Raw genomic sequence first — 115343 nt, forward strand, 5'->3', positions numbered from 1 at the left:
CCCGCTGCCGCCCCCGCCCCGGCGGGGGGGTTTGCGGGCCCGCCGGGCGGGGGGCCCCCCCGGCCCCCCCCGCGGGGGGGGGGGGCGGGGGCCCCCCCCCCCCCCGGGCGGGGGGGGGGGGGCCCCGCGGCCCCCCCGCCTCCCGTCATGCAGGTCGGACGACCCGTCTCAGACGCCCTCGAGCTCCTCGGGGACGCTCGCTTCCGTCCCGGGGACGCCGAGGTCGGACGCGCGCTTGTCGGCCATGGCGAGGAGTCGGCGGATGCGACCGGCGATGGCGTCCTTCGTCATGGGCGGATCGGCGTGCTGGCCGAGCTCGTCGAGCGACGCGTCGCGGTGCTGCAGGCGCAGCGCGCCGGCGTACTGCAGGTGGTCGGGGACCTCGTCGCCGAGGATCTCGAGCGCGCGCTCGACGCGGGCGCAGGCGGCGACGGCGGCCTGCGCCGAGCGGCGGAGGTTAGCGTCGTCGAAGTTGACGAGGCGGTTCGCGGTCGCACGGACCTCGCGACGCTGCCGCATCTCCTCCCAGTCGGCGGTGGTGCGGGCGGCGCCCATCACCGTGAGCATCTGGCCGATGGCCTCGCCGTCGCGGATGACGACGCGGTGGACGCCACGGACCTCGCGGCCCTTCGCGGCGACGCCGAGACGCGACGCGGCGCCGACGAGGGCCATGGCGGCCTCGTTGCCGGGGCACGTGACCTCGAGCGCTGCGGCCCGGCCCGGGTCGGTCAGGGTGCCGGAGGCGAGGAACGCACCGCGCCAGATCGCGGCGAGGTCCTCGCGGTTGCCCGTGGTGAGCCGGTTCGGCAGCCCGCGGACGGGGCGACGACGGGCGTCCATCAGACCGGTCTGGCGTGCGAGGGTCTCCCCCGCCTCGAGCACGCGGACCAGGTAGCGGGTGCCACGACGGGACGACGCGGACGAGCCCACCGACGCCTCGCTGCGGACGCCGTACAGCTCGGCGAGGTCCTTGCGGACCCGGTGCACGATGATCCGGGTGTCGAGCTCCACCTCGACCGCGATGCGGCCCGAGATGACGTGCAGGCCACCCGCGAACCGGAGGATCGTGGCCAGTTCGGCGGCGCGGACCGTGTTGCGGTTCACGGCGACCCTGGCCAGTTCGTCCTTGACCTCGGCAGTCAACGGCACAGCATCATTCCTAACGTTCATCTGGTGGTCCCGCGATTCCGGCGGCACGTACGTGGGGAGCGGCCGGAGGGACGGTCACTCCCGGCCGAGATCTCGGTTCTTCACACGCACGGCGACGCCAGGCATCCCGCGGAGGAGGTTCGCCAACTCGGCGACGATGGCGACCGAGCGGTGCTTCCCGCCGGTACAGCCGATGGCGATCGTAGCGTGTCTTTTGTTCTCGCGCTGGTACCCCTCGAGCACCGGCTCGAGCACGGACACGTACCGATCGACGAACGGACGGGCTCCGGCCTGGGCCAGGACGTAGTCCGAGACGGGCTGGTCGAGGCCCGTGTGGGCCCGGAGTTCCGGGACCCAGTAGGGGTTCGGCAGGAACCGGACGTCGGCCACCATGTCGGCGTCGGCGGGCAGTCCGTACTTGAACCCGAAGCTCATGAGCGTCACCTGAACACCCACGAAGTGATCGTCAGCGAACTGCTCGGTGACGGTGTTCGCGAGCTGGTGGATGTTGAGGTCCGAGGTGTCGATCACCATGTCGGATGCCTCGCGCAGACCGGCCAACCGGGTCCGCTCGCGCGCGATGCCGTCGAGCAGGGTGTCCTCGCCCTGGAGCGGGTGGGGTCGTCGGACCTGCTCGAAGCGCCGCACCAGGACGGCGTCGGTGGCTTCGAGGAACAGCACCCGGACCCGTGCGGACGTGGTCGACCGCACCTGTTCGACCGCGTGCTCCGGGTCCGTGAAGAACCGTCCGCCGCGGACGTCGACGACCGTGGCGATCTTCGGGATCTTCTCGCCGGCGCGGTCGGCCAGCTCGGTGAGCGGTGCCAGCATCTGCGTCGGCAGGTTGTCGACGACGTACCAGCCGAGGTCTTCGAGGGCCTTGCCGACCGTCGAACGCCCGGCCCCGGACATGCCGGTGACGATGAGGATGTCGTGCTGCGACGCGTGCGCGGTCGCTGTGGCGCTGTCGGTCATCTGGGAGTGGACTCCGTCGTGGCGGCCCGGGCGCGTCGCCCGGGGAGGTCTCGGCTGCGGGACCAGGGTATCGCCCGACAGGTGTCGGGAGGCACGGGATGCGTCACGTGGGCAGCTGCGGACCGTCGTGGGTCACGTCGGGGACCCGCACCGGGCCCCCGGGGAGCGGCGCAGCGTCCGCAGGGTCCGCGGGGTCCGCGGTGTCCGTGAGGTCCGTCTCGGCGTCCGGCGCGCTCGTCGGGCTCGCCGCACTGGTGGCCGGCGCGCTCGTCGGGGTCTGCTGCAGCTTCGTGACGACCGCCGCGGCGGTCGCCGGACCGACACCGTTGACCTCGCTGATCTCGTCGGCCGTGGCCTCGCGCAGCCGTGCCACGGATCCGAAGTGCTTGAGCAGCGCATTCACCCGCGACGGCCCGAGCCCGGGGATCTCCGACAGCCGGGACCGCACGTCGCGCTTGCGGCGGGTGCGCTGGTGCGTGATCGCGAACCGGTGCGCCTCGTCGCGGATGCGCTGGATGAGGAAGAGCGCCTCGGAGTTGCGCGGCATGATCACCGGGAAGTCGTCGTCGGGCAGCCAGAGCTCCTCGAGACGCTTCGCGATGCCGACCAGCGCGATGTCACGCACCCCGGCTTCGTCCAGCGCACGCTTGGCGGCCTGCACCTGGGGCTGTCCACCGTCGACGATGAGCAGTTGCGGGCGGTAGGCGAACCGCTTCGAGGGCTTGGAGCCCTCGACCACCTCGGCGCTCGTCACGTCGGGGACGTCCGGCAGGTCGGCGTCCTCGTCGAGGCGCGCCAGGCGCCGGGTGAGCACCTGGTACATGCTGTCGGTGTCGTCGGTGGTCTCGGCGATCGTGTAGCGGCGGTACTGGTCCTTGCGGGGCAGGCCGTCCTCGAACACCACCATCGACGCCACGACGTTCGTGCCCTGCAGGTGCGAGATGTCGTAGCACTCCATGCGGAGCGGGGCCTCGGTCATGCCGAGGGCGTCCTGGATGTCGGCGAGGGCCGCGGAGCGCGTCGTGTAGTCGGCGGACCGCTTCGTCTTGTAGAGCATCAGCGCCTGGGCGGCGTTCTGCGCGGCCGTGCGGGCCAGGCCGGCACGGTCACCGCGTTGCGCCGTGCTGAGCTTCGTGCCGCGGCCGCCCCGTCGTTCGCTGAGCCACTGCTGCAGCGCGTCGGCGTCCTCGGGCAGGGTCGGCACCACGACCTCGCGCGGGGGTTCCTCGGCGACGGCGGCCGGTGTGAGCTCGTTGTCGGCGTAGACGCCCTGCACGATCTGCTCGACCAGCTCACCGGTCGAGATGTCGAGCTCCTTGTCGACGACCCATCCGCGGACACCGCGGATGCGCCCGCCACGGACCGAGAACAGCTGGACGGCGGCGGCGAGTTCGTCCTCGGCGATGCCGAACAGGTCGAGGTCGACCGAATCGCGGAGCACCACGGCGGACTTCTCGAGCACGGCCTCGAGCGCCTCGACCTGGTCGCGGAACTTCGCGGCCTGTTCGTACTGCATGGCGTCGGCCGAGGCGCCCATGCGCTGACGCAGCTCGGTGATCACCCGGCGGTCGTAGCTGTTCATGAACCGCACGAACTCCTCGACGAGCGCACGGTGCTCCTCGATGGTGACGCGCTGCGAGCAGGGGCCTCCGCACTTGCCGATCTGCCCGGGGAAGCAGGGCTTTCCCGTCTGCATCGCGCGCTTGTACGACGAGTCCGAGCAGGTGCGGATCGGGAACACCTTGATCATCAGGTCGATGGTGTCGTGCACCGCCCAGATCTTCGGGTACGGCCCGAAGTACTTCGCACCCTTGATCTTCCGGTTCCGCGTGACCATCACCCGTGGGGCCTCGTCCGCCATGGTGATCGCCATGTACGGGTACGACTTGTCGTCACGGAACTTGACGTTGAACGGCGGGTCGAACTCCTTGATCCAGGTGTACTCGAGCTGCAGTGCCTCGATCTCGGAGCCGACCGTCGTCCACTCCACGCTGCGGGCCGTCAGCACCATGCGCCGGGTGCGTTCGTGCAGCGTCGGCAGTGGTGCGAAGTAGTTGCTCAGCCGGGCGCGGAGGTTCTTCGCCTTGCCGACGTAGAGCACCCGGCCGGCCTCGTCACGCCAGCGGTAGACGCCCGGGTCGGTCGGGATCTCCCCCGCCTTCGGGCGCCACGGAACGGTGTCCGCCACCTACCGTGCACCCGCCTTCTGCTTGGTCGACTTGCCCGGTCGGCTCGCCGTGCGGGCCTCCACCGCCTGCTGCTTGCCGACCCGAGCGTCCTGTGCGTCGAAGATCTCCCGCAGGAAGACGCCCGTGAAGCTCTCCGGCACGTCGGCCACGTGCTCCGGGGTGCCGGTGGCGAGCACCGTACCGCCGCCGGCGCCACCCTCTGGGCCCATGTCGATGACCCAGTCGGCTGACTTGATCACGTCGAGGTTGTGCTCGATCGTGATGACGGTGTTGCCCTTGTCGACCAGGCTCTGCAGCACGATGAGCAGCTTGCGGACGTCCTCGAAGTGCAGACCCGTCGTCGGCTCGTCGAGCACGTACACGGTGCGGCCGTTCGAGCGGCGCTGCAGCTCGGTGGCGAGCTTGACGCGCTGTGCCTCGCCGCCGGAGAGCGTGGTCGCGCTCTGGCCGAGACGGACGTACCCGAGGCCCACGTCGACGAGCGTCGCCATGTACCGGTGGATCGCGGAGATCGGCTCGAAGAACTCGGCCGCCTCGCTGATCGGCATGTCCAGGACCTCGGAGATGCTCTTGCCCTTGTAGTGGACCTGGAGCGTCTCGCGGTTGTAGCGCGCGCCGCCGCAGACCTCGCACGCGACGTAGACGTCGGGCAGGAAGTTCATCTCGATCTTGATCGTGCCGTCGCCGGAGCAGTTCTCGCACCGGCCGCCCTTGACGTTGAAGCTGAACCGACCGGGCTGGTAGCCACGGGTCTTCGCCTCGGGTGTCTCGGCGAACAGCTGACGGATCCGGTCGAACACGCCCGTGTAGGTCGCCGGGTTCGACCGCGGCGTGCGGCCGATCGGTGCCTGGTCGACGTGCACGACCTTGTCCAGCTGGTCGAGGCCCTTGACACGGGTGTGCTTGCCGGCGATGTGCCGGGCGCCGTTGAGCTGGTTCGCGAGCACCTTGTACAGGATGTCGTTGACCAGGGTGGACTTGCCCGACCCGCTCACGCCGGTGACCGCGGTGAACACCCCGAGCGGGAAGTCGGCGTCGATCGTCTTGAGGTTGTTCGCCCGCGCGCCCTGCACGCTGATGGTGCGCTTCAGGTTGACCTTGCGACGCTCGGCCGGGACCTCGATCGCACGACGGCCGGCGAGGTAGTCCCCCGTCACCGACTCGCGGTTCGCGATGATGCCCTCGTACGAGCCCGAGTGCACGACGTTGCCGCCGTTGACGCCGGCCCCGGGGCCGATGTCGACGACCCAGTCGGCCGTGCGGATGGTGTCCTCGTCGTGCTCGACGACGATCAGCGTGTTGCCGAGGTCCTTGAGCTTGACCAGGGTGTCGATGAGACGGCGGTTGTCGCGCTGGTGCAGCCCGATGCTCGGCTCGTCGAGCACGTACAGCACGCCGGTCAGGCCGGAGCCGATCTGCGTCGCGAGGCGGATGCGCTGTGCTTCGCCACCGGACAGCCCACCGGCGCCGCGCGCCAGGGTCAGGTAGTTCAGGCCGACCTCGAGCAGGAACTCGAGGCGCGCCCGGATCTCGCGCAGGACCGCCGCGGCGATGTGCGCTTCGCGGTCGGTGAGCGTCAGGGTGTCCATGAACGCGTACGCGTTGTCGAGGGACATGTCGGTGACGTCGGCGATGCTGCGGCCGTCGACCGTGACCGCCAGGACCTCGGGCTTGAGGCGTGTGCCCTCGCACACCGGGCACGGGACCTCGCGCAGGTAGCCCTGGAAGCGCTGGCGCTGCGAGTCCGACTCGGCCTCGGCGAACTTGCGCTCGATGTAGGGCATGACGCCCTCGAACCCGCTGGTGTAGCGCATCTCGCGGCCGAAGCGGTTGCGCCAGGACACCGACACCTGGAAGTCCTTGCCCGTCAGGATCGCGGCCTGCACCGAGGCGTCGAGCTGGCTCCACGGGGTGTCGAGCGTGAACCCGAGGTCCTTGCCGAGGCCGGCCAGGAGCTTCTCGAAGTACGAGTACAGCCCGCTCGCGCCGGTCCAGGGCAGCAGGACGCCGTCGCGCAGCGAGGCATCGGGGTCGCCGAGCACCAGGTCCGGGTCCACCGACATGCGCGTGCCGAGCCCGGAGCACTCCGGGCAGGCACCGAACGGCGCGTTGAACGAGAACGTGCGGGGCTCGATCTCGGTCAGCGCGAGCGGGTGGTTGTTCGGACACGACAGGTTCTCAGAGTAGGTGCGCACGGCGCCGGGTCCGTCGTGGTCGACCAGGTCGATGCCGACGGTGCCACCGGTCAGGCGCAGTGCCGTCTCGAGCGAGTCGGTGAGCCGACCGAGGATGTCCTCGTTCGACACGAGACGGTCGACGATCACCGAGATGTCGTGCTTGACCTGCTTCTTGAGCTTCGGCGGGTCGCTGAGCTGGATGCGCTCACCGTCGACGATCGCGCGGGCGTAGCCGGACGCCGCGAGTTCCTGGAAGAGGTCGACGAACTCGCCCTTCTTCTTGGAGATGACCGGGGCGAGCACCTGGAAACGTGTGCCGGACTCGAACTCCATGAGCTGGTCGGCGATCTGCTGCACGGTCTGCTTGCTGATGACCTCGCCGCACGTCGGGCAGTGCGGCACCCCGATGCGCGCCCAGAGCAGACGCATGTAGTCGTAGACCTCGGTGATCGTGCCCACCGTCGACCGCGGGTTCCGGTTCGTCGACTTCTGGTCGATCGACACCGCGGGCGACAGCCCTTCGATGAAGTCGACGTCGGGCCGGTCGACCTGGCCGAGGAACTGCCTGGCGTACGCGGACAGGGACTCGACGTAGCGTCGCTGGCCCTCGGCGAAGATCGTGTCGAAGGCCAGTGACGACTTGCCGGATCCGGACAGGCCGGTGAACACCACGAGGGAGTCACGGGGGATCTCGAGGTCGACGTTCCGGAGGTTGTGCACCCGGGCCCCGCGGACGCTGAGCGTCGAGGAGCCGGTCGGGACGGTCACGCCGGGGAGGTGGGGGTCGGTCGGCTCGCCGAAGGCGTTCCGGCCCGAGGTCGCGGTGCCGCGGTCAGAGGTGATTGTCATCGCCGTCGATTCTACGAAAGGGGTCCGACATCCGCCCGCGAGTCGGTGGTCAGCCGAGTGCGTCGAGAGCGAACGCGACCCCGGAACGACGCTCGCTGGCCGTCCAGAGCCGAGCGGCGGCGGTCCGGTCGTGGGCGCGCGGCTCGGCACGGACCACGGCTGCGGGTCCGCGCAGCTGCATCCACCCGACCGGGCCCCAGTACTCCCCCGAGCGCACGTCCGCGGCGACCGCAGCGTGCACGAGGGGTTCGGCACCGGCGTCCTTGCCCTGGGCGTACAGCCGCTGCGCAGGCCGGGTCCACGCGGGTTCCGGGCGCGACGGTGCGACGTCCGGGCGCTCCGGCGAGAGCGCGTCGAGCGACAGCCCGGGGTGCGCGACCACGCTGGCGACGGACGAACCCGCATCCGCCAACCGCTGGGCGAGTTCGAAGCCGAACAGCATCACCGCGAGCTTGCTGCGGCCGTACTGCCGGTAGCTGGAGTAGTGGCCGACGCGGAACGGGTCGCCCGTGTCGAGGCTGGCCCACCGGTGTGCGATCGACCCGAGGTGCACGACGCGACCGCCACGCTGTTCGAGCAGCGGCATCGTCAGCGCCGTCCAGGCGAAGTGCCCCAGGTGGTTCGTGCCGATCTGCAGCTCGGTGCCCTGTGCGGTGGTGCTCGGGGTCGAGGCCCCGACGACGCCGGCGTTGTTCACGACCGCGTCGACGCCGTCCGGTTCGAGGGCCGCGAGCTCGTCGGCGGCGGCACGGACGGAGTCGAGATCGGCGAGGTCGAGCTGCACGTGCGCCAACGAGGCCCCGTCCACGTGCCGCCGGATGCTCTGTTCCGCCGCTGCGGCCCGACCCCGGTCGCGGGTGGCGAGCACGACCCGGTGCCCCGACGCGGCGAGCTGCTCGGCCGCGTGGTACCCGAGGCCCGCGCTCGCCCCGGTGACGACGACCGTGCGGCGATCTTCAGCTGACATGCCCGGCCGACTCCATCTGCCGCAGCGCCTTCTTCAGGTCCTGCACCTCGTCGCGGAGTCGCGCGGCGAGTTCAAACTTCAGCTCCGCTGCCGCCTGCAGCATCTGGTCGTTGAGGTCGCCGATCGTCGCCTCGAGCTGGGTCGCACCCTCGCCCGCGATGCCGCCGCGCTTCAGGTTGGGCGTGGGCGAGCGGCGACCGTCGGCGCCGGGACGACCCTGCAGCAGCGCCTTGGTGTCGTCGTTCTCGCGCTGCAGCACCTCGGTGATGTCGGCGATCTTCTTGCGGAGCGGCTGCGGGTCGATGCCGCGCTCCAGGTTGTACGCGACCTGCTTCTCGCGACGACGATCGGTCTCCTCGATCGCGGTCTTCATCGAGTCGGTCATCTTGTCGGCGTACATGAGCACCTGGCCCGACACGTTGCGGGCCGCGCGACCGATCGTCTGGATGAGCGACGTGGACGACCGCAGGAAGCCTTCCTTGTCGGCGTCGAGGATGGCCACCAGGGACACCTCGGGCAGGTCGAGGCCTTCTCGCAGCAGGTTGATGCCGACGAGCACGTCGTAGACGCCCTGTCGCAGTTCGGTCAGGAGCTCGACGCGCTTGAGCGTGTCGACGTCGGAGTGCAGGTACCGCACCCGCACACCGGCGTTGCCGAGGAAGTCGGTCAGCTCTTCCGCCATGCGCTTCGTCAGGGTCGTGACGAGCACGCGCTCGTCCTTGTCGACGCGCTGCTTGATCTCCTCGAGCAGGTCGTCGATCTGGCCGTCGCTCGGCTTCACCACGATCTCGGGGTCGACGAGGCCGGTCGGGCGGATGATCTGCTCGACGACGCTGTCCGTGATGCCGAGCTCGTACCGACCGGGCGTCGCCGACAGGAAGACCTTCTGCCCGACGCGGTCGAGGAACTCCTCGAACCGCAGCGGACGGTTGTCGAGGGCGCTCGGCAGCCGGAACCCGTGGTCGACGAGGGTGCGCTTGCGCGAGGCGTCGCCTTCGTACATCGCGCCGATCTGCGGCACGGTGACGTGCGACTCGTCGATGACGATGAGGAAGTCGTCGGGGAAGTAGTCGATGAGGCAGTGCGGTGCCTCGCCCGCGACGCGGCCGTCCATGTGCCGCGAGTAGTTCTCGATGCCGGAGCAGAAGCCGATCTGCTCCATCATCTCGATGTCGAACGTGGTGCGCATGCGGAGCCGCTGGGCCTCGAGCAGCTTGCCCTGTCCCTCGAGCTCGGCCAGGCGCTCGGCGAGCTCCGCCTTGATGTCGACGATGGCGCGGTGCATGACGTCGGTGTCGGCGACGTAGTGCGACGCCGGGAAGATCGACACGGCGGGCAGGTCGTTGATCACGTTGCCGGTCAGCGGGTGCAGGGAGGAGAGCGCTTCGACCTCGTCGCCGAACATCTCGATCCGGATGGCGTGCTCTTCGTACATCGGGATGATCTCGATGGTGTCGCCGCGCACGCGGAAGGTACCGCGAGCGAAGTCGACGTCGTTGCGCTGGTACTGCATCGAGACGAACTTGCGCACGAGCTGGTCGCGCGAGATCGTCTGCCCGACGTGCAGTGCCACCGAGGCGTTCATGTACTGCTCGGGTGTGCCGAGGCCGTAGATGCAGGACACCGTCGACACGACGACGACGTCGCGCCGGCTGAGCAGCGAGTTGGTCGTCGAGTGCCGGAGCCGCTCGACCTCGGCGTTGACCGAGGAGTCCTTCTCGATGAAGGTGTCCGTCTGCGGGACGTACGCCTCGGGCTGGTAGTAGTCGTAGTACGACACGAAGTACTCGACCGCGTTGTTCGGCATCAGACTGCGGAACTCGTTCGCCAACTGCGCGGCGAGGGTCTTGTTGTGCGCGAGCACGAGTGTCGGCCGCTGCACCTGTTCGATGAGCCACGCGGTCGTCGCCGATTTGCCCGTACCGGTCGCACCGAGCAGCACGACGTCGGTCTCACCGGCGTTGATGCGCCCGGCGAGCTCGGCGATGGCCGCAGGCTGGTCGCCACTCGGCGTGTACTCGCTGATGACCTCGAACGGACGTACCGCTCGGGTCGGTTCGATCGCAACACCCATGGGATCAACGGTAGTCGGCACCCCTGACACCGGCGCCCCTGCTCGCCCTGGGCGTATCGTCCTCGCCAAGCAGCCTCCAAGTCCGCTGATAACCAGCGGGCATAGCGTCCGGTCCGTTCAGCAACCCGATCGCTCCGCACGTCCCCGACGAGCCAGCACGAGCCACACCCGAAGAGGCCCCATGACGACGGCGACCCCCGCCGCACCGACGAAGGGCACCCCGTTCCGCGGACGCATCCGCGGACGAGTGCTCCTCCTGCTCTGCTGCATGTACGCGATCTCGTACATCGACCGGACGAACATCTCGACGGCGCTGCCGCACATCACCGAGGAGTTCGGCTTCAACGAGGCCACCGCGGGCCTGATCGTGTCCGCGTTCTCGCTGCCGTACGCGCTGCTGCAGGTGTTCGGCGGCACGATCAGCGAGAAGTTCGGGCCGCGCAAGGCCCTCTTCGTCATCACCGTGGTGTGGGGCGTCGCGACACTGTGGACCGGCTTCGCGGTCGGCTTCTGGACCCTGTTCGCGGCCCGGGCGCTCCTCGGGCTCAGCGAGGCCGCGGCGTTCCCGACCGCGACCCAGGCCATGACCCGCTGGATCCCCCGCGACCGCAACGGCTTCGCGCAGGGCGTCGTGCACTCCGCGGCCCGGCTCGGCAACGCGCTGGCCCCGCTGCTCGTCGCCTGGGTGATCGGTTCGACGGGCAGCTGGCGGTGGGCGTTCTTCGCCACAGCGGTCCTGTCCTTCGCCTGGGGCATCGTCTGGTTCGTCTGGTTCCGCGACAAGCCCGAGTCCACGAAGGGCATCACGCAGGTCGAGATCGACGAGCTCCCGCCCGTCGAGACGCGTGCGACCCGTCCGCCGGTGCCGTGGCGGCAGATGGCGCGGCAGATCCTGCCGGTGACCTTCGTCGACTTCGGCTACGGCTGGACCCTCTGGGTGTTCCTCACGTGGCTGCCGACGTTCCTCAGCTCGACCTACGGGCTCGAGATCGGCGACTTCGCGCTGTTCACCACGCTCATCCTGCTCGCCGGCGTCGTCGGGGACACGGTCGGCGGCATGCTCAGCGACCGGATCATCCACCGCGGCGGCAACACCCGGAACGCCCGACGGACCGTCCTGGTGATCGGACTCGGCGGGTCGCTCGTCTGCCTCATCCCGCTCGTCATCGGGCAGGGCCTGCTCGTCGCGACGATCTCGCTCGCGCTGTCGTTCTTCTTCCTGGAGCTCTGCAACGCGAACCTCTGGGCGATCCCGATGGACGTCGCCCCGCAGTGGTCCGGCACCGCGTCCGGCTTCATGAACACCGGCTTCGGCATCGCCGGCGTGGTCTCCCCCATTGTCTTCGGGCTGCTCATCGACGCGTCCGACTGGCAGCTGCCGTTCGCCCTGTCGTGCGTGCTGCTCGGCGCCGCGGCGGTCGTCGCGTGGTTCATGAAGCCGCAGCGGCTCACGTCGACGAACGGCGTCCTCGAGGTCGGCACCCCCGCCGCCGAGCAGCGCGCCGCCTGACCCGCGACTCGCGCTGTCAGCGGCACGCCGCGCCGGATCGGGCGTACGTGGTCGAGAGGAACGACCAGGTACGCCCGATTCCGCTGTCCGCAACGGGACCCGCGGGCGTGCGCGCGGCCCTGGTGGTCCCCAGGAGGCGGACGGGAGGCACGGGTCTGGGCCGACCCGCGCCTCCCGTCCGCCGCGCAGCGCCTCCACCGCCGCGACGCGCACCCGCCGCCGCGCACAGCAAGCAGGAACGGGCGTCCCTGGTCGGGAGGACCGACCAGGGACGCCCGGAACGCACGGGTCAGCGCTGCGGGCTGCGCGCCCGACGCTGGGCGCGGGACGCGAGCGACGGCCGGCCGGTGAGCGGCACGCTCAGCGGAGTCCACCGGAACGCCTCGGTGACCGCCACGGACAGCACCACCACGAGCAGGTACGTGACGAGCGTCAGCCACGGCCGCGGCACCACGGCCTCGAGCCAGCTGTCGCCGTACAGCAGGATCCAGATGAGGAACGGGTGGCTCAGGAAGATCCCGAACGACCGGTCCGAGGCGTAGTCGATGAAGCGCGCGACCGGGCTGCCGGGACGCCGACGATCCGCCCAGCGCGCACCGATCGCCAGGAACCCGACGAAGACCGCGGTGCTCCACACGGCCTCGATCGGTTGCAGCGGTGTCCCGGCGGCGTAGAGCGACTGGCCGAGGGCGACCTGGAGCGCCCAGACGCCGAGCGTCAGCGCGCCGACGCCGGCGAACGCCCAGAGCACGGCCCGGCGGTGCACCCGGATGAACCGGAGGAACGCGTCGGCGTGGTCGGCGGCGATCGCCCCGGAGACGATGAAGAACACGTACGAGAAGAAGAACTGCTTCTGGTACCCGTGCAGCCAGGCGTCGCTCGCCGGGAAGTACTTGTAGCCGGCGAACTCGACGAGCTGCACCACCAGCGCCACGACGAGCGTCGTGACGTGGTGCCCGCGGGTCTTCCGGACCAGCCACACGACGACCGGCAGCAGCAGGTACACCTGCATGGTCACGAGCAGGAAGTACAGGTGGTACCAGGACGAGCCGGTGACGATGCCCTCGGCGAGGGTGCGCACCAGGTCGGGCACGTCGCCCCGACGGGTGCTGCTGAGGAGCCAGCTCGACCCGACGTACACGAACGACCACGCCAGGTACGGCACCCCGACGAGCAGGAACCGCTTCGGCCAGAACTGCGCCATCGGCCGCGGTCGCAGCGTGTAGCTGTAGACGAGCACGAACGCCGTCAGCGAGAAGAAGACGAGCCGGGTGAAGTGCAGCAGGGCGAGCAGCGCGTTCAGGCCGACGTCGTCGGAGGCGGCGGTGTGGCTGGTGGTGTGCACGCCGATGACGCAGGCGAAGGTCAGGATCCGGAGGACGTCGACCTCGTACAGGTGGCGTGGCTTGCCCGCCGCGGTGCGGGTCGGGGTCTGGACCTGCGGCTGCGGCTGGGCCTGTGGCTGCGGCTGCGGCTGCGGCTGCGGCTGGGCCTGCGGCTGGGCGCCGGTCACGACGGCTGCGCCATCGTCCGCACCTTCGCCCGCTGCACCTTGCCGGTGGGCGCGCGCGGCAGGTCGGGGACCACGATGATCTCGACGGGGCGGCGGAAGCGGGTCAGGTGGGCCTCGGCGCGCGCGGTCAGGTCGGCGACGAGCGCAGCGGCGTCGACCGGCGCCGCAGCGGCGTCGACCGCGTCGGCTGCGTCCGCTGCGTCGGCTTCGCCCTGCTGCAGGATCACGTACGCCACCGGGACGGCCCCGAGCACCTCGTCCGGCCGCCCGACCACGACGGCCTCGAGCACCCGGGGGTCGCCGAGCAGGACGTCCTCGACCTCGGAGGGGTAGACCTTCTCGCCGCCACGGTTGATGACGTCGTCGGAGCGTCCGGCGAGCGAGACCCAGCCGTCCGCAGCGACGGATCCCACATCTCCCGTGCTCAGCCAGCCGTCGGCGTCGAAGCGGTCGGATGCGCGCCCGAACAGGTAGCGCCCGACGATCCCCGGGCCGCGCACCCACAGTGCACCGACCTCGTCGGCGGGCAGGGCTGCGCCGTCCTCGCCGCGTGCCTGCACCTCGGACCCGACGGGCACGCCGACGGTCCCGGGGCGAGCAGGCGCGTCGAGCGGCGTCGCGGTGATCTGCGACGCACCTTCGGTCATCCCCCAGCTCACGACCAGCGGGACGTCCCCGAGTGCCGTGCGCACCGGGTCCGGCAGCGGTGCCGAAGCACTCCGGACGAACCGGAGGCCCTCCGGGAAGTCCAGTGGCCCGGTCTTCGCGAGCACGGCGAGGATCGCCGGCACCGCGTTCAGCCAGGTGATGCGCCGCTCGGCGAGCAGTTCCCAGAACCCGGTCCGCCGGAAGCGCACGTCGAGCACGAGCGTCGCCCCGGCGACGAGCGTCGCCAACAGGCCGACGACCTCGGCGTTGACGTGGAACAACGGCAGCGAGTTGAACCCGCGGTCGCGGCCGGTCAACCCGTTGTGCAGCGCGACCGCCCGCGCGACGAACAGCAGCTGCGACTCCGGCAGCTCGACGCCCTTCGGAGCGCCGGTCGACCCGGAGGTGAAGAGCACCACGGACCCCTCGCCCGGTGCGTCCGGACTCTGCGTGGGCACGTCACCGTCACGGACGGCTGCCGGGAGGAACGTGGCCGCGTCGACCCCGCTGGCGGGCACCCCGGGGACGGTCCCGTCCACGGCACGGTCCGACACCACGATCGAGGCCCCGCCCATCAGGTCGGCGAGTCGGGCCGGCTCGGTCGCCGGCTGTCCGGTGTCCACCGGGACGGCACGGCGCCCGGTCGCCACGGCGGTCAGGTGCACCACGGCGAACGCGAGGGGGTCGCCGACGTCGACGAGGACGGCTCCGGAGGCGGGCACGCCGATCGCGTCGAACGTCGCGGACCAGGCGGTCACGGCATCCTCGAGCGCTCGGTAGGTCAGGACGCGCGCAGAACGGGCGTCCTCCAGGTAGGGGCGCTCGGGGCTCTCCGCCGCGCGGTCGCGGATGAGCGAGCGCAGATCGGGTTCTCCGTCGACGGGCTGCACCAGCAGAGGCTATTGCGCGAGCCTATGAGCCGTCAGAGGGGAACCGGTGCAGCATCCACTGCCAGAGCGCGGTAATCCTGGGTTCCCCGTCCGGTCCGAGCGGCGTGGAGTCCTTGATGATGAACGAGTGCGCCTTCCCCCGGCCCCGGACGTCGGTCAGGATCGCGTGCGGGTCCGCGCCGGCGAGCGGTGGATCGGTGTCCGTCCGGAAGGGGCCGTCGACGCCGTCGAGCCCGAGGACCCGCCACGACCCGGTGATCCGCGGGCCGAAGGTGTCGCGGACGTCGTCGACGGCGTACATCCGGTCGACGGGGGTCTTGCCGGGGCGGTTCATCCACGCCGCGTGCGACGGCCCCCGTGACTCGACGGGCGACGAGAACATCAGCGCGCCGCGGACGGACCGGATGTGCGCGATGTACGCCGCCTCGCCGCCGCCCTGGGAGTGTCCGGCCACGACGATGTCCTGCCAGGCGATGTCGTCGTCACCCTGCACGAAGCGGCCCCACCCGCCGTCGGGGTCGTGGTCGTCGAGGTAGGCCACCGCGTCACGGAAACGCGACACGATCGACCCGGCGGGCGTCACCGAGCTGAACTCGGACTGACGGGTGCCGTCGAACCGGTTGCGTTGCACCATGCCGTAGCAGCGGGCGTCGGACTCACACGTGCCGGACAGGGTGCGACCGAGGTTCCAGTAGTCCAGCCCGAGCACGTGGTACCCGTCCGCCAGGGCCTGCCCGAGGAACCGCTGGTACTCCGCCGGGCGCGACCTCGTGGCGGGCAGGAACAGCAGCAGGGGGCCGTCCGCCGAGGTGCGGGCGGCGAAGTCGTCGCGGTTCGGGGTGAGCCGCTCGCCGCCCACGGTGCCGAGCCGGAAGCGGTGGAACTCCCCCTCGGGTCCGCGCTCGTCGCCCGACGGTGGCTCGTCGGCGTGCGAGCGGTCGATCGTGGGGACGCGTCCCTCGTCCTCGATGCGCTGCGCACCGAGCAGGTTCGCCGCGACCAGCGCACCGCCGCCGATCGCGACGAGCACGATCGCGGCGAGGACGAGCAGCAGACGGTGCTTCACGAGGTGATCCGCGACCACACCTCGTCGGCCGATCGGATCGTCTGGTCGAGGGTGCCCGTCGCGTCGACGACGTGGTCGGCGAGTGCGAGTCGGTCGGCGTCGCTCGCCTGTGCGGCCACCCGGCGCTCGGCCTCGTCGCGTTCCATGGCACGGTGCTCCACCAGCCGCTCGATGCGCTGCGCAGCGGGGGCGTCGACGACCACGACCGCATCGAACCGGAGCGGGCGGGATCCGCGGGCCTCGGCGAGCAGGGGTACGTCGTACACGACGACCGCGTCCGGGTCGGCGGCCTCGGCCGCGTCGAAGGCACGCTGCGCGAGCCGCCAGACCTCGGGGTGGGTGATCGCCTCGAGGTCCTTGCGTGCCGCCGGGTCGGAGAACACGATCGCTCCGAGCGCGGGACGGTCGAGCGAGCCGTCGGCCGTGATCACCGAGGAGCCGAACCGCTTGGCGACCTGCGCGAGCCCAGGGCTGCCGGGTGCGACGGCATCCCGTGCCAGCCGGTCGGCGTCGACGACGATGCCGCCGTGCTCCGCCCACCGCTTGGAGACCGTCGACTTGCCCGCGGCGATGCCGCCCGTGAGACCGATGATGCGCACTGCGACAGGCTAACGACCCGCAGCGTGGAAACGCCGGAAGCCCGGCACCCCCTGGGGGATGCCGGGCTTCCGGTCAGTGCGACTCGCTCGATCAGTTGGTCGAGCTGAGCTTCTCGCGGAGCGCCGCCAGCGAAGCGTCGTCGGCGAGGGGGCTTGCACCACCGGTCTCGCTCGAGAACGACGACGAGGAGGAAGCGGACGACGTCGATGCGCCGGCCGGGAGGTCGAAGCCACCCTTTTCCTCGTCGGCGATGGTCTTCGCGACCTGCGCCTTGTGGGCTTCCCAACGACCCTGGGCGGCCGCGTACTGGCCCTCCCACTCGGTGCGCTGGGTGTCGTAGCCCTCGAGCCACTCGTTCGTCTCCGGGTCGAAGCCGTCCGGGTACTTGTAGTCACCCTTGTCGTCGTACTCGGTCGGCATGCCGTAGAGCGCCGGGTCGAACTCGGTGCCCTCGGGGTCCACGCCCTCGTTCGCCTGCTTGAGGCTGAGCGAGATGCGGCGACGGTCGAGGTCGATGTCGATGATCTTGACGAAGACCTCGTCGTTGACCGAGACGACCTGCTCGGCGAGCTCGACGTGCTTGTTCGAGAGCTCGGAGATGTGCACCAGCCCCTCGATGCCATCGGCAACACGGACGAAGGCACCGAACGGGACGAGCTTCGTGACCTTGCCCGGTGCGATCTGACCGATCGCGTGGGTGCGGGCGAAGACCTGCCACGGGTCCTCCTGCGTCGCCTTGAGCGAGAGCGACACGCGCTCACGGTCCAGGTCGACCTCGAGGATCTCGACGGTGACTTCCTGACCGACCTCGACGACCTCGCTGGCGTGCTCGATGTGCTTCCAGCTGAGCTCGGAGACGTGGACGAGACCGTCGACGCCGCCGAGGTCCACGAACGCACCGAAGTTGACGATCGAGGACACGATGCCCTTGCGGACCTGGCCCTTGTGCAGGTTGTTGAGGAACGTGGTCCGGGACTCGGACTGCGTCTGCTCGAGGAGCGCACGGCGCGACAGGACCACGTTGTTGCGGTTCTTGTCGAGCTCGAGGATCTTCGCCTCGATCTCCTGGCCGAGGTACGGCGTGAGGTCGCGGACGCGACGGAGCTCGATGAGCGAGGCGGGGAGGAAGCCGCGGAGACCGATGTCGACGATCAGGCCACCCTTGACGACCTCGATGACCGTGCCGGTCACGACGCCGTCGGACTCCTTGATCTTCTCGACGTCGCCCCATGCGCGCTCGTACTGCGCACGCTTCTTGGACAGGATGAGGCGGCCTTCCTTGTCCTCCTTCTGGAGGACCAGGGCCTCGACCTCGTCGCCGACCTTGACGACCTCGTTGGGGTCGACGTCGTGCTTGATCGAGAGCTCGCGCGAGGGGATGACGCCCTCGGTCTTGTAACCGACGTCGAGGAGGACCTCGTCGCGGTCGATCTTCACGACGGTGCCGGAGATGAGATCACCGTCGTTGAAGAACTTCAGGGTCTTCTCGACCTCGGCCAGGAAGTCATCAGCCGAACCGATGTCGTTGATGGCGACCTGCTTAGGAGCCTTGGTCGTAGTGGTTGTCATGTAGAGATTGCTCCGAACGGACATGAGTCGGGCCGTGGCGTGCGGGGAGTCGAGACCCCCGTGGTGCTCCGCCGTGGCGATTGATTGAGTGGCGCGGATTGCGCCGCACAAGTCTAACCGCACCGGCGGAGCCCCCACAACCGGGCGTGTCACCCGCGCGTCAGCCGAGCAGCGCGCTCCGCAGCGTGTCGAGACCGATGCTGCCGAGGGCGAGCGCACGACGGTGGAACGACTTCAGGTCGAAGTCGGCGCCTTCGCGGGCGGCGACCTCGTCGCGGATCGACTCCCACACGCGCTGGCCCACCTTGTACGACGGCGCCTGTCCTGGCCACCCGAAGTACCGCGCGACCTCGAACTGCACGAACGCGTCGTCCATGTTCACGTTCTCGCGCATGAAGTCGAGGGCGTACTCCCACGTCCAGCCGCCGCCGTCCGGGTTGGTCTTCTGCAGGTGCACGCCGATGTCGAGCACCACGCGGGCGGCACGCATGCGCTGGCCGTCGAGCATGCCCAGCCGGTCGCCGTCGTCGTCGAGGAACCCGAGCTGCTCCATCAGGCGCTCGGCGTAGAGCGCCCAGCCCTCGACGTGTCCGGACGAGCCGGACAGCTGGCGACGCCACGTGTTCAGCTCACCGCGGTTGTAGACGCCCTGGCTGATCTGCAGGTGGTGGCCGGGGACGCCCTCGTGGTAGACGGTCGTCTTCTCGCGCCAGGTGCCGAACTCGGTGACGCCCTCGGGCACCGACCACCACATCCGGCCAGCGCGCGAGAAGTCGTCGGACGGCCCGCTGTAGTAGATGCCGCCCTCCTGCGTCGGGGCGATGCGGCACTCCAGCCGGCGGATCGGGTCCGGGATGTCGAAGTACGTGCCGGCCATCGCCGCGACGGAGGCGTCGCTCGTCTCCTGCATCCAGCGCTGCAGCGCGTCCGTGCCGTGCAGGATCCGCGACGGGTCGGTGTCCAGCACCTCGATCGCCCGGGCCACGCTCGCACCCGGTTCGATCCGGTCCGCGATCCGCTCCTGCTCGTCACGCATGCGGGCGAGTTCCTCGAGGCCCCACTCGTACGTCTCGTCGAGGTCGACGACGGCACCGAGGAACCGGCGGGAGTGCAGCTCGTAGGCCTCGCGCCCGACGGCGTCGACCGGGGTGGCGAGCGGCAGCAGCTCGTGCTCGAGGAACTGCCCGAGGCTCCGGTACGCAGCCGACGCGACCTCGGCCCCTCGGGTCAGCTCGGCACGGAGCGAGTCCGGCACGGGAGAGCCGTCGTCGAACGCCGCACCCTCGGCGAGCCGGCGGAAGAAGCCGTCCTCGGCACCGTTGCGGGCAGCCTGTTCCGCGACCAGGGCGACCTGCCGCTTCGCCGGGGTCACGTCCTCGCGCGTGCCCTCGAGCAGGGTCTCGCGGATGCCCTCGAGCGCGTCCGGCAGCGCGTGCAGTCGGCTGGCGACGTCGTGCCAGTCCGACTCGGTCGCCGTCGGCATCAGGTCGATGATCTCGCGGACTGACTGGGCCGGGCTCGCGATCACGTTGAGGTCGCGGAGGTGCAGCTTCCGCGCGTACGACTCCTGCACCAGGTCGAGTTCGGCACCGAGGTCCGCCTTCGTGACCTCGTCGACTGGGTCCACCACGGCCGCGGCGTCGAGCTCGCGCTTCGCCGCCCGTGCCGCGTCGGCCAGGGCGGCCGCGCCGGCGGGCGAGGTGTCGCCGTACTCCCCCGTGCGACCCGGCACACCGATGTACGTGGCCGTCGTCGGGTCGAGGTCGACGAGGGTGGCGACCCATCCCTCGGCCACGCGGTCGACGGCGGTCTGCTGGCGGACGGGACGCTCTTCGCTCATGCTCCGACCCTACCGACCGGCTCGGACGACGGACAGCGGTCCTAGGATCGTGGCCACCGGGACCGTCCGGTCAGAGGAAAGGATGTTGCATGTCCGAACACGATGGTCGCTGGACCGAGGGCACGCCCTGCTGGTCCGACCTGGGTGTGCCCGACGTGGACGCGGCCCGCACCTTCTACACCGACGTGTTCGGGTGGCACGTCGAAGACGGCCCCGCCGAGGCCGGTGGGTACGTCACGGCGCTCCTCGGTGGCCGCCCGGTCGCCGGGATCGGTCCGCTCACGGGCGAGGGACAGCCACCGAGCTGGACGGCGTACCTCGCCACCGACGACGTCGATGCCATCACCGCTCGCGTCATCACCGCAGGCGGCAGCGTCCTGACACCCGCGTTCGACGTGCTCGATGCCGGTCGGATGGCGATCGCCGCCGACCCGACGGGTGCGGTCGTGGGACTCTGGCAGGCAGGGGCGCACGACGGCTCCGGTCGGGTCAACGAGCCCGGTGCTCCGTGCTGGGCCGAGGTGCACACGCGCGACGCCGAGGCGGCGAAGGCCTTCTACACGGCCCTGTTCGGCTGGTCGTACGACGTGTTCGGCGATCCGTCGGAGCCCTACGCCTCGGCGAAGCTGCCCGGAGCGCCCGCCGAGGCCGACCCGGTCGCCGGCGTCTTCGCGCCACCAGGCGGCCTGCCGGAGGGCGTCCCGGCGTACTGGTTGACGTGGTTCGGCTCGGACGACACCGACGGGACCGTCGACTTGGCGGTCCAGCGGGGCGGGACCGCCCTGATGGAACCGTTCGACAGCCCGTTCGGGCGCTCGGCGATCGTGCTCGGCCCCCAGGGCGAGGTGTTCGGCGTCGTCGCGATGCCGGCCTGAGGGCCCGGCCACGAACGGACGGGAGGCCCGGTGCCAGCTGGCACCGGGCCTCCCGTCCGTCCTGTGGTCGCGTCGCGACCCGCGGTCAGTGCGCCGCGCTCTCCCAGTTCGCGCCGAGACCGACCGAGACGTCGAGCGGCACGGTGAGTTCGGCGGCGTTGCCCATCCGGGTGCGCAGGATCTCCTCGACGCGGTCCTGTTCACCGGGCGCGACCTCGAGGATGAGCTCGTCGTGCACCTGGAGCAGCAGGTGCGACTCGAGTCCGCCGTCGCGCAGGTCCTGGTCGACGCCGAGCATCGCGATCTTCATGATGTCGGCCGCCGAGCCCTGGATCGGCGCGTTCAGCGCAGCGCGCTCGGCGTTCTCGCGCAGGACGCGGTTCGGGCTCTTCAGGTCCGGGAACGGCCGGCGACGACCGAAGATCGTCTCGGTGTAGCCGTCCTCGCGCGCCTGCTCGACGACGTTGCGCAGGTAGTCGCGCACGGCGCCGAAGCGGGCGAAGTACTCGGTCATGAGCGTCCGGGCCTCGGACTGCTCGATGCGGAGCTGCTTCGACAGCCCGAACGCGCTCAGCCCGTAGGCCAGGCCGTACGACATCGCCTTGACCTTGGTGCGCATCTCGGCGGAGACCTCGGCCGGCTCGACACCGAACACGCGGGCGCCGACGAAGCGGTGCAGGTCCTCGCCCTCGTTGAAGGCCTGGATGAGACCGGGGTCGCCGGACAGGTGCGCCATGATGCGCATCTCGATCTGCGAGTAGTCGGCCGTGATGAGCGTCGTGTACGGCTCCGCGACGGCGAACGCCGACCGGACCCGGCGTCCGACCGCGGTCTTCACCGGGATGTTCTGCAGGTTCGGATCGGTCGACGAGATGCGGCCGGTGCTGCTGCCGGTCTGCTCGTACCGGGTGTGGATGCGCCCGTCGACGATCGCCGCGTCGAGCGTGTCGACGATCTGGCGGAGCTTCGTGGCGTCGCGGTGCTGCAGGAGCAAGCCGAGGAACGGGTGCGGGTGCTGCTCCTGCAGGTCGGCCAGGCTCGCGGCGTCGGTCGAGAACCCGGTCTTCGTCTTGCGGGTCTTGGGCATCGCGAGCTCGGTGAACAGGACTTCCTGCAGCTGCTTCGGGGACCCGAGGTTCACCTCGTGCCCGATCTCGGCGAACGCCTGCTGCGCCAGGTCGGCGGCACGCTCCCCCAGTTCCTTCGACAACCCCGTGAGCACCGGTCGGTCGATGCCGACACCGATCGTCTCCATGCTCGCGAGCACCGACACCAGCGGGAGCTCGATGTCGTCGAGGACCTTGAGCGACGACTCGTCGATCCGGGCACGGAGCGCCGTGGTGACCCGCAGGACGAACCACGCGTGGACGCCGACGTTGACCGGGTCGGTCTCCGGCACGAGCTGGTTCGGGTCGGCGGTGGGGAGCTCTTCGCCGAGCTCCTGGTAGACGAGGTCGGCCAGCGGCTGCCCCTGCTTGCCGGGCTGGGCGAGCCAGCCCGTGATGCGTGCGTCGCCGGCGATGCCGTTCACGACGAAGCCCGCGGTCGCGAGCACCTTGATCGCGGTCTTGGCGTCGTGGAAGTGCTTCGGGGCGTCGGAGGCGAACCACGCCGACAGCTGCTCGTAGTCCTTCGCGCCGCTGCCACCGGGCACCTGGACGGCGTCGTCGTGGGTGGCGATGCCGATGGTGCTGAGTCGGCCGTCGATGACCTCGACCGCGACGCCGTAGCCGTTCGCCGCCTCGGACGCGTTGCGGCGCTCGAGCCAGTACCCGAGTTCCTCGTCGATCAGGGTCTTCACCGACGGCGGGGTCGCGGCGCCGTCGGTCACCCCGCCCTCTGCCGGCTGCTCGGATGGTTCACCGGAGCCGGCGACCTTGAAGACGCGGTCGAGCAGCGTGCGGAACTGCAGCTTGGCGAACAGCTCGCGCACGGCGGTCTCGTCGAGGGGCCGGAGCGCGACGTCGGCCGGACCGACGGGCAGTTCGACGTCGGTGACCAGGCGGTTGAGCCGGCGGTTGCGGACGGCACGGTCCTGCTGCTCGCGCAGGTTGTTGCCGACGACGCCCTTGATCTCGTCCGCGTGTTCGAGGACCCCCTCGAGCGAGCCGTACTGCGTGACCCACTTCACCGCGGTCTTCTCGCCGACCTTGTCGATGCCGATCAGGTTGTCGCTGGTCTCGCCGACGAGCGCGGCGATGTCCGGGTACTGGTGCGGCTCGATGCCGTAGCGCTCGTACACCTTGTCGCGGTCGTACCGGGTGAGCTCGGAGACGCCACGGACCGACGGGTACAGCAGCGTCACGTCGTCGTTGACGAGCTGGATGGCGTCGCGGTCGCCGGAGACGACGTACACCTGGTACCCCTGCGCAGCACCCTGGGACGACAGGGTCGCGAGGATGTCGTCGGCCTCGTAGTCCTCCTTCGTCACCGTCGTGATGCCCATCGCCTCGAGCGCCTGCTGCAGCAGCGGGATCTGCCCCTTGAACTCGGCCGGGGTCTCGGAGCGGGTGCCCTTGTACGCCTCGTACTCACGGGTGCGGAACGAGAACCGGGAGATGTCGAACGCCACCGCCAGGTGCGTCGGCTTCTCGCGCTGCAGGAGCATGAGCAGCATCGAGATGAAGCCGTGGATGGCGTTCGTGTGCTGCCCGTCGCGGTTCACGAAACTGTCGACCGGCAGCGCGTAGAAGGCCCGGAAGGCGAGCGAGTGGCCGTCGATGACCATGAGGGTAGGCTTTGCGGAGTCCGACACCCGGACAGCCTACCGACGCCATCCGACACGGGAGTTCGAGCGCGTGACCGACGAAGCCACCATCACCGGGAACGTCGACGAGCGGCTCGCTGCCCGCGGGATGGGCGAGCTCGCCGACAAGATGGGCATGGTCATCACCGAGATGTCGGCCGACCGCGCCGTCGGCAGCATCCCGGTCGAGGGCAACCGTCAACCGGTCGGACTGCTGCACGGGGGCGCCTACGTCGTCCTCGCCGAGAGCCTCGGTTCGATGGCCGCCAACGTGCACGCCGGCGAGGGCCGCTACGCCGTCGGCATCGAGCTGAACGCCTCGCACACCCGGAGCGCCACGTCCGGCACCGTCACCGGTGTCTGCACCGCGATCCACCTCGGCAACACGCTCACCACGCACGAGATCGTGCTCACCGACGACCAGGGGCGCCGCTGCTCCACCGTCCGCATCACCAACCTCATCCGCGAGGCACGCTGAACTGCGAACAGCACTGAACCCCTCGCACGCACGCAGGGAGTCCGTCATGGACTGGAAGATCGAACTCGTCATGTTCCCCGTCAGCGACGTCGACCGGGCCCGCGAGTTCTACGAACGCATCGGCTTCACGATCGACCACGACCAGCGCGTGTCCGACGACGTGCGGTTCGTGCAGGCCACCCCGCCCGGGTCGGCGTGCTCGATCGCGTTCGGCGAGGGCATCATGTCCCCGGACGTCCAGCCCGGGTCGCTGAAGTCCGTCCAGGTGGTGGTCCCCGACGCCGACGAGGCTCTCGCCCACCTGCAGGGGCTCGGCGTGAACGCGATCGGTGTCGACGAACTGGCCTGGGGTCGCTTCGTCTTCTTCACCGACCCGGACGGCAACGCCTGGACGCTCCAGCAGCTCCCCGCGCGCGGCTGAGGCACCGGGCGCTCAGTCCTCGGGCGGACGCTGCAGCAGCAGCCGAGCGTCGCCGAAGCCGAGCCGCCGGTAGAGCCGCTCCCCGTCGACGCTCGAGTGCACCGAGGTCCGCTCGACGCCGAGGTCGCCCGCGATGTCGAGCAGCGCGGTGACGAGTCGTCCGGCGACGCCGAGCCCGCGCAGGTCGGGGTGCACGTAGACGGTCTGCACGTCGGCGGTCAGGCGTCGGCCCGGCCGGTCCGGGGTCGGCGGCCGGGCGACGAGTCCGAGCCACGCCATGCCGAGCACCGCACCGTCGCGCTCCGCGACCACACACCGGTGCGTGTCCGGGTGCTCGCGGGCGAAGGCCGTCATGGCCGCGCGGTAGTCGTCCGGCGTCGCGGCCGGCTCGGCGCCGCCCTCGCCCACACTCCACCGCCACCGCAGGTCGGCCACCGCCGGCATGTCGTCAGGCCGGGAGGCCCGGATCACCACGTCGTCCACGGCTCCAGCCTGCCAGGTGGTCGCCTCCACCGCCCCACGCGCCCGTGGCCGCGAGCGCATGCGTCCGCACACTCCGACAGACCACGCGTCGATCAACTGGTGTCGTGTCGCAACATGCACACGCAGACGATGCGTCTGCACACTGCGACAGAACACGCGTCGATCGACCGGTGTCGTGTCGGAACATGCACACACACCGAGCGCGCCACGCGCCCGGGAGCGCAGCAGCGCCGCCGGACCGGGGTCCGACGGCGCTGGTGTGAGCGACGGGTGGTACTACTTCTTGGCGCTGAGCTGCTCGATGATCGCCTTGGCGACGTCGTGCATGGTCAGACGGCGGTCCATCGAGGCCTTCTGGATCCAGCGGAACGCCTCGGGCTCGGTGAGGCCCATCTTCTCGTTGAGCAGGCCCTTGGCGCGGTCGACGAGCTTGCGGGTCTCGAAGCGCTCGACCAGGTCGGCGACCTCGGCCTCGAGCGTGATGATCTGCTGGTACCGAGAGAGGGCGATCTCGATCGCGGGGAGCAGGTCGTTCGGGGTGAACGGCTTGACCACGTAGGCCAGCGCGCCGGCCTCGGTCGCACGCTCGACGAGGTCCTTCTGGCTGAACGCCGTGAGGAGGACCACCGGAGCGATGTGGTTCTTGGACAGCTTCTCGGCTGCGGAGATGCCGTCGAGCTGGGGCATCTTGACGTCCATCACGACGAGGTCGGGGCGGAGGTCGGTGGCGAGCTGCACGGCGGTCTCGCCGTCGCCGGCCTCGCCGACCACGTCGAACCCGTTGTCGCGGAGGATCTCGACGATGTCGAGGCGGATGAGCGACTCGTCCTCGGCGACGACGACGCGGCGCGGTGCTGTTGCAGTTGCTTCTGTGTCACTCACAGCCGCAAGCCTACTAGACGTCAGAAGTGCTTCATGTCAGCACACGGCGATCCGTGGACAGAACAGCCGCGTTGTACGAGTGGCGGGACTTGAACCCGCACGCCGTGAGGCAGAGCATTTTGAGTGCCCCGTGTCTGCCGATTCCACCACACTCGCGAGGCCTCCAGGCTAGCAGGACCCCCGCCCCTCGACCGCCGCCGGCAGCCGCAGCTCGAACACCGCACCGCCGAGCACGTCGCCCTCGCCGCCTTCTCGGTCGTCGGCGTGCTGCAGGGACCCGCCGTGCGCCTCGGCGATGCCCCGTGCGATCGGCAGGCCCAGTCCGGCCCCGCCGGAACGGGCGTCGCGAGCGGCCGCGAGGCGGACGAGTCGGTCGAAGACCCGCACGCGGTCCTGGGCCGGGATGCCCGGACCGTCGTCCGCCACCCGGAGCGCGGGGCCCGCACCCCGGTCGTCGAGGGAGACGACGATCCGGCCGGCGGGTCCGGCAGCGCGGGCGGCGTTGTCGACGAGATTGCCGACGACCTGGGCGAGCCGCTCGGGGTCGACGTCGGCGCACACGGGCCGCTCGGGCACCACGACCTCGAGCGCGACGGACGGCAGCCGCAACCGCAGCCGGTCGCCCTCCGCCACCAGGAAGGCGCCGAGGTCCACCGGTCGTCGGTCGAGTTCGATCCCCCGGTCGAGCCGAGCCATCGTGAGCATGTCCTCGATGAGCCGTGCGGCTCGGTCGGCCTGGCGGACGACGTGCACGGCGAGCACCTCGCGCGTGGCGACGTCGCCGCCACCGTCGCGCACGAGCGTGTCGGCCGCTGCCCGGACCCCGGCGACCGGCGTCCGCAGCTCGTGCGCGGCGTCGGAGAGGAACGAGCGGACCCGTGCCTCCGCGGCGACCGCGTCACGCTCCGCGCCCTCGACGGCGTCGAGCATCTCGTCCATGGCGACGGCGACGCGACCGATCTCGGTGTCCTGCCGCGAGGGCCGGAGTCGCCGTCCGCGGTCGCCGCCCGCGATCGACCGCGCGGTGGTCGCCATCTCGTCGAGCGGCCGCAGGGACCGGCGGACGACGAGCACCACACCGAGCACGGCGACCCCGAGGAACGCCGCGGAGGCACCGCCCATGACCCAGCCGAGCTGCACCAGGGTGTCCTGCACGTCGCGGGTGCCGACGGTCAGCGTGATGCGGGTGCCGTCGTCGAGCCGGCTCACGAGGGTGAGCACCCCGTCGTCCTCGCGCACGGACGACGACGTGACCGTGGCGCCGTCCTCGGTGGTCGTCGGCGTCGCCGCGGCCGTGGGTGTGGTCCCGCCGACGAGTGCGCTGCCGCGCGGAACCGTTGCCGGCAGGCTGCCGGGGTCCGGCGGGCCCGTCCGCAGCTGGTCCGGCGTCGGACCGGCCTCGACGGCCCCGCCGTCCGGCCGGACGATGCGCACCGACAGCCCCTGCGCGGAGAGCCGGTCGGCGAGGTCCTCGGCGTCGACGGTCCCGACGAGCGCCGCGGCGGCCGACGCCCGGTCACGGAGCCGGTCCTCGGCCTGCGCGCGCAGTCGGATGCCGAGCAGCACCTCGACGGCGACCGCCAGCCCGGCGAGCAGCACCGCGAGCAGGACCACGATCGCGACGACCGTGCGCAGCCGCAACGAGGTCGTTCGGAGCGGACCGTTGTGGACCCTCACGCCGCCGTCCGCTCGTCGCTCAGCCGGTACCCGAGGCCGCGGACGGTGTGCACGAGCCGCGGCCCGTGCACCTCCATCTTGCGTCGGAGGGCGCTGAGGTGGACCTCGACGACGTTCGCCGCGACGTCGTCGTAGCCCCACACCTGCGTCGTGATCTGCCCCTTCGACACGGTGCGGCCCCGGCTCTCGGCGAGGAACCGCAGCAGGCGGAACTCCGTCGCGGTGAGGTCGAGCAGGACCCCGGCACGCCGAGCGGTGGCGGCGTCCGGGTCGAGGACGAGGTCGCCGACCTCGACGACCGACGGGATCCGCCCGCGCCGCCGGAGCACCGCCGTCACCCGCGCCACCAGCTCCGCCATCGCGAACGGCTTCACCACGTAGTCGTCGGCACCCTCGGCGAAGCCGCGCAAGCGCTCGTCGAGCTCGTCCCGCGCGGTCATCATGACGACGGCGGCGTCCGAGGTGGAGCGCACCCGGCCGGCGAGCACGATGCCGCTCGGCCCGGGCAGCATCCAGTCCAACAGGACGAGGTCGGGTGCGGCGCGTCGGAGGTCCTCGACGAGGTCGCGTCCGTCGGATGCCTCGGCGACCGAGAAGCCCTCCGCACGCAGGGTCGTCGCGACGGAGGTCCGGATGGAGTCGTCGTCGTCGACGACCAGGATTCGAGCGGGAACAGGCACGGCGGACACCGTAGGACGCTCCGGCGGCCACCGAGCATGGAGGACGCTGGAGAACCCCTGTGCTTCAGGCATGCTTCAGATTCGGACTCGAGCGTCGTCTCCAGCGGCGGATCACCCGGATCCGCCCGGTCACGGAACGGAACCACCATGCTCGACGAACGAGACGACTCGCCCACCACCGCCGCCACCCCGCGACGCGGCGCACTCCTGCGACGGGTCGGGATCGGCACGGCCGCAGCCGCGGTGCTGGTGCTCGGCGGGTTCGGCATCGCCACGGCGAACGCCGCGACGACGACCCCGGCGCCGAGCGCCCCGACCGGTGCGCCGAGCGGTGCACCGGACAGCGCGACCACACCGGCCCCGGTTCCGTCGGACGGCGACACCGCGACGGTGCCCGCACCACACGAGGGCGGCCCCGCGACGGCGCCCGGCTGCACGGCGCTGCCGAAGGCCGGCGACACCGCGACGGTGCCCGTGCCGCCGAAGGGCGACGAGGGGAAGGCACCCACCCCACCGAAGGACGGTGCGAAGCCCACGGCACCCACCCCGCCGAAGGACGGTGCGAAGACCACGGCACCCACCCCGCCGAAGGACGGTGCGAAGCCCACGACGCCCACTCCGCCGACGCCCGACGCGACCACCACGCCGGCGCCGACCTCCGGTTCCTGATCACCAGGCCGGGAGGAGCGCACCGTCGGCGGTCCCGACCGCGCGGGGCGTGCCTCCAGGCCGGGTCGTCCCGACCGGCTCAGGGACCCTCGAGCGCCTCGATCGCCGCCACGAGACCGGCTCGTCGCGGCGACCGCCGCGGCAGGACCGCGAGCAGCGCGCGGAGCACGCGCGCGTCCGCCGCCCCGTCCGGCGTCCGCGCCCACGCGAGCAGCGCCTCGACGCTGCCGTCCGCGACGACCGACTCGCGGAACCGACCGCGCACCAGGTCGCGCACGGCGTCCACCCCCGGCGCAGCCGACCCCGGCAAGACGGGCCCGGTGTACCGGTCGACGGCCTGGAGGCGCGCCCCGCGGTCGAGCGCGGACAGCACCGTGTCGACGTCGGTCGCCATCCCGGTCACCCGGTACGGTCGCGACGTCACGGTCACGCCCGACGCGTGCTCCGCGAGGACCCGTCGGAGCCGCACCACCTCGGCGCGCAGCGTCACGACGGCGCCGGCGTCGCCGTACACGGCGTGCGCGAGGTCGGCGGCCGCCAACCCGTCGGGGTGGGCGGCGAGGACGACCAGGAGCTCGGAGTGCCGCGCGGACAGGTGGACCCGGCGGTCGTGGACGCGCAGGACGGCGGTGTCGGTGCCGAGGACCGTCAGCTCCGCGCCGGGCGCGCGCGGCGTCGACGCGGCGGGCCTCGGCAACCGGCTCGCGGCCAAGGCGAGCTGCGCCTCGGCGGCGGCGACCGTGGCCGCGAGGAGCGAGAGGGTGTGCCGTTCGACGGCCCGGTCGTCGCCTGTCAGGTCGAGCACGCCGACGGTGGCCCCGTGGGCGTCGTGCACGGGCACTGCGGTGCACGACCACGGCTTGACGGCGTTCGCGTAGTGCTCGTCGGAGCGGATCTGCACCGGCCGGTCGAGCCGCAGGGCGGTACCGGGCGCGCTCGTGCCGACGCGGTCCTCGGCCCAGTCGGCGCCTGGGACGAAGCCCATGTCCTCGGCCGCACGTCGGGCCGTCCGCGCGCCGTCGACCCACACGAGCCGACCGGAGGCGTCACCGACTGCCAGGACGCAGCCGGCGGACCGGGTGTCGTCGAGCAGCAGGTGCCGGACCACGGGCAGCAGGGTGGCGAGCGGGCCGTCCCGGCGGGCGGCGTCGAGCTCGTCGTCACCGAGTGCAAGAGATGGCACGCCGTCCGGGTCGACCGCCGCGGACCGCCGCCAGGACGCTGCGACGAGCGGGCGGAGCCGGTCGGGTGCGCGCATGCGTCCTCCGATCGACCCCACCCGCCGCACCGTCGCGACGAGTACGGCCAGCCTACGTCCGCTGCGCGACCGGGACCAGGCCGAGATCCGCCAGCTCGGCGTCGTCGAACATCCGCGACCGGGTCAAGAACCGCTTGCCCTCGGGGCTCTCGACCGAGAACCCGCCGCCCCGCCCGTCGACGACGTCGATCGTCAGGTGCGTGTACTTCCAGTACTCGAACTGCGACACCGACATGTACACCTCGACGGGGTCGATGCCGTCGACCTCGAGTGCCCCGAGCAGGACGTCGCCGGAGCCGGTCCGGAACATGCCGACGGGGTAGCACATCGGGCTCGAGCCGTCGCAGCAGCCGCCCGACTGGTGGAACATCAGCGGGCCGTGCCGGGCGGCGAGGGTGCGCAGGAGCTCCCCCGCCGCCGGCGTGACCGCCACGCGTGCGGTGTCGGGCATCAGAAGAAGCCCATCGGACCATCGGCGTAGGACACGAGCAGGTTCTTGGTCTGCTGGTAGTGGTCGAGCATCATCTTGTGGTTCTCGCGCCCGATGCCGGACTGCTTGTACCCACCGAACGCCGCACCGGCCGGGTACTGGTGGTAGGTGTTCGACCACACCCGTCCGGCCTGGATGTCACGTCCGGCGCGGTACAGCGTGGTGGCCTCGCGACTCCACACCCCGGCACCGAGTCCGTAGAGGGTGTCGTTGGCCGTGGCGATCGCGTCGTCGTAGCCGCTGAAGGACGTCAGCGCGAGGACCGGACCGAAGATCTCCTCCTGGAAGATCCGCATCGAGTTGACTCCCTCGAACACCGTCGGCGTGACGTAGTACCCGCCGGAGAGCTCCCCGCCGAGGTCCGCACGCTCCCCGCCCGTGAGCAGCTTCGCGCCCTCCTGCTTGCCGATGTCGATGTAGCTCAGGATCTTCTCGAGCTGGTCGTTCGACGCCTGGGCGCCGATCATCGTGGACAGGTCGAGCGGGTGGCCCTGCTTGACGGCGCGCACCCGGTCGAGGCCGTCGGCGACGAACCCGTCGTAGATCTCCTTCGCCACGAGCGCCCGGGACGGACACGTGCAGACCTCGCCCTGGTTGAGGTTGAAGAAGGTGAAGCCCTCGAGTGCCTTGTCGTAGAACGAGTCCTTCTCGGCAGCGACGTCGGGGAAGAACACGTTCGGGCTCTTGCCGCCGAGCTCGAGCGTCACCGGGATGAGGCTCTGCGAGGCGTACTGCATGATCAGCCGACCGGTGGTGGTCTCGCCGGTGAACGCGATCTTCCGGATGTCCGGGTGCTGGGCGAGTGGTGCGCCGACCTCGATGCCGAAGCCGTTGACGACGTTGAGCACGCCGGCGGGCAGGAGGTCGCGGATGAGCTCGACGAGCACGTGGATCGACGCCGGGGTCTGCTCGGCGGGCTTCAGCACGACGCAGTTGCCCGCAGCCAGGGCCGGTGCGAGCTTCCACACCGCCATCAGGATCGGGAAGTTCCACGGGATGATCTGTCCGACGACGCCGAGCGGTTCGTGGAAGTGGTACGCCACGGTGTCGTGGTCGATCTCGCCGGCCGAGCCCTCCTGTGCGCGGATCGCTCCGGCGAAGTAGCGGAAGTGGTCGATCGCGAGCGGGATGTCGGCGCCGAGGGTCTCGCGGATCGGCTTGCCGTTCTCCCACGTCTCGGCGACGGCGAGCATCTCGAGGTGCTCCTCCATGCGGTCGGCGATCTTGTTGAGGATGACCGCGCGCTCGGCGGCGCTCGTCCGCCCCCAGGTCGGGAACGCCTTCCAGCCCGCCGCCACCGCACGGTCGACGTCGGTGGAGTCACCGCGCGCGACCTCGGTGAAGACCTTGCCGGTGACGGGGGTGGGGTTCTCGAAGTACTGGCCGCTCGCCGACGGGACGTACTCGCCGCCGATGAAGTGGTCGTACCGCGATCGGTACTGCACGAGCGAGCCCGGTTCGCCGGGTGCGGCGTAGCTGGTGGGCGATGGTGCGATGGTCATGGTGGTGGCCTTTCGACGACGCTGTCGGGGCACGCACGGTTCGCGTGCTGCTCGCACCGTACGACCACGGGGGTTGCATCCGGTTGCACGGGCTCACGCCCGCTCGTCCGAGGACCGCACGGGCTCGCCGTCGGCCGGGTAGCGTTCGGGACTCCAGCGGTCCGATCAGGAGGAGTGTCCGTGGATTCTCGTGCCGTCCGCACGTTCCGGGTGTTCGTCGTCGTCACGGCGGTCGTCGCGATCGCCCTGGGGATCGTCGCCATCGTGTGGCCCCGGCCGTCGCTCGTCCTCGTGGCGCTGCTGTTCGGCGTGTACCTCGTCGTCGCCGGCGCCCTGCGGGTCGTGGCTGCGGCGCGCGGGCACGGGACGCCGACGGTGTGGCGGTGGACCTCCGGGATCGTCGGTGCGCTCGTCGCGGTCGCCGGACTCGTCGCGCTGCTCGACCCCGCGATCCCCCTGGTCGTCTACGCCGTGCTCGCCGGGGTCGGCTTCGTGGTCGAGGGCATCGTGTCGATCGTGGGCGGCTTCGTCGGCCACCCCGGGTCGTCCCGGGTGCCGACGCTGGTGAGCGGCGTGCTGTCGATCCTCGGCGGTGTCGTCGTGCTCGTCGCGCCCGGCCTCGCGCTCACGGTGTTCATGGTCTTCGCGGGCATCGCCCTCATCGTCGTCGGTGCCGCGGCCCTGCTGCTGCTCCCGCCGCGAGCCGCCGTCCGCCGGTAGGCGGTGCCCCGTCCGCCGCTACGCGGTGCCCGTCCCGAACAGCAGCCCGAGCGCGTAGGTCACGACCGCGGCGCCGAACCCGATCGCCAGCTGCCGGAACGCCCGCTTGCCCGGCGACGCACCGCTCAGCACGCCGACGACCGCACCGGTGCCGAGCAGGGCGAGTCCGACGAGCGTGCCGGCGACCGCGATGGCCGCCCAGCCCTGCATGCCGAACAGGAACGGCAGCACCGGGATGATCGCGCCCGACGCGAAGAACAGGAAGCTCGACACCGCGGCGCTCAGGCCGTTGCCCACCGCCTCGTGGTCGTCGGTGACGGTGACCGGACCGGTCGACGGGTGTCGCTCACCGATGCCGGACAGCACGTGCGCTGCGTGCTCGGTCGCCTCAGCCTCGGCCATCCCGCGGGCGCGGTACACCAGAGCGAGCTCGTTCGCGTCGACGTCGAGGTCCGCCACGGCGCGCCCGGCCTCGGGGTGCGGTGCGGACGCCTCGAGCAGCTCGCGCTGCGACCGGACCGAGACGTACTCCCCCGCACCCATCGACAGGGCTCCGGCGAGCAGGCCCGCGATGCCGCTCAGCAGCACGAAGTGCCGGTCGGCGCCCGACGCGCTGATGCCGATGATGAGGGCCAGGTTCGACACGAGTCCGTCGTTGGCGCCGAAGACCGCCGCGCGGAACGTGCCCGACAACCGCATCCGACCGCGGTTCGCGAGCCCGCGCACCACCTCGCCGTGGATGCGCTCGTCGGCGGCCATGCTCGCGGTCGCGTCGTCGTCGTCGGCGTACGGCGAGCGGTCCTCGGCGCGCTGCATCAACGCGAGGACGAACACCGACCCGAACCGCTTCGCAAGTGTCGCGAGGACCCGGGTGCGCAGACTGCCCCGCTGCGGACGTCCGACGTCGTCACCGAGCAGGTCGAGCCAGTGCTGCTCGTGCCGTCCCTCGGCCTCGGCCAGCGCGGCGAGGATCTCGCGTTCCTCGCCGGACCGCCGCGCGGCCAGGTTCCGGTAGACCGCGCCCTCGGCGCGTTCGTCGGCCAGGTAGCGACGCCAGCGGCGGACGTCGGCGCGCGGCGCCGGGTGTTCGGTCTGGAGGCTCACAGCAGCCATCCTGCCGCCTGCGGCCGACCGGTGGTCACCACCAGGGCCGTGGGGACGCGGCAGGGCGCGGACCGGAGGCGACGCGTGGTCGTGCGCCGTGCCTCCTGTCCGCGCCCCGCGGACGCCGTCGCGCCCCGGTGTGTGGGGGCGCGACGACCACGGCGGGGCGCACCACGGGTACGTTGGCGGCGGGACGCGACAGGGCGCGGACCGGAGGCTGCGCGCACCACGTGCCCCGTGCCTTCCGTCCGCGCCCGGATGGGACGCGACGGGCGTCGGTGTCGGGCCGGGCTGTCGCGCCCCGCAGACGCCGTCGCGCCCCGGTGTGCGGGGGCGCGACGACCACGGCGGGGCGCAGCCGCGGCGCGTCCAGCGTCCGGCGTCCGGCGTCCGGCGTCCGGGCGGAACGCGGCAGGGCGCGGACCGGAGGCGACGCGTGGTCGTGCGCCGTGCCTCCTGTCCGCGCCCTGTCGGCGTCGGGATCCTGCGGATCAGTCCCGCACGTAGGCCGGAGCGGCCTCGGCGTGGGCGTCGCCCACCCGGTGCACGCGCAGGTCGTTCGTCGAGCCCTCGATCCCGGGAGGCGAACCGGCCGTCACGATGACGCGGTCGCCGGGGGCGGCCAGGCCGTTCTCGAGCAGGACGTCGTCCACCTGCGAGAAGAGCTCGTCGGTGTGGGTCTTGCGCTCGACCAGGAACGACCGGACGCCCCAGGTGAGCGCCATGCGGCGACGCGTGGCCTCGTTCGGGGTGAAGGCGATGATCGGCAGGCCGTGGCGCAGACGCGACATGCGGCGCGCCGAGTCGCCGGACTCGGTGAACACGCAGAGGTACGAGGCCTCGGTGAACTCCGCGATCTCGACCGCGGCGAGGGTGATCGCCCCGCCGAGGGTGCGCGGCTTCGTGCCGAGCGGCGCGATGCGCTCGAGGCCGTGGTCCTCGGTCGACTCGACGATGCGGGCCATCGTGCGGACGGTCTGCACCGGGTACTCGCCGACGCTGGTCTCGCCCGAGAGCATGACCGCGTCCGCACCGTCGAGGACGGCGTTCGCGACGTCGGAGGTCTCGGCGCGGGTCGGGATCGGCGACGAGATCATCGACTCGAGCATCTGGGTCGCGACGATGACCGGCTTCGCCATGCGGCGGGCGAGCTCGACGGCCCGCTTCTGCACGATCGGGACGGCCTCGAGCGGGAGCTCGACGCCGAGGTCACCGCGGGCGACCATGATGCTGTCGAAGGCGTCGATGATCTCCTCGAGCGCGTCGACGGCCTGCGGCTTCTCGATCTTCGCGATGACGGGGAGGCGCTTGCCCTCTTCGTCCATGATCTCGTGCGCGCGGACGACGTCCGAGGCGTTGCGGACGAACGAGAGCGCGATGAGGTCGGCGCCCTGGCGGATGCCCCAGCGGAGGTCGGCCTCGTCCTTCTCGCTCAGCGCGGGGACGTTCACTGCGACGCCGGGCAGGTTGATGCCCTTGTTGTTCGACACGGTGCCGCCGACGACGACCTCGGTGCGGACACGGACGCCGTCGGTGTCGAGCACGCGCAGGCGGACCCGACCGTCGTCGATGAGCAGCGGGTCGCCGGGCTTGACGTCCTGGGGCAGGCCCTTGAACGTCGTGCCGCAGATCTCCTTGGAGCCGGGGACGTCCTCGGTCGTGATCGTGAACACGTCGCCGACCGCCAGGTCGTGCGGGCCGTCGGCGAACTTGGCCAGACGGATCTTCGGACCCTGCAGGTCGACGAGGATCGCGACCGGCTTGCCGAGCTCCTCGGCAGCGCGACGGACGTTCACGTAGTTGGCCTCGTGGACGCTGTAGTCACCGTGGCTGAGGTTGAGTCGGGCGACGTCGACGCCCGCTTCGATGATCTCCTTGACGGTCTCGTAGTCCGACGTTGCCGGTCCGAGCGTCGAAACGATCTTTGCGCGTCTCAATGGATTCCTTCGTGGTGGTGGGTGATGCTCTGGTTTCCGCGCTGTGGGGCCGCGCGGAACGAAGCGAGGCCACCAGCACCTTATCGAGTGCTGGTGGCCCCTCGCTCACCGGGGGGTGAGCATCTGGTGGTGGTTGGTCATGCGGCGATCCGTCATCTCAGACCGACATCGCGCGGTCGGTCGCCTTCACCGGCGCCGGCAGGATCGTCGAGCCCTCGAGGTACTCGTCGACCTTCGCCGCCGCGGCACGGCCCTCGGCGATCGCCCAGACGATCAGGGACTGCCCGCGGCCGGCGTCACCGGCGACGAACACGCCCGCCTCGTTCGTCGTGTAGTCGGCGCGGCGGTCGAGCGCACCGGACACCGTCGTCGGCAGACCGAGCTGCGGCTCGATCGTGTCGGATTCCGGACCCGTGAAGCCCATCGCGACGAGGACGAGGTCTGCGGGGATCTCACGCTCGGAGCCGGCCTTCGGCACGCGACGGCCGTCGAGGTACTCGGTCTCGGCGACCCGGAGCGCCCGGACCTCGCCGGCCTCGTTCGCCAGGAACTCGACGGTCGAGGCGAGGAAGTGCCGCTCGCCGCCCTCTTCGTGGGCGCTCGTCACCTCGAAGACGGTCGGGAACATCGGCCACGGCTGCTCGGACGGACGCTCCAGCGGCGGCTGCTTGCCGATCGCCAGGTTCGTCACGCTCAGGGCACCCTGCCGGTGCGCGGTCCCGATGCAGTCCGCACCGGTGTCACCGCCGCCGATCACGACGACGTGCTTGCCCTCGGCGGTCAGCTGGTTGTCGACCCGGGTGCCGGCGTTCGCCTTGTTCTGCTGGACCAGGTAGTCCATCGCGAAGTGCACGCCCTCGAGGTCGCGCCCCGGGATCGGCAGGTCGCGCGGCACCGTCGCGCCGGTGGCGACGACGACCGCGTCGTAGCGCGACTTCAGGTCGTCCCAGGTGATGTCGCGGCCGATCTCGACGCCCGCACGGAAGCGGGTGCCCTCGGCCTGCATCTGGGACAGGCGCGCGTCGATCTGGCGCTTCTCCATCTTGAAGTCCGGGATCCCGTAGCGGAGCAGCCCGCCGATGCGGTCGTCGCGCTCGTAGACGGCCACGGTGTGACCGGCGCGCGTGAGCTGCTGCGCGGCGGCCAGCCCGGCGGGGCCGGAACCCACGACGGCGACGGTCTTGCCCGTCAGGCGCTCCGGCGGGTGCGGGGTGACCCAGCCGTTCTGGAACGCCTCGTCGATGATCGCGACCTCGACCTGCTTGATCGTCACGGGCGGCTGGTTGATGCCGAGCACGCACGACGACTCGCACGGAGCGGGGCACAGCCGGCCCGTGAACTCCGGGAAGTTGTTCGTCGCGTGCAGTCGCTCGATCGCCTGACGGCCCTCACCCCGCCAGGTCAGGTCGTTCCACTCCGGGATCAGGTTGCCGAGGGGGCAGCCCTGGTGGCAGAACGGCACGCCGCAGTCCATGCAGCGGCCGGCCTGGCGCTTGAGGGCACCGGACTCCTGCTGCTCGTAGACCTCTTTCCAGTCCATGAGCCGGACGGGCACGGGGCGCCGTGCGGGCAGTTCGCGTTCCTGGACCTTGAGGAATCCCTTGGGGTCAGCCACCGGTCACCTCCGTGGTCGTGTCGGGCGCTGCCGGTTCCGGACGTGCGTGACGCTCAGCCACCGGTCACCTCCATGATTCTGTTCCAGACGACGTCGCCGTCGGGGTCGAGCCCCTCGTCGACGGCGCGCTGACGGGTCTCGAGCACCGCCGCGTAGTCACGCGGCAGCACCTTGACGAAGTCGCTCAGGTCGCCGGACTCGAGCAGGTCGGACGCGAGCGTCGAACCGGTCTCCTCGGCGTGCCGGGTGAGCAGGTCGGTGACGATCTCGACGTCGGCGCTGTCGAGCGCCTCGAGTCGGAGTTCACCGGTCGCGAGGGCGTCGGTGTTGACGTGCTCCTCGCGCAGACCACGGACGTACGCGGTGCCGCCGGACATGCCGGCCCCGAGGTTCCGACCGGTCTCGCCCAGGATGAGCGCGAGCCCGCCCGTCATGTACTCGAGCGCGTGGTCGCCAACGCCCTCGACCACCGCGGTCGCCCCCGAGTTGCGCACCAGGAAGCGCTCGCCCACGATGCCACGGATGAACATGCTGCCCTGGGTCGCGCCGTAGCCGATCACGTTGCCGGCGATGACGTTCTCCGCCGGGTCGAAGCCCGAACCGGCGTCCGGCCGCACGATGATCTCGCCACCGGACAGGCCCTTGCCGACGTAGTCGTTGCTGTCGCCGATGAGGCGCAGGGTGATGCCGGCGGGCATGAACGCGCCGAGCGACTGTCCGGCGGAGCCGCGCAGCGTGACGTCGATCGAGCCGCTGGGCAGCCCGTGCTCGCCGTGCCGTTTGGTGACCTCGTGGCCGAGCATCGTGCCGACCGCGCGTTCGGTGTTGCGGATGGGCAGGTCGAGCGCGATCGAGCCGCCGTGGTCGAGCACGTCGGCGGTCTGCTGGATCAGCCCCACGTCGAAGTGCTGCTCGAGCTCGTGGTCCTGCTCGCGCTGGTGGCGACGCGGCTCGGCGTCCTCGAAGTGCGGACCCGCGAGGACCGGTGCGAGGTCGAGCCCTGACGCCTTCCAGTGCTCGAGGGCACGGTCGACGTCGAGGGCGTCGGACCGGCCGATCGCCTCGTCGAGGGTGCGGAAGCCGAGCTCGGCGAGGAGCTCGCGCACTTCCTGCGCGATGAACTCGAAGAAGTTCACGACGAACTCGGGCTTGCCGGAGAAGCGCTTGCGGAGCTCGGGGTTCTGCGTCGCGACCCCCACCGGACACGTGTCCAGGTGGCACACGCGCATCAGGATGCAGCCCTCGACGACGAGCGGAGCGGTGGCGAAGCCGTACTCCTCGGCGCCGAGCAGGGCTGCCACGACGACGTCGCGCCCGGTCTTCATCTGACCGTCGACCTGCACGACGACGCGGTCGCGCATGCCGTTCAGCATGAGCGTCTGCTGCGTCTCGGCGAGGCCGATCTCCCACGGGGTGCCGGCGTGCTTGAGCGAGTTGAGCGGGGACGCGCCCGTGCCACCGTCGTGTCCGGACACGAGCACCACGTCGGCCAGCGCCTTCGTCACACCGGCCGCGACCGCGCCGATGCCGGACTGGCTCACGAGCTTCACGTGGACGCGTGCGGCAGGGTTGGCGCGCTTCACGTCGAAGATCAGCTGCTTGAGGTCCTCGATCGAGTAGATGTCGTGGTGCGGCGGCGGCGAGATGAGGCCGACGCCGGCGGTGGCGTGCCGGGTGCGGGCGACCCACGGGTACACCTTCTGCGGGGGCAGCTGGCCGCCCTCGCCGGGCTTCGCACCCTGCGCCATCTTCAGCTGGATGTCGGTGGCGTGGGTGAGGTACATGCTCGTCACGCCGAACCGCCCGGAGGCGACCTGCTTGATCGCGCTGCGGCGCTCGGGGTCGAGCAACCGGTCGACGTCCTCGCCGCCCTCCCCCGTGTTCGAGCGGCCACCGAGGCGGTTCATCGCGATCGCGAGCGTCTCGTGGGCTTCCTTCGAGATGGAGCCGTACGACATCGCGCCCGTGTTGAAGCGCTTGACGATCGACTCGATCGACTCGACCTCGTCGAGCGCGACGGGCTTCCGCGCCCCGTGCTTGAAGCGGAACAGCCCGCGCAGCGTCATGAGCTCCTCGGACTGGTCGTCCACGGCGCTCGAGTACTCACGGAAGATGTCGTACCGGCGGGCACGGGTGGCGTGCTGCAGCCGGAAGACGGTGTCCGGGTTGAACAGGTGCGGGGGGCCTTCGCGACGCCACTGGTACTCGCCGCCGGTCTGCAGTCGCTCGTGCGACAGGACCGCGCCGTCCTGCGGGTACGCCTGGGCGTGCCGCTCGGCGTTCTCCTTCGCGATGACGTCGATGTCGACCCCGCCGAGGATCGACGACGTGCCGGTGAAGTACTTGTCGACGAACTCCTGGCTGAGCCCCACGGCTTCGAACGCCTGGGCACCGGCGTAGCTCGAGACCGTCGAGATGCCCATCTTCGACATGATCTTCAGGACGCCCTTGCCGAGCGCCTTGATCACGTTCTTGACGGCCTGCTCCGGGGTGATCCCGGTGATCATGCCGGCACGGACCAGGTTCTCGCAGGTCTCCATCGCGAGGTACGGGTTGATCGCCGACGCGCCGTACCCGATGAGGGACGCCACGTGGTGGACCTCGCGCACGTCGCCGGCCTCGACGATCAGGCCGACCTTCATGCGCTGCTCGGTGCGGATCAGGTGGTGGTGCACGGCGGCGAGCAGCAACAGGCTCGGCACGGGCGCCTGCTCGGCGTTGCCGTCGCGGTCCGACAGCACGATGAACTGCTTGCCCGACTCGATCGCGGCGTCGACCTCGTCGCACACGGCGGCGATGCGCTTCTGCATCGCCTTCTTGCCGGCGTCGACGCGGTACAGGCCCTTGATCGTGACCGTCAGGTGCCGGCCCGACTCCGTCTCGAAGTGCTGCACCTTGGCGAGCTGGTCGTTGTCGATCACCGGGAAGTCGAGCGTGATCTGCTTCGCGTGCTCGGGACCGGCCGACAGCAGGTTGCGCTCCGGACCGAGGCCCATGCCCATCGAGGTGATGACCTGCTCGCGGATCGAGTCGAGCGGCGGGTTCGTCACCTGGGCGAACTGCTGGGTGAAGTAGTCGAACAGCAGCCGGGGGCGCTGCGAGAGCACCGCGATCGGGGTGTCGGACCCCATCGCACCGAGCGGCTCCGCGCCCACCTGCGCCATCGGGCGGAGCAGGATGCGGACCTCTTCTTCGGTGTACCCGAACGCACGCTGCCGACGGGTGACCGATGCCGGGGTGTGCACGATGTGCTCGCGGTCGGGCAGGTCGTTCAGGTTGATGCGGCCCTCGTCGAGCCATTCGCCCCACGGGCCGGAGGACGCCAGGCCCTGCTTGACCTCGTCGTCCTCGATGATGCGGCCGGCCTCGGTGTCCACCAGGAACATCCGGCCGGGGCGCAGACGGCCCTTGCGGACGACCTTCGCGGCGGGCACGTCGATGACACCGGTCTCCGACCCCATGACGATGAGCCCGTCGTCGGTGACGAGGAAGCGCCCGGGACGCAGCCCGTTGCGGTCGAGGGTCGCGCCGACGAGCGAGCCGTCGGTGAAGGTGATGGCGGCTGGACCGTCCCACGGCTCCATGAGCATCGAGTGGTACTCGTAGAACGCCCGCAGCTCCGGGTCCATCCCGACCTGGTTCTCCCAGGCCTCCGGCACCATCATCGACACCGCGTGCGGCAGCGTCCGGCCGGTCAGGGTCAGGAGCTCGAGGACCTCGTCGAACGACGCCGAGTCGCTCGCACCGGGGCTGACGATCGGCAGCAGCGGCGCCACATCGCCGAGCAGTTCGCTCTCGAGCTGCGACTGGCGTGCGCGCATCCAGTTGCGGTTGCCGCGCACCGTGTTGATCTCACCGTTGTGCGCGATCGTTCGGAAGGGCTGCGCGAGCGGCCACGACGGGAACGTGTTGGTCGAGTAGCGCGAGTGCACGATCGCGAGCTTCGACGCGAAGCGCTCGTCGCTGAGGTCCGGGTAGAACGGCTCGAGCTGCAGCGTCGTGACCATGCCCTTGTAGACCATGGTGCGGCTCGACAGCGACATGAAGTACAGGTCGTTCGCGTGCTCGGCGCGCTTGCGCAGCCGGTAGGTCTGGCGGTCCAGGGCGATGCCGCTCCACGAGGCGCCGTGCACGTCGTGGCGCACCGAGGCGACGAACAGCTGCTCGAACGCCGGCATCGCCGCACGCGCCAGGGTGCCGAGCACCTCGGGGCGCACCGGGACCTCGCGCCAGCCGAGGACCTTCAGGCCCTCTTCGCGCGCCAGTCGTTCGACGGCGCCCTTGACGGCGTGCCGGTCGCCCTCGTCGGTCGGCAGGTAGGCCGTGCCGACCGCGTACTCCCCCGCCGCCGGCAGGTCGAACGGCGCCACGGCGCGCAGGAACTCGTCCGGCACCTGGCACAGGATGCCCGCGCCGTCGCCCGTGCCGGCGTCCGAACCGACGGCACCGCGGTGCTCGAGGTTGCGGAGGGCGCCGAGTGCAGCGTCGACGATGTCGTGGCCGGGCGTCCCGCGCAGCGTCGCGACCATCGCGAGACCGCAGGCGTCCTTCTCGTTCGCCGGGTCGTACATGCCGGTGGCGTCGGGGACCGCCGAGAACCGACGGTGCGGCGGCACGAGGGACTTCGGTGCCGAGGGCTGGAGTGGCTGGAGCGCCATGGGGGAACCGTCCTCACGAGGAAGTGGAACAGGGACAGCGGTGGCCCGGTGGTGCGTTCCGCCCAGACGGGCGGGACTGGTGCCCGTGCCCCGCTTGTGGCGGGGAGGAGTGCTCCTAGGCGCGGTCAGTGGGAGTCGTGACCGCTCCGGAGCCCTGGGCGACGAGGCGTTCGTCGTCGTCCTCGTGCTCCGAGAAGGTGTCGTCGGAGTCTACATCGGACTTCGGACGCGGCTCGCGACCGGGCAGGTACGGGCTCGGCTCCTTGCCGGTGTGCCGACGGGTCTGCACGATGAAGATGACGATGCCGAGCAGGATGGCCGCGAACGACATCCAGACGTTCGTGCGGATGCCCGCGAAGGTCTCGCTGGTGTCGACGCGGATCGACTCGAGGAAGGACCGGCCGACGCCGTACCAGATCAGGTACAGGGCGAGGACCTTGCCCCACTGCAGCGTGAACTTGCGGTCGAGCAGCAGGATGACGACGACGCCCAGGACGTTCCAGATGATCTCGTAGAGGAACGTCGGGTGGAACAGCGTGCCCTCGGGCAGGCCCTTCGGGAACGCGGCGTTCGTCGACTCGATCTGCAGGCCCCACGGCAGGCTGGTCGGCATGCCGAAGAGCTCGTGGTTGAAGTAGTTGCCGAGCCGACCGAAGGCCTGTGCGAGCAGCACCCCGGGCACGACGGCGTCGATGAACGACGTGAACCGCAGGCCGACCTGGCGGCAGCCGATCCAGGCACCGACGGACCCGAGGATCAGGGCGCCGAAGATCGCGAGCCCGCCCTCCCAGATGTACAGGAAGGACAGCGGGTCGATGCCGGGGCCGAAGTAGTCCGACACGTGCGTGAACACGTGGAAGAGCCGGCCGCCGATGATGCCGGCGGGCACCGCCCAGATCGCGATGTCGATGATGATCCAACGCTCGACGCCGCGCGCGTTGAGGCGGCGGTTCGCGAGCAGGACCGCGGCGACGATCCCGAGCAGGATGCAGATCGCGTACGCGTGGATGCGGAAGTCGAGCGGCAGCGACCAACCGAACACGTCGCGCAGCCAGGCGGTCAGGTCGAAGTACTGCCAGGCGGTGCTCGGGCTCGGGATGCTCAGGAGGGGCATGGAGGAACGGTCGCCTTTCGGAACTGACGGGGCGCGGTGTCGACGTGTCGTCGGCCCCGCTCACTGTAGCGCGGGTCGTGGGCCCGCCAGGAACTGGACTAGGAGCGGCGGGCGCCGGTGGTGAGGTCGGCCGCGCGGTCGGCGACCCCCTGCACCCCGAGGTCGGCCAGTGCGCGGACGAACGCCGAGCCGACGATCGCGCCGTCGGCGTACTCCAGGACCTCGGCGACCTGCTCGGCCGTCGAGATGCCGAGGCCCACGCAGGTGCGCGCGACGCCGGCGTCACGGAGCCGCGACACCACGGTGCGTGCAGCGACGTCGACGCCGGCCCGTGCTCCGGTGACGCCCATCGTCGAGACGGCGTAAACGAACCCGCGGCTCGCCTGCACCGTCTGCTGCATCCGGGAGTCGGACGAGGACGGTGCCGCGAGGAACACGCGGTCCAGGCCGGTCCGCTCCGACGAGGCCATCCACTCGGCGGCTTCGTCCGGGATCAGGTCGGGCGTGATGAGGCCCGCGGCTCCGGCGGCGACGAGGTCGTCGGCGAAGCGGTCCACGCCGTAGCGGAGCACAGGGTTCCAGTACGTCATCACGAGCACCGGCACGTCGGCGCGCTCGGTGATCTGGTGCACGGCATCGAAGACCTGCGCGACCCGGAAGCCGTTCGCCAGGCTCTCCTCGGCCGCACGCTGGATGACCGGACCGTCCATGACGGGGTCGGAGTACGGCAGGCCGAGCTCGATGACGTCCACGCCGTTCTCGGCGAGGGCGACGGCAGCGTCGACGCTGGTCTGCACGTCGGGGTACCCGGCGGGCAGGTAGCCGACGACGGCCCCGGCACGCTCGGCGTTGGCGGTGTCGATCGTCGTGGCGACGGTCTGGTTCGTGGTCACAGCTGCACCGCGTTCTCGTCGAGGATGCCGAAGTAGCGACTGGCGGACGCCACGTCCTTGTCGCCACGGCCGGACAGGTTCACGAGCACGACGCCCTCGGGGCCGAGCTCCTTGCCGAGCTTCATCGCACCCGCGAGCGCGTGCGCCGACTCGATCGCCGGGATGATGCCCTCGGTCTGGCTGAGCAGCCGGAACGCCTCCATCGCCTCGGTGTCGGTGATCGGCGCGTACTGTGCGCGACCGATCGACGCCAGGTAGGCGTGCTCCGGCCCGACGCTCGGGTAGTCGAGCCCGGCGGAGATGCTGTGGCTCTCGATGGTCTGGCCGTCCTCGTCCTGCATGAGGTAGGACTTCGCGCCCTGCAGGACGCCTTCGCGACCGAGCGTGATGCTCGCGGCGTGCCGACCGGTCTCCACGCCGTCGCCACCGGCCTCGAAGCCGTGCAGCGCGACGGACTCGTCGTCGAGGAACGCCTCGAAGATGCCCATCGCGTTCGAGCCGCCACCGACGCACGCGGCGACGGCGTCGGGGAGACGCCCGACGCGGTCGAGGACCTGCTGGCGGGCCTCTTCACCGATCACCTTGTGGAACTCGCGCACCATCTCGGGGAACGGGTGCGGGCCGGCGACCGTGCCGAGCAGGTAGTGGGTCGAGTCGACGTTCGCCACCCAGTCGCGGAGGGCCTCGTTGATGGCGTCCTTCAGCGTGCGCGATCCGGTCTCGACCGGGATCACCTCGGCGCCGAGCAGGCGCATCCGGGCGACGTTGAGCGCCTGCCGTTCGGTGTCGACGGCACCCATGTACACGACGCAGTCCATGCCGAACAGCGCAGCCGCGGTCGCCGTGGCCACGCCGTGCTGGCCGGCACCGGTCTCCGCGATGAGGCGGGTCTTGCCGAGCCGACGGGCCACGAGCGCCTGACCGAGCACGTTGTTGATCTTGTGCGACCCGGTGTGGTTCAGGTCCTCGCGCTTCAGGATCACGCGGGCACCACCGGCGTGCTTCGCGAACCGCGGCACCTCGGTGATGATCGACGGACGACCGGTGTAGTCGCGCTGGAGCTCGTCGAGCTCGGCACGGAAGGCCGGGTCCGCCCAGGCCGTGCGGAAGGCGGCCTCGAGCTCGTCGAGCGCGAGGACGAGCGACTCGGGGACGAAGCGTCCGCCGAAGTCACCGAAGTACGGGCCGTGCAGGTCGCGGAGTGAGGTCACGATGGGTCTTCCCGGGACGTGTCCGACGCGACCGGCGGTGCCGGTGGTCGGACGGGTGGAACGTTCAGCCGCGGTCGGCGGCCTCGATGAACGACGCGAGGGTGGCGGCGGGGTCTGCACCCGTGACGAGCGCTTCCCCGACCAGGACGACGTCGGCACCCGCTGCGCGGTAGTGGGCGACGTCGGCGGGACCGGCGACGGCGGACTCGGCGACGCGCACGACCCCGTCGGGGATGCGGTCGGCGAGCGACCCGAACAGGTCGCGGTCGAGCGAGAAGTCGGTGAGGTCGCGCGCGTTGACGCCGAGGATCCGCGCACCGGCGTCGAGGCCACGGGAGACCTCGTCGGCGGAGTGCGCCTCGACCAGCACGCGCATGCCGAGTTCTTCGGCCAGCGTGTGGAGCTCGACCAGCTGCTGCTGCTCGAGCGCGGCCACGATGAGCAGCACGACGTCGGCGCCGGCGGCCCGGGCCTCGACGACCTGGTACGGGTCGGCGATGAAGTCCTTGCGCAGCACGGGGATGCCCACGCGGGCTTTGACGGCTTCGAGGTCGGCGAGACTGCCGAGGAACTTGCGCCCCTCGGTCAGGACGCTGATCGTCGACGCGCCACCGCGCTCGTAGTCGGCTGCGAGTGCGGCCGGGTCCTCGATGGGGGCCATCGAGCCACGGGACGGGCTGGCGCGCTTGACCTCGGCGAGGATCTTCACCCGGTCGCCCGGGGCGAGGAACGCGAGGGCGTCGAGCGGCGACGCCACCCGGTCGAGGTCGCGTTCGACGTCCGAGTACGGGCGGTCGACGCGACGGGCGGCGGCGTCCTCGAGCGCGCCCGCGACGAGGGTCTCGAGCACGTTCGGCATGCGAGTCCTACTCGGCGTGGTGCTTGGCGACGTACTTCGGGCCGTTCACGCCGTAACCGGCCTTCGCCATGACCGCGCCGATGACCAGACCGATGACGACGACGGCAGCGGAGACCCAGACGCCCCACGGCTGGTCGAACCAGAAGAACAGCGTGCCTGCCGCGAATCCGATCAGCATGATCACGACGGCGGTCCAGGCGGCCGGCGAGTGGCCTTCGCCGAGTTCTGCGGGCTCAGTGTTGCTCACGGTGCTCCTCGTTCTGCTCCGGCGTCGTCGGTCGACCGACGCCCATCCGATCCTACCGTGCCGTCGGTCGGGTCGACCCCAGCACTGAGGTCGTCCCAGTCCACGACGGCGTCGCGCACGACCGGGGCTGCGGCGCGGGCGTCGGCGGCGGCTCCCGCGGTCGCCGCGCCGTACTTCCGGCTCGGACCGGGCCACGCACGCTGCACCACGATGACGACGACACCGAGCAGGACGGCCAGGACCCCACCGGCGATGCCGACGGCCGGCCAGAGCGACACGTCGACGCCGGACACGACGCGGCGCACGGCGGTCAGGTCGCTGACCCCGGCCACCGCGCCGACGGCACCCTTCGCCGCGGCGACCGGGTCACCGAGTGCGGTGATGCCGCTGACCACGACGCCGAGTCCGAGCAGGATCTCGACGCACGCGAGCACGATGCGCAGCACCCGGCCGGCGATGGTCATCGCGAGGAACAGGGCCAGGCTCGCGATCGCCAGGGCGGTGTACTGCGGCACGACCGCGGCCCCGTCGGCGTCGACCGTCGAGGTGACTGCCGCACCGGCGTGCAGGTCCACGGTGAACCAGGTCTGCGTCCACGCGAGCATTATGATGCCGGCGACGAGCAGTCCGGCGACGACGACGATCGGGCGCGAGCGCTTCACGAGCGCACCTCGCGCATCCGGTTCGCCGTGGCCACGGCCCGCAGGGGTGCCGCCGCCTTGTTGATGGTCTCCTCGTGCTCGGTGGCCGGGTCGGAGTCCGCCACCAGGCCGGCACCGGCCTGCACCCGTGCCACGCCGTCCTTGATCAGGGCGGTGCGGATCGCGATCGCGATGTCCGCGTCACCGGCGAAGTCGAAGTAGCCGACGACACCGGCGTAGGCACCGCGCTTCGCCGGCTCGAGCTCGTCGATGATCTCCAGCGCGCGGGGCTTCGGCGCACCGGACAGGGTGCCGGCCGGGAACGTCGCCCGGAACACGTCGATGGCGGACATCCCCGGACGCACCGCACCCTCGACGCTCGACACCAGGTGCATGATGTGACTGAAGCGCTCGACCGTCATGAACTCGGTGACCGCGACGGTACCGGGCTCGCAGACCTTCTGCAGGTCGTTGCGGGCCAGGTCGACGAGCATCAGGTGCTCGGCGCGTTCCTTCGGGTCGTCGAGCAGGTCGTCGCCGAAGCGGACGTCCTCTTCCGGGGTCGCACCACGTGGACGCGACCCGGCGATCGGGTGCGTGATGGCGCGGCCGGACTGCACCTTCACCAGGGCCTCCGGCGAGGCGCCGACGATCCAGTACCGCTCGTCGGCGGTGTCCGCCAGGGCCAGGAAGTACATGTACGGACTCGGGTTCAACGTCCGGAGGACCCGGTACACGTCGAGCGGGTCGGCGGTCACCTCGTGGTCGAAGCGCTGCGAGATCACGACCTGGAACACGTCGCCGTCGCGGATGAACTCCTTCGAGCGCTCCACCGCGGCCATGTACTCGTCCGGCGTGGAACGGTGCGTCGGCGTCGGCTCGGCGATCTCGAACGCCTCGGCGACGGTCGCGACGCTCGGCTGGACGAGGTCGGCCTGCAGGCGGTCGAGGCGGCGCTGCGCGTCGGACCAGAGCGTGTCGGCGTCGTCGGTGCCGTCGTTCAGCACGCTCGCGACGAGCAGGACGAGCCCCGTGCGGTGGTCGAGCGCGACGAGCTCGGAGACGAAGGACAGTGCCTGTCCGGGCACGTCGAAGTCGGCCGGCGGCACGTTCGGCAGGTGCTCGAGCTGGCGCACGGCCTCCCACCCGATGAACCCGACCGTCCCGCCGACGAGCGGCGGGGAGCCGGGCACCCGCGGGGTGGCCCAGCGCTCGTGCAGGCGTGCCAGGACCTCGAGCGGTTCGCCGTCGAGTGAGCCGACCGCACGTTCGGCGTCGATGCCGGTGTCGATCCAGGCGGCGCGGTCGCCCTCCTGCGTGAGGACGCCGAAGCTGCGCACACCGACGAACGACCAGCGCGACCAGAGGCCGCCCTGGCCCGCGGACTCCAGCAGGAACGACCCGGGCCGGCCGTCGGCGAGCTTCCGGTAGACACCCACCGGCGTCTCGCTGTCGGCGTAGAGCGCGCGCACCACCGGGACGACGCGGTGGTCGCTCAGCAGCGCGTCGAACTCCGGCCGGGAGGTCGTGTGCGGCGCATCGGAGATCGTCGCGGTCGTCATCGGGTCGCCTCCACTGCCGTGTCGGCCGGGGCTGACGCCGTCGTGGGCGCGAGCGGATCGACGTCGAAGCAGCGGTGCGCCCCGGTGTGGCACGCGGCACCGACCTGCTGCACGGTGACGAGCAGGGTGTCGGCGTCGCAGTCGAACGCCGCGTCGCGCACGTACTGCGCGTGCCCCGACGTGTCGCCCTTCCGCCAGTACTCGTTCCGCGACCGCGACCAGAAGGTCACGCGCCCCTCGGTGAGGGTGCGGCGGAGCGCTTCCCGGTCCATGTACCCGAGCATGAGGACGTCCTTCGACGACTCCTCTTGCACGATGGCGGGGAGCAGCCCGTCCGCACCGAAACGTGCGCGGTCGAGGACCGCGTCGGTGTCGGTGCTGGTGCTGTCGGTCATGAGACTCCTAGCCTACGGCGGCGGATCAGCGGGCGGCGGCGGTTCAGCGGACGGCGTGGCCGGTCGCGCGCAGCGCGGCCTTGACGTCGCCCACCGTCATCTCGCCACGGTGGAAGACGGACGCGGCGAGGAGGGCATCCGCACCCGCGTCGACAGCGGGGGCGAAGTGGTCGACCCGACCCGCGCCTCCCGAGGCGATGACCGGGACCCGCGCGACCGACCGCACCGCGGCGACGAGCTCGAGGTCGAACCCGTTCTTCGTGCCGTCCGCGTCGATGGAGTTGACGAGCAGCTCCCCCGCACCCCGCTCGACGGCGTCGCGCGCCCAGGCGATCGCGTCGATGTCGGTCTCCGTGCGGCCGCCGTGCGTGGTGACCACGAAGCCGGACGCAGTCCGGTCGGAGCGCTTGACGTCGAGCGACAGCACCACGGCCTGCGCGCCGAACCGGTCGGCGATCTCGCCGACGAGGTCGGGCCGGGCGATCGCGGCGCTGTTCACGCCGATCTTGTCCGCGCCGCACTGCTGCAGGCGGGACACGTCGTCGACGGAACGGACGCCGCCACCGACCGTGAGCGGGATGAACACCTGCTCGGCGGTGCGGGTGACCGTGTCGTACATCGTGGCGCGGTTCTCGACCGTGGCACCGACGTCGAGGAAGGTCAGCTCGTCAGCGCCCTGCTCGTAGTAGCGCGCGGCGAGCTCGACCGGGTCACCGGCGTCCTGCAGATCGAGGAAGTTCACGCCCTTGACGACCCGGCCGCCCTTGACGTCGAGGCACGGGATGACGCGGACGGCCACGCCGCCCGGCGCCGTGGCTGCCGCGGTCACAGCCGGGCCGCGTGGATCGGGCTGACGAGGATGGCGCGGGCACCGAGGTCGTACAGGGCGTCCATGATGAGGTTCGCGTCGTCGCGCGGGATCATCACGCGCACCGCGGACCAGTCACGGCCGTGCAGCGGCGAGACCGTCGGCGACTCGATGCCGGACGCGACTGCCGTCGCCTGCTCGAGCAGCGCGGTGGGGATGTCGTAGTCGAGCATGACGTAGCCGCGGGCGACGAGCACGCCCTGCAGCCGACGGCGGAGCACGTCGATGCCCGGGATCGTCTCGTCGGTCGACACCAGCAGCGCGGTCGACTCGAGGATGACCGGACCGAAGATCTCGAGGCCGGCCTGCCGCAGCGTGCTGCCCGTCGACACCACGTCGGCCACGGCGTCGGCGACACCGAGACGCACGGCGCTCTCGACGGCCCCGTCGAGCTTGACGAGCGTCGCCGTCACCCCGTGGCGAGCGAGGAAGTCGCCGACCAGGCCCGGGTAGCTCGTCGCGACCCGGACGCCGTCGAGGTCCTGCAGCGTGCTGTACCGGCCCGGCGTGCCGGCGAACCGGAACGTGGAGTCCGCGAAGCCGAGCGCGTCGACCTCGTGCGCCTCGGAACCGGAGTCGAGCAGCAGGTCGCGGCCGGTGATCCCGACGTCGAGTGCGCCGGAGCCGACGTAGGTCGCGATGTCCCGCGGGCGGAGGAAGAAGAACTCGACGCCGTTGCGCTCGTCGAGCAGGTGCAGCGCCTTCGGGTCGCGGCGACCGGCGTACCCGGCCTCGCGCAGCATGTCGGACGCGGTCTCGGACAGGGAACCCTTGTTGGGCACGGCGATGCGGAGCATCAGGGGGTCTGCTTTCTGGTCGGGGTCGTGGCGGATCGAGGTCGGTGCACGGGCAGTGCCCGAGCGCGCCCTACAGATGTCGCCAGATGTCCGCCGGGGACAGCCCCTTCGCCACCATGAGGACCTGCAGGTGGTACACGAGCTGCGAGATCTCCTCCGAGGTGCGCTCGTCGCCCTCGTACTCGGCCGCCATCCAGACCTCGGCCGCTTCTTCCACGATCTTCTTGCCGATCTGGTGCACGCCGGCGTCCAGTTCGGCGACGGTGCCGGAGCCCTCGGGGCGCGTGCGCGCCTTCTCGGTGAGCTCCTGGAACAGGTCGTCGAACGTCTTCACGCGGTCCAGGCTACCGGTCTCCGCTGACGCTGCCGACGTACCGTCCGGACGGGTCGCGCTCATGCCCGCGCCCGCGCGGCCGCTTCGCGCAGGTCCGTGATCCGCGCGGCGGGCTCACCGCCGTACACGGCCGACCCGGCGACGAGCGTGTCGGCGCCGCTGCGCACGGCCTCGGGCACGGTGTCCACCGAGATGCCGCCGTCGACCTCGAGCCACACGTCGAGTCCCGAGGCGTCGACCGCCGCACGGGCGTCGGCGAGCTTCGGCATCACGGACGGCATGAACGACTGCCCGCCGAAGCCGGGCTCGACGGTCATGAGCAGGATCATGTCGTAGGCGTCGAGGTGGTGCAGCACCTGCGTGATCGGGGTGGCCGGCTTCACCGCGACGGCCGCGCGGGCGCCGTTCGAGCGGATCGCGGCGGCCGTGGCCACGGGGTCGTCCGCGGCCTCGAAGTGGAACGTCACGCTCGACGCACCGGTCTCGGCGTACTTCGGTGCGTTGACGTCGGCGTCGGTGATCATGAGGTGCACGTCGAGCGGCACCGGGGAGACCTGCTGCAGGCGCTCGACGATCGGCAGCCCGAGCGTCAGGTTCGGCACGAAGTGGTTGTCCATCACGTCGACGTGCACCAGGTCGGCGGTCTCGATGCGGTGGAGTTCACGCTCGAGGTTCGCGAAGTCGGCGGACAGGATGCTCGGCGAGATGCGGATCGTCACCGGGCAAGCCTACCGGCGCGAGCGCGACGCCCCGCTCGACGGCCTCAGCCGACGCGACGGAACAACGCGATGAACATCGCGTCCGTGCCGACTCGGTGCGGCCAGAGCTGCGCCGTGTTGCCGTCCGCGATCTCCGGGTCGCGCGCGGCGACCCCCCGGACGATCGTCGCGGTGTCGAGCTGCTCGAGGACTCCCCCGTGCCGCTCCATCAGCGCGTCGACCTGGCCACGCGTCTCGGCCAGGTGCGGCGAACACGTCACGTACGCGAGCGTCCCACCCGGTGCCAGCACCCGGACCGCGGCGTCGAGCAGCTCGGTCTGCAGCACCGCGAGTTCCTGGACGTCCTCGGGGGTCTTCCGCCAGCGCGCTTCCGGACGCCGACGCAGGGCGCCGAGGCCGGTGCACGGCGCGTCGAGCAGGATGCGGTCGAAGGTCATCCCGGTGCCGTCGCGGCCGTAGCGCCGGGCGTCGCCCTCGACGACGCGGACGTGGTCGCCGAACACCCCGAGGGCGTTCCGCACGAGTCCGGCACGTGCCGGCACGAGCTCGTTCGCGACGAGGGTCGCGCCGCCCTGCTGCGCCTCGGCGGCGAGCAGCGCGGCCTTGCCGCCGGGACCGGCGCACATGTCGAGCCAGCGCTCGCCCGCGCGCACCTCGGACGACCGGCTCAGCGCGAGGGCGGCGAGCTGCGAACCCTCGTCCTGCACGCGCAGGCGCCCGGCAGCGACGCCCGGTACGCGCGCGGGGTCACCGGAGATGCCCCGGATCCCGACGGGCGAGACCGGCAGGGCGTCGGCGGCCGGCACGGGGTCGGCGGTCCGGACGGGAGGCACGGTGCCGGTCGCGCCGTCGGCCTCCGGTTCGCCGTCGGCGGGCACCAGGGCCGCGGGCACGTCCGCCGCGCCGGTCGCGTCGGCGAACGCGGCATCGGCGTCGGCGTCGTCGTCTGCGTCCGGCACCGTGCGCGCCGTCGCGGTGGCGATGTCCTCGTCGGTGGCGAGCCCGGGCAGCGCCGCGAGCTGCACCCGGGGCGCGGCGTTGTCGGCGGCGAGCAGGGCGGCGAGCTCGTCGCGGGAGCGTTCGGCGGCGAGGGCGTCGCGCAGTGCCGAGACGACCCAGACCGGGTGCGACCACCGCGTGGCGAGCAGGGCGTCGCCACCACGGCCCTCGGTGATCTGCGCGTCCCACTCGTCGTCGGTGCGCGCGGCGATCTTGCGCATCACGGCGTTCACGAAGCCGGTGGCACGGCGGGCACCGACTTCGCGGGCGAGCTCGACCGTGGCGTCGACCGCGGCGTGCGTCGGGGTGCGCATGGCGAGCAGCTGGTGGGCGCCGAGCCGCATCACGTCGAGGACGTCGGCCTCGATGTTCTCCGGCCGACGACCCGACGCCAGCGCGATGATGACGTCGTAGCGACCGAGCATCCGGATCGAGCCGTAGGTGAGCTCGGTGGCGAACGCGGCGTCGCGCGCGGTGAGGCCGGCGCGACGGATGCGTGTCGGCAGCAGCAGGTTCGCGTACGCGTCGTCGACCTGCACGGCGCGGAGCACGTCGAACGCGACACGACGGGCGTTCGCGGGACGGGGACCGCGGCGGGCGCCCCGGGTGTTCGTCGGCTGGCTCATGCGAGGACCTTCCCGTCCAGTTCGCCCAGGCCACGGGCCCAGGCAGCGGCGTCCATCGCCTTCTTGCCGGCCGGCTGCACTTCGAGCAGCGCCAGCGGAGTGTCACCGGTCCCGACCAGCAGCCGACCGCCGTGGAGTGCCAGCGCACCGGGCTCGAGCTGCGGGGCGGGGTCCGCGGGGCCTCCTGTCAGGCGGTTGCTGCGGAGCAGCTTCACGCGGGTCTCGCCGAGGTGGGCGTACGCGCCGGGCTCGGGGGTGACCCCGCGCAGACGGGCGTGCACGACCGCCGCCGGAGCACCGAAGTCGATGCGCCCGTCGTCGATGGTCGTCTTCGGCGCGAGCGTCGGCTCGCCGGTCTGCTCGGTCGCGACGGCCGTGCCGGCGGCGATGGCGTCGACCACCCGGGCGACGGTCTCGGCGCCGGACTCCGCCATGGCGGCGAGGACCTCGCCGGCGGTGGCCTCCGGGTCGATCTCGAACCGGTCCGCTGCGAACACCGGGCCGGCGTCGAGCGCCTCGACGAGCTGGAAGACCGACGCGGCGGTGCGGGTGTCCCCCGCCATCACGGCCCGCTGGACCGGCGCCGCGCCGCGGTACGCCGGCAGGTCGGAGAAGTGCAGGTTCACCCAGCCGAGGCGCGGGGCGTCGAGCGCGGGACGGCGGAGCAACGCGCCGTAGGCGACGATGACACCGAGGTCGACGTCGAGCGCAGCGATGCGCGCGGTGACGTCGTCGTCGACGCGGCTCGCCTCGATGACGGGCAGCCCGAGCTCCGCGGCGACCTGCGCGACCGGCGTCGGCGTCAGCACGCGCTTCCGGCCCTGCGGTGTCGGCGGACGTGTGAGGACCGCGGCGATCTCGTGGTCGGACGCCGCCAGACGGCGGAGGGTGGGGACGGCCGCAGCGGGGCTGCCGGCGACGACGAGACGCATGGGTTCGATCCTCCCACGCGCGCGCTCGGTGGACTGACCCGAACCGGGCCCGCGCCGGGTGGGTACGGTCTGCGGCACAGCACGAGAGGGGTTCCCATGTCCGACGTCACCACGTCCACCGACCGCTTCGCAGGGTCCAGCATCCAGAAGGTCGCGCTGCTCGTCGGCGTCGTGTTCCTGCTCGTCGGGATCGCCGGGTTCGTGCCCGGGCTGACGTCCGGCTCGCTCGCGGGTGCCGGCCACGGATCGATGGCGATGCTGCTCGGGGTCTTCCAGGTGTCGGTGCTGCACAACATCGTGCACCTGCTGTTCGGGGTCGTCGGGGTGCTCGCGGCGGGGTACGCCACCGGCTCGCGGATGTACCTGGTGCTCGGCGGGGTCGTCTACTTCGTGCTCTGGGTCTACGGGCTGTTCACCGCGGGGCACTCGTTCGGTGCGAACTTCGTGCCGCTGAACTGGGCGGACAACTGGCTGCACCTCGTGCTCGCGGTCGGGATGGTCGCGCTCGGCGTGGTGTTCCCGCGCGTCGGCGGGCGGGCCGTGCGCGCCTGACGCTGCGGCGCGGCGGACTCGTTTCGCGACAAACCACTCGTCGATCGACGGGTGGATAGTCGGAAGGTGCACACGCATCGGTTGCGTGCGCATCGGCCGACAGAACACGAGGTGATCGACGCGTGGAACGTCGCAAGGTGCGAACGCACACGGCCCGGGAGGCGCGGCGCCGCTCCGCCACGGAAGCCCCGCCCCGCCGGCCGGTGCGGTCAGACCTCGCTGAAGGGTTCGGCGTCGTCGAGCCGGACCCGCAGCGTCGGTGCCGCCCGACGCCGGTTGCCGCCCTTCAGCACCCGCCGGGTCGACGACCGCCGGATCACCTCGGCCTTCAGGGTCGCCGCGACCTCGGCACCGTGCGCGTACGGGAACCGCACGATCGCCCGGACCGTGCCCGGCAGGGCGTCGTCCTCGACGGGGACCGGGCCGAGCACCGGGCCCGCGGTTGCACCCTCGAGGGCCTCGACCGCAGCGGTGACGGCCTCGTCGGTGCCGGTCATCGTCGCGACGCGGACCGCCGGCGGGAAGTGCAGTTCGCGCCGGTCGGTGAGTTCGTCGTGCGCGGGACCGTCGAGCCGCCAGAGCGCCATCGCCGTCGCGAGCTTGCCGCCGATGCCGACCAGGTACGCCTCGGCCCCGGGAGCGCCCTTCGCGGCGGCGTTCGTCCAGAACCGGAGCACGTCCTCCTGCACGCGCAGTCCTTCGCGCGCCAGCATCTTCTCGCCGTCGAGCAACAGCACGCACGCGTAGCCTCCGGGCACGCTCGGCTCGGCGCCACGGGTCGCGACGACGACGGAGGGCCTCGCGGGCACCTCGTCGAGCGGGCGTGAGCCGTCGGCCACCACGATCCGGGTGCCGGGGAACGCCCGCCCGAGTTCGTCGGCGGTGCGTTGAGCGCCCTGTCCCACGGGCTTCACGGTGCCGTTGCCGCACGTCGGGCAGCGGAACCCCACGGCGAGGGCACCGCAGAACCGGCACTGCGGCGTGGCACCGCGGTGCGGACTGCCGAGCGGACCGCCGCAGATCCGGCAGTGCGCCCGCTCACCGCACTCCGCGCAGACGAGCCCGGTGCCGAACCCGGGGCTCGCGACCTGCACGAGCACCGGGCCGTGCTGGCTGGCCTCGCGCGCGGCACGCCAGGCGGAGCTCGGGATGCGCGCCTGTGCGGCGTACCCCTCGGCCGAGGTCTGCTGCACGGTGGGGATGACCTTCGGGGTCTTCACCCGGAACGGCGTGACGTCCTGCAGCCAGTGCAGTTCGACGAGCCGCTGCACGTCGGTGCTGCGGGCGTGCGAGACGAACAGCAGTGCGGCGCCCGACTGCGCAGCCCGCACGAGGGCGACGTCACGCGTGTGCACGTACGGCGCGCGCTGCTCGATGAACGAGGCGTCGCCGTCGTCCCACATCGCGATGAGCCCGAGGTCGGTCGCCGGTGCGTACACCGCCGTCCGGTTGCCGATCGCGACGACGGGGTGCGTCCGCGCCTGCAGCAGTGCCTTGGCCCGCTGACCGTTCGTCTGCTTGGCGTCGAAGCGCACGACCCGTTCCGGCGGCAGCACCGCGAGCAGCGCGCGCTCGAGGTCGATCACGTCGCGGAAGTCGGGGACGGCGATGACGGCGGACTGCTCGCTCGCCAGCGTGTGGGCGGCGGCCTGGGCGAGGGTGGCTGCCCAACCGGGCACCCAGATCGGATCGGAGTCGCCGTCGCCCTCGTCGCTGGTGGGCCCGGCCAGCGCCACCGGGTGTGGAACGGCAGCGACCGCAGCGCGATCGTGCTCGGCGATCACGCCTTCGAGCATGCCCGGGGTGTAGCCGGTCACCGGCGGTGCGGACACCGGGGGCGGGGACCACGAGGTGTCCCGCGCGAGCCAGGCCTTCTCGGCGCGGACCTGGCGGGTCGGCACGGCCAGGCGGAGGACGTCCGACGCCACACCGGCGGCGCGGTCGGCCACGGCGCGGGCGAGCTTCCAGATCTCCGGCGCCAGGACCGGGACGGGTGACACCAGGGTCTCGATCGCGCTGAGTTCACCCGGGTAGTCGCCCTCGTCGACGATCTCGACGACGTAGCCGTCGGACATCCGGGCCCCGGTGCGGAGCGGGACCTTCACACGGACCCCCGGCACGCAGTCGTCCTCGAGCTCGGCCGGCACCCGGTAGTCGAACAGACGGTCCAACTGCGGGAGCGGCGAGTCGAGGACGACGCGCGCGACGGTGGTCACGCGGTGCCTCAGACGGCGGCGGTGACGAGCCCTGCGGCGGCGCGGAGTTCCTCGACGCGGTCGAGCTGCTCCCAGGTGAACCCGGGGAGCTCGCGGCCGAAGTGTCCGTACGTCGCGGTCTGCGCGTAGATCGGACGGAGCAGGTCGAGGTCGCGGATGATCGCGGCCGGACGCAGGTCGAAGACCTGGCGGATCGCGGCTTCGATCGTGGCGTCATCGACGTGTCCGGTGCCGAAGGTCTCGACGTAGAGCCCGACGGGCTTCGCGCGGCCGATCGCGTAGGCGACCTGCACCTCGAGCCGGTCAGCGAGGCCCGCGGCGACCGCGTTCTTCGCGACCCAGCGCAGCGCGTACGCCGCCGAGCGGTCGACCTTCGACGGGTCCTTGCCGCTGAACGCGCCGCCACCGTGACGGGAGGCCCCGCCGTAGGTGTCGACGATGACCTTGCGGCCGGTGAGCCCGGCGTCGCCCTGGGGGCCACCGATCTCGAAGCGACCCGTCGGGTTGACGATGACGTCGACGTGCGAGGAGTCGAGGTCGACGAGGTCGAGCACCGGACGGATCACGTGCTCGGTGATCTCGGCGGTGAGCTGCTCCAGCGTGACGCTCGGCGAGTGCTGCGTCGACAGGACGACGGTCTCGACGGTCTTCGGCACGACGCCGTCGTACCCGACGGTGACCTGCGTCTTACCGTCCGGGCGCAGGAAGGCCAGCTCGCCGGACTTGCGCACGGCGGCCAGACGCTCGGCTAGGCGGTGCGCCAGCCAGATCGCGACCGGCATGTACTCGGGGGTCTCGTTCGTCGCGAAGCCGAACATGATGCCCTGGTCGCCGGCACCCTGACGGTCGAGCGGGTCGACCGCGCCGGTGCGGGAGTCGAGCGACTCGTCGACGCCCTGCGCGATGTCCGGCGACTGCGCACCGATCGACACCTCGACGCCGCACGTGGCGCCGTCGAAGGAGACGTCCGACGAGTTGTAGCCGATGCCCGTGATGACGTCACGGACGAGCTTGGGGATCTCGACGTAGCCCGAGGTCGTGACCTCGCCGGCGACGTGCACGAGCCCGGTCGTCACCATCGTCTCGACGGCGACCCGCGCGTGCGGGTCCACCGTGAGCAGTGCGTCGAGGATGCTGTCCGAGATCTGGTCGCAGATCTTGTCGGGGTGCCCCTCGGTCACCGACTCGGACGTGAAGAGGCGCAGAGCAGCTGCAGTCACCGGGATCAGTCGGAGGGCTGCTGCTGCTTGGTGACGGTGAGCTTGTCCTCGTTGATCTCGTGGAGAGCCACGGACAGCGGCTTGTCGTCGATCGTCGAGTCGACGAGCGGGCCGACGTTGTCGAAGAGCGAGCCCTCGTGCAGGTCGGCGTAGTAGTCGTTGATCTGACGCGCGCGCTTGGAAGCGAAGATGACGAGCGCGTACTTCGACTCGACCTTGCTGAGCAGGTCGTCGATGGGCGGGTCGATGATGCCCTGGGGGTTGGCCATGGAGTCTCCTCGTCGTCGGTGCACCCGTCAGGGCGCAGAGAACAAGTCTACGACCTGTCGTGCCGCGGTGCCGACATCGGAGTTCACGATGCGGACGTCGAACTCGTCCTGGGCGGCCAGTTCGACCTTCGCGGTGTCGAGTCGACGCGCCTGTTCCTCGGGCGACTCGGTGCCGCGGCCGATGAGTCGACGCACCAGTTCTTCCCACGTCGGGGGCAGCAGGAACACGAGCACGGCCTCGGGCATCGCGTCACGGACCTGGCGAGCACCCTGCAGGTCGATCTCGAGCATGACCCGCTCGCCGGCGTCGAGCGCTCGGTCGATCGGCGGACGCGGGGTGCCGTACCGGTACGAGTTGTGCACCGTGGCCCACTCGAGCAGTTCGCGCTCGCGGATCATCCGGTCGAACTCGGCGTCGTCGACGAAGTAGTAGTGCACGCCGTCGACCTCGCCCGGGCGGGGCTTCCGGGTCGTGGCGGAGACGCTGAGGTTCACGTCCGGGTACTGCTCGCGGATGTACGCGCTCACCGTGCCCTTGCCGACGGCGGTCGGCCCGGCGAGGACGACGAGCTTCGAGGCACCGCGCTTGCGACCGCGGGCGGCGAGCCAGTCGGCCAGCGCCGTGCGCTGCCGGGTGCCGAGGCCCCCGAGGCGCTTCGACGGCGCGATGCGCAGGGTGCCCATGATCGACTCGGCACGCGCCGGACCGATGCCGGACAGGCTGACGAGCAGGTCGCGCACCCGGAGCGAGCGCTCCGCCGAGGTCGTGTCGACGAGGGCGTCGTCCCATGCAGACCGTGCGACCTCGAGCGCCGAGCGCTCCCCCGACGCGACCTGGGACTTCACCGCGGCCCGGGCGCGTCGCGCGGCGACCGCTGCCTGGGCCGCCGCGACGCGGTCGACCTCTGGTGGCGTGCGGTGGGCCGGCAGGTCGGTGCCGTCGGTGCGGTCGCCGTCGGTGGTCATGCTGCGGCCCCGAGGGCGGCACGGATCCGGTCGGCGCGGTCGGACACGAGTGCCGCGACGCCGTCCGGACCGTCGGTCAGCAGCCCGCGCGACTCGCTGACGAGCACCTGCTCGGCGCGCGCACCGTACAGCGCACGGAGGTCCTCGATCCGGGCGCCCTGGGCACCGAAGCCCGGGGCGAGCACCGGCGCGGTGCCGATCGCGTCCGCGTCGATGCCGAAGTCGTCGAGGTGAAGGGTCGCGCCGAGCACGAGCCCGACGTCGCCGAGGGCCTGGTCGCCCGCGGCCCGGTTGTCGTCTGCCACGTCCAAGACGATACCGGCAGCCACGGACCGCCCGGCACGCGGGCCCTCCGCCAGGACCGCGGTCTGCAGCACCCGCGCCTCCGGGTTGCTCGTCGCGGCGAGCACGAAGACCCCGGCACCGTTCCGCCGAGCGACGTCGACCGTCCCGCTGAGCGAGCCGTAGCCGAGGTACGGCGACACCGTCATCGCGTCGGCCGCGAACGGCCCGTCACGGTCGAGCCACGCGAGTGCGTAGTCGTCACCGGTCGACCCGATGTCGCCCCGCTTCACGTCGGCGACGACCAGGAGGCCCGCATCGCGTGCACGACGGATCGTCGCGTCGAGCGCGCGGTAGCCCGCCACCCCCGCCGCCTCGAAGAACGCGATCTGCGGCTTCACGATCGCCGCGCGGCCGGCGGCCGCGTCGACCAGGGCCGCGCCGAAGGCGGCCAGTCCCTGCTCGTCGCGACCGAGCCCCCACGCCGCCAGGGTGGTGGCGTGGGGGTCGATGCCGACGCAGAGCGGTGAACGCTCGCGCATCGCGGACGCGAGCCGATCGCCGAAGGAGGCCGGGCCTCCCGATCGTCCGTCGCTCACCAGGTGGCGCGCTCCCGCGCGTAGTCCTGCAGGCTCCGGACGTTGAGCGGCGTGCCGATCGTCTCGATCGCCGCGACCGCCGCACCGATCTGCGCGATCGTCGTGAACAGCGGCTTGTCCGCTGCGACCGTGGCCGCTCGGATCTCGTACCCGTCCGCACGACCGGCGGCACCCGACGGCGTGTTGATGACGATGTCGACCTCGTTGCGCGTCAGCAGGTCGACGACGCTCTCGCCGCCCTGGCTGTACTTGCCGACGATGCCGACCTCGATGCCGTTGCGGCGGAGGATCTCCGCCGTGCCCTCGGTCGCGATGATCGTGAAGCCCAGCTGCTGCAGGCGGTGCACCGGCAGCACGATGGCGCGCTTGTCGGTGTCCGCGACGCTCACGAAGACCGTGCCGCTGGTCGGCAGGCCGCCGTACGCGGCGTCCTGCGACTTGAGGAACGCCCGCGGGAAGTCGCGGTCGATGCCCATGACCTCGCCGGTGGAGCGCATCTCGGGGCTGAGCACCGAGTCGACGACCTGGCCCTCGCGGGTGCGGAAGCGGCGGAAGGGCAGGACGGCCTCCTTGACGGCGACCGGGGCCTCCATCGGGACGAACGCCCCGTCGCGGGCCGGCAGCATGCCCTCGGCGACGAGCTCGTCGACGCTCGTGCCGGTCATGATGCGCGACGCGGCCTTGGCGAGTGCGATGCCGAGCGCCTTCGAGACGAACGGGACCGTGCGGCTGGCGCGCGGGTTCGCCTCGAGGACGTAGAGCACGCCGGCGCCGATGGCGAACTGGACGTTGAGCAGACCCTGCACGCCGATGCCGCGGGCGATCTTCTCGGTCGCGTCGACGACGCCCTGGATCTCGGCGCGGCCGAGGCCGACCGGGGGCAGGGTGCAGGCGGAGTCGCCGGAGTGGATGCCGGCCTCTTCCAGGTGCTCCATGATGCCGCCGATGTAGAGCCGCTCACCGTCGAAGAGCGCGTCGACGTCGATCTCCACCGCGTCGTCCAGGAACCGGTCGACGAGCAGCGGGAGCTCCGGACCGATGATCGCCTGGTCGGCCATCCGGTCGAAGTAGTCGGCGAGCGACGGGGAGTCGTACAGGATCTCCATGCCGCGGCCGCCGAGCACGAAGGACGGGCGGACGAGCACCGGGTAGCCGATCTCCTCGGCGACGGCGGTCGCGCTCGCCAGGTCGTGGGCGGTGCCGTTGCGCGGCGCGAGCAGCCCCGCGGCGTCGAGGATGGCGGAGAACTGGCCGCGCTCCTCGGCGGAGTCGATCGCCGTCGGGCTGGTGCCGAGGATCGGGATCCCCGCAGCCTCGAGCGGCTTCGCCAGGCCCAGGGCGGTCTGCCCGCCGAGCTGCACGACGACGCCGACGAGCTCGCCCGACGCCGCCTCGGCCTCGATGACCTCGAGGACGTCCTCGGCCGTGAGCGGCTCGAAGTACAGACGGTCCGAGGTGTCGTAGTCGGTGGAGACCGTCTCGGGGTTGCAGTTGATCATGATCGTCTCGAACCCGGCGTCGCTCAGCGCGAAGGACGCGTGCACGCAGGAGTAGTCGAACTCGACGCCCTGGCCGATGCGGTTCGGGCCGGAGCCCAGGATGACGACCTTCTTGCGGTCGCTCGCGACCACCTCGGTCTCGGCGTCGTACGACGAGTAGTGGTACGGCGTCAGGGCCGGGAACTCGCCGGCGCAGGTGTCGACGGTCTTGAAGACGGGGCGGATGCCGAGGGCGTGCCGGTCGTCGCGGACCTGCTGCTCGCTGACCGGGTGCTCCGGGGTGCTGCGCAGCGCCGCGATCTGGGTGTCGCTGAAGCCGTGCTCCTTGGCCCAGCGGATGGTGTCCGCGTCGAGCTCGTCGGCGGCCGCGACCTCGGCGGCGACCTCGTTGATGAGCACGATCTGGTCGATGAACCACGGGTCGATCTTCGTGGCTTCGAAGACCTCGGCGGCGGTGGCGCCGGCGACCAGGGCCTGCTGCACCGTGACGATCCGGCCGTCGGTGGGGATGGACGACTTCGCGAGCAGGGCGTCCTTGTCGAGCTCCGACGCCGGGGTGTCCCAGTGGAAGCTCGAGCCGCGCTTCTCGAGCGAGCGCAGCGACTTCTGCAGCGCCGTCGCGTAGTTGCGGCCGATGGCCATCGCCTCGCCGACGCTCTTCATCGTCGTGGTGAGCGTGGCGTCCGCCGCGGGGAACTTCTCGAACGCGAAGCGCGGGGTCTTCACGACCACGTAGTCGAGCGTCGGCTCGAAGCTGGCCGGGGTCACCTTCGTGATGTCGTTCTGGATCTCGTCCAGGCGGTACCCGATGGCGAGCTTCGCGGCGATCTTCGCGATCGGGAAGCCCGTGGCCTTCGAGGCCAGCGCCGACGAGCGGGAGACGCGCGGGTTCATCTCGATGACGATCAGGCGGCCGTTCGACGGGTCGACGGCGAACTGGATGTTGCAACCACCGGTGTCGACACCGACGCGACGGATGATGTCGATGCCGATGTTGCGCATGTTCTGGTACTCGCGGTCGGTGAGCGTGAGCGCCGGGGCGACGGTGATCGAGTCGCCGGTGTGCACGCCGACCGGGTCGACGTTCTCGATGGAGCAGATGACGACGGTGTTGTCGTAGTTGTCGCGCATCAGCTCGAGCTCGTACTCCTTCCAGCCGAGGATCGATTCCTCGAGCAGGACCTCGGTCGTCGGGCTGGACTGCAGCCCGTCGCCGACGAAGCGGACGAGCTCGGCTTCGTCGTACGCGAAGCCCGAACCGAGACCACCCATGGTGAAGGACGGGCGGACGACGAGCGGGTAGCCGAGGTCCTTCGCGAACTCCTTCGCCTCGTCCAGCGTGTGGGCGATGTGGCTCCGGGCCACGTCGGCGCCGGACTCGAGCACGAGTTCCTTGAAGAGCTGGCGGTCCTCACCGCGCTGGATGGCGTCCACCTTGGCACCGATGAGCTCGACGCCGTGCTTCTCGAGGATGCCGGCCTCGTCGAGCGCGATCGCCGCGTTCAGGGCGGTCTGGCCGCCCAACGTCGGCAGGACGGCGTCCGGCTTCTCGATGCGGATGATCTCCTCGAGGCACGCGTTCGTGATCGGCTCGATGTAGGTCGCGTCGGCGAAGTCGGGGTCGGTCATGATCGTCGCCGGGTTCGGGTTGACGAGGATGACCCGGACGCCCTCGGCACGGAGGACACGGCACGCCTGGGTGCCGGAGTAGTCGAACTCGGCGGCCTGACCGATGACGATCGGGCCGGAACCGATGACGAGGACGGAGTTGATGTCTGCGCGCTTGGGCATCAGTTCGCTTCCTTGGTGATGTCTGCTGCGGGAGTGGTCGCGTCGACGGTGGCCGCGTCGAGCGGCTCCCCGTCACGTCGCGCGCGCACCAGGTCCGCGAACCGGTCGAAGAGGTACATGCTGTCGTGCGGACCAGCGGCGGCCTCGGGGTGGTACTGCACGCTGAACGCGGGCACGTCGAGCGCCCGCAGGCCCTCGACCACGTCGTCGTTCAGCGAGTAGTGCGAGACCTCGACACGACCGAACCCGGCCGGCGACTCGAGGACCTGCCCCAGGGGAGCGTCGACCGCGAAGCCGTGGTTCTGGCTCGTGATCTCGACCTTGCCCGTGGTGGTGTCGAGCACCGGCTGGTTGATGCCGCGGTGCCCGAAGGGCAGCTTGTAGGTGCCGAAGCCGAGCGCGCGGCCGAGCAGCTGGTTGCCGAAGCAGATGCCGAAGAACGGGCGACCGGTCCGCAGGCTGCCCTGCAGCAGTTCGACCTGGGCGTCCGACGCCGCGGGGTCCCCGGGGCCGTTCGAGTAGAACAGGGCGTCCGGTGCGAGCTCCTCGAGCGCCGCAGCGGAGATGTCCTGCGGCACGACGTGCACCTCGAAGCCGCGCTGGGCGAGGTAGCGGGTGGTCGACGCCTTCACACCCAGGTCGAGCACGGCCAGTCGGCCGATCTGCTCGCCCTCGGCCGGCACGACGTAGGTCTCCGGGGTGGACACGATCGCCGAGAAGCTCGCGCCGGCCATCGTGGCCTGCGACCGGACGGCGTCCAGCTGCTCCGACTCCGAAAGCGTCGCGTCGGCGCCGCTGAACACGCCGCCCTTCATGGCGCCGGCGTCGCGGATCCGGCGCGTGAGGGCGCGGGTGTCGATGCCGGAGATCCCGACGATGCCGTCGCGCACCAGGTGGTCGTCGAGCGACGCGTTCGCGCGGTGGTTCGAGACCACGCGGCTGGGGTCGCGCACCACGTACCCGGCGACCCAGATGCGACGGGACTCGGGGTCCTCGTCGTTGACGCCGGTGTTGCCGATGTGCGGCGCGGTCTGCACCACGATCTGGCCGGCGTAGGACGGATCGGTCAGCGTCTCCTGGTAGCCGGTCATGCCGGTCGCGAAGACCACCTCGCCGAGCGTGCGCCCGCGGGCGCCGTAGGCCCAGCCGTCGTACCGGGTGCCGTCTTCGAGGACCAGGACGGCCCGTTCGCGTGTCATGCTTTCTTCCCTTCGCCCGCGGTTCGCGGGGCATCGGCCGCAGTCGCCTGCGGCCCGGTCTCGGTCAGTCCCTGCAGGGCGAGCAGCGCGGCTGCGTCGCCCTCCGGGAACCGGAAGTACGTGTCGAGGTCCGTCGCACCTGCGGCGCCGGTCGCCGTCCATCGCAGACGGACCAGTCCCCCGGGCTCGACCACCCGGTCGATCGCCCACGTCGAGCGGTCGGCCCCGCGGACCGCAGCACGTGCGATCCAGCGGTCGTCCGCGCCGGCGAGTCGCAGGACCACACCGGTCGCGTGGACGCGCACGCCGCCGCGACCCCGGAACCCGAGTCCGCCGGCGGTGATGCGTTCCAGCGGCTGGTCGGCACGGGTCGTCGCGACGGAGAAACCGTCCCAGGACCCGACTTCCGGTCCGATCGTGGTGGGGACGGGGACGGGAGGCACGGATTCCGCCTGCTTCCTGGTCCGCGTCCGCCAGGTGCGCGCCATGGCGACGAACAGCGCGGCCACCGCGAGCAGGATCACCCCGCCGAGCAACCAGCGCGCGGCGTCGCCGCTCATGCGCGCGCCCCCGTCCGGAGCGCCGCGGCGTGCGCGGCGACGGTATCGGCGTCGACGAGGCGGCCGTCGAGCACCGTCGGCGCGCCCAGGTGGAACGTGGCGACGACCCGGCCGGGCAGCGTCATGCCGAGGTACGGCGAGTTCTGCGACTGTCCGGCGAGGTCGGCGACCGCGAACTCGCGGCTGGCCGTCGGGTCGTAGAGCGTGATCTCGGCGGGCGCGCCCTCGGTGATGCGCTGACCGTGGCCCTCGACCTGACCGATGCGTGCCGGCGCCTCGGACAGGACCCGGGCGACGTCGGCCCAGTCGAGCTGCCCCGACGCGACGACGGCGGACTGCACGACGCTCAGCGCTGACTCGAGGCCGACCATGCCGTTCGCCGCCGCGGGCCACTCGCAGCACTTCGCCTCGGCGGTGTGGGGTGCGTGGTCGGTCGCGACGATGTCGATGGTGCCGTCGGCCAGGGCTGCGCGCAGGGCGTCGACGTCCTCGCGGGCCCGGAGCGGCGGGTTCACCTTGTAGCGGGCGTCGTACCCGGGGGCGCCGTCGTGCCCGGCGATGAGGTCCTCGGTGAGCACGAGGTGGTGCGGGGTGACCTCGGCGGTGACGTCGATGCCGCGGGACTTGGCCCAGCGGATGACCTCGACGCTGCCGGCGGTCGACACGTGGCAGACGTGCAGTCGTGCGCCGACGTGGTCGGCGAGCAGGACGTCACGGGCGATGATCGCCTCTTCCGCCACGGCCGGCCAGCCCGCGAGGCCGAGCTCCGACGACAGCCGGCCCTCGTTCATCTGCGCGCCGATGGTGAGTCGGGGTTCCTGCGCGTGCTGCGCGAGCACCCCGCCGAAGCCCTTGATGTACTCGAGTGCGCGACGCATGAGGAGCGGGTCGGACACGCACGAGCCGTCGTCCGAGAAGACCCGGACCTTCGCCCTGCTCGTCGCCATGGCACCGATCTCGGACAGGTGCGTGCCCTGCAGCCCCTGCGACACCGCGCCGATCGGGCGGACCGTGACGTAGCCGGCGTCGTCGCCGAGTGCCTGCACCTGCTCGACGACCCCGGCGGTGTCGGCGACCGGGCTCGAGTTCGCCATCGCGTTGACGGCGGTGAAGCCTCCGGCCGCCGCGGCGCGCGAGCCGGTGAGGACCGTCTCGGATTCCTCGTGGCCGGGCTCGCGCAGGTGGGTGTGCAGGTCGACGAGACCCGGCAGGGCGATGAGCCCGTCGGCGTCGACGACCGTGGCACCGCTCGCGTCCACACCGGACCCGATCGCCGTGATGCGGCCGTCCTGCAGTCGGATGTCGGCGCGCGAGCCGTCGACCAGCTGCGCGCCGCGGATCAGGTGAGCGGTCATGCTGCGGACTCCTTCGGTTCGGTGCCGGTCAGGGCCAGGTAGAGGACCGCCATGCGGACCGAGACGCCGTTCTCGACCTGCTCGACCACGGTGGAACGGGGGTCGTCGGCAGCGACGCCGGCGATCTCCAGCCCGCGGTTCATCGGACCGGGGTGCATGATCAGTGTGCGCTCGGACAGCCGCGCGAACCGCGCAGCCGTCAGGCCCCAGTGCCGCGTGTACTCGCGCGGGTTCGGGAAGAACGCGTCGTCCATCCGCTCCTGCTGGATCCGGAGCGTCATGACGACGTCCGGGTCCTCGGCCAGGGCGGCGTCGAGGTCGTGGTGCACCGCGGCCCCGAACGGGGTCGTGGTGGCGGGCAGGAGCGTCGGCGGTGCGGCGAAGGTCACGCTCGCGCCGAGGGTCCGGAGCAGCCACGCGTTCGACCGGGCGACGCGGCTGTGCAGCACGTCGCCGACGATCAGGACCCGGACCCCGTCGAGGCCCTGTCCACGTGAGCCGGCACCGTGCAGGCGACGGCGCATGGTGAAGGCGTCGAGCAGCGCCTGCGTCGGGTGCTCGTGCGTGCCGTCGCCGGCGTTCACCACGGGGACGTCGATCCAGTCGGCGTCGGCGAGCACGCGCGGCGCACCGGACGAGCCGTGCCGCATCACGATGCCGTCGATGCCCATCGCGCCGAGGGTCTGCACGGTGTCCTTGAGGGACTCGCCCTTGGAGACGCTCGAGCCCTTGGCCGCGAAGTTGATGACGTCGGCCGACAGGCGCTTCGCCGCAGCCTCGAACGAGATGCGCGTGCGGGTCGAGTCCTCGAAGAACAGGTTCACGACGGTCTTGCCGCGCAGGGCCGGGAGCTTCCGGACCTCGCGCGTGTTGACCTCGGCCATCTCCTCGGCGACGTCGAGGATGTGCACGGCCTGGTCGCGCGACAGGTCGGCGGTGGAGAGCAGGTGCCGCATCACGCCACCCCCTGCTCGATGAACACGGTGTCGTCGCCGTCGGTCTCGGACAGGTGCAGGGTGACCCGCTCGTCCGAGGCGGTCGGCAGGTTCTTGCCCACGTGGTCCGCGCGGATCGGCAGCTCGCGGTGGCCGCGGTCGACGAGCACGGCGAGCCGGACGGCGCGCGGCCGGCCGATCCCCTGCAGGGCGTCGAGCGCTGCCCGGACCGTGCGACCGGAGTACAGGACGTCGTCGACGAGCACGACGACCTTGCCGTCGATGCCGCCGGCGGGGATCACCGTGCGGTGCGGGGCACGACCGATGCCGTGCCCGAGGTCGTCCCGGTGCATGGTCACGTCGAGTGTGCCGACCCGTTCGGATCCGATGCCCGCCCGCGCGGACTGCCACTCGGGCTCGATGTCCGCCAGGATGCGGCCCAGCCGTTCGGCGAGCACGGCGCCCCGGGTCGGGATGCCCAGGAGGACGAGGTCCGAGCCGCCGTGGTTGGCCTCGAGGATCTCGTGTGCGATGCGCGTCAGAGCGCGCGTGATGTCGGGTTGCTGCAGGACCGTTCTGGTACCCACGTCGACCCCCTTCCCCGCCTCACTGGACGGCATTAAAGGATGCTGACGTGCACAAGCCTAGCGGGACTCCTGGTCCCCTGCGACCGTCCGACCGGACGGTGCACGACCGCCGGCGACGGCTCCGAGGACACCGTTCACGAAGCCCGCGGAGTCCTCGGTCGAGAGCGACTGGGCGAGCTCGACGGCCTCGGCGATCGCGACGGCGTCCGGCACCTCCGGGTTGAACCGCAGCTCCCAGACGGCCATCCGCAGGATGCAGCGGTCGAGGACCGGCATCCGGGCGATCGACCACCCCTGGGCGTGGTCGATGATGACGGAGTCGATCTCGTGACGGGCGTCGTCGACGCCCGTCACGATCTGCCGTGCGTAGTCCCAGCTCGAGGCACGCTCGGGCTGGTCCAGGTGACGGACGGTCTCGGTCGCCAGGACGTCCGTGATCGGGAGCTCACGCACCTCGGCCACGTACAGCATGTCGAGGGCGCGCTTGCGGGCCTTCGAACGAGCACTCATACGGACGTCGCCTAGGAGTTGACGCGGCCGAGGAAGCTGCCGTCGCGCGTGTCGATCTTCACCGTGGTGCCGCTCTCGAGGTAGAGCGGGACCTGGATGCGGTGGCCGGTCGCGATGATGGTCGCGTCCTTGGTGCCACCGGAGGAGCGGTCGCCCTGCAGGCCCGGCTCGGTCTCGACCTCGGTCACGATCGACGTCGGGAGCTCGACGTAGAGCGGGTTGCCCTCGTTCATCGCGATGGTGACCATCGCGGACTCGAGCAGGTAGTTCTTCGCGTCGCCGACGACCGTCGCCGAGACCGGGATCTGGTCGTAGGTGTCGGTGTCCATGAACACGTACGAGTCGCCGTCCTCGTAGAGGAACTGGTAGTCGCGGCGGTCGACCACGGCGGTGTCGATCTTCGCACCGGCGTTGAAGGTGCGGTCGACGACCTTGCCGGAGACGACGTTCTTCAGCTTGGTGCGGACGAACGCGCCACCCTTGCCGGGCTTGACGTGCTGGAACTCCACGACCGACCACAGCTGGCCGTCGATGATGAGAACGGCGCCGTTCTTGATGTCAGTGGTACTGGCCATGAGTCTTCGGTGTCCCGTTCGGTCGTGTTGTGAAAGGTCTTCGGGCCGCGCTGGCCCCGGACGAGTGTAGCGGACGCCCGACCGTCGCCATCAGCGCCGTCGCCGGGCGCGCCAGGAGTCGATCGCGGCCCAGCCGAGCAACACCACGGCCGCTCCCCCGAGCAGTGCCCCGGCCACCGCGGTCGAGATCGCCGCGTCCGGTCGGGCGGGCAGTGCCAGGTAGACGATCGCCAGGATGCCGGCACCGGCGCCGAGCAGCACGAGCAGGATGCGCCGGATCATGCCGGACACGAGTTCGCGGTCGCGGCGGTCCGCGAAGAGCCGGATGTTGACGGTGAACTTGCCCGTCTCGATCGCCTCGCCGATCCGGTCGACCCGGCGCGGCAGTCGTCGGGCCGCGGAGACGACGCCGATCAGCTCCTTCGCCGCCAGGTCGCGCAGCTTGCCGGGGCGCAGCTGGTCGGTGATCTGCTCACGGGCGAGCCCGCGCGACTCCTCGAGCAGGTCGAACGAGGGCGCGAGCGTCCGGAGCGTGCCCTCGAAGATCGCCAGCGCCCGCGCGGCGGCGACGAAGTCCGGCGGCGCCTTGAGCCGGTACCGCCCGAAGACCTCGACGGCGTCGTCGACGGTCTCGACGCCGATGCGCGCGCCCGGTCCGAGCTCGTCCGCGACGAAGCGCGCGATGTCCCGACGGAAGTCGGGCTCGTCGTGCGCGTCGCGCACCGGTGCCATCCGCAGGACCGCATCGGCGATCCGCGAGGTGTCGTCCTGCAGGTAGGCGACCAGCAGGTCCTGGACCGTGTCCCGGAGGGTCGGGTCGAGCCTCCCGACCGATCCGAAGTCGATCAACGCGGGCCGCCCGTCGGGCAGCACCAGGACGTTCCCGGGGTGCAGGTCGGCGTGGTACAAGCCGTCGAAGACGACTTGTCGCAGGAACGCCCGCAGGATCGCGCGCATCGGGCCGTCGAGGTCGCGGTCCGCGCGCTCGGCGCGGATCGCGCTGAGCGTGTCGCCCTCCAGGAACTCCATCACGAGCACGCGGCGCCCGGACAGGTCCGGGTACGGGTCCGGGAACCGGACCTCGTCCGGACGGGCACTGCGGGCCTGTGCGGCACGCAGGGCGGTGAGGTTCCGCAGCTCGGAGACGAAGTCGACCTGGCGGACCAGGTCGTCGGCGTACTGCGCGGCCACGTCCTGCACGCCGACCTGCCGGGCCTCGGTCGACCATCGCGCCATGAAGCGGACGACACGGAGCGCGATGTCGACGTCACGGCGGACGGCGGCGTCGATGCCGGGGCGCTGCACCTTGACCGCGACCGCGGTGCCGTCGGGTAGGCGGGCGCGGTGGACCTGGGCGATCGAGGCCGCGGCGACGGGCACCGGGTCGAAGGACGCGAAGACCTGGTCGACCGGTGCGCCGAGTTCCTGTTCGAGCAGGGCGAGCACCTGGTCGGCGGGGGCGGCGGTGACGTTGCGCTGCAGGTGGGCGAGGCCCTCGGTCCACTCCTCCGGCAGCAGGTCGTCACGGGTGGAGAGCAGCTGGCCCATCTTCACGAACCCGCCGCCCGCTTCCTCGAGCGCACGACGCAGGTGCTCGGCCTGGCTGCGGCGCAGGTCGGAGGTGGCCGGGTCGTGCGAGAAGTCGAGGCGACGGAACGGGACGAGGCGGTGGCGTCGCGCGATCGACAGCAGTTCGGTGAACCGGCGGCCGCGGGACCGGAGGGTGCCGGTGTCGGCCTCCTGCGAGCCGGACAGGTCGCTCAGTCGGGGTGGGTTGGGCACGTCGTCAGTCTGCTCCCCGCTGCTGGGTCCGCCGGGTGCGCCCGTTGTCCTGCACAGGCCGGGAGGCGCGGTCCGGCATCCACAGGTCGGCTCACGTGTCGCGTCGGGTCGCGTCCACTGCCGCAGGCTTGCCCCATGGAGACAGCACTGGTCGCGGCGTGCATCGCCGCCGGCGCGGCGATCGTGGCGGCGGTCGTCAGCTGGTTCGGGGCGTTCCAGAGCCGTCGCTCCGCGGACCGCGACCAGGCGTGGAAGCGGCTGACGTGGGCGATGCGCCCCAAGGACACGTCGGCGGAACACGACATTTCGAGGACTGTGCTCGAGCGCATGATGACCGTACGGTGGGCGTCGAAAGCCGACAAGAACCTCGCGCTGCGGGCACTCCGTCGACATCCACCGTTGCCCCCTGACGAGAAGGAACCATGATGCACCTGTTCGCACCGCTCCCCGACCGGCCGTCGTTCAAGGTCGACGGAACGGACGACGACGACGCCGAACTCGCGGCGTGGTTGGAAGGCGCGACGGTCGCTGAGATGGCTGAGGCCGAACGGACCGGCGTGACCACCGTGTCGATGCACGTCAAGTGGTGGTGGCGACGGACGCGGCGGGTGTTGCGCTGACGCCGGGTCAGGCACCGCTGCCGTTGTAGCGCGCGGTGGCACCGGACTCGACCAGGTCGCGGTAGCGCTCGAGCGCCGTCTCGGCACCGGTGCCGTGCTCCTGGTGCACGTCGATCCCCCGAGCAACGAGCTGCTCGCGCCAGTCCCCCGGCACCGGACCCTCGTCGAAGCCCGTGATCCGCTCGACCGTGGCTCCGTCGGCGGCGAACTCCAGCGCGGAGACCCCCGACCACAGCAGGGCCCCGAGGCACATCACGCACGGTTGGGCGTTCACGACGAGCACACGCCGGTGGCCGACGTCACGGCCGAGGTTCCAGGCCCCCGTCCGAGCCTGTGCGAGTCCGAGGGTGACGACCTCGGCGTGCATCGACGACAGGTTGGTGTGCAGCACCAGGTTCACCCCGAGGGCGACGACCGCGCCGGTGTCCTCGTCGACGACGGCCGCCGCGAACGGACCGCCGGTGCCCTCCTCGACGTTCCGTTCGGCGAGGGCGTTCACGAGCGCGAGCCGCTCCGCACGGGTGCCGAGGTGTTCCGGAGCAGCGGCCTGCGCGTCGCGGAGCCAATCGGGGACGCCGACACGGAGCTCGGTCGGGAACGGGGCGAGGGCTGCTGCAGACATGCGGCGACGCTAATGGCGCATCGTTTCGACGGTGTTTCCCGATCGAAACGATGCCGAAACACCGCGCCCGTAGCGTCGTCCACCACCGGCTCGAGCCGGTGGGAGAACGCGACACGAGCACGGGCGACAGGGGGCGACGATGACGGCACACCACGCGACCGCCGCGTCCCGCTGCTGGCCCCGCGGCGCCATCGCGCACGGACACTGACGTCCGACAGACCGTCCGTTCGTCCGTCTGACCGCCGCGCGCCGATCCCCCGGGCGGTCCACGTGCTCTGGAGCGCGCCGTCTCGCCGAGACGCGCCGATCCGCGCACCCTGCTCCGTGCCTCCTGGCCGTCCGCCGGACGCACCCACCCACCTGCTGCACCGTCCCACCTGCTGCACCGTCCCCTCCGAGAGGACCCCCGTGACCACGATCCACCTCGCAATGTTCCTGTTTCCCGGCTACCACCTCGGCGCCTGGCGACTGCCGGACGCCGTCCCCGAGCTCGACCTCGGCATCGACCACTACGTCCGCGCCGCCGAACTCGCCGAGGCGGCGAAGCTCGATGCCCTGTTCTTCGAGGACCAAGCGGCAGTCCGGCGCAGCAACGACATCCTGGCCGGCGACACCTACGGTGCCGCGAACCCCCGCTCGATCCACTTCGACCCGACGATGCTCCTGCCCGCCCTGGCGATGCGGACCACGCACTTGGGTCTCGCGGCGACGTCGACCACGACCTTCAACGACCCCTACAACCTCGCGCGGCGGTTCTCGACCCTCGACCACATCAGCAAGGGCCGCGCGGGGTGGAACCTCGTGACGTCCTTCAACGAGGACGAAGCCCAGAACTTCGGACTCGACGCCCACGTGCAGCACGCCGCCCGGTACGAGCGGGCGAGCGAGTTCGTCGACGTCGTCACCGGGCTCTGGGACTCGTGGGACCCGGACGCGATCGTGCGCGACAAGGAGTCCGGCACTTACTTCGACATCGAGAAGATGCGGTTCCTGCAGCACGACGGCGAGCACTTCCGCGTGCGAGGACCGCTGACGACGGGTCGGAGTCCGCAGGGCCGGCCCGTCGTGTTCCAGGCGGGTGCCTCGGAGCCGGGCCGCGCACTCGCGGCGCGCACCGCCGACGTGGTCTTCACCCTGCAGTCCGACCCGGACGAGAGTCGTGCGTTCCGCGACGACATCCGAGCGCGCGCCGAACGGTTCGGCCGCGACCCCGACCACGTCAAGGTGCTCGTCGGGATGACCCCGATCGTCGGCGACACCGACCAGGACGCACGCGACCTCGCCGACCGGATGATGGCGTTGATCCCGGACGACCTGGCACTGAGCAACCTGAAGCCCCTCGCCGGTGGCGTCGACTTCCGGCAGTTCGACCTCGACGCGCCCGTGCCGGAGCTGCCCGAGTCGAACGCCGGCAAGTCGCACCGGGCAGCGATCATGGCGGTGTCACGGCAACAGGGGCTGTCCGTCATCGAGACCGCCCGGTACTTCGCCGAGGGCAGCTACCGGAAGATGATCGGGTCACCGTCGACGATCGCCGACACCATGCAGGCGTGGTCGGAGGCCGGGGCGTGCGACGGGTTCCTGGCGGTGCCGACGCACTTCCCGGCCGGGGTCGAGGACTTCACCCAGAAGGTCGTGCCGGAGCTGCAGCGCCGCGGACTGCACCGGACCGAGTACACCGGACCGCACCTGCGCGACCACCTGGGCGTGCAGAAGTACTAGACGCCGACCTCTTGGTAGGCGGTGAACAGCAGGTGGTCCTCGGGGCCCTCGAGGATGACCGGCTTGCCGACACCGTCGAGGATGATGAACCGGAGCATGCCGGCCCGGGCCTTCTTGTCGCGACGCATCGCGGCGAGGAGGCCCTGCCACCGGCCGATGCCGTACGAGGTCGGCAGGTCCAAGGAGTCCAGGATCGCCCGGTGCCGGTCCACGGTCGCGTCGTCGAGGTGGCCCGTCAGGCGGGCGAGCTCGGCGGCGAACACCATGCCGACCGACACCGCAGCACCGTGCCGCCACTGGTACCGCTCCGCGTGCTCGATGGCGTGCCCGAGCGTGTGACCGTAGTTCAGGATCTCGCGTCGTCCCTGCTCGGTGAAGTCGTCGGACACGACCTCGGCCTTCAGGGCGATGGCGAGTTCGACCACGCGGCGGAACTCCGGCGACGTCGGGTCGGTGACGCGGGCGACGTCGGCCTCGATGATGTCCAGGATCTCCGGCACGGCGATGAACCCGGCCTTCACGATCTCGGCGAAGCCGGTGAGGATCTCGTTGCGCGGCAGGGTGCGGACGAGGTCGAGGTCGGCGACCACCGCGCGCGGGGCGGAGAAGGAACCGACGAGGTTCTTGCCCTCGTTCGTGTTGATGCCGGTCTTCCCGCCCACGCTGGCGTCCACCATGCCGAGCACGCTCGTCGGCACCGACACGTACGGCACCCCGCGCAGCCACGTCGCCGCGACGAAGCCCGCCAGGTCGGTGACGGCACCGCCACCGAGGCCGATGACCGCGTCGGTGCGGGTGAAGTCGGACTGGCCCATGATCTGCCAGCAGAACGACGCGACCTCGATGCGCTTGGCGGCCTCGGCGTCCGGCACCTCGGCGATGAGGGCCTCGAGGCCGGCGTCGACGAGCAGGTCGCGCAGGTCGTTCGCCCGCGCACCGAGGGTCGGGGCGTGCACGATGAGGACCTTGGCGACGCGAGGGCCGAGGATCGCGGGCAGCGAGCCGAGCAGGCCCGAACCGACCGCCACCACGTAGCCGTCGTCACCGCCGACGCGGATCTCGGTGGTGCCTGCGGGCAGGATCGGGTCGGTCACGGTGCTCCTTCGGTGGTGGTGCTGGTGTCGTCGCGTCGGCCGGCGCTGGTGTCGCCGCTGGCGCCGCTGTCGCTCCGCAGCCAGGTGACGACCTCGTCGACCACCCGGGACATCGGACGGCGCGAGGTGTCGACGACGACGTGCGCGAGCTCGGCGTAGGTCGCCGCTCGCTCGTCCATGATCGTCTGCCAGGCGTCGATGCCGCCGTTCGCGAGCAGGGGCCGGTCCGAGCCGGCGATCCGCTCCGCGACGGCCTCGGGCGAGACGGTGAGCAGGACGATGCGGGCGCCGGACAGTGCCTCGCGGGTGGCGGCGTGCGTCACCGCTCCGCCGCCGACGGCGATCACGCCCCCGGTGCCGAGGGCGGTCCGGACGGCGTCGGCTTCGAGGGCACGGAAGGCCGGCTCACCACGGTCGGCGAAGATGCCGGGGATGGGGCCGTGCTCGCGGACGATGACCCGGTCGGTGTCGGTGAACGGCACGCCCAGCGCCTTCGCGACGCGCTTGCCGACGCTGGACTTGCCGGCGCCCATCGGGCCGATCACGACGACGGGCGCAGCCAGACCTCGCGCGGCGCCGCCGCCGTTCGTGCTCACGACGCGTCGGCCGGTGCCGCTGGCTCCGTCCGACGGGTGCGGAGCGTCTCCGGGATCGACGCGAGGTAGGCGTCGAGGTTGCGCTTGGTCTCGACGACGTTGTCGCCGCCGAACTTCTCGAGCACGGCGTCGGCGAGCACGAGCGCCACCATCGCCTCGGCCACGACCCCGGCGGCCGGGACCGCGCAGACGTCGGACCGCTGGTGGTGCGCCGAGGCGTCCTCGCCCGAGACGACGTCGACGGTGTGCAGCGCGTGCGGCACGGTCGCGATCGGCTTCATGCCGGCACGGACGCGCAGGACGGTGCCCGTGGACATGCCGCCCTCGGTGCCACCGGCACGGTCGCTCGTGCGGTAGATCTCGCCGTCCTCGCGGTAGAGCTCGTCGTGGGCCGCGGAGCCGCGACGGCCAGCGGTCGCGAAGCCGTCGCCGACCTCGACACCCTTGATCGCCTGGATGCCCATGATCGCCGCGGCCAGACGGGCGTCGAGTCGACGATCCCACTGCACGTGCGAGCCGAGCCCCGGCGGGACGCCGTAGAACAGCACCTCGACGACGCCACCAAGGGTGTCGCCGTCCTTCTTCGCGGCCTCGACCTCGGTCACCATGCGCGCCGAGGTGTCGGCGTCGAAGCAGCGCAATTGATCGTCGTCGAGACGGTCGACGTCGTCGGGCAGCGGCAGGTCGGTGCCGTCCGGCACGCGGACCGTGCCGACCTGCAGGGTGTGCGCGACCGACCGCATGCCGAGTTCGGCGAGGAAGGACTTCGCGACGGCGCCGAGCGCGACGCGTGCCGCGGTCTCACGGGCGCTCGCACGCTCGAGGATCGGGCGGGCCTCGTCGAAGCCGTACTTCTGCATGCCGACCAGGTCGGCGTGGCCCGGACGCGGGCGGGTCAACGGGGCGCTGCGGCCACGCGACATCTCGGTGGACTCGACTGGCTCGGGGTTCATGACCTCGACCCACTTCGGCCACTCGGTGTTGCCGATCCGGATCGCGATCGGGCTGCCGAGCGAGAACCCGTGCCGGACACCGCCGGACACGTGCAGCTCGTCCTGTTCGAACTTCATGCGCGAGCCGCGACCGTAGCCGAGCTTGCGGCGCGCGAGATCGGTACGGATGGACTCGAACGACACCGGGACACCCGCGGGCAGGCCCTCGAGCATCGCGATCAGTTCGGGTCCGTGGGACTCACCAGCAGTCAACCAACGAAGCATGCTGCAATCCTCCCACAGCGCACCGCTGTGCGACGTCGCCGCCCTACTGGTAGTCGGGGTGCGCCCGGAGCCACGCCTGGAACTGCTTCACGGCGACGAGGTGCTCGTCGTAGGTGTTCGAGAACACCGTCTCGCCGGTCTCCAGGTTCACCGTCACGAAGTACAGCCACTTGCCCGGGGCCTCGTTCGTCACGGCCTTGATGGCGATGTCCCCGGGGTTCGAGATCGGTGCCGGCGGCAGCCCCTCGTGCACGTACGTGTTGTACGCGTTCGACTCGTCGGCGCGCTCTGCGTCGGTCGTCGTGACGGTGTGCGTGTTGCCCGTGCCGTAGGCGACGGTGGCGTCGGACTGCAGGCGCATGCCCTGGTCGAGCCGGTTCTGGAACACCCGCGCGACCTTCGGGTAGTCGGCGGCGAGGCCGGCTTCCTTCTGCACGAGCGATGCGAACACGATGACGTGCTCCTGGTCGGCCTCCTTGACGCCGGCGGCGGCCAGGTGCTCCTTCATCGTGTCGACCATCGACCCGAAGTACTGCTCCGCGGTCCACCCCGGGTTGATCGGGTACGTCGCGGGGAACAGCCAGCCCTCGAGCGTGGTGACGCCGGACGGCAGGTCGTACGCGGACACGTCCTTCGCGGCCTTGGCGACCTCGGTCTTGGTGAGCCCGGCCTTCGAGACCATGCCGGCCTCGATGTCCGCCAGCGCGGTGCCCTCGGGGATCACGATCGAGGCCTGCACGCGGTTCTTCTCGTCCTTCAGCGCGGCCAGGGCCGACTTCGAGCTCATCTGCTTCTTCAACGAGTACGAACCCGGCTGGAACTGCACGTCGGGCGACGCCAGCAGCAGCTTGTAGAAGACCTTCGAGTCCTTCACGACCCCGCTGCGCTGCAACGTCGCGGCGACGTTCTCGCCGATGTCGCCCTGCTTGATCGTGATGGTGACCTTGGCCTTGCCGGAGCCGGTGTAGTCGTCCGGTTCGGTCGAGCCGCTGACCGCGGCGACGATCTGCTGGATCTTCGGGGCGGCGAACGCGTACGCGCTCACCCCGCCGGCCACGACCACGGCGACGATCACGATGCCGGCGATGAGCGGCCCGCGACGGCGCTTCGGGCGCGGTTCGCGCGGTGGCCTGGAGGCTCCCCCGCGTCCGCCACGGCCACCACGTCCGCCGCCTCCCGCGGCTCCACCGCCACCGGTGCGCCCGGCGTCGTCGGTACCGTCGGGCCCGTCGGACCCGGCTCCGCCGGCGGCGGGCGCCGAGGGTACCTCGCCGGTCAGCAGCGCGGCGACCTCGGGATGGAGTTCGGGGGCCGCCTGCTGCGGTCGCACGGGCTCCGGTGCCGGCTGCTCGCGGGGAGCGGTCGAGTCGGGGTCCACGCGGTCGGCGGCGGCGAGCTCCTCGGGTGCCGGCTCGGAGTCGGGCCCGGGAACGGCGTCGCGACGAGCGCGTTCCGCTTCGAGCGCCCGAGCCTCGCGGCGGGACATCGGACGGTCCGGCTGCGGGGTCACCCGCGCGGAGTCGTCACGGTCATCGGTACCTGCTGCGCGGTCGGAAGTGGTCTTCCGCCGCTCGGCTTCGTTGCCGGGCGCGATGATCGCGTTCCAGTCCAGATCGTCTGCCAACGGTTCTCGGTCTCTCGGTCGGGAACTCCGCCTGGGCACCGTCGTCCTCGGGTGACGGAAGGGCAGCCGGGTCGCGGTGGGTTGCCCTGTCAGGGAAGCGTGGTGCCCGGAGGGGCACCGGCACTGCGTTCGTGGTCGAGCGCGTGTTGCAGAATGATAACAGCGGCCGCTTGGTCGATCACGGACCGCGACTTCTTCGTGTTCTTGCCGGCCTGGTGCAGTCCGCGTTGCGCGGTCACCGTGGACAGCCGTTCGTCGACCAGCCGGACCGGGCGGTGCTCGGCGATCCGGGCGGCGAACGCCCGGGCGTCCTCGGTCGACGCGGTGTCGCCGCCGGACATCGACAGGGGCAGTCCGACGACGAGCTCGAGCACGTCGTACTCGTCCGCGATCTCGAGGATCCGACGCAGGTCGGTCGAGTCGTCGCGGCGCACGGTCTCGACCGGCGTCGCCAGCAACCCGTCGCGGTCGCACACGGCGATCCCGATCCGGGCGCGGCCGACGTCCACGCCGAGCCGCCGCCCGGACCGGATCGCCACGATCAGCCCGCGATCCGAGCGGTCACGGCGCGGAGCGCAGCCGGGAGCGCAGCCGGCTCGGTGCCGCCGCCCTGGGCCAGGTCCGGCTTGCCGCCGCCGCCACCACCGAGCACACCGGCGGCCTCCTTGGCGAGCGGACCCGCCTGGACGCCCGCGGAGCGCGCCGCGTCGTTCGTCGCGACGATCACGATCGGCTTCCCGCTCACCACGGCACCGAGCACGACGACGGCAGCGCCGTCACCGAGCTGCGCACGGACCCCGGTCGCCAGCGAGCGCAGGTCGTCGCCGGACTGCAGGCCGTCGACGGTCTCGGCCACGACGGTCGTCGTGCCGACGGTCGTCGCGGTCCGTGCGATCGACGGGACCCGTTGCTGCAGGTTCGCCGACTCGAACTCGGCGATCCGCTTCTGCGCAGTGCGGAGGTCCTCCATGAGCGACTGCACACGCGTGGGCAGGTCGGCACGGGGGGCCTTCAGCGCGCTGGAGAGCTGCGAGACGATGGTCCGCTCGACCGCGAGGTCACGGAAACCCTCGAGCCCGACGAGCGCTTCGACACGACGGTTGGTCGACCCGACGCTCGACTCCCCCACCAGGTTGACGAGTCCGATCTGGGCACTCGAGGCGACGTGCGTCCCACCGCAGAGCTCGCGCGACCACGGACCACCGATGTCGACCATGCGGACCTCGGCGCCGTACTTCTCACCGAAGAGCGCCTGCGCACCGAGGGCCTTGGCCTCGTCGATCGGCATGATGCGGGTCGAGACCTCGAGGTCGGTGCGGATCGCGGTGTTGACGACCTCCTCGATCTCGGAACGGGTCGCGAGCGAGATCGGCTGCGACCACGAGAAGTCGAGGCGCATGTAGCCGGACTTGTTGTACGAACCCGCCTGCAGCGCCTCCGGGCCGAGGATGTCGCGGAGCGCGGCGTTCACCAGGTGCGTCGCGGAGTGCGCCTGCGTGGCGCCGCGACGGTACTCGGCGTCGACCACGGTGCTCGCCGCGTCGCCCACGCCGACCTCGCCCGAGCGGACCTGGACGGTGTGGCTCCAGAGGCCGGCGACGGGACGCTGGACGTCGAGGACCTCGAGGTCGAAGCCGTTGCCGACGATCGATCCCTGGTCGGCGTCCTGGCCACCCGACTCGGCGTACAGCGACGTCTCGCCGAGGACGACCTCGGCGATGTCGCCCGCCACGGCCCGGTCGACGCTGACGCCGCCGACGATGATGCCGAGCACGTTCGTCTCGGCCTCGAGCGCGTCGTAGCCGAGGAAGACGGTCTCGCCCTTCGCCCGGAACGCGCTGTACACGCTCAGGTCGGCGATCGCGGTCTTCTTGCTCTTCGCATCGGCCTTCGCCCGGGCACGCTGCTCGGACATCAGGGTCTCGAACGCGGTCCGGTCGACGTGGACCCCGGCCTCTTCGGCCATCTCCATCGTCAGGTCGATCGGGAACCCGAAGGTGTCGTGCAGCAGGAACGCGGTGTCCCCGCCGATGGACGGCGCACCGTCCTGCTTCGCGCGCTCGACGGCGACGTCGAGGATCGTCGTGCCCTGCGCGAGCGTGCGGAGGAACGTCTCCTCTTCCGCGTAGGCGATCCGCGCGATGCGGTCGTAGTCGGAGGCGACCTCGGGGTAGGCGTCGCGCATCGCGTCGCGGGACGCCGGGAACAGCTCCGGGAACGTCGCGGTCTCGACCCCGAGCAGGCGCATCGCACGGACCGTGCGGCGCAGCAGCCGACGCAGGATGTACCCGCGGCCCTCGTTCGATGGGCTCACACCATCGGCGATGAGCATGAGCGCGGAGCGCACGTGGTCCGCGATGACCCGCATGCGGACGTCGTCCTCGTGCACGGCGCCGTAGCGGCGGCCGGAGATCTCGGACGCGCGGTCGAGGACCGGGCGGACCTGGTCGATCTCGTACATGTTGTCGACGCCCTGCTTGATGAAGGCGACGCGCTCGAGCCCCATGCCGGTGTCGATGTTCTTGTTCGGCAGCTCGCCGGTGATCTCGAAGTCGTACTTCGAGCGGACGTCCGCGATCTGGTACTGCATGAACACGAGGTTCCAGATCTCGACGTACCGGTCGTCGTCGGTGGCCGGGCCGCCGTCGATGCCGTACTCGGGCCCGCGGTCGAAGAAGATCTCGGAGCAGGGACCTGCGGGTCCGGGCTGGCCGGTGGACCAGTAGTTCGTGTCCTTGCCGAGTCGCTGGATGCGCTCCTCGGGCAGGGAGGAGTGCTGCTTCCAGAACGCGATCGCCTCGTCGTCGTCCTCGTAGACCGTCACCCAGAGGTCGTCGGGCGAGAAGCCGAGCCCGCCGTCGGACTCCGGGTTCGTCAGGAACTCCCAGGCGAACTGGATCGCCTGCTCCTTGAAGTAGTCGCCGAACGAGAAGTTGCCGTTCATCTGGAAGAACGTGCCGTGGCGAGGGGTCTTGCCGACCTCTTCGATGTCGTTCGTGCGGATGCACTTCTGCACGCTCGTGGCACGGGGGTACGGCGCGGGGACGAGCCCGGTCAGGTACGGGATGAACGGCACCATGCCGGCGACCGTGAAGAGGAGCGACGGGTCGTCGGAGACGAGGGACGCGGACGGGACGACGGTGTGGCCGCGGTCACCGAAGTACTGGAGCCAACGGCGGCGGATCTCTGCGGTCTGCATGGTGCTTCCTGGGTTCAGGTCGGGGGTGGGAGGTGGAGGCGGGACGACGGTGCGGCCGGACCGCGGTGGAGCTCGACGACTCAGACGTCGGTGCGGAGCTCGGCCCCGCGGGACCGGTACCCGTCGGCGACCGCGCCTGTGAAGGCCTTCGTGCTCGCGTCGACGACGGCGAAGAGCCGTGCGCCTCCGGGGGTCCTGGCGACCTGGTGCGCCACGGCGAACCCGATGACGACGCCGACCGCGACGAAGAACAGCTGCTTCACGGTGCCTCTCCCTCTGTGCACCCTGGCGGTGCATGCCCGGACAAGCTTAGCCGCCGGGCACTTCGGGGCCGGAACGCCGAACGGCGGGCCGTCCTCGAGAGGACGACCCGCCGTTCGGGTGTGATCAGTGGATCAGCGAGCTGCGTAGTACTCGACGACGAGCTGCACTTCACAGGTCACGGGGACCTCGGCGCGCTTCGGGCGACGCACGAGGCGGGCCTGGAGCTTGTCGATCTCGACCTCGAGGTAACCCGGGACCTTCGGCAGGACTTCCTGGTGGCCACCGGCAGCGGCGACCTGGAAGGGCTCCATCGACTCGGACTTCGGCTTGACGTGGATCAGCTGGCCCTCCTTGACGCGGAAGGAGGGGCGGTCCACGAGCTTGCCGTCGACCAGCAGGTGACGGTGCACGATCAGCTGACGGGCCTGCGCGGTGGTGCGGGCGAAGCCGGCACGGACCACGAGGGCGTCGAGGCGCTGCTCGAGGAGCTCGACCAGGTTCTCACCGGTCAGGCCCTTCGTCTTGCGGGCCTCTTCGAAGACGATGCGGAGCTGCTTCTCGCGGATGCCGTACTGGGCGCGCAGACGCTGCTTCTCACGGAGGCGGACGGCGTAGTCGCTGTCCGCACGACGGCGCGTACGGCCGTGCTCACCGGGGCCGTAGGGGCGCTTCTCGAGGTAACGGGCCGCCTTCGGCGTCAGCGGGATGCCGAGTGCGCGCGACAGGCGGGTCTTGCTGCGGGTACGTGACTTGGTAGACACAGGGTCCTTTTCTCTGTTCGAACTGAATACTCACCGGAGGCCGGGCACACGAGTGCCCGTGGCCCCGACGACGGGATCCAGAGGGATGAGCCTGTGGGATCGGACGGCTACAGTCCGAACCTCTGCCCCCGTACCACCGGAGTGGCACTCTGTCCTCAACGCAGCCGTGCTCGAGGACCAGGACGTAGGCCCGGCAATGCTAGCAGGAAGTCGACGCGCCGTCCTACTGCCCGCGGGTGATCTTCCGGAGTCGTTCGAGCCGCGGACCGACCTCGCGCTCGTAGCCGTTCGCCGTCGGGGTGTAGTACTCGGTGCCCTCGAGCGCATCGGGCAGGTACTGCTGCTCGGCGACCCCGTGCTCGGCATCGTGCGAGTAGACGTAGCCCTTGCCGTGGCCGAGTCGCTTCGCCCCGGCGTAGTGCGCGTCGCGCAGGTGCATCGGCACGGTTCCCATCCGGCCGGCCTTGACGTCCGCCATCGCCGCGTTCACACCGTTGTAGGCGGCGTTCGACTTCGGCGCGGTCGCCAGGTACACGACGGCCTCGGCCAAGGGGATGCGGCCCTCGGGCATACCGATGAGCTGCACGGCCTGGGCCGCCGCGACGGCGATGGGCAGCGCCTGCGGGTCCGCCATGCCGATGTCCTCGGACGCCGAGATGATGATCCGGCGCGCGATGAACCGGGAGTCCTCGCCCGCCTCGATCATCCGCGCGAGGTAGTGCAGCGCGGCGTCGACGTCGCTCCCCCGCACCGACTTGATGAACGCGCTGATGACGTCGTAGTGCTCGTCGCCCTGCCGGTCGTACCGCAGGAGTGCACGGTCGACGGCCGCGGCGACGGTGTCCGCGTCGACCACCGGCACGGTGTCGTCGTCGTCGTCCTGGGCCGCGGTGGCCGAGGCCGCAGCGGCCTCGAGCGCCGTGAGGGCGCGTCGGGCGTCACCCGAGGCCAACCGGACGATGGCCCCACGTGCCTCGTCACCGAGGACGACCGCGCCACCGAGGCCGCGGGGGTCCTCCACCGCACGGTCGACGAGCATGCCGAGGTCGGCGTCGGTGAGCGGCTTGAGCGTCAGGAGCAGGGACCGGGACAGCAGCGGGGAGATGACCGAGAACGACGGGTTCTCGGTCGTGGCCGCGATGAGGATCACCCACCCGTTCTCGACCCCGGGCAGCAGGGCGTCCTGCTGGGCCTTGCTGAACCGGTGGATCTCGTCGAGGAACAGCACCGTCGTGGACCCGTAGAGGTCGCGGTGGGTGAGGGCCTTCTCCATGACCTCGCGCACGTCCTTGACGCCGGCGGTGACCGCGGAGAGCTCGACGAACTCGCGCCCGGACTGCCGCGCGATGGCCTGCGCCAACGTGGTCTTGCCGGTGCCGGGAGGACCCCAGAGGATGACCGACACACCGCCCGGGTTGTCGCGGGTACCGGTGGCGAGCTGCACGAGCGGCGACCCGCGGCCGAGCAGGTGCTGCTGGCCGGCGACCTCGTCGAGGCTGGTCGGGCGCATCCGGACCGCGAGCGGGACGGAACCCTGCGCGAGACCGGCGCGACCGCCCGTCGTGGGCGCACGCATGCTCGAACGGTCCGCTGCCATGCACCAATCGTAGGCCGACCCACTGACAGCCCCGCGCCTCCCAGGCCGTTGATGGTGACGACTCGGATACGCTCGTTCCACACTGCGACGAGAGGGCAGAACAGCACCGTGGCACCGAAGAACCCAGCGCGCGACAACCGCGAGGCGCGCGAGCGCCTCCGTCTCTACCAGGCCCGCCAGGGACTCCACGACCGGCAGCGCCGCCGGCGGGTGCGCGACAACCTGGTCGGCGCCGGTGTCCTCGTACTGGTCGCCGCCCTGGCCACCGGGTCGCAGCTCGCCTTCGCGGGCTCGCAGGGGAACGGGTCGGCGGACGCCAGCGCGAGCGCCACGGCCACGCCGACACCGACGCCCTCGGCGAGTGCCACGGCGGCGAACACGGGCGACGTGCCGAGCAAGGAGATCGCGAAGGGCGCGACCTGGACGGGCTCGCTGACGCTCAACAAGTCGATCGACCTCGGCATCGAACTGGACGGCGCGAAGGCCCCGCAGGCCGCGAGCGTCGAGATCTCGTTGATCAAGGAGCAGTTCTACAACGGCACCACCTGCCACCGGCTCGCCGACAGCGACGGGCTGAAGTTCCTGCAGTGCGGTTCGGCGAACGGCGACGGCACGGGCGACGCCGGGTTCGAGTACGGCCCGCTCGAGAACGTCCCGAGCGACGGCGTCTACGACGAGGGCACCATCGCGATCGCGCGGTCGACGTCGCCGTACTCGCAGTCGACCCAGTTCTTCATCGTCTACGGCGACACCACGCTCGACGGCTCCACGGGCGGCTACACGGTCGTCGGGAAGGTCACGAGCGGCCTGTCCGAACTCGAGTCGAAGATCGCCGCGAAGGGCATCTCGTCGCCCGGCCAGGACGGCACCGGTGAGCCGAAGGTGGCGACGACGATCACCGCGGCGACCATCGCCCAGGAGAAGTAGTCCACAAGCCGTTGCGTCCGGCGGGCCGCGGAGCCCGTCCGTGCAATAGGCTGACGACCTGACCGTGCCGACGGTGACGTCGGCGATGCACGACCACGATCGAGGCGAGACCTGTGGGATCTGACGAAGCAACGACCTGGGGGCGGGTCGACGAGAACGGGACCGTGTACGTCCGGTACGAAGAGACCGAACGTGCTGTCGGTGAGTACCCGGACGCCACCCCCGAAGAAGCCCTCGCCTACTTCGCGCGGAAGTACGCCGACCTCGAGGGGCAGGTGAAGATCGCCGAGCAGCGCGTCCAGCGTGGTGCGTCGGCGAACGACGTCGCCCGGACGGTCGAGCACCTGACGACCCTGGTGGCCGAAGCCCGCGTGGTCGGTGACATCAAGTCGCTCGAGACCCGCGTGGGTGCGCTCACCGAGCAGCTCGGCTCGCTCACCAAGGAGCAGGCGGAGCAGGCGCAGCAGGCCCTGAACGACGCCCTGGCGCACCGTGCGGCCCTGGTCGAAGAGGCCGAGGCACTCGCGGCGGTCGACCCGGCACGCGCGCAGTGGAAGCAGATCACCGCGCAGCTCGACGACGTGTTCGCCCGCTGGCAGCAGCACCAGCACGACGGCCCGCGCATCCCCAAGAACGAGGCCAACGAGCTCTGGAAGCGGTTCCGCGCAGCGCGGTCCACCGTCGACCAGCACCGTCGCGCGTTCTACTCCGAGCTCGACGCGCAGCACCGCGACGCCCGCACCCGCAAGCAGGAACTCGTGACCCAGGCCGAGGCACTCGCCTCGCGCGGGTCCGACGCGATCCCGGACTACCGCCAGCTGCTCGACGACTGGAAGAACGCCGGGCGCGCCGGCAAGCGCCACGACGACGCCCTCTGGGCGCGGTTCAAGGCCGCCGGTGACGTGCTGTTCGAGCAGCGCCACGCCGAGAGCGCAGCAGAGGACGAGGAGTTCTCGGGCAATCTCGAGGCCAAGCAGGCACTCCTGACCGAGGCCGAGCCCCTGCTCAAGGCGACCGACCGGGTCGCGGCGCGCAAGACCCTGACCGGCATCCAGCGCCGCTGGGACGAGGTCGGTAAGGTCCCCCGCGCGGATGTCCGTCGCATCGAGGACCGCCTGCGTGCGATCGAGGACCACGTGCGTGGCCTCGAGGACGCGCACTGGAAGGAGTCCAACCCGGAGCGCAAGGCCCGGCAGACCGGACTCGCCAGCCAGCTCGAGGACGCCATCGGCAAGCTCGAGTCCGAGCTCGCCGACGCGCAGGCCTCCGGCGACGCCCGCAAGATCAAGGACGCCCAGGAAGCGCTGGACGCCCGCAAGATCTGGCTCGACGCCCTCGGCAGCTAGTCACCGCACACGATTACGCCCCCGTGACCGATCGGTCGCGGGGGCGTCGTCGTGTGGTGCCGTGTGGGCACTGTCTGCTGGCGTCCGGTGTGGCGCCGCCGTTCAGACCGGCGTGGGCAGGCCCAGCAGCAACCGGATGTCGAGGTCGTCCTGCCGCATCTGCGTGGCGAGCTCGTCCATCGAGTCGAACTTCACCATGCCGCGGACGTACGAGACGAACAGCACCGAGATGCGGTCGCCGTACAGGTCGAGGTCGACGTCGAGCAGGTGCGCCTCGATCTGCTTGGCGGGCACGCCCTCGAACGTCGGGTTGTTGCCGACCGAGACGGCCGCCGGGTACACCGTGCCGTCGTGCAGCACGCGCGCGGCGTAGACGCCGTCGGCCGGTGCGAACCCCTCGAACGCCGGGTCGAGGTTCGCCGTCGGGTACCCCATGGCGCGCCCGCGCTGGTTGCCGTGCACGACCGTGCTGCGGACCGCGTGCTCACGGCCGAGCAGCCGGGCGGCCTCGGCCACCCGCCCGTCGCCGAGCAGTTCGCGGATCCAGGTCGACGAGACGCGTCGCTCGCCGTCGGGGCGGACGTCGTCCACCAGGTCGACGTCGTCGATGAGCTCGACCGTGAAGCCGTGCTGCTCCCCCAGGGTGCGGAGCAGGGCGACGTCGCCGGCACCCTTCGCCCCGAAGCGGAAGTCGCTGCCGACGAAGACGAGCCGGGCGTGCAGGGTGTCGACGAGGATCTCGGACACGAACGCCTCGGGCGACTTCGACTGCAGTTCCTCGTCGAAGCGGAGCAGCAGGGTGGCGTCGACCCCGGCGTCGTCGAGGAGCTCGCGCCGCTGCGCCGTGCTCGTGAGGGCCGGCGGGACGTGCTGCGGGTCGATGACGTTGAGGGGGTGCCGGTCGAACGTCACCACGGTGGCGACCAGGCCCTGTTCGTGGGCGGCGCGCTCCAGGTGCGCGATCACCGCGCGGTGTCCGACGTGCACGCCGTCGAACTTGCCGATCGTGACGGCGCTCGGACCGAAGCCCTCGGCCACGTCGGCGATGTCGTCGTAGAACTGCACGGCTGCTCCTACTCGCCCACGGGGGCGGTGGTCGATGCGGGCACCGGTTCGACCGTCGCGGTGCGGTGGTGCTTGCGGAGCCACCAGAGTCCGGCGATCGGCAGCACCAGCGGCGCGAAGGCGTAACCCATGCCGTAGTACGACCAGATCGTGTCGTCGGGGAAGAGCTGCCGGTCGAACAGCGAGAGCGTGCCGATGACGAGCACACCGGTCATCTCGAACACGATCGTGACGCACGCGACGCGGTACCAGAAGCGTCCGGGCACGATCAGGGCGATCATCGCCACGATGTACACGACGGCGGCGATGGCGCTCACCGTGTACGCGAACGGCGCGAAGGAGAACTTCTCGATGATCTGCACGACGCTCCGGCCCGTCGCCGCCAGGGCGAGGATGCCGTACACGGCGATGAGGACGCGGCCGATGCCGGTCGCGAGTGAGGATCTGGTCGCCATTGCACCGATTCTACCGACGTGCGCGGACCACCATGACGCTCGGCGTCAGTTCAGGGCGAACCAGATCTGGTACATCCGGTAGATCATGACCGCGACGGTGAAGGCGCCGGCGCCGAGGACGACGGTGCTCCACTTCGTGCGGTCCACGAGCGCCCAGACGATGGTCGCCGGCGGCACCAGGAGCACCGACACGGCGTAGACCCCGAACTCGAGGGCGTTGCCGTCCGGTGGGCTGCCCGTCGCGGGCAGCACGATGGAGATGACGCCCTGCACCAGGAGCAGGACCTCGATGAGCGCGAGGGACCCCACGGTGTAGTCGTTCGGCTTCCAGCCGATGAAACCGACCACGACGGCGAACAGCCCGGCCAGGACCGCGACGACGAGCTGGACCCACATGAACCACTCGATCACGCGTGCGCCCCGTTCTGCGACGCCGGAGCAGCCGGCGCCGGGAAGTTCGTGATGACCCGGAGCAGTCCGCGCCGGACCGAGACCAGTCCGACGAGGCGATCGTCGTCGACGGCCACCGCGGCCACCGGCTCGTCCGAGTCGGGGTGGTCGGCTGCGACGCGCTTGCCGTCGGTCAGGTCCTTCGCCGCGGCCGCGTCGAGCGACACCGACGAGAACAACCGGCGTGCCACGTCAGCGGGACGAGCGAGCGCCGCGCGGACGTCGACGGCGTCGTCCTCGAGGTCGATCGCGTCGGCCACGTCGAACGGACCGACCTGGGTGCGGCGGAGCGCGGTGAGGTGCGCGCCGGTGCCGAGGGCAGCGCCGACGTCGCGTGCGAGAGCCCGGACGTACGTGCCGGACGAGCAGGTCACGACGACGTCGAGGTCGACGACCGCCACCTCGGCACCGTCGACCGTGACGGTGCGGTCGTTCCGGCCGGTAACGTCGAACCGCGAGACGGTGACCGTGCGGGACTTCAGCTCGACGGTCTCACCCTTGCGCGCCAGGTCGTACGCGCGGCGCCCGTCGACCTTGATCGCGCTGACGGTGGACGGGACCTGGTCGATCGTGCCGCGCTGCAGGGCGACGGCACGTTCGACGGACTCGTCCGAGACGTCCGCTGCGGCGACGCCGGTCGCGGCGGACGGGGTGCCGTCGGCGTCGTCGGAGTCCGTGGACACGCCGAGCCGGATGGTGGCGGTGTAGGTCTTGCCGAGGCCCACCAGGTGGGTGAGCAACCGGGTGGAGTGCCCGATCCCCAGGAGCAGCAGCCCGGTCGCCATCGGGTCGAGGGTCCCCGCGTGGCCGACCTTCTTCAGACCGAGGCGGCGGCGGGCGATCGACACGACGCGGTGGCTGGAGATCCCCTGCGGTTTGTCGACGAGGAGGATGCCGTCCGGCACGGTTTCGAGCACCAGAAGAGATTACCAGCGCCGGTCAGCAGGCGTCGTTCCACTCGCGACGAGGGTGCTCGGGATCGGTGACGTCGAGGACAGCGGAGGCGGCGATCTTGACGTCCGCCCGACGTTCGAGCCGGCCGGCTTCCTGCTCGACCCACAGCGACCAGCGCCAGAGCCCGCGGACCCCCGGGGCCAGCAGCCCGTGCCCGTGCACGACCAACACGCCGTCACCGGCGCCGGTGGTGCGGAACGGGGCGACCACCTCGTCGCGCAGCGTGTCGGGATCGGTGGACGGCGACGTCGCGGCCATCGCGGACACCCCGTGCTGCTCGAAGCCGGCCACCAGCGTGGCGGCGACGTGTTCGAGATCGGTGCCGTCCTGCCCGTCGATGCCGATCACGGTCCGGTTCGTGCCGACCTGCGCGATCACCTCAGCAGCGATCGCGGCCATCGTGTCGGTCTCTTCGGGTGCCCAGCGTGCCATGCGTCCACCGTAGGCTGTCGTGGTGAACGCGAGCAGTGCCTCCCAGCCGGATGTGGAGAACGCGAGCGTCCCCGACATCGCGACCCCGTTGACCACCTGGTTCCGACAGGAGGCGCGCGACCTGCCGTGGCGTCGTCCCGGCTTCCCCGCGTGGGGCACCCTGGTCAGCGAGATCATGCTGCAGCAGACGCAGGTCGCGCGCGTGATCCCCCGACTGGAGGCGTGGCTCACCCGGTGGCCGACGCCTGCGGACCTCGCGGCGTCGCCCCCGGCGGACGCGGTGCGTGCCTGGGACCGGCTCGGCTACCCGAGACGCGCGCTCGCGCTGCACGCGGCGGCCACGGTGATCGCCACCGAGCACGGCAACGTCGTCCCACGGGACGTCGAGGCGCTGCTCGCGCTGCCGGGGATCGGCGACTACACGGCGCGGGCCGTCGCCGTGTTCGCGTACGGCGACCGGCACCCGGTCGTCGACGTCAACGTGCGGCGGGTCCTGAAGCGCGCGCTCCTCGGCCAGGGCGAGCCCGGGCCGGCGAAGGCCAAGGACGACCTGCCCCTGATGGAGTCCGTGCTGCCGGCCGACCGCGACGACGCCGCTGCGACGAACGCGGCGGTGATGGAACTCGGAGCGCTCGTGTGCGTCGCCCGCTCCCCCGCGTGCGACGCGTGCCCGATCGCGGACCGCTGCGCCTGGCGTGCGGCCGGGTACCCCGAACACGACGGGCCACGCGCCCCGAAGCAGGCGAAGTTCGCCGGCAGCGACCGGCAGGTGCGCGGGCTGATCATGGCCGAGCTGCGCGCGAGCGACGTGCCGGTCACCCGGTCGGAGATCGAACCGGTCTGGCCGGACGCCGATCAGCGGGACCGAGCGCTCGCGTCGCTGCTGCGCGACGGACTGGCGGTCGGCGACGACGCCACCGGGTACCGGCTGCCGGACGCCTGACGTTTCCGCCGGGCACGACGCACGAGCGCCCCGCCGCACACGGTGCAGCGGGGCGCTCGGACGCTCGTCGGGCTACGCCCGCGCCACGTCCTGCTCGTCGTCGGACTCGTCGTCCTCGTCCTCGTCGTGCTTGTACGGGTCGGCGTCGCCGGCGAACGTCGCACCGACCGACGCAGCTCGCACCTGCTCGTCACGCACCTGGGCCTGCACGAGCAGGTCCTCCATGTGCGCCGAGGTCTCCGGCAGTGCGTCGGCGATGAACTCGAGCGACGGGGTGAGCCGCGCCGTGATGTTCTTGCCGACCTCGGAGCGGAGCATGCCGGTCGCGGCCTTGAGTGCCGCGGCGGAGTCGGCGCGCTCCTCGTCGGTGCCGTACACGGTGTAGAAGACCGATGCGTGCTGCAGGTCTCCGGTCACGCGGACGTCGGTGATCGTCACGAACCCGAGACGCGGGTCGCGCAGACCCTTGTCGAGACGGCGTGCGACGACTTCCTTGATGCGGTCCGCCATCTTGCGTGCGCGCTGCGGATCGGCCATGGGTGCCTCCTGAGGCAGTGGCGGGACGTTCCCGCCGGTGGTTCTGCGTGGAAAGGGGTCGGGCCCCGACCTCCCGCGAAGGGAGGCCGGGGCCCAGGGTAGTCACACGATCAGTCGCGCGGCTTCTCGACGAGCTCGGTGGTCTCGATCTCGTCACCGATCTGGAGATCGTTGAACTTGCCGAGACCGATACCGGCCTCGAAGTCCGTACGGACCTCGGTGACGTCGTCCTTGAAGCGACGGAGCGACTCGATCGCCAGTCCGTCGGCCAGGACCACACCGTCACGGATGACGCGCGCCTTGGCGTTGCGCGTGATCGTGCCGGAGCGGACGATGACACCCGCGATGTTGCCGAACTTCGAGGAGCTGAAGACCTCGCGGATCTCGGCGACACCGGACTGGACCTCTTCGTACTCGGGCTTGAGCATGCCCTTGAGGGACTGCTCGATGTCGTCGAGTGCGTTGTAGATGACCGAGTAGAAGCGCACGTCGATGCCTTCGCGCGCCGCACGCTCACGGGCCTTGACGTCCGGACGGACGTTGAAGCCGACCACGATGGCGTTGTCGATCGTGGCGAGGTCGATGTCCGACTCCGTGATCGCACCGACACCGCGGTGGAGGATGCGGAGCTGGACGCTGTCGTCGACCTCGATGTCCAGGAGCGACTGCTCAAGTGCCTCGACGGCACCGGAGACGTCGCCCTTGATGATGAGGTTGAGCGAGTCGACCTTGCCCTCTTCGAGTGCACGGGTGAAGTCCTCGAGCGAGATGCGCTTGCGGGCCTTGGCCAGCTGGGCGTTGCGCTCGGCGGCTTCACGCTTCTCGGCGATCTGACGTGCCGTGCGGTCCTCTTCGGTGACGAGGAACGTGTCACCGGCGCGGGGCACCGAGGACAGACCCTGCACCTGGACCGGGCGGCTCGGCGTGGCGGCCTTGACCGCGACACCGTTCTCGTCGGTCATCGCACGGACGCGGCCGTAGGCCGTGCCCGCCACGATGGCGTCGCCGACGTGCAGCGTTCCGGACTGGATGAGGACGGTCGCCACCGCACCACGGCCCTTGTCGAGCCGTGCTTCGATCGCGACGCCGCGGGCGTCCTTGTCGGGGTTCGCACGCAGGTCGAGCCCGGCGTCAGCGGTGAGCAGCACGGCGTCCAGGAGGTCCTGGATGCCGATGTTCTGCCGAGCCGAGACGTCGACGAACATGACGTCTCCGCCGTACTCCTCCGCCACCAGGTTGTACTCGGTGAGCTGCTGGCGGACCTTGGCCGGGTTCGCGCCTTCCTTGTCGATCTTGTTCACCGCGACCACGATCGGCACGTTGGCCGACTGCGCGTGGTTCAGGGCCTCGATCGTCTGGGGCATGATGCCGTCGTCCGCCGCGACCACGAGGATCGCGATGTCGGTGACCTGCGCACCACGAGCACGCATGGCCGTGAAGGCCTCGTGACCCGGGGTGTCGATGAACGTGATCGGACGCTCGATGCCCTCGTGCTCGGTGACGATCTGGTACGCACCGATGTGCTGGGTGATGCCACCGGCTTCACCCTCGACGACCTTCGAGTTCCGGATCGCGTCGAGCAGTCGCGTCTTACCGTGGTCGACGTGACCCATGACGGTCACGACGGGGGGACGGACCTGCAGGACGGAGTCGTCCTCGTCGGCGTACTCGGCATCGATGTCGATGTCGAAGCCCTCGAGGAGCTCCTTGTCCTCGTCCTCGGGCGAGACGATCTGGATCTTGTAGCCCAGCTCGTCACCGAGGACCTCGAAAGTCGCCTCGTCCAGCGACTCGGTCGCGGTCGCCATCTCACCGAGGTGGAACAGCACCGTGACCAGGTTGCCGGGCATGGCGTCGATCTTGTCCGCGAAGTCCGAGATGCTCGCACCACGACGGAGTCGGACGACCGTGTTGCCGTCGCCACGAGGGACCTGCACACCGCCGAGCGACGGGGCCTGACGCATCTCGTACTCGGCGCGCTTCGTCCGCTTCGACTTGCGGGCACGGCTCTTGCCGCCACCGCGACCGAACGCACCGGCGGTACCACCACCGGGGCCACGACCACGGCCACCGCCACCGGCGGGACGCGGGCCGCTGAAGGCCGGACGCGGGAAGCCGCCACCGGCACCGCCGCCGGCACCCGGACGGGCGCCACCGGGGCCGCCACGACCGCCACCCTGGCCCGGGCGCTGCCCGAAGCCGTTGGGACGGTTCGCCTGACCGGGTCCACCCGGACGCGGTGCACCCGGACGCGGGACGCCGGGACGCGGGGGCTGCGGACGCGGGATGCCCGCTCCACCGGCACCAGCGGCGGGGCGCTGGCCCATGCCCTGGTTCGAAGCGAAGGGGTTGTTGCCGGGGCGCGGCGGGCGCGAGCCCATGCCCTGGTTCGACGCGTAGGGGTTGTTGCCCGGACGTGCGCCGGGCTTCGGGCCACCGGGCTTCGGGCCGGCAGCGGCGGGCTTGGCACTCGAGCCAGGCTTCACCGCGTCGGTCTTCGGCTCGTCACCGGTCGAGTCGGCCGGCTGCGTGGCAGCCTGCTGCTCGGCGGCGGCCTTCTCGGCACGGGCCTTCTGTGCGGCCTCGGCCTCAGCCTGTCGCTGGGCGACGGACTTCGGTGCGGCCGGGGCCGGGACGTCCTCGGCAGCAGGTGCTGCCTGGACCTCGGGCTCCGGTGCGGGTGCCGGACGGACCGGGCCGGGGCGCGGGCCACCGGGCTTCGGCGCGCCGGACGCGGGCGTGCTGCTCTTGGCCGGCGTGCTCGGCGCGGGGGCCGAGGCTGCGGGCTTGGATGCCGGGACACCGTCCGCCTGCAGGGCGGCACGGAGCTTCCGGGCAACGGGGGGCTCGATGCTCGAGCTGGCACCCCGGACGAACTCGCCGAGCTCCTTGAGCTTCTCGAGTGCGGTCTTGCTGTCGACGCCGAGCTCGCTTGCGATCTCGTGTACGCGTGGTTTAGCCACTGTTCTCCTTCACGGGTCCCACCCCGTAAAGGGCAGGACTCAATGGATGACGGGTCTCATTTCGAGCCGCTCATCAGTTGTCCATAAGCCGTTCAGCCTGTTCTGTCATGTCCGGGCGCTCGGTCGACGCTCGTGAGAGGCCGACGATGTGGTCGAGCACCGCGGACGTGTCGGGATCGCGATCCAACCGGAGCGCACGGCGGAAAGCCCTGCGCTTGACGGCCAGATCGTAGGCATCGACGGTCGGTGTGAGCCATGCTCCCCGGCCCGGCATGACTGCCTTCGGATCCGCCACGACGCGGCCATCGCTCAGGGCGACGACTCGGAGGAGTGAGGATCGGGAAGCGCGACGACGACTGCCGATGCACGTTCTGACGGGAACCACTCTACTCCTTGCCTCGGACGTCCGCGATCCGGCGCGCCCTTCTGGGCACGCCGGCGGCGAAATCGCCTAGTCGTCGCCGTCCAGGATGGAGTCCGGCTGGATGTCGATCCGGGCCCCGGTGAGCTTGGCAGCCAGGCGGGCGTTCTGCCCTTCCTTGCCGATCGCGAGCGACAGCTGGTAGTCCGGCACGAGTGCGCGGACGGCCTTGGTCGACGCGTCGAGCACGAAGGCGCTGGTCACCTTGGCCGGCGACAGGGCGCTCGCGACGAACGCCGACAGGTCCGGGGACCAGTCCACGATGTCGACCTTCTCGGCACCCAGCTCGTTGGTGACCGCACGCACGCGCGCACCGAGCTCGCCGATGCAGGCACCCTTCGCGTTGACGCCGGGCTCGTTCGCCTTGACCGCGATCTTCGTGCGGTGGCCGGCTTCGCGCGCGAGCGACGTGATCTCCACGACGCCCGAGGCGATCTCCGGCACCTCGAGGGCGAAGAGCTTCCGGACCAGGCCCGGGTGGGTGCGCGACACCGTGATCTGCGGACCCTTGTTGCCGCGGGCGACGCTCGTCACGTACACGCGGATGCGCGAACCGTGCGCGTAGGACTCGCCCGGCACCTGCTCCTCGGGCGGCAGGATCGCCTCGACCGTGCCGAGGTCGACCATCACCATGCGCGGGTTCGGGCCCTGCTGGACCACCCCGGCGACGATGTCGCCTTCCTTGCCGCGGAACTCGCCGAGGATCTTGTCGTCACCGATGTCGCGCAGGCGCTGGTTGATGACCTGCTTCGCCGCGAAGGCCGCGATGCGACCGAAGTCGCTCGGCTGGTCGACGGCTTCACCGATGACGGTGCCCTCGTCGTCGAGCTCGGGGACGTAGACACTGACCTCGCCGGACTTGCGGTCGAGCTCGACACGCGACTGCGCGTGGGCCGGCTCGCCGTTCTCTTCGGCGTGCTTCTGGTAGGCGGTCAGGATGGCAGATTCGATGATCTGGACCAGTTCGTCGAACGGGATCTCCCGCTCGCGCTCCATGAGTCGCAGGACTGCGAGATCGATCTTCACCGAGGTGCCTCCGTATTCAGATGAGTCGCTCCTGCGGATGGAACCGTCGCAGAAGTCGGCCACAAGCGTACCGCACTGCGACTCGCGGACCCGAGCACGGATGCACGGGAGGCCCGTGGCGGCGTCGCCACGGGCCTCCCGTGCGTCGGGTGGTCGCGTCCAGGACGCGACCCGCTAGATCGCGCGGACCGCGTCGAGCAGCTCGGCGACCGGCACGTCGCGGCGTTCGCCGCTGGCACGGTTCCACAGCTCGACGACGCCGTCGGCGGCGCCGCGGCCGGCGACGACCACGATCGGCATGCCGAGCAGCTCGGCGTCGCGGAGCTTGACGCCGGGCGACACCTTCGGACGGTCGTCGTAGAGCACGTCGAACCGCTCGCCCTCGAGCTCGGCGACGATCGACGTCGCCAGCTCGTAGGCGACCTGGTCACGGCCGGTGGCGACGATGTGCACGTCGAACGGTGCGACGTTCTTCGGCCAGGCCAGGCCCTTGTCGTCGTTGTGCGCCTCGGCCAGGATCGCCAGGATACGCGTCACGCCGATGCCGTACGAGCCCATCGTGACGGTCGCGAGCTTGCCGTTCTCGTCCTGCACCTTGAGGCCCAGGGCCTCGGCGTACTTGCGGCCGAGCTGGAAGACGTGCCCGATCTCCATGCCGCGGGCGGTCTCGAGCGGACCCGAGCCGTCGGGCGACGGGTCCCCCGCGCGGACGTCCGAGACCTCGGCGACGCCGTCGGCCACGAAGTCACGGCCGGCGACCAGGCCGGAGACGTGCACGCCGCGCTCGTTGGCGCCGGTGACCCAGGCGGTGCCGTCGACCACGCGCGGGTCGACGAAGTACCGGATGCCCGTGGCGCTCTCTGCGCCGAGGACCTGCGGACCGATGTAGCCCTTGACCAGGCCCTTGTGCTTCTTGAAGTCGTCGTCGCCTGCGGCTTCGACCTCGGCCGGGGCGAACGCCACCTCGGCGCGCTTCAGGTCGACGTCGCGGTCACCGGGGAGCCCGACGACCACGACCTCGCGCGTGCCGTCCAGGTGCGTGAGGGCGAGGACGACGTTCTTCAGCGTGTCCGCGGCGGTCCACGGCGCGCCGTCGCGCGGGGCGACCTCGTTCGCGTGGGCGACGAGCGTGTCGATCGTCGGGGTGTCCGACGACGGCAGGAGCACCGCGTCGGGCTGCCCCTCGATCGGCAGGGACGCGGGCACGGGCGTGACGTAGGCCTCGACGTTCGCCGCGTAGCCGTTGGCGCTGCGGACGAAGGTGTCCTCGCCCACGGCGATCGGGTGCAGGAACTCCTCCGACTTGGAGCCGCCCATCGCGCCGGCGTCCGCCTTGACGATGACGTACTCGAGGCCGAGGCGGGCGAAGATCTTCTCGTACGCGTCGCGCATGACCTGGTAGCTGCGCTCGAGGCCCTCGTCGGTGAGGTCGAACGAGTACGCGTCCTTCATGGTGAACTCGCGACCGCGCAGCAGACCCGCGCGCGGGCGTGCCTCGTCGCGGTACTTGTCCTGGATCTGGAACAGCGTGACGGGGAGGTCCTTGTACGACGAGTACAGGTCCTTCACCAGCAGCGCGAACATCTCTTCGTGCGTGGGGGCGAGCAGGTAGTCGGAACCCTTGCGGTCCTGCAGGCGGAACATGCCGTCGCCGTACTCGGTCCAGCGGTTCGTCGCCTCGTACGGCTCGCGCGGCAGCAGCGCCGGCAGCAGCACTTCCTGCGCACCGGCAGCGACCATCTCGTCGCGGATGATCCCCTCGATCTTGGCGCGCACCCGGAGACCGAGCGGCAGCCAGGCGAAGATCCCCGGGGACTGGCGACGGACGTACCCGGCGCGGACGAGCAGCTTGTGGCTCGTCACCTCGGCGTCGGAGGGGTCGTCGCGGAGCGTACGGAGGAACAGATGCGAAAGCCGTGTGACCACGGGGCCAGCCTAGCGGCGTGCGCCGACGGCGCGGCACGGGAGGGGGCGCACCGTGCGAGGTTCGCCGCACGGTGCGAGGTCCGGGCGGGCGCGCACCGTGCGGTGTCACAAGCGCGCACCAGACTGCTTTCCCGTCACGGGTTCGCGAAGTCCGCACGGTGCGAACGGGACGCCAGGTGCCAGGCCGCCACGGGCCTCCCGTCCGGCACGCCGCGACGCTCGTCGTGCGCGGACGCGCACCGTGCGAGGTTCGCCGATCGGTGCGGCCTCAGCCGCACCGTGCCGCCCGCTGACCCCGCACCGAGCCGTCAACCCGGCACACAGTGGCGGAATCCGCACCGTGCCGGAGCGCGCGCTACGGGGTGGTGATGACCTCGGGGGTGCCGAGCGCGGCCTCCGGCCCCATCTCGTCGGCGATGCGGTTCGCCTCGGCGATGAGGGTCTGCACGATCTCGTGCTCCGGCACCGTCTTGACGACCTTGCCCTTGACGAAGATCTGGCCCTTGCCGTTGCCCGACGCCACGCCGAGGTCGGCCTCGCGCGCCTCGCCGGGGCCGTTCACGACGCAGCCCATGACGGCGACGCGCAGGGGGACGGACATGCCCTCGAGGCCCTTGGTGACGTCGTTCGCCAGCTGGTAGACGTCGACCTGGGCCCGGCCGCAGCTCGGACACGAGACGATCTCGAGCTTGCGTTCGCGCAGGTTGAGTGACTGCAGGATCTGCAGGCCGACCTTGACCTCTTGCGCGGGCGGCGCGGACAGGGACACGCGGATGGTGTCACCGATGCCCTCGGCCAGCAGGATGCCGAACGCGGTGGCGCTCTTGATGGTGCCCTGGAACTCGGGGCCGGCCTCGGTCACGCCGAGGTGCAACGGCCAGTCGCCGGCGGCGGCGAGCTGGCGGTAGGCCTTGACCATGACGATCGGGTCGTTGTGCTTGACCGAGATCTTGAAGTCGTGGAAGTCGTGCTCCTCGAACAGGCTGGCTTCCCACACGGCGGACTCGACGAGCGCCTCGGGCGTGGCCTTGCCGTACTTCTGCAGCAGGCTCGGTTCGAGCGACCCGGCGTTGACACCGATGCGGAGCGACACGCCTGCGGCCTTCGCCGCGGCGGCGATCGCACCGACCTGGTCGTCGAACTTGCGGATGTTGCCCGGGTTCACGCGGACCGCGGCGCAGCCAGCGTCGATCGCCTGGAACACGTACTTCGGCTGGAAGTGGATGTCGGCGATGACCGGGATCTGCGACTTCTTCGCGATGATCGGCAGCGCGTCGGCGTCTTCCTGCGTCGGCACGGCGACCCGGACGATGTCGCAGCCCGATGCCGTGAGCTCGGCGATCTGCTGCAGCGTCGCGTTGATGTTCGTCGTCGGGGTCGTGGTCATCGACTGGACGGACACCGGAGCATCGCCGCCCACGAGCACCTTGCCGACCCGGATCTGGCGCGACTTGCGTCGGGGGGCGAGGGTTTCGGGCGACTTGGGCATACCGAGGTTCACAGCGGGCACGGGAGCACTCTACGCGCTCGCTCCGAGCGTCCCGGCCCGGTCACACCGGACGCTCAGAGCCGGGCGGCGCTGACCACCACGGTGATGAGCGGCGCGTACAGCCGCATCGCGTCGAGCGCCCGCTCGTGGTCCGCGTCGCTCGCCCCGGCGCAGGCGTCCGCGACGACCGTCACGGTCGCTCCGGCGTCCGCCGCCGCCAGGGCGGTCGACAGCACGCAGCAGTCGGTCGACACGCCCGTGAGCACCAGGTGCGGGTGGTCGCCGACGACGGCCTGGAGGCCCGTCCCCCACTTGCCGAACGTCGGCTCGGTCACGACGGGGTCGTTCCGGTCCCCTGCCGCACTCGCGAAGGGCTCGGTCAGCGCGTACAGCGGGTCGGCGTCCGGCACGAGGGCGAAGGGCCACTCGCGGTAGTACGGCACCCAGGCGCCCTGCGGGCGCTGGGGCGCGACGAACCGGGTGAACACCGTGCGTCCGGTGAACCGGGGCAGCAGACGCTCGATGCCCACTCCGGCGTGGTCGTACCGCGGCGCGGCCCACGGTGACTCCCCCGTGAAGACCTGCTGCATGTCGATGACGACGAGCCAGGCGTCGTCGGGGACGCCCGTGGTCCCTGACGTGCTCACTGCTTCGCTCCCCGTTGCGCTCACCGCTGTGCTTCCTGGCGCCGGACGGAGCCCCGGGCGAACAGCAGGGTGCCGAGGAACCCGACGACGAGGGCGACCAGCACACCGAGGTTCGCGTAGGCCCAGGCGCCGTCGCGTCCGCCGAGGCCGAACGGCCCGAGCAGGTAGCCCTGCCACGACAGCCACGCCGGTGACGCCAGCGTGACGAGGCCCCATCCGAGCGCCGTGCCGACCGCCACCAGGGCGATCGCGCCCCACCGGACGTCGCCGTAGCGGCCGCGACGGTCGTCGAGCTCGCCTTCGGCGTAGGCCGTGCGCCGCAGCAGGACGTCGGCGACGAAGATGCCGGCCCAGGCGGCGATCGGGACGCCGAGGGTGATGAGGAACGCCTGGAACGGGCCGACGAAGTCCGTCGCGAAGAAGGCGATGTAGATCGCACCCGCCACCATGAACACACCGTCGACCCCGGCGGCGACCGGCCGCGGGATCTTCACGCCGACGCTCAGCAGCGCGAGGCCCGACGAGTAGATGTCGAGGACAGCACCGCCCACCAGGCCGAGGATCGCCACGAGGGCGAACGGGATCAGGAACCACACCGGCAGGATCGTGGTGAGCGCGCCGATCGGGTCGGCACCGATCGCCGCGCTCAGGTCCGGCGAGGAGCCGGCGAGCAGGACACCGAAGACCACGAGGATCGCCGGTGCGAGCGCCCCGCCGAAGGTCGTCCACCCGACGACTCCCCCGGTCGACGCCGAGCGCGGCAGGTACCGCGAGTAGTCGGCAGCGGCGTTCACCCAGCCCAGCCCGAAGCCGGTCATCACGAGCACGAGCGCACCGATGAACTGCTGGGCACTGCCCGTCGGCATCGCGGCGATCGCGGCGAAGTCGATGGACGGCACCGCGAGCACGACGTAGACGACCGTGAGCACCCCCGTGATGACCGTGATCCAGGTCTGCAGGCGCATGATCACGTCGAAGCCCGCGACGCCGGCCCCGACCACGAGCGCGGCGACCACGACGAGGGCGACGACCTTCGTCAGCACCCCGCCGTCCCAGCCGAGCTCGGTGAACACCGTCGAGGTCGCGAGGACCGCCAGTGCGGCGAGGGCGGTCTCCCACCCGACGGTGAGGATCCAGCTGAGGAACGAGGGCACCCGGTTCCCGCGGACCCCGAAGGCCGCGCGGCTCAGCACCATCGTCGGCGCCGACCCGCGCTTGCCGGCGATCGCGACGACGCCGCACAGCAGGAACGAGAACACCACCCCGATGATCGAGACGACGGTGGCCTGCCAGAACGAGATGCCGAAGCCGACCACGAAGGACCCGTAGGCGATGCCGAGGACGGAGATGTTCGCCGCGAACCACGGCCAGAACAGTCCCCGCGGGGTGCCCTTGCGGTCGGACTCGGCGATGACGTCGAGGCCCTGCCGTTCGACGGTGCGGACCTCGGGCGCGGCGGTGGTGGGCCCGGAGTTCGTGGGCGCTGTGCTCATCCGCTGAGCGTAGCGCCGCAGCGACTACCCGAACAGGTTCACGGGCCGCACGATGTCGGCGTAGATCAGCAGCGCGCTCATCCCCGCCAGCAGCACCACGACGACCATCGTGAGCGGCATCGTCTTCGCCAGGTCGATGGGGCCCGGGTCCGCCTTGCCGACGAGCTTGAAGGACCGTCGCTTGATCGCCTCCCACAGGGCGCCGGCGATGTGCCCGCCGTCGAGCGGCAGCAGCGGCACCATGTTCAGCACGAACAGGCCGATGTTCAGCGAGGCCAGCAGCCCGAGGATCGTGTACGCCTTGTCGACCACCGGCACGCCGCTCATCGACGAGACCTCGCCGATCGCGCGGCCGACGCCGACGACCGACACGGGGCTGTCCTGCGACCGCTCCTGTGCGCCGAACGCCGCGTTCCAGACGGCGACCAGGCGCTGCGGCAGGTCGATGATGAGGTGCGCCGACGCGGCGATCTGCGCACCCGTCGCGGGCAGGACCTCGGCCGGCGACTGCCGCACGAGCGACTGCCCGATGCTGACGCCGACGACACCGACCCGCTGGGTCTTCGTCGTGCCGTCGTCGTTCGTGACGACCTTGCCCTCGGCGTCGTAGACGTCGCGGGTGGCGGTCGTCGGGGTGATCTCGAGCGTCTTCCGGGCACCGTCACGCTCGACGACGACCGTCACCTGCTCGCCGGCCGACTTCTGGAAGACCTCGGAGACGCGCGCGATGGTCGGGTCCTGCTCACCGTTCACCGACAGCACGACGTCGCCCGACGCGATACCGGCCTGCTTCGCCGGCGACTCCGCATCGCCCGAGGTGCACTCGGTCGTCTGGCTGGTCGGCAGGACACAGTCGACGCTCGACGTGAACGTCGTGGTCGGCGACCCGAAGCCGCACAGCAGCACGCCGAACAGCACGATCCCGATCACCAGGTTCATCGCGGGGCCAGCGACCATCACGATGATGCGCTTCCACGGGGTGAGCCGGTAGAAGGCGCGGGAGTCGTCACCGCCGGAGTCCGCGATCTGCTCCGCGCTGGCCTGGCGGGCGTCCTGCACGAACGCGCCGTACATGCCGGTGTTCGTGATCGCGCTCGGGCGGCCGGAGGCACGCGGCTTGAGCATGCCGACCATCGAGATGTAGCCGCCGAGCAGGATCGGGCGGATGCCGTACTCGGTCTCACCCCGCTTGAACGACCACATGGCCTTGCCGAACCCCAGCGAGTACTGCGTCACCTTGACGTTGAACAGCTTCGCGAAGGACAGGTGCCCCAGCTCGTGGAGTCCGATCGAGACCAGCAGGCCGATGATGAAGACGACCACGCCGAGGACGAAGAGCAGGACGGATTCGACGGTCACCGGGAAAGGGTACGGGACGCTTGCCATGACGGAGCCGAGCGCCGTCTGAGAGGTGATCTGAGCCTCTCCCCACCGGCACGGCCGTCCCGCCGCTGGCGCGTCGCGCCGGAACCGGCGGTGTGGGCCCAGTCCGTCACGTGGTGACCAGGCGACGGACGGGAGGCGCGGATCGCGTCAGCGGGTCAGCGCGCGGTCCGCCGCGGCGCGGGCCCAGAGCTCCGCAGCGAGCACGCCGTCGAGTGACGGCTCACCCGCGGTGTGCTCCTCGACGACGCGCTCGACCGTGTCGACGATGTCGAGGAAACCGATGGCGCCCGCGTGGAACGCGGCCACGGCCTGCTCGTTCGCCGCGTTGAAGACGGCCGGGAAGGTCCCGCCGAGTTCACCGACACGCTTCGCGAGGGCGACGGCGCCGAACGCGTCGGCGTCGAGCGGCTCGAAGGTCCAGGTGCTCGCCGTGGTCCAGTCGAGCGGCACGCCGACCCCGGGCACGCGGTCCGGCCATGCCAGGCCGAGCGCGATCGGCAGACGCATGTCCGGCGGCGAGGCCTGCGCGATGGTGGAGCCGTCGACGAACTCGACCATCGAGTGCACGATCGACTGCGCGTGCACCGTGACCTCGATGCGGTCGTACGGCACGCCGAAGAGCAGGTGGGCCTCGATGACCTCGAGTCCCTTGTTGACGAGCGTGGCGGAGTTCGTCGTGACGACGAGTCCCATGTCCCACGTGGGGTGCGCCAGCGCCTGCGCCGGGGTGACGTCGCGGAGCTGCTCGCGGGTGCGGCCGCGGAACGGACCGCCGCTCGCCGTGAGGACGAGCCGCTGCACCTCGGTGTCGGCACCGGAGCGGAGCGCCTGCGCGATCGCCGAGTGCTCACTGTCCACGGGGACGATCTGGCCCGGCGCTGCAGCCTGCTGCACCAGGGAACCGCCCACGATGAGGCTCTCCTTGTTGGCGAGCGCCAGGGTCGAACCGGTCTCGAGCACCGCGAGCGTCGGCCCGAGGCCGACCGACCCCGTGATGCCGTTCAGGACGACGTCGGCCTCGACGCCGCGGACGAGCCGTTCGGAGTCCTGCGCCCCGAACGCCGTGTCGCGCACGCCGAACCGTGCGGCCTGCTCGGCGACCAAGGTGCGGTTGCTACCGGCGGTCAGACCGACGACCTCGAACCGGTCGGGGTTGCGGGCGACGACGTCGAGCGCCTGCGTGCCGATCGAGCCGGTGCTGCCGAGGACGACGATGCGTCGTCTTTCAAGGGTGTCCACGGCGCCAACCCTATCTGCGGGCTCGACGCGTGCAGTATGTTGCACACCGCACTTCACGGCCACTATGGTGACGACGCAACCTCAGGAGGGGATGAACGATGTCGATGAAGAACACAGTTGCCGCTGCCGTGATCGTGGTGTTGGGGATCGGAGCGCTGCCGACGGCAGCGAACGCAACAACTCCCGCGCCGACCACACTCGCGGTACTGACCGATCTGCGGGGGACCCAGTCGCATGCGGAGATCGATGCCGTGATGCAGGGCGCAGCTCCCGTCGAGGCCCTGGCCGATCCAGACACCGGAGACATCCTCGCGGCAATGAGCGTTCGATCACGTGCGCTCACGCCGGTGGGACCCGGATGCACCAGCACCAGCGCATGCATGCTCCGTTCGTCGGGCGGGCCGTACGGCTTGACCGGTACCGGAACGAAGACCGGCACGTGGAGAGGGGTCACCGGCGTGAAGTCCGGAAGTCGACGGACGAGTTTCTGGGCATCGAACGGGATGGCCTACGAGTATCGAGCAGGTGCCTCGGTGACGTGGACGAAAGCTGTCACGGTCACCAAGGTGAGCCGCTGACTGCTGTCGTAGGACGGAAGAGGCCGACCACTGTTGTCAGTGGTCGGCCTCTTCACGTCGTGTCGACTTCGGCGCTCAGCCCTTCGCGAGGATGTCGACGACGAAGACGAGCGTGGCGTTCTTCGGGATGCCCGAGCCTTCGCGAGGAGTCGCGCCGTAGGCGTCCTCCGGCGTGGCGACGATCAGCACCTGCGAGCCGACCTTCTGGCCGACGAGCCCCGTGACGAAACCCTTGATGAGTGCGCTCTCGGAGACCGTGAAGGTCGTCGGGGCGCCCTTCGACCACGAGGAGTCGAACTCCTTGCCGGTGCTGTAGACGACGCCCTTGTACTGCACGAGGGCGGTGTCACCGTCGGCGATGGACGCGCCGTCGCCCTGCTTGAGGACCTCGACGGTCGTCTTGGTCGGGGCCTTCACGCCGTCGGGGATCGTGATCTCCGGCTCGCCGGCTGCCTTGTCCTTGACCGTCGGCAGGCCGGGGTCCTGGTCCTGCGGGGTGCCGCTCGCCTTGGTGGGGGTCTGCGCGACCACGTCCGCGACCACGACGATCTCGCCACCGGTGTTGAAGCCGAGCGCCGAGGACTGCCCCACCGCTGCCACACGGTCGCCCACCTTCGAGCAGGCGAGCAGGGCTCCGAAGCCCGATCCACCGACGGACAGGACCTGCGGGTTGCCCTCGTCGAAACCGACGGTGCCGAGCTTCTTGGCGTCCTTGGCCTCGTAGACCGTGTACGACACCTGGGCGTAGTCGCCCTCGTCCAACGACGCGCCCTTGCCCGAGATGAGCTTCGTGGCCTGCGGCGTCTTCGCCGACAGACCGGCCGCGAACTTGACCGTCGGGGCCTTCGCGCCGCCGAACGAGCCGGTCGCTCGGATCGAGTCAGAGGCCTTGCCGGGGTCCGGGCAGGACGTGATCGCCGAGGCGGTCGCACTGGCGGTCGGGGTCGGCGAGGCCGTGGACCCGTCCGAACCGGAGCCGGAGCATGCGGCGAGTCCCAGCACGACGGCGGGGACGAGGGCGATCGGGAGCAGGCGCAGACGCTTCACGGGAACCTAGTCTGCCCCACCTGCTGAAGAGTCCCCTGCCAATGTCGCAGCACGGACGACGGTCTGGGCCTCGTGGTGCACCGGGAACGACACCGACCGGGCGATGAAGCAGAGCTGGTTCGCCGTGGCGTGCGCGGCTTCGGCATCGGCCACCCGGTCTGCCTCGAGGATCGTCACGACCGGGTGCAGCGTCGCACCGGTGAGCTCGCCCGAGCCGTCGCGGTTCAGGTTCAGCGACGCAGTGGCCGTGTCGCGGTAGTCGACGACGGTGAAGCCCTGGGTCACCGCGACGTGCAGGTAGCTGAGCATGTGGCACTGGGCCAACGCGGCGACGACGAGTTCCTCCGGGTTCCAGCGGTCGCGGTCACCGCGGAACGTGGGGTCGGCCGAGCCGGCCACGTCGGGCTTGCCGACCGCCGAGACGACGTGGTCGCGCCCGTAGTCGCGGTAGCCGGACGTGCCGGTGCCGCGGTCTCCCGTCCAGCTGACGGAGACCTCGTAAGTGTGGTCCTGCACGGGTGCTGCCCCTTCGTCGGCGTCACTGGCGGTCGTCCGCCCTGGCTAGCATGGCGGCATGACGGTGAGCCACGAAGTCCGCACTGATCGCCATCCTCTCACCGCCGACGGGTCGGTCGAACTCGCGGTCCTCGACCGGTCGGGGTTCGACGAGAGCCGGCACATCGGCGCCGGGGTCGTGGTCGACTCCGCGGGTGCCGTGGTCGACTCGGTCGGCGACGTCGCAGCCAGCATCTACCCGCGCTCGACGATGAAGCCGTTCCAGGCCCTCGCCGTCCGCGGCGCCGGTGCCCGGTTCTCCGACGAGGAACTCGTCCTCACGACCGCGAGCCACGCCGGTACCGTCGCGCACCAGGCCCTCGCGCTGCACATGCTCGAGTCGTTCGACCACGTCGAGGCCGACCTCGGATGCCCGCCGGACATGCCCTTCGACCGAGCGACCGGCCGGACGATGGACGGCCCCCGGCGCCTGGCGATGAACTGCTCGGGCAAGCACGCCGGCATGCTCGCCGCCTGCCGCGTCAACGGGTGGGACGAGGCGACGTACCTGGACATCGAGCACCCGATGCAGCAGCGAGTCCGCTCGGTGGTCGAGGAGTACACGCACGAGACGGTCGACCTGGTCGGCACCGACGGCTGCGGCGCTCCCGTCTTCCCGCTCACGCTCACCGGACTGGCACGCGGGTTCGCCGGCGTCGTCGCCCGGGCCGACGACGACTCCGCGGCGCTGACCGACGCCGTCCTGGCGCACCCGTGGGCGATCGACGGGGTCGGGCGGGCCAACACCGTCACGATCGAGCGGCTGCAGGTCCTGGCGAAGCTCGGGGCCGAGGGCGTCATGGTGATGGGGCTGCCCGGTGGGGCCGCGGTCGCGGTGAAGGTGCTGGACGGGTCACAGCGCGCGGGCACCCTCGCAGCGCTCGCCCTGCTGCAGCGGAACGGGCTGGTGGGCGCCGACGGCGTGGCCGATGTCCTGGCGGCGACGGGTGAACAGGTGCTCGGCGGTGGTGTGCCGGTCGGCGCGGTCCGGGTCGGCGCCGGCCTGCGCTGAGGCCGTCATCCGACGAGCTCCGGCAGTACCGGGAGCACCGGGAGCACCGGTTTGAGCGTCACACCGCGTCGGCCGGGTGGGCGACGGACGGTGCAGCCGTAGCGGGTGACCTCGACCGCGGCGTCCCACAGCCGTGGCATCGCGCCGAGTCCCGGGACGAGCACGACCGTGCCGCTCGGACGTCCGGAGCGGTCGAGGCGAGCGAGCACCGCCGTGCCGTCGGGCAGCGTCGCGCCGTCGGGCAGTGTCGCGCCGTCGGGCAGCGCCGGACCGTCGCCAGCGGGTCTTCCGGGTCTGCCGGCTGCGCGGAGGTCGTCCCACGGATCGGCGGTGGCGCGGAGCTGTTCGGCGATCGCCCGGAACACCGCGGCGGCGAGTGCCCCGGTGCCGACGACCACGACGTGACCGGTCGTGTCGGTCTCCCACGGCACACCGTCCGAGCCGTGGCCGAGCAGGAGCCGTCCTGGTGCGCTCGGACAGTGGGACTCGAACGCCGCTGCGGAGTAGTCGCCGGACAGCGACTCCGGTTCGCGGGGCCCGCCTGCGCCGGACCGGTGCAGCAGGACGTCGAGCACCGCGCAGCACCCGGCGGCTGCGAACACCACCGCACGGGAGGCGCCATCGAGGGGCGCGAACACCCCGGCGAGGACGAGCACGACGGCGGTCCCGACCAGGACGCACCGAGCAGCGAACGGGGTCATGCCTCCATCGCAGCAGGACGGCGGCGTCTCCGGGGCGACGACGACCGATCTGTGGAGAAGTCCGGCAGCGCTACTGCACGAGGAAGAACTGCTCGCCGATGTCCACCCGAGCCCCGCGCTCCACGCGGTACCGACGGCCGGGCTCGCAGCGACGGATCGAACCGTCGATGTGGCGGACGACGGTGCCGTTGCCGGAGAACCGGTCGGACACCCACAGGTCGTCACCGTCGCGGCCGAGCTCGAGGTGGGTCTTCGACACCGACTTGCCCGGGTCGTGGACGGTCAGCAGGTCGTCGTAGCGCTCCCCCGGCTGCGGACGAGGCAGACGACCGAGCAGGCCGGTGCCGTGCACCCCGAACCGCTCGCCCGTGCTGAAGTGCAGCAGGAACGGCGCGCGCGTCGGGGTCTTCGAGACGATGCGGGTCTCGTCGACGTCCTCGTCGAGCTCGTCGGCGTCCGCACTGGCCTCGGGACGGTCCGACGGCGGGAGCGGGAGCTCGGGTGCCGTCGCCCCGGGGACCGGAGGCAGCGGCGCGGCGAGCGGGGCCTGCGCCGGCGGGGCCCAGGACCGTTCGGAGTCCTGCGGTTCTCCGTGCGGTGCCGCGTCCCCGGGCTCGGTCGGCTCGGTCACCGGCGCCGCGTGTGCGCCGCGGGGACGGCCACCCGGGCGCGAGGCTTCGCTGTCCGGCAGGGCCGACTCGTCGTCGGCGGCGGTCTCGTCGGCCACGTCCTCGACGGACCCGTCCTCGTCGGACCCGGTCTCGCCGGACCCGGTCTCGTCGCTCGAGGCTTGATCGTCCGCAGGCGCATCGACCGGGATCTCGTCGTCCGGCACGTCGGTCGACGACGACCCGCCGGCGCCGGCCGACTCCACGCCGGAGTGCTCGGTCGCCCAGTCCGGACGCGCCATCGGCAGCGGTACGACCGGTCCGGTGAACGCGGCGGTCACGGCGGGGCGGACTGCTCCGCACTCGCCGCAGAAGATGTCGTCGGGCTCGAGGCGGTTGCCGCAGACGTGGCAGATGGTCGTGGCGTGCATGCCCGGCGTCACGAGCGGCGCGGGCCGCGGCGGTCGGCGGTCGATCAGGGGCTCGACGACGGCGGTGTCCCCCGGCTGCGGCGGCGAGACGACGGGCACGGCTGCGGTCGGTTGTCCGAGCGCACCGTCCTGCACGGGCTCGCCGGAGCGGGTGGACGTCGTGTCGTCAGCACCGTCGGTGTCGGCGTGCACGGCTGCGTCGTCCGTCGCGTGCGGGGACGCCGCGGTGTCGTCTGGCGTGTCGTGGGACGTGTCACGGGGCGTGTCGTCAGCGACGGTCGGTGCACTCGGGACCGGCGGCACGACGGGAGCCGGATCAGCTCCGGCATCGGTTGTGGCGCCGCGACCGACCCACCAGGACGGGCCTGCCGGAGCCGCGGACGGGGCCGGAGCGACCGGCGGCGCCCACACGGGTGCCGGCGCCTCGTCAGCGGCCGGCGGGGTCACGGGACGGTCCTCGACGGGAGCCAACCGGGTCCGCTCGGGGTCGTCGGCGAGGGCGTCGGCGGGCTCGGAGCGGTAGGCGTCCGGGTCCAGTGGCGGTTCGTCCTGGGCGGGGACGGCGTCGGGCTGCGCGGCCGCGTTCGACCAGTCGCCGAGGCCGGAGCCCGCTCCGTGCACGTGCGACGGTGCCTCGCGCGGGGCGAGGTCGTCGGGGCGTTGCACGGGCACCGCGGTCGGGGGTTCGGTGCTGCGGCGGTCGGCACCGGTCAGCCAGGCGCGGGTGGCGGGGTCGAGGGTCGACTCGGGCAACCACGCGTCGGCCGCAGGGTCGGAGCGACGTCCGTGGGAGTCGGGCTGCTGCAGGGGCGGTGGCGGCGCCTGCTCGACGGGGGTCGGAGCGACCGGCCGGCGGCTCGCTCCGGCGGTCACCGCGCGTCCGCACTCACCGCAGAAGATCGCCCCCTCCGGGAGCATCGATCCACAGTGTTCGCATCTGATCACGGTCTGCCTCTGTCCTCACTCGGCCGTCCACGACGCTCGTCAGGCCTCCGGCCATCGTAGTCACCGCGTCTCGCCGAGCCCTGACCGGTGGTGGCGCGCGGCCGTTCGGGTCCCCGCAGGGACCGGAGCGACACGGCGGTGCGGAACCGCTCACGGCGCGTCCGACCGGCGCGCAGGGTCCCCACCGCATCGTCCGTCGCCGACCACATCCGGTCGGCGGCGGCCTGGTCGACGTCGCTCGGTCCGAACACCGCCCGGTCGGCGAGGGCGGCCAGTCCGGTCCCGCCCTCACCCGGAGCGCCGGTCACGGTCTCGCGTCGTGTGGCCGATCCGGCCACGTCGTGCCCACGGTCGAGGAGCGCATCGCGGTACTCGTCCCAGGCCCCGACGATGCGACCGCGCGGCGTCGGAGCACGACGGCGCCGTCGGCGGCGGACCCGCTTCAGCAGGACGATCACCCCGAACGGCAGGAGCACGAGGGCGATCAGCCCCAGTGCGCCGAGCACCCACGGCAGCGCTGCGAGCAGGATCTGCAACCACAGCGGCTGCACGGGCGGCGTGTTCCGATCGCTCTGCGGCGGCGCCTGCTGGTCCTGGTCCTGCTGGTCGACGGGAGGCGGCGGCACGACGGTCTCGGGACGGGTCACCGGCTGCGGCGTCTGCTGCTGCTCGTTCGGGATCTCGCGGACACTCGGGTTGGGGTTGAGCATCACCCACCCCCACTGCGCGGTGTCGACCTCGATGCGCGCGGTGACGTCCGAGCCGCGGAACGTCGTGGCGCCCCCGCTCGCCGACGCTCCGCCGGACCCCGAGTCGCCGCCTGCGGTGAAGCCCATGACCACCCGCGCCGGGAACCCGAGCTCGTCGGCCATCAGCGCTGCTGCGGCGGCGTACTGCTCCTGGTCGCCGATCATCAGCGGCGACGTCAGGAGCTCCTGGATGCGGTCGGCGCCGTGCCCCGAACGGCTCATCCGGTCGTCACCGACGCCGTGGCTGACGTACCCGTTGCGCTTGAGCGCCTGGATCACCGCGACGAGCTTCGCACCAGAAGTCGCATCGGCGTCGGTCGTCGCCTCGACCGTCTCGCGGACGGCGTCCGGCACGTCGCGCGCCGTCGGGACCGCGGCACTGCCCGGGCGGGCGGCCGCGAGTTGCTCGTCCGTCGGCTGGTCGGGGACCACGGCGGTCAGGTCGTAGGAAGTGCCTTCGCGGACACCGCCGACCACGGCGCCCGTCTGCGTCGAGCCGTTGTAGAAGAAGGAACCGCGCTCGTCGTCGGCGTCGGTCCCGGTGAAGTCGACGCGCTCCAGGTCCCCCACCGTCGGCAGCCAGACCCCGCTGTAGCCGTCGACGGTCACCCCCACGCGCACCGTGGTGCCGTCCACGCCACGGACGTCGACCGACGTCGGCACGCGCTCGAAGGTGCCCGACGACGAGGAGCCGTCCGGCCCGCCGACGCGGTAGACCACGCCGTCGTAGGTGTCGAGCGTCGCGATGCGCACGAACCCGTTCTCCGGCAGTCCGGTGACCCGGAGCTGTGCGGTGTCCGCCGCGCTCTGTTCCTCGTACGCGCGGAAGCCGCTCAGCGGGCTGACGTAGTCGCGGGGGTCGAACGGCTTCACGACGTCCGTGCGGGCGACGGTGCGCTCGTTGGCCGGTGGCGCGACCAGCCCGAGACCCGTGGCGACGACGGCCGCCGCGACGATCGTCCCCGTGCCGACGAGCGCGGGGCGCACGACGGACCGAGCGATCGGCACCGGCGACCCGATCGTGGTCGCCACGGCGACCGCGCGACGTGCGTGCCGCACCGTCAGCGCCCACACGAGCGCGACGGCGACGAGCACGACGGCCGTCACGATCGACGTGTCCAGCCGGCTCGGTCCGACGACCACCCCGATCGCGAACAGCACCAGTGCCGGGATGCTCGCGAGTTCCTGCCTGGAGGCACGGGTCGCCACGCTCACGGCCGTCACCGTGGCGACGAGGAGCGTCACGAAGTACGGCACGAGGAGCGCCTCGTACGAGCCGACCGGCAGGCTGATGGTCACCAGCTGCTTCCACCCCAGCGCGACGCCGGCGAACAGCGCGAGCAGGCCCGGGCCCGTCGGCAGGACCCCGTTGGCCTGACCGGGCACGGCGGCGGGTACACCGGCGAGCGTGAACGCCGCCACCGTCGCGATCGCCACCACGACCAGCGGCAGCCGCAGGACCGCGCCGACGAGGGCGACGAGGGTGCCGAACGCGATCGCGGTCACCGCCGCGACGATCATCGAGTCGTCGCGGTAGACCGGCCACCACGACACACTCGCGATCGCGAGCAGGAGCCACACGACGAGGGTCCCGCCGGCCAGACGGAACGGCACGAGCCGCCGGGCATCGCGTCGATCGGAACGCCGGGTCGACCGACGGGCACGCTCCGCGGGCGGCGTCGGCGTGGCCACCGGAGGGGCGCTCACGCGGCGGCCGATCGGTGCAGGGCGTGCCGGAGGTCGTCCAGGTAGCCGATGGTCATCACGGTCAGGCCCGCGACCCGCAGGAACCGTGGCTGCGCTTCGGGCTCGCAGATCACCGCGACGACCTCGACCCCGACGGGGAAGCGCGTCGCCGCGAGCCGGAGCGCCGGCAGCCCGATCGTCGAACCGACGACCAGGAACGCCACCGAGATGCCCTCGGTGTCGCTGCCGACGATCCGGGAGACCTCGGCGATGGGCAGGCAGGCATCGGCGAGTCCGACCGAGGCGAAGTCGTCGAGCAGTCGCGTCGGGGTGACCGTCGGCAGGGTCCTCACCGCGTAGACGGCACGCTTCGCGAACTCCGGGGTGCGTTCCGACACCACGACCGAGACCTCTCGGCCGTCGCGGATCGCACGGGCACCGAGCGAGGCCGCAGCGCTCACCGCGAGCTCGAACTCCTCGTCGTCCCCGAACTCCGACCGGGCGATGCCGAGCGCCACGACCAGGTGCGAGCGGCGCGTGTCCTCGAACTGGCGCACCATCAGCGCGCCCGACTTCGCCGTCGACTTCCAGTGGATGGTGCGGGGGTCGTCACCCGGCATGTACTCGCGGATGGCGTGGAACGCGATGTCGGCCGGCGACAGGTCGGTGGTCGCCTGCCCCTCGAGGTCGCGCACCAGCCCGGTGCTCGTCGACGGGATCGCGATCGTGCGCGGGTGCACGATGACCTGTTCGCGTGCGGTCCAGACGACCTCGCGGCGGACGAGACCGACAGGGTCGGCGCGGACACCGGTGACCGGACCCACGTCGAGCACGCCGCGGCGCACGGTCGGTACGGGCACCAGCTGCTCGAACGTGCCGTGCGCGCCGATCGCCGGGATCGCGACGTCGACGAGCCCCGGGCCGACCGGCACCTCGACCGTCGTCGGCACCGAGGGCAGACGCGTCGGGTTCTCCGCCGTGACCACCACGCCGGCCTCGTCGCCGACCGCCACGCGGTGCTGCGGCAGGCGCATCCGGATCACCAGCCGCGTGCGACCGATGAGCGCGATCGCGGCGACGACGACGAGTACCGCTCCCGCGAACCCGACGACGACGATCTCGCGCAGGCCGAACCGGTAGCCGGCCACGAACGCGACGAGCGTGAGGGCCGCGACCGTCCACCCGAGCCCGGTGACGACGGACGAGACCTCGCCCCAGGAACGCTTGACGAGCCTCCAGGCCGTTGCCCAGACCCGGACGATCCCGACGACCGCATCCGCGGCGACGCCTTCGCGGTCACCGACGATCCGCGAGCGGACGTTGGTCAGGCCGGCGACCGTCCCCGTGCGCTCGTACGCCGTCGACCCGCGACGCGACCGCGTCGAGGACGGACGGCGTGAGCGCGTGGAGACGGGCCGGCGGTCCGTCACGTCGTGACTCGGTCGGCCGGCGGCGGCGTCTCCACCAGCAGCTGTGCGATGACGCTCGGCGCGCTGACACCGTCGAACTCCGCCTCGGCGTCGAGCACCAGGCGGTGCGCGAGCACCGGGACGGCGAGGGCCTTGACGTCGTCCGGCGTGACGTAGTGGCGGCCGCTCAGCGCCGCGAGCACGCGTGCCGAACGGATGAGGCCCATCGCGCCGCGGACGCTGACGCCCAGGCGGACCTCGCTGGCCGAACGCGTCGCGTCGACCAACCGTGCGACGTAGTCGGCGATGACGGCGTCGACGTGCACCGTGCGGGCCAGCGCGGCCATCTCGGTGATCGTCGCCGCGGGCACGACGCTCGCGAGCGGAACCGATGCCGACGGAGCCGACGAGGTCTCGAGGATCTTCACGGTGGCGGCGTGGTCGGGGTAGCCGATCGAGGTCTTCATGAGGAACCGGTCGAGCTGCGCCTCGGGCAGACGGTACGTGCCGGCCTGCTCGATGGGGTTCTGCGTCGCGATGACCATGAACGGAGCCGCCAGACGGTGGTTCACGCCGTCGACCGTGATCGCCGACTCCTCCATCGCCTCGAGCAGGGCCGACTGCGTCTTCGGGCTCGCACGGTTGATCTCGTCGGCGAGCACGATGTTCGCGAAGACCGGGCCGCGGTGGAAGTCGAACTCCTGCGTGCGCTGGTCGTAGACACTGATGCCGGTGATGTCGCCGGGCAGCAGGTCGGGGGTGAACTGGATGCGGTTCGTCGTCCCCTGCACGCTCTGCGCCATCGCCCGCGCCAAGCTCGTCTTGCCTGTACCGGGGACGTCCTCGAGGAGCAGGTGGCCCTCGCTGAGCATCGCCGTCACCGCGAGGCGGATCACGAACGTCTTCCCGAGGAGCACCTGCTCGACGTTGGTCACGATGCGGCCTGCGACGTCGGCGAACCAGGTGGCCTGCTCCGGGGTCATGCTCATGCGGGGTCGTTCCTCGTTCTCGGGGATGGCGGTAGGTGCAGCGTACGGTCAGCGGGCAGCGGAACCGGGTCAGCCGGGCGCGGGTTCCGGATCGGGCTCGCCCGGATCGGACGGCTCCGGCTCGGGGTCGGGCGCCGGCGCTGCTGCGATCCGTGCGCTCGGCGGGCTCGGGTCCTCGTGCCCGTCGACGATGGCCGCGACGACCACGTAGTTCGCGAGGAGCGAGTCCTCGACCGTCGGCAAGGCGTTCGGCGCGTAGACCTGACCGCCGCCGCAGGGCCGGTCGACCAGGCAGAACGACACGCGGTAGCCC

Annotated in this window: 100 protein-coding genes and 1 tRNA gene (1 of these 101 cut by a window edge); 15 read left to right on the top strand and 86 right to left on the bottom strand. The window is 71.3% G+C overall.

Annotated features, from left to right (window positions below; genetic code table 11):
- Positions 1 to 168 precede the first annotated feature (168 nt).
- The 6 genes from whiA to uvrB form a co-directional block, all read right to left on the bottom strand.
- Positions 169 to 1149 (bottom strand): DNA-binding protein WhiA, encoded by a 981-nt coding sequence (gene whiA, locus ACIPV1_RS03660; protein ID WP_402725772.1) that lies wholly within the window; start codon positions 1147 to 1149, stop codon positions 169 to 171.
- Between the two features lie 75 nt (positions 1150 to 1224).
- Positions 1225 to 2124 carry an RNase adapter RapZ gene (gene rapZ / locus ACIPV1_RS03665; protein ID WP_111083956.1) on the bottom strand — a complete coding sequence of 300 codons (900 nt, stop codon included), beginning with the start codon at positions 2122 to 2124 and terminating at the stop codon, positions 1225 to 1227.
- Between the two features lie 103 nt (positions 2125 to 2227).
- Positions 2228 to 4312 carry an excinuclease ABC subunit UvrC gene (uvrC, locus tag ACIPV1_RS03670; protein ID WP_402725773.1) on the bottom strand — a complete coding sequence of 695 codons (2085 nt, stop codon included), beginning with the start codon at positions 4310 to 4312 and terminating at the stop codon, positions 2228 to 2230.
- Positions 4313 to 7339 carry an excinuclease ABC subunit UvrA gene (uvrA, locus tag ACIPV1_RS03675; RefSeq protein WP_228505224.1) on the bottom strand — a complete coding sequence of 1009 codons (3027 nt, stop codon included), beginning with the start codon at positions 7337 to 7339 and terminating at the stop codon, positions 4313 to 4315. It abuts the gene before it with no gap.
- Positions 7340 to 7388: 49 nt separating this feature from the next.
- Positions 7389 to 8306, bottom strand: a complete 918-nt coding sequence (locus ACIPV1_RS03680; protein WP_123937834.1) for an SDR family NAD(P)-dependent oxidoreductase — start codon at positions 8304 to 8306, stop codon at positions 7389 to 7391.
- Positions 8296 to 10368, bottom strand: coding sequence for an excinuclease ABC subunit UvrB (gene uvrB / locus ACIPV1_RS03685; protein WP_111084166.1), 2073 nt, complete (start codon positions 10366 to 10368; stop codon positions 8296 to 8298). Before uvrB ends, ACIPV1_RS03680 begins: the two co-directional genes overlap by 11 nt.
- 193 nt (positions 10369 to 10561) lie before the next feature.
- Here uvrB and ACIPV1_RS03690 point away from each other — a divergent pair, with 193 nt between their 5' ends.
- The gene (locus ACIPV1_RS03690; protein ID WP_123937832.1) at positions 10562 to 11890 is read left to right on the top strand and encodes an MFS transporter; all 1329 of its coding nucleotides are present in this window, start codon (positions 10562 to 10564) and stop codon (positions 11888 to 11890) included.
- 289 nt (positions 11891 to 12179) lie between these two features.
- On the opposite strand, the gene ACIPV1_RS03695 is transcribed toward ACIPV1_RS03690, so the two are convergent.
- The 6 genes from ACIPV1_RS03695 to ACIPV1_RS03720 all read right to left on the bottom strand — a co-directional run bounded on the left by ACIPV1_RS03695 (position 12180) and on the right by ACIPV1_RS03720 (position 20016).
- Entirely contained in the window at positions 12180 to 13403 is a 1224-nt protein-coding gene (locus ACIPV1_RS03695) for an acyltransferase (protein ID WP_123937830.1), read from the bottom strand.
- On the bottom strand, positions 13400 to 14941 hold the full coding sequence (locus ACIPV1_RS03700) for a class I adenylate-forming enzyme family protein (RefSeq protein ID WP_123937827.1): 1542 nt from the start codon (positions 14939 to 14941) through the stop codon (positions 13400 to 13402). The genes ACIPV1_RS03695 and ACIPV1_RS03700 overlap by 4 nt, the downstream gene beginning before the upstream one ends.
- Before the next feature lie 22 nt (positions 14942 to 14963).
- Positions 14964 to 16007, bottom strand: coding sequence for a BPSS1187 family protein (locus ACIPV1_RS03705; RefSeq protein WP_402725774.1), 1044 nt, complete (start codon positions 16005 to 16007; stop codon positions 14964 to 14966).
- Positions 16004 to 16606 carry a dephospho-CoA kinase gene (gene coaE / locus ACIPV1_RS03710; protein ID WP_123937821.1) on the bottom strand — a complete coding sequence of 201 codons (603 nt, stop codon included), beginning with the start codon at positions 16604 to 16606 and terminating at the stop codon, positions 16004 to 16006. Before coaE ends, ACIPV1_RS03705 begins: the two co-directional genes overlap by 4 nt.
- A gap of 91 nt (positions 16607 to 16697) precedes the next feature.
- Positions 16698 to 18176, bottom strand: coding sequence for a 30S ribosomal protein S1 (rpsA, locus tag ACIPV1_RS03715; protein WP_111083948.1), 1479 nt, complete (start codon positions 18174 to 18176; stop codon positions 16698 to 16700).
- Between the two features lie 160 nt (positions 18177 to 18336).
- On the bottom strand, positions 18337 to 20016 hold the full coding sequence (locus ACIPV1_RS03720) for a DUF885 domain-containing protein (protein WP_402725775.1): 1680 nt from the start codon (positions 20014 to 20016) through the stop codon (positions 18337 to 18339).
- Between the two features lie 89 nt (positions 20017 to 20105).
- Between ACIPV1_RS03720 and ACIPV1_RS03725 the strand changes: the two genes are divergently transcribed.
- Positions 20106 to 20891, top strand: coding sequence for a VOC family protein (locus ACIPV1_RS03725; RefSeq protein ID WP_402725776.1), 786 nt, complete (start codon positions 20106 to 20108; stop codon positions 20889 to 20891).
- Positions 20892 to 20976: 85 nt separating this feature from the next.
- Here ACIPV1_RS03725 and polA read toward each other — a convergent pair whose 3' ends face one another.
- Positions 20977 to 23646 carry a DNA polymerase I gene (gene polA / locus ACIPV1_RS03730; protein ID WP_123294360.1) on the bottom strand — a complete coding sequence of 890 codons (2670 nt, stop codon included), beginning with the start codon at positions 23644 to 23646 and terminating at the stop codon, positions 20977 to 20979.
- Between the two features lie 100 nt (positions 23647 to 23746).
- On the opposite strand from polA, the gene ACIPV1_RS03735 reads away from it, so the two are divergent.
- A complete protein-coding gene (locus ACIPV1_RS03735; RefSeq protein WP_111084165.1) occupies positions 23747 to 24115 on the top strand; it encodes a PaaI family thioesterase in 369 nt (122 codons plus the stop codon).
- Between the two features lie 46 nt (positions 24116 to 24161).
- The gene (locus tag ACIPV1_RS03740) at positions 24162 to 24536 is read left to right on the top strand and encodes a VOC family protein (protein WP_123937815.1); all 375 of its coding nucleotides are present in this window, start codon (positions 24162 to 24164) and stop codon (positions 24534 to 24536) included.
- A 12-nt stretch (positions 24537 to 24548) separates the two neighbouring features.
- Here the strand turns inward: ACIPV1_RS03740 and ACIPV1_RS03745 are convergent, their stop codons facing one another.
- From ACIPV1_RS03745 to ACIPV1_RS03765, 5 genes are all read right to left on the bottom strand, one after another.
- Positions 24549 to 25019: a GNAT family N-acetyltransferase gene (locus tag ACIPV1_RS03745; RefSeq protein ID WP_402725777.1), complete on the bottom strand. Its 471-nt coding sequence runs from the start codon at positions 25017 to 25019 to the stop codon at positions 24549 to 24551.
- Positions 25020 to 25295: 276 nt separating this feature from the next.
- The gene (locus ACIPV1_RS03750; RefSeq protein ID WP_071291723.1) at positions 25296 to 25901 is read right to left on the bottom strand and encodes an ANTAR domain-containing response regulator; all 606 of its coding nucleotides are present in this window, start codon (positions 25899 to 25901) and stop codon (positions 25296 to 25298) included.
- A 74-nt stretch (positions 25902 to 25975) separates the two neighbouring features.
- Positions 25976 to 26057 (bottom strand) — tRNA-Leu (locus tag ACIPV1_RS03755).
- A 12-nt stretch (positions 26058 to 26069) separates the two neighbouring features.
- Positions 26070 to 27578, bottom strand: a complete 1509-nt coding sequence (locus ACIPV1_RS03760) for an ATP-binding protein (RefSeq protein WP_402725778.1) — start codon at positions 27576 to 27578, stop codon at positions 26070 to 26072.
- Complete coding sequence (locus tag ACIPV1_RS03765) at positions 27575 to 28258, bottom strand: response regulator (RefSeq protein WP_402725779.1); 684 nt, start codon at positions 28256 to 28258, stop codon at positions 27575 to 27577. Before ACIPV1_RS03765 ends, ACIPV1_RS03760 begins: the two co-directional genes overlap by 4 nt.
- Before the next feature lie 147 nt (positions 28259 to 28405).
- On the opposite strand from ACIPV1_RS03765, the gene ACIPV1_RS03770 reads away from it, so the two are divergent.
- Positions 28406 to 28927, top strand: a complete 522-nt coding sequence (locus ACIPV1_RS03770) for a hypothetical protein (RefSeq protein ID WP_402725780.1) — start codon at positions 28406 to 28408, stop codon at positions 28925 to 28927.
- A 79-nt stretch (positions 28928 to 29006) separates the two neighbouring features.
- On the opposite strand, the gene ACIPV1_RS03775 is transcribed toward ACIPV1_RS03770, so the two are convergent.
- The 3 genes from ACIPV1_RS03775 to ACIPV1_RS03785 are packed head-to-tail and all read right to left on the bottom strand — an operon-like array spanning position 29007 to position 32177.
- Positions 29007 to 30185, bottom strand: coding sequence for a GAF domain-containing protein (locus ACIPV1_RS03775; protein ID WP_131920092.1), 1179 nt, complete (start codon positions 30183 to 30185; stop codon positions 29007 to 29009).
- Positions 30186 to 30237: 52 nt separating this feature from the next.
- The gene (locus ACIPV1_RS03780; RefSeq protein ID WP_131920090.1) at positions 30238 to 30636 is read right to left on the bottom strand and encodes a DUF779 domain-containing protein; all 399 of its coding nucleotides are present in this window, start codon (positions 30634 to 30636) and stop codon (positions 30238 to 30240) included.
- A complete protein-coding gene (locus ACIPV1_RS03785) occupies positions 30636 to 32177 on the bottom strand; it encodes an aldehyde dehydrogenase family protein (protein ID WP_123294335.1) in 1542 nt (513 codons plus the stop codon). The genes ACIPV1_RS03780 and ACIPV1_RS03785 overlap by 1 nt, the downstream gene beginning before the upstream one ends.
- Positions 32178 to 32357: 180 nt before the next feature.
- Between ACIPV1_RS03785 and ACIPV1_RS03790 the strand changes: the two genes are divergently transcribed.
- The gene (locus tag ACIPV1_RS03790) at positions 32358 to 32897 is read left to right on the top strand and encodes an HdeD family acid-resistance protein (protein WP_185021071.1); all 540 of its coding nucleotides are present in this window, start codon (positions 32358 to 32360) and stop codon (positions 32895 to 32897) included.
- Positions 32898 to 32915: 18 nt separating this feature from the next.
- On the opposite strand, the gene ACIPV1_RS03795 is transcribed toward ACIPV1_RS03790, so the two are convergent.
- The 18 genes from ACIPV1_RS03795 to ACIPV1_RS03880 form a co-directional block, all read right to left on the bottom strand.
- The gene (locus tag ACIPV1_RS03795) at positions 32916 to 34010 is read right to left on the bottom strand and encodes a VIT1/CCC1 transporter family protein (protein ID WP_131920086.1); all 1095 of its coding nucleotides are present in this window, start codon (positions 34008 to 34010) and stop codon (positions 32916 to 32918) included.
- Between the two features lie 482 nt (positions 34011 to 34492).
- Complete coding sequence (gene pyk, locus ACIPV1_RS03800; protein WP_123294333.1) at positions 34493 to 35938, bottom strand: pyruvate kinase; 1446 nt, start codon at positions 35936 to 35938, stop codon at positions 34493 to 34495.
- Positions 35939 to 36095: 157 nt separating this feature from the next.
- The gene (locus tag ACIPV1_RS03805) at positions 36096 to 37553 is read right to left on the bottom strand and encodes a glutamate synthase subunit beta (RefSeq protein WP_123937804.1); all 1458 of its coding nucleotides are present in this window, start codon (positions 37551 to 37553) and stop codon (positions 36096 to 36098) included.
- A gap of 53 nt (positions 37554 to 37606) precedes the next feature.
- A complete protein-coding gene (gltB, locus tag ACIPV1_RS03810; RefSeq protein ID WP_123938111.1) occupies positions 37607 to 42124 on the bottom strand; it encodes a glutamate synthase large subunit in 4518 nt (1505 codons plus the stop codon).
- 202 nt (positions 42125 to 42326) lie between these two features.
- Positions 42327 to 43325 carry a prolipoprotein diacylglyceryl transferase gene (gene lgt / locus ACIPV1_RS03815; RefSeq protein ID WP_123294331.1) on the bottom strand — a complete coding sequence of 333 codons (999 nt, stop codon included), beginning with the start codon at positions 43323 to 43325 and terminating at the stop codon, positions 42327 to 42329.
- Between the two features lie 98 nt (positions 43326 to 43423).
- Positions 43424 to 44218: a tryptophan synthase subunit alpha gene (gene trpA, locus ACIPV1_RS03820; RefSeq protein ID WP_402725781.1), complete on the bottom strand. Its 795-nt coding sequence runs from the start codon at positions 44216 to 44218 to the stop codon at positions 43424 to 43426.
- Complete coding sequence (gene trpB, locus ACIPV1_RS03825) at positions 44215 to 45429, bottom strand: tryptophan synthase subunit beta (RefSeq protein WP_123294329.1); 1215 nt, start codon at positions 45427 to 45429, stop codon at positions 44215 to 44217. The genes trpA and trpB overlap by 4 nt, the downstream gene beginning before the upstream one ends.
- Before the next feature lie 64 nt (positions 45430 to 45493).
- Positions 45494 to 46279 carry an indole-3-glycerol phosphate synthase TrpC gene (trpC, locus tag ACIPV1_RS03830; RefSeq protein ID WP_123339898.1) on the bottom strand — a complete coding sequence of 262 codons (786 nt, stop codon included), beginning with the start codon at positions 46277 to 46279 and terminating at the stop codon, positions 45494 to 45496.
- A gap of 16 nt (positions 46280 to 46295) precedes the next feature.
- Positions 46296 to 46535, bottom strand: coding sequence for an HGxxPAAW family protein (locus ACIPV1_RS03835; RefSeq protein WP_159571188.1), 240 nt, complete (start codon positions 46533 to 46535; stop codon positions 46296 to 46298).
- On the bottom strand, positions 46532 to 47197 hold the full coding sequence (locus ACIPV1_RS03840) for a Trp biosynthesis-associated membrane protein (protein ID WP_123339700.1): 666 nt from the start codon (positions 47195 to 47197) through the stop codon (positions 46532 to 46534). The genes ACIPV1_RS03835 and ACIPV1_RS03840 overlap by 4 nt, the downstream gene beginning before the upstream one ends.
- Entirely contained in the window at positions 47194 to 48738 is a 1545-nt protein-coding gene (locus ACIPV1_RS03845) for an anthranilate synthase component I (protein WP_123294327.1), read from the bottom strand. Before ACIPV1_RS03845 ends, ACIPV1_RS03840 begins: the two co-directional genes overlap by 4 nt.
- Positions 48735 to 49133, bottom strand: coding sequence for a phosphoribosyl-AMP cyclohydrolase (hisI, locus tag ACIPV1_RS03850; RefSeq protein ID WP_123937803.1), 399 nt, complete (start codon positions 49131 to 49133; stop codon positions 48735 to 48737). Before hisI ends, ACIPV1_RS03845 begins: the two co-directional genes overlap by 4 nt.
- 43 nt (positions 49134 to 49176) lie before the next feature.
- Positions 49177 to 49962 carry an imidazole glycerol phosphate synthase subunit HisF gene (hisF, locus tag ACIPV1_RS03855; protein ID WP_243692450.1) on the bottom strand — a complete coding sequence of 262 codons (786 nt, stop codon included), beginning with the start codon at positions 49960 to 49962 and terminating at the stop codon, positions 49177 to 49179.
- Complete coding sequence (gene hisG / locus ACIPV1_RS03860) at positions 49959 to 50798, bottom strand: ATP phosphoribosyltransferase (protein WP_111083926.1); 840 nt, start codon at positions 50796 to 50798, stop codon at positions 49959 to 49961. Before hisG ends, hisF begins: the two co-directional genes overlap by 4 nt.
- Before the next feature lie 70 nt (positions 50799 to 50868).
- A complete protein-coding gene (locus tag ACIPV1_RS03865) occupies positions 50869 to 51132 on the bottom strand; it encodes a phosphoribosyl-ATP diphosphatase (protein ID WP_111084162.1) in 264 nt (87 codons plus the stop codon).
- A gap of 59 nt (positions 51133 to 51191) precedes the next feature.
- Positions 51192 to 51851: a ribulose-phosphate 3-epimerase gene (gene rpe, locus ACIPV1_RS03870; protein ID WP_123937802.1), complete on the bottom strand. Its 660-nt coding sequence runs from the start codon at positions 51849 to 51851 to the stop codon at positions 51192 to 51194.
- Positions 51852 to 51895: 44 nt separating this feature from the next.
- On the bottom strand, positions 51896 to 53476 hold the full coding sequence (locus ACIPV1_RS03875; RefSeq protein ID WP_402725782.1) for an RsmB/NOP family class I SAM-dependent RNA methyltransferase: 1581 nt from the start codon (positions 53474 to 53476) through the stop codon (positions 51896 to 51898).
- A complete protein-coding gene (locus ACIPV1_RS03880) occupies positions 53473 to 54408 on the bottom strand; it encodes a methionyl-tRNA formyltransferase (protein ID WP_402725783.1) in 936 nt (311 codons plus the stop codon). The genes ACIPV1_RS03875 and ACIPV1_RS03880 overlap by 4 nt, the downstream gene beginning before the upstream one ends.
- A 96-nt stretch (positions 54409 to 54504) precedes the next feature.
- Here ACIPV1_RS03880 and ACIPV1_RS03885 point away from each other — a divergent pair, with 96 nt between their 5' ends.
- On the top strand, positions 54505 to 54960 hold the full coding sequence (locus tag ACIPV1_RS03885; protein WP_205462496.1) for a DUF4383 domain-containing protein: 456 nt from the start codon (positions 54505 to 54507) through the stop codon (positions 54958 to 54960).
- Positions 54961 to 55169: 209 nt separating this feature from the next.
- Here ACIPV1_RS03885 and ACIPV1_RS03890 read toward each other — a convergent pair whose 3' ends face one another.
- The 14 genes from ACIPV1_RS03890 to ACIPV1_RS03955 all read right to left on the bottom strand — a co-directional run bounded on the left by ACIPV1_RS03890 (position 55170) and on the right by ACIPV1_RS03955 (position 71305).
- A complete protein-coding gene (locus tag ACIPV1_RS03890) occupies positions 55170 to 57176 on the bottom strand; it encodes a primosomal protein N' (RefSeq protein ID WP_123937799.1) in 2007 nt (668 codons plus the stop codon).
- 8 nt (positions 57177 to 57184) lie between these two features.
- A complete protein-coding gene (gene metK / locus ACIPV1_RS03895; RefSeq protein ID WP_111083919.1) occupies positions 57185 to 58396 on the bottom strand; it encodes a methionine adenosyltransferase in 1212 nt (403 codons plus the stop codon).
- 5 nt (positions 58397 to 58401) lie between these two features.
- Complete coding sequence (gene rpoZ / locus ACIPV1_RS03900) at positions 58402 to 58665, bottom strand: DNA-directed RNA polymerase subunit omega (protein WP_114849971.1); 264 nt, start codon at positions 58663 to 58665, stop codon at positions 58402 to 58404.
- Positions 58666 to 58692: 27 nt separating this feature from the next.
- Positions 58693 to 59631 (bottom strand): guanylate kinase, encoded by a 939-nt coding sequence (gene gmk / locus ACIPV1_RS03905; RefSeq protein WP_402725784.1) that lies wholly within the window; start codon positions 59629 to 59631, stop codon positions 58693 to 58695.
- Positions 59628 to 60512, bottom strand: a complete 885-nt coding sequence (gene pyrF / locus ACIPV1_RS03910; RefSeq protein WP_333925911.1) for an orotidine-5'-phosphate decarboxylase — start codon at positions 60510 to 60512, stop codon at positions 59628 to 59630. The genes gmk and pyrF overlap by 4 nt, the downstream gene beginning before the upstream one ends.
- Complete coding sequence (carB, locus tag ACIPV1_RS03915; protein ID WP_402725785.1) at positions 60509 to 63802, bottom strand: carbamoyl-phosphate synthase large subunit; 3294 nt, start codon at positions 63800 to 63802, stop codon at positions 60509 to 60511. The genes pyrF and carB overlap by 4 nt, the downstream gene beginning before the upstream one ends.
- The gene (carA, locus tag ACIPV1_RS03920; RefSeq protein ID WP_402725786.1) at positions 63802 to 65001 is read right to left on the bottom strand and encodes a glutamine-hydrolyzing carbamoyl-phosphate synthase small subunit; all 1200 of its coding nucleotides are present in this window, start codon (positions 64999 to 65001) and stop codon (positions 63802 to 63804) included. The genes carB and carA overlap by 1 nt, the downstream gene beginning before the upstream one ends.
- Complete coding sequence (locus ACIPV1_RS03925; protein ID WP_123294318.1) at positions 64998 to 65561, bottom strand: hypothetical protein; 564 nt, start codon at positions 65559 to 65561, stop codon at positions 64998 to 65000. The genes carA and ACIPV1_RS03925 overlap by 4 nt, the downstream gene beginning before the upstream one ends.
- Positions 65558 to 66916 (bottom strand): dihydroorotase, encoded by a 1359-nt coding sequence (locus ACIPV1_RS03930; RefSeq protein WP_123294317.1) that lies wholly within the window; start codon positions 66914 to 66916, stop codon positions 65558 to 65560. Before ACIPV1_RS03930 ends, ACIPV1_RS03925 begins: the two co-directional genes overlap by 4 nt.
- Complete coding sequence (locus ACIPV1_RS03935) at positions 66913 to 67872, bottom strand: aspartate carbamoyltransferase catalytic subunit (RefSeq protein ID WP_123294316.1); 960 nt, start codon at positions 67870 to 67872, stop codon at positions 66913 to 66915. Before ACIPV1_RS03935 ends, ACIPV1_RS03930 begins: the two co-directional genes overlap by 4 nt.
- Positions 67872 to 68471 carry a bifunctional pyr operon transcriptional regulator/uracil phosphoribosyltransferase PyrR gene (gene pyrR / locus ACIPV1_RS03940; RefSeq protein WP_402725787.1) on the bottom strand — a complete coding sequence of 200 codons (600 nt, stop codon included), beginning with the start codon at positions 68469 to 68471 and terminating at the stop codon, positions 67872 to 67874. The genes ACIPV1_RS03935 and pyrR overlap by 1 nt, the downstream gene beginning before the upstream one ends.
- 24 nt (positions 68472 to 68495) lie before the next feature.
- Complete coding sequence (gene nusB / locus ACIPV1_RS03945; protein WP_123294314.1) at positions 68496 to 68948, bottom strand: transcription antitermination factor NusB; 453 nt, start codon at positions 68946 to 68948, stop codon at positions 68496 to 68498.
- Between the two features lie 11 nt (positions 68949 to 68959).
- Positions 68960 to 69523, bottom strand: coding sequence for an elongation factor P (gene efp / locus ACIPV1_RS03950; RefSeq protein ID WP_111083909.1), 564 nt, complete (start codon positions 69521 to 69523; stop codon positions 68960 to 68962).
- Between the two features lie 90 nt (positions 69524 to 69613).
- Positions 69614 to 71305: an AarF/ABC1/UbiB kinase family protein gene (locus ACIPV1_RS03955; RefSeq protein WP_131920073.1), complete on the bottom strand. Its 1692-nt coding sequence runs from the start codon at positions 71303 to 71305 to the stop codon at positions 69614 to 69616.
- Positions 71306 to 71440: 135 nt separating this feature from the next.
- On the opposite strand from ACIPV1_RS03955, the gene ACIPV1_RS03960 reads away from it, so the two are divergent.
- Positions 71441 to 71731, top strand: coding sequence for a hypothetical protein (locus tag ACIPV1_RS03960; RefSeq protein WP_402725788.1), 291 nt, complete (start codon positions 71441 to 71443; stop codon positions 71729 to 71731).
- Entirely contained in the window at positions 71728 to 71925 is a 198-nt protein-coding gene (locus tag ACIPV1_RS03965) for a hypothetical protein (RefSeq protein ID WP_248703258.1), read from the top strand. The genes ACIPV1_RS03960 and ACIPV1_RS03965 overlap by 4 nt, the downstream gene beginning before the upstream one ends.
- A gap of 7 nt (positions 71926 to 71932) precedes the next feature.
- Here ACIPV1_RS03965 and ACIPV1_RS03970 read toward each other — a convergent pair whose 3' ends face one another.
- Entirely contained in the window at positions 71933 to 72547 is a 615-nt protein-coding gene (locus ACIPV1_RS03970) for a deaminase (RefSeq protein WP_402725789.1), read from the bottom strand.
- Positions 72548 to 72955: 408 nt separating this feature from the next.
- On the opposite strand from ACIPV1_RS03970, the gene ACIPV1_RS03975 reads away from it, so the two are divergent.
- A complete protein-coding gene (locus tag ACIPV1_RS03975) occupies positions 72956 to 74269 on the top strand; it encodes an LLM class flavin-dependent oxidoreductase (protein WP_207906699.1) in 1314 nt (437 codons plus the stop codon).
- Here ACIPV1_RS03975 and aroB read toward each other — a convergent pair.
- The 9 genes from aroB to ACIPV1_RS04020 all read right to left on the bottom strand — a co-directional run bounded on the left by aroB (position 74266) and on the right by ACIPV1_RS04020 (position 84600).
- A complete protein-coding gene (aroB, locus tag ACIPV1_RS03980) occupies positions 74266 to 75363 on the bottom strand; it encodes a 3-dehydroquinate synthase (protein WP_185094181.1) in 1098 nt (365 codons plus the stop codon). The genes ACIPV1_RS03975 and aroB overlap by 4 nt on opposite strands.
- A complete protein-coding gene (locus ACIPV1_RS03985) occupies positions 75360 to 75896 on the bottom strand; it encodes a shikimate kinase (RefSeq protein ID WP_123938106.1) in 537 nt (178 codons plus the stop codon). Before ACIPV1_RS03985 ends, aroB begins: the two co-directional genes overlap by 4 nt.
- Before the next feature lie 59 nt (positions 75897 to 75955).
- On the bottom strand, positions 75956 to 77176 hold the full coding sequence (gene aroC, locus ACIPV1_RS03990) for a chorismate synthase (protein WP_123294309.1): 1221 nt from the start codon (positions 77174 to 77176) through the stop codon (positions 75956 to 75958).
- A 43-nt stretch (positions 77177 to 77219) separates the two neighbouring features.
- Positions 77220 to 78800, bottom strand: a complete 1581-nt coding sequence (mltG, locus tag ACIPV1_RS03995) for an endolytic transglycosylase MltG (protein ID WP_123937791.1) — start codon at positions 78798 to 78800, stop codon at positions 77220 to 77222.
- An 89-nt stretch (positions 78801 to 78889) separates the two neighbouring features.
- Positions 78890 to 79333, bottom strand: coding sequence for a Holliday junction resolvase RuvX (ruvX, locus tag ACIPV1_RS04000; RefSeq protein ID WP_185094197.1), 444 nt, complete (start codon positions 79331 to 79333; stop codon positions 78890 to 78892).
- Between the two features lie 8 nt (positions 79334 to 79341).
- Complete coding sequence (gene alaS, locus ACIPV1_RS04005) at positions 79342 to 81999, bottom strand: alanine--tRNA ligase (protein ID WP_123937789.1); 2658 nt, start codon at positions 81997 to 81999, stop codon at positions 79342 to 79344.
- A gap of 80 nt (positions 82000 to 82079) precedes the next feature.
- On the bottom strand, positions 82080 to 82262 hold the full coding sequence (locus ACIPV1_RS04010) for a hypothetical protein (RefSeq protein WP_111083901.1): 183 nt from the start codon (positions 82260 to 82262) through the stop codon (positions 82080 to 82082).
- Positions 82263 to 82394: 132 nt separating this feature from the next.
- Complete coding sequence (gene rpsD / locus ACIPV1_RS04015; RefSeq protein ID WP_111083900.1) at positions 82395 to 83024, bottom strand: 30S ribosomal protein S4; 630 nt, start codon at positions 83022 to 83024, stop codon at positions 82395 to 82397.
- Positions 83025 to 83247: 223 nt separating this feature from the next.
- Positions 83248 to 84600 (bottom strand): replication-associated recombination protein A, encoded by a 1353-nt coding sequence (locus ACIPV1_RS04020; RefSeq protein WP_111084157.1) that lies wholly within the window; start codon positions 84598 to 84600, stop codon positions 83248 to 83250.
- Between the two features lie 129 nt (positions 84601 to 84729).
- Between ACIPV1_RS04020 and ACIPV1_RS04025 the strand changes: the two genes are divergently transcribed.
- Both ACIPV1_RS04025 and ACIPV1_RS04030 read left to right on the top strand, forming a co-directional pair.
- The gene (locus tag ACIPV1_RS04025) at positions 84730 to 85548 is read left to right on the top strand and encodes a peptidylprolyl isomerase (protein ID WP_123294306.1); all 819 of its coding nucleotides are present in this window, start codon (positions 84730 to 84732) and stop codon (positions 85546 to 85548) included.
- Between the two features lie 113 nt (positions 85549 to 85661).
- Positions 85662 to 86894, top strand: a complete 1233-nt coding sequence (locus ACIPV1_RS04030) for a DUF349 domain-containing protein (protein WP_173168634.1) — start codon at positions 85662 to 85664, stop codon at positions 86892 to 86894.
- Between the two features lie 102 nt (positions 86895 to 86996).
- Here ACIPV1_RS04030 and ACIPV1_RS04035 read toward each other — a convergent pair whose 3' ends face one another.
- From ACIPV1_RS04035 to ACIPV1_RS04055, 5 genes are read right to left on the bottom strand one after another with little or no spacing between them, the layout of a single operon-like run.
- Positions 86997 to 87959, bottom strand: coding sequence for a bifunctional riboflavin kinase/FAD synthetase (locus ACIPV1_RS04035; RefSeq protein WP_123937788.1), 963 nt, complete (start codon positions 87957 to 87959; stop codon positions 86997 to 86999).
- 8 nt (positions 87960 to 87967) lie between these two features.
- Positions 87968 to 88414 carry a hypothetical protein gene (locus ACIPV1_RS04040; protein ID WP_123339724.1) on the bottom strand — a complete coding sequence of 149 codons (447 nt, stop codon included), beginning with the start codon at positions 88412 to 88414 and terminating at the stop codon, positions 87968 to 87970.
- A gap of 45 nt (positions 88415 to 88459) precedes the next feature.
- Complete coding sequence (locus ACIPV1_RS04045; protein WP_123937787.1) at positions 88460 to 88825, bottom strand: hypothetical protein; 366 nt, start codon at positions 88823 to 88825, stop codon at positions 88460 to 88462.
- Entirely contained in the window at positions 88822 to 89781 is a 960-nt protein-coding gene (gene truB / locus ACIPV1_RS04050) for a tRNA pseudouridine(55) synthase TruB (RefSeq protein WP_123937786.1), read from the bottom strand. The genes ACIPV1_RS04045 and truB overlap by 4 nt, the downstream gene beginning before the upstream one ends.
- 22 nt (positions 89782 to 89803) lie before the next feature.
- A complete protein-coding gene (locus ACIPV1_RS04055; protein ID WP_185094180.1) occupies positions 89804 to 90250 on the bottom strand; it encodes a hypothetical protein in 447 nt (148 codons plus the stop codon).
- Between the two features lie 22 nt (positions 90251 to 90272).
- Between ACIPV1_RS04055 and ACIPV1_RS04060 the strand changes: the two genes are divergently transcribed.
- Entirely contained in the window at positions 90273 to 91193 is a 921-nt protein-coding gene (locus ACIPV1_RS04060; RefSeq protein ID WP_395874988.1) for an A/G-specific adenine glycosylase, read from the top strand.
- A 72-nt stretch (positions 91194 to 91265) separates the two neighbouring features.
- Here the strand turns inward: ACIPV1_RS04060 and rbfA are convergent, their stop codons facing one another.
- From rbfA to dxr, 10 genes are all read right to left on the bottom strand, one after another.
- On the bottom strand, positions 91266 to 91730 hold the full coding sequence (gene rbfA / locus ACIPV1_RS04065) for a 30S ribosome-binding factor RbfA (protein WP_123294301.1): 465 nt from the start codon (positions 91728 to 91730) through the stop codon (positions 91266 to 91268).
- Positions 91731 to 91840: 110 nt separating this feature from the next.
- Complete coding sequence (gene infB, locus ACIPV1_RS04070) at positions 91841 to 94693, bottom strand: translation initiation factor IF-2 (protein ID WP_123339727.1); 2853 nt, start codon at positions 94691 to 94693, stop codon at positions 91841 to 91843.
- A gap of 73 nt (positions 94694 to 94766) precedes the next feature.
- Positions 94767 to 95078 (bottom strand): YlxR family protein, encoded by a 312-nt coding sequence (locus ACIPV1_RS04075; protein WP_111083891.1) that lies wholly within the window; start codon positions 95076 to 95078, stop codon positions 94767 to 94769.
- Between the two features lie 66 nt (positions 95079 to 95144).
- Positions 95145 to 96140, bottom strand: a complete 996-nt coding sequence (gene nusA, locus ACIPV1_RS04080) for a transcription termination factor NusA (RefSeq protein ID WP_111083890.1) — start codon at positions 96138 to 96140, stop codon at positions 95145 to 95147.
- A 174-nt stretch (positions 96141 to 96314) separates the two neighbouring features.
- A complete protein-coding gene (locus ACIPV1_RS04085) occupies positions 96315 to 98066 on the bottom strand; it encodes a proline--tRNA ligase (protein ID WP_123937785.1) in 1752 nt (583 codons plus the stop codon).
- Between the two features lie 355 nt (positions 98067 to 98421).
- The gene (gene ispG, locus ACIPV1_RS04090) at positions 98422 to 99555 is read right to left on the bottom strand and encodes a flavodoxin-dependent (E)-4-hydroxy-3-methylbut-2-enyl-diphosphate synthase (protein ID WP_123938104.1); all 1134 of its coding nucleotides are present in this window, start codon (positions 99553 to 99555) and stop codon (positions 98422 to 98424) included.
- A gap of 74 nt (positions 99556 to 99629) precedes the next feature.
- Positions 99630 to 100202 (bottom strand): cysteine hydrolase family protein, encoded by a 573-nt coding sequence (locus ACIPV1_RS04095; protein WP_402725790.1) that lies wholly within the window; start codon positions 100200 to 100202, stop codon positions 99630 to 99632.
- A 20-nt stretch (positions 100203 to 100222) separates the two neighbouring features.
- Positions 100223 to 101695, bottom strand: coding sequence for a purine-cytosine permease family protein (locus ACIPV1_RS04100; RefSeq protein WP_402725791.1), 1473 nt, complete (start codon positions 101693 to 101695; stop codon positions 100223 to 100225).
- Positions 101696 to 101719: 24 nt separating this feature from the next.
- Positions 101720 to 103054 carry an RIP metalloprotease gene (locus tag ACIPV1_RS04105; protein WP_185021068.1) on the bottom strand — a complete coding sequence of 445 codons (1335 nt, stop codon included), beginning with the start codon at positions 103052 to 103054 and terminating at the stop codon, positions 101720 to 101722.
- Between the two features lie 174 nt (positions 103055 to 103228).
- Positions 103229 to 104320 (bottom strand): 1-deoxy-D-xylulose-5-phosphate reductoisomerase, encoded by a 1092-nt coding sequence (gene dxr / locus ACIPV1_RS04110; protein ID WP_402725792.1) that lies wholly within the window; start codon positions 104318 to 104320, stop codon positions 103229 to 103231.
- A 98-nt stretch (positions 104321 to 104418) separates the two neighbouring features.
- Between dxr and ACIPV1_RS04115 the strand changes: the two genes are divergently transcribed.
- Positions 104419 to 104898, top strand: coding sequence for a hypothetical protein (locus tag ACIPV1_RS04115; RefSeq protein WP_402725793.1), 480 nt, complete (start codon positions 104419 to 104421; stop codon positions 104896 to 104898).
- Between the two features lie 75 nt (positions 104899 to 104973).
- Here the strand turns inward: ACIPV1_RS04115 and ACIPV1_RS04120 are convergent, their stop codons facing one another.
- Together ACIPV1_RS04120 and ACIPV1_RS04125 are read right to left on the bottom strand one after the other, a co-directional pair.
- Positions 104974 to 105945 (bottom strand): FKBP-type peptidyl-prolyl cis-trans isomerase, encoded by a 972-nt coding sequence (locus ACIPV1_RS04120; RefSeq protein WP_402725794.1) that lies wholly within the window; start codon positions 105943 to 105945, stop codon positions 104974 to 104976.
- Between the two features lie 6 nt (positions 105946 to 105951).
- Positions 105952 to 106461, bottom strand: a complete 510-nt coding sequence (locus tag ACIPV1_RS04125) for an OsmC family protein (protein ID WP_123294293.1) — start codon at positions 106459 to 106461, stop codon at positions 105952 to 105954.
- Between the two features lie 58 nt (positions 106462 to 106519).
- On the opposite strand from ACIPV1_RS04125, the gene ACIPV1_RS04130 reads away from it, so the two are divergent.
- Complete coding sequence (locus ACIPV1_RS04130; RefSeq protein WP_123294292.1) at positions 106520 to 107512, top strand: asparaginase; 993 nt, start codon at positions 106520 to 106522, stop codon at positions 107510 to 107512.
- 5 nt (positions 107513 to 107517) lie between these two features.
- Here ACIPV1_RS04130 and ACIPV1_RS04135 read toward each other — a convergent pair whose 3' ends face one another.
- The 6 genes from ACIPV1_RS04135 to ACIPV1_RS04160 all read right to left on the bottom strand — a co-directional run.
- Positions 107518 to 108213, bottom strand: coding sequence for a hypothetical protein (locus ACIPV1_RS04135; protein WP_402725795.1), 696 nt, complete (start codon positions 108211 to 108213; stop codon positions 107518 to 107520).
- A gap of 70 nt (positions 108214 to 108283) precedes the next feature.
- Positions 108284 to 110170, bottom strand: coding sequence for an FHA domain-containing protein (locus tag ACIPV1_RS04140; RefSeq protein WP_123937777.1), 1887 nt, complete (start codon positions 110168 to 110170; stop codon positions 108284 to 108286).
- Between the two features lie 23 nt (positions 110171 to 110193).
- Positions 110194 to 112653, bottom strand: coding sequence for a DUF3488 domain-containing protein (locus ACIPV1_RS04145; protein ID WP_123937776.1), 2460 nt, complete (start codon positions 112651 to 112653; stop codon positions 110194 to 110196).
- Complete coding sequence (locus ACIPV1_RS04150; protein ID WP_123339739.1) at positions 112650 to 114062, bottom strand: DUF58 domain-containing protein; 1413 nt, start codon at positions 114060 to 114062, stop codon at positions 112650 to 112652. The genes ACIPV1_RS04145 and ACIPV1_RS04150 overlap by 4 nt, the downstream gene beginning before the upstream one ends.
- Positions 114059 to 115030: a MoxR family ATPase gene (locus ACIPV1_RS04155; RefSeq protein ID WP_123294288.1), complete on the bottom strand. Its 972-nt coding sequence runs from the start codon at positions 115028 to 115030 to the stop codon at positions 114059 to 114061. Before ACIPV1_RS04155 ends, ACIPV1_RS04150 begins: the two co-directional genes overlap by 4 nt.
- A gap of 69 nt (positions 115031 to 115099) precedes the next feature.
- On the bottom strand, positions 115100 to 115343 hold the 3' portion of the coding sequence (locus ACIPV1_RS04160) for an Ig-like domain-containing protein (RefSeq protein WP_123937775.1). Its footprint extends 5633 nt past the window's final position; only the last 244 of its 5877 coding nucleotides appear in the window; the start codon falls outside the window, past its right edge; it ends in the stop codon at positions 115100 to 115102.

The sequence above is a fragment of the Curtobacterium sp. NPDC089991 genome (assembly GCF_044748425.1).
In the GTDB taxonomy this organism is placed as follows: domain Bacteria; phylum Actinomycetota; class Actinomycetes; order Actinomycetales; family Microbacteriaceae; genus Curtobacterium.

Bases quoted from the DNA above. Each gene is read 5' to 3' on its own strand.
- rbfA (WP_123294301.1), bottom strand. From the start codon at position 91,730: ATGGCCGATCCGCAGCGCGCACGCAAGATGGCGGACCGCATCAAGGAA.
- ACIPV1_RS03690 (WP_123937832.1), top strand. From the start codon at position 10,562: ATGACGACGGCGACCCCCGCCGCACCGACGAAGGGCACCCCGTTCCGC.
- rpoZ (WP_114849971.1), bottom strand. From the start codon at position 58,665: ATGGCCAACCCCCAGGGCATCATCGACCCGCCCATCGACGACCTGCTC.
- gmk (WP_402725784.1), bottom strand. From the start codon at position 59,631: ATGACCACCGACGGCGACCGCACCGACGGCACCGACCTGCCGGCCCAC.
- uvrA (WP_228505224.1), bottom strand. From the start codon at position 7,339: ATGACAATCACCTCTGACCGCGGCACCGCGACCTCGGGCCGGAACGCC.
- ACIPV1_RS03875 (WP_402725782.1), bottom strand. From the start codon at position 53,476: ATGAGCCAGCCGACGAACACCCGGGGCGCCCGCCGCGGTCCCCGTCCC.
- hisI (WP_123937803.1), bottom strand. From the start codon at position 49,133: ATGACCGACAGCACCAGCACCGACACCGACGCGGTCCTCGACCGCGCA.
- rpsA (WP_111083948.1), bottom strand. From the start codon at position 18,176: ATGACAACCACTACGACCAAGGCTCCTAAGCAGGTCGCCATCAACGAC.
- ACIPV1_RS03735 (WP_111084165.1), top strand. From the start codon at position 23,747: ATGGGCGAGCTCGCCGACAAGATGGGCATGGTCATCACCGAGATGTCG.
- ACIPV1_RS04135 (WP_402725795.1), bottom strand. From the start codon at position 108,213: ATGACCCCGTTCGCTGCTCGGTGCGTCCTGGTCGGGACCGCCGTCGTG.
- ACIPV1_RS03935 (WP_123294316.1), bottom strand. From the start codon at position 67,872: ATGCGGCACCTGCTCTCCACCGCCGACCTGTCGCGCGACCAGGCCGTG.
- ACIPV1_RS03885 (WP_205462496.1), top strand. From the start codon at position 54,505: ATGTCCGACGTCACCACGTCCACCGACCGCTTCGCAGGGTCCAGCATC.
- ACIPV1_RS03740 (WP_123937815.1), top strand. From the start codon at position 24,162: ATGGACTGGAAGATCGAACTCGTCATGTTCCCCGTCAGCGACGTCGAC.
- ACIPV1_RS03775 (WP_131920092.1), bottom strand. From the start codon at position 30,185: ATGCGCGCACCCGACCGGCTCCGCCCGCTCGTCGCAGCGTCCTGGCGG.
- rapZ (WP_111083956.1), bottom strand. From the start codon at position 2,124: ATGACCGACAGCGCCACAGCGACCGCGCACGCGTCGCAGCACGACATC.
- ACIPV1_RS04040 (WP_123339724.1), bottom strand. From the start codon at position 88,414: ATGGCGACCAGATCCTCACTCGCGACCGGCATCGGCCGCGTCCTCATC.
- carA (WP_402725786.1), bottom strand. From the start codon at position 65,001: ATGACACGCGAACGGGCCGTCCTGGTCCTCGAAGACGGCACCCGGTAC.
- ACIPV1_RS03680 (WP_123937834.1), bottom strand. From the start codon at position 8,306: ATGTCAGCTGAAGATCGCCGCACGGTCGTCGTCACCGGGGCGAGCGCG.
- ACIPV1_RS03720 (WP_402725775.1), bottom strand. From the start codon at position 20,016: ATGAGCGAAGAGCGTCCCGTCCGCCAGCAGACCGCCGTCGACCGCGTG.
- gltB (WP_123938111.1), bottom strand. From the start codon at position 42,124: ATGTACGACCCGGCGAACGAGAAGGACGCCTGCGGTCTCGCGATGGTC.
- ACIPV1_RS03930 (WP_123294317.1), bottom strand. From the start codon at position 66,916: ATGACCGCTCACCTGATCCGCGGCGCGCAGCTGGTCGACGGCTCGCGC.
- efp (WP_111083909.1), bottom strand. From the start codon at position 69,523: ATGGCCAGTACCACTGACATCAAGAACGGCGCCGTTCTCATCATCGAC.
- ACIPV1_RS04155 (WP_123294288.1), bottom strand. From the start codon at position 115,030: ATGAGCATGACCCCGGAGCAGGCCACCTGGTTCGCCGACGTCGCAGGC.
- ACIPV1_RS03795 (WP_131920086.1), bottom strand. From the start codon at position 34,010: ATGGCTGCTGTGAGCCTCCAGACCGAACACCCGGCGCCGCGCGCCGAC.
- ACIPV1_RS03880 (WP_402725783.1), bottom strand. From the start codon at position 54,408: ATGCGTCTCGTCGTCGCCGGCAGCCCCGCTGCGGCCGTCCCCACCCTC.
- ACIPV1_RS03725 (WP_402725776.1), top strand. From the start codon at position 20,106: ATGTCCGAACACGATGGTCGCTGGACCGAGGGCACGCCCTGCTGGTCC.
- ACIPV1_RS04140 (WP_123937777.1), bottom strand. From the start codon at position 110,170: ATGCTCCCGGAGGGGGCGATCTTCTGCGGTGAGTGCGGACGCGCGGTG.
- ACIPV1_RS04100 (WP_402725791.1), bottom strand. From the start codon at position 101,695: ATGAGCACAGCGCCCACGAACTCCGGGCCCACCACCGCCGCGCCCGAG.
- ACIPV1_RS03770 (WP_402725780.1), top strand. From the start codon at position 28,406: ATGCTCGACGAACGAGACGACTCGCCCACCACCGCCGCCACCCCGCGA.
- ACIPV1_RS03780 (WP_131920090.1), bottom strand. From the start codon at position 30,636: ATGCCCGACACCGCACGCGTGGCGGTCACGCCGGCGGCGGGGGAGCTC.
- lgt (WP_123294331.1), bottom strand. From the start codon at position 43,325: ATGCCCCTCCTGAGCATCCCGAGCCCGAGCACCGCCTGGCAGTACTTC.
- nusB (WP_123294314.1), bottom strand. From the start codon at position 68,948: ATGAGTGCTCGTTCGAAGGCCCGCAAGCGCGCCCTCGACATGCTGTAC.
- ACIPV1_RS03960 (WP_402725788.1), top strand. From the start codon at position 71,441: ATGGAGACAGCACTGGTCGCGGCGTGCATCGCCGCCGGCGCGGCGATC.
- ACIPV1_RS03925 (WP_123294318.1), bottom strand. From the start codon at position 65,561: ATGAGCGGCGACGCCGCGCGCTGGTTGCTCGGCGGGGTGATCCTGCTC.
- ACIPV1_RS04130 (WP_123294292.1), top strand. From the start codon at position 106,520: ATGACGGTGAGCCACGAAGTCCGCACTGATCGCCATCCTCTCACCGCC.
- ispG (WP_123938104.1), bottom strand. From the start codon at position 99,555: ATGCCCAAGTCGCCCGAAACCCTCGCCCCCCGACGCAAGTCGCGCCAG.
- pyrR (WP_402725787.1), bottom strand. From the start codon at position 68,471: ATGCCGTCCAGTGAGGCGGGGAAGGGGGTCGACGTGGGTACCAGAACG.
- ACIPV1_RS03845 (WP_123294327.1), bottom strand. From the start codon at position 48,738: ATGACGACCGCGACGATCTCCGATGCGCCGCACACGACCTCCCGGCCG.
- carB (WP_402725785.1), bottom strand. From the start codon at position 63,802: ATGCCCAAGCGCGCAGACATCAACTCCGTCCTCGTCATCGGTTCCGGC.
- hisG (WP_111083926.1), bottom strand. From the start codon at position 50,798: ATGCTCCGCATCGCCGTGCCCAACAAGGGTTCCCTGTCCGAGACCGCG.
- ACIPV1_RS04020 (WP_111084157.1), bottom strand. From the start codon at position 84,600: ATGCGTGCGCCCACGACGGGCGGTCGCGCCGGTCTCGCGCAGGGTTCC.
- aroC (WP_123294309.1), bottom strand. From the start codon at position 77,176: ATGCTTCGTTGGTTGACTGCTGGTGAGTCCCACGGACCCGAACTGATC.
- ACIPV1_RS03970 (WP_402725789.1), bottom strand. From the start codon at position 72,547: ATGTCTGCAGCAGCCCTCGCCCCGTTCCCGACCGAGCTCCGTGTCGGC.
- ACIPV1_RS03985 (WP_123938106.1), bottom strand. From the start codon at position 75,896: ATGGGCGCCGGCAAGTCCAGCGTCGGCAAGCGCGTCGCGAAGGCGCTG.
- ACIPV1_RS04115 (WP_402725793.1), top strand. From the start codon at position 104,419: ATGTCGATGAAGAACACAGTTGCCGCTGCCGTGATCGTGGTGTTGGGG.
- ACIPV1_RS03785 (WP_123294335.1), bottom strand. From the start codon at position 32,177: ATGACCATCGCACCATCGCCCACCAGCTACGCCGCACCCGGCGAACCG.
- ACIPV1_RS03965 (WP_248703258.1), top strand. From the start codon at position 71,728: ATGATGCACCTGTTCGCACCGCTCCCCGACCGGCCGTCGTTCAAGGTC.
- ACIPV1_RS04055 (WP_185094180.1), bottom strand. From the start codon at position 90,250: ATGGCACGCTGGGCACCCGAAGAGACCGACACGATGGCCGCGATCGCT.
- alaS (WP_123937789.1), bottom strand. From the start codon at position 81,999: ATGCAGACCGCAGAGATCCGCCGCCGTTGGCTCCAGTACTTCGGTGAC.